The 86,796-nt window shown below is 73.4% G+C and carries 101 protein-coding genes, 1 tRNA gene, 1 other RNA gene, 1 pseudogene and 2 riboswitches; of the genes and pseudogenes, 39 read left to right on the plus strand and 65 right to left on the minus strand.

What is annotated here, in order from left to right; genetic code table 11:
- From JJV70_RS15115 to JJV70_RS15160, 10 genes and pseudogenes are all read right to left on the minus strand, one after another.
- A pseudogene (locus JJV70_RS15115) lies at positions 1-338 on the minus strand (hypothetical protein); the annotation flags it as partial.
- Positions 338-742: a hypothetical protein gene (locus JJV70_RS15120; protein WP_219048492.1), complete on the minus strand. Its 405-nt coding sequence runs from the start codon at positions 740-742 to the stop codon at positions 338-340. The pseudogene JJV70_RS15115 and the gene JJV70_RS15120, both read right to left, overlap by 1 nt.
- A gap of 17 nt (positions 743-759) precedes the next feature.
- Positions 760-1,416 carry a hypothetical protein gene (locus tag JJV70_RS15125; protein WP_219048493.1) on the minus strand — a complete coding sequence of 219 codons (657 nt, stop codon included), beginning with the start codon at positions 1,414-1,416 and terminating at the stop codon, positions 760-762.
- A gap of 9 nt (positions 1,417-1,425) precedes the next feature.
- Positions 1,426-1,617: a hypothetical protein gene (locus JJV70_RS15130; RefSeq protein ID WP_219048494.1), complete on the minus strand. Its 192-nt coding sequence runs from the start codon at positions 1,615-1,617 to the stop codon at positions 1,426-1,428.
- Positions 1,614-2,525, minus strand: coding sequence for a hypothetical protein (locus JJV70_RS15135; protein WP_219048495.1), 912 nt, complete (start codon positions 2,523-2,525; stop codon positions 1,614-1,616). Before JJV70_RS15135 ends, JJV70_RS15130 begins: the two co-directional genes overlap by 4 nt.
- Positions 2,522-2,662, minus strand: coding sequence for a hypothetical protein (locus JJV70_RS15140; RefSeq protein WP_219048496.1), 141 nt, complete (start codon positions 2,660-2,662; stop codon positions 2,522-2,524). Before JJV70_RS15140 ends, JJV70_RS15135 begins: the two co-directional genes overlap by 4 nt.
- On the minus strand, positions 2,662-2,952 hold the full coding sequence (locus tag JJV70_RS15145) for a hypothetical protein (protein ID WP_219048497.1): 291 nt from the start codon (positions 2,950-2,952) through the stop codon (positions 2,662-2,664). Before JJV70_RS15145 ends, JJV70_RS15140 begins: the two co-directional genes overlap by 1 nt.
- 62 nt (positions 2,953-3,014) lie before the next feature.
- The gene (locus JJV70_RS15150) at positions 3,015-3,170 is read right to left on the minus strand and encodes a hypothetical protein (protein WP_219048498.1); all 156 of its coding nucleotides are present in this window, start codon (positions 3,168-3,170) and stop codon (positions 3,015-3,017) included.
- A 1-nt stretch (position 3,171) separates the two neighbouring features.
- A complete protein-coding gene (locus JJV70_RS15155; protein WP_219048499.1) occupies positions 3,172-3,330 on the minus strand; it encodes a hypothetical protein in 159 nt (52 codons plus the stop codon).
- A complete protein-coding gene (locus tag JJV70_RS15160) occupies positions 3,327-3,710 on the minus strand; it encodes a hypothetical protein (RefSeq protein WP_219048500.1) in 384 nt (127 codons plus the stop codon). Before JJV70_RS15160 ends, JJV70_RS15155 begins: the two co-directional genes overlap by 4 nt.
- 240 nt (positions 3,711-3,950) lie before the next feature.
- Here JJV70_RS15160 and JJV70_RS15165 point away from each other — a divergent pair, with 240 nt between their 5' ends.
- On the plus strand, positions 3,951-4,217 hold the full coding sequence (locus JJV70_RS15165) for a hypothetical protein (RefSeq protein ID WP_257574007.1): 267 nt from the start codon (positions 3,951-3,953) through the stop codon (positions 4,215-4,217).
- 155 nt (positions 4,218-4,372) lie between these two features.
- The gene (locus JJV70_RS15170) at positions 4,373-5,536 is read left to right on the plus strand and encodes a helix-turn-helix domain-containing protein (protein WP_219048502.1); all 1,164 of its coding nucleotides are present in this window, start codon (positions 4,373-4,375) and stop codon (positions 5,534-5,536) included.
- Positions 5,537-5,553: 17 nt separating this feature from the next.
- Here the strand turns inward: JJV70_RS15170 and JJV70_RS15175 are convergent, their stop codons facing one another.
- From JJV70_RS15175 to JJV70_RS15190, 4 genes are all read right to left on the minus strand, one after another.
- Positions 5,554-6,678 carry a methyltransferase domain-containing protein gene (locus JJV70_RS15175; RefSeq protein WP_219048503.1) on the minus strand — a complete coding sequence of 375 codons (1,125 nt, stop codon included), beginning with the start codon at positions 6,676-6,678 and terminating at the stop codon, positions 5,554-5,556.
- Between the two features lie 503 nt (positions 6,679-7,181).
- Positions 7,182-7,802 (minus strand): DNA-binding protein, encoded by a 621-nt coding sequence (locus tag JJV70_RS15180; RefSeq protein WP_219048504.1) that lies wholly within the window; start codon positions 7,800-7,802, stop codon positions 7,182-7,184.
- A gap of 232 nt (positions 7,803-8,034) precedes the next feature.
- Positions 8,035-8,364, minus strand: coding sequence for a hypothetical protein (locus JJV70_RS15185; RefSeq protein ID WP_219048505.1), 330 nt, complete (start codon positions 8,362-8,364; stop codon positions 8,035-8,037).
- 147 nt (positions 8,365-8,511) lie between these two features.
- On the minus strand, positions 8,512-8,712 hold the full coding sequence (locus JJV70_RS15190) for a hypothetical protein (protein WP_219048506.1): 201 nt from the start codon (positions 8,710-8,712) through the stop codon (positions 8,512-8,514).
- Positions 8,713-8,834: 122 nt separating this feature from the next.
- Between JJV70_RS15190 and JJV70_RS15195 the strand changes: the two genes are divergently transcribed.
- Positions 8,835-9,005, plus strand: a complete 171-nt coding sequence (locus tag JJV70_RS15195; RefSeq protein ID WP_219048507.1) for a hypothetical protein — start codon at positions 8,835-8,837, stop codon at positions 9,003-9,005.
- A gap of 64 nt (positions 9,006-9,069) precedes the next feature.
- On the opposite strand, the gene JJV70_RS15200 is transcribed toward JJV70_RS15195, so the two are convergent.
- The 9 genes from JJV70_RS15200 to JJV70_RS15240 form a co-directional block, all read right to left on the minus strand.
- Positions 9,070-9,231: a hypothetical protein gene (locus tag JJV70_RS15200; RefSeq protein ID WP_219048508.1), complete on the minus strand. Its 162-nt coding sequence runs from the start codon at positions 9,229-9,231 to the stop codon at positions 9,070-9,072.
- Positions 9,232-9,255: 24 nt separating this feature from the next.
- Positions 9,256-9,894, minus strand: coding sequence for a hypothetical protein (locus tag JJV70_RS15205; RefSeq protein WP_219048509.1), 639 nt, complete (start codon positions 9,892-9,894; stop codon positions 9,256-9,258).
- 74 nt (positions 9,895-9,968) lie between these two features.
- Positions 9,969-10,397 (minus strand): hypothetical protein, encoded by a 429-nt coding sequence (locus JJV70_RS15210; RefSeq protein ID WP_219048510.1) that lies wholly within the window; start codon positions 10,395-10,397, stop codon positions 9,969-9,971.
- Entirely contained in the window at positions 10,394-10,804 is a 411-nt protein-coding gene (locus JJV70_RS15215; protein ID WP_219048511.1) for a hypothetical protein, read from the minus strand. The genes JJV70_RS15210 and JJV70_RS15215 overlap by 4 nt, the downstream gene beginning before the upstream one ends.
- 146 nt (positions 10,805-10,950) lie before the next feature.
- On the minus strand, positions 10,951-11,757 hold the full coding sequence (locus JJV70_RS15220; protein ID WP_219048512.1) for a DNA cytosine methyltransferase: 807 nt from the start codon (positions 11,755-11,757) through the stop codon (positions 10,951-10,953).
- 362 nt (positions 11,758-12,119) lie between these two features.
- A complete protein-coding gene (locus tag JJV70_RS15225) occupies positions 12,120-12,443 on the minus strand; it encodes a hypothetical protein (RefSeq protein WP_219048513.1) in 324 nt (107 codons plus the stop codon).
- 44 nt (positions 12,444-12,487) lie between these two features.
- On the minus strand, positions 12,488-12,658 hold the full coding sequence (locus JJV70_RS15230; RefSeq protein WP_219048514.1) for a hypothetical protein: 171 nt from the start codon (positions 12,656-12,658) through the stop codon (positions 12,488-12,490).
- Complete coding sequence (locus JJV70_RS15235; protein ID WP_219048515.1) at positions 12,655-13,959, minus strand: DnaB-like helicase N-terminal domain-containing protein; 1,305 nt, start codon at positions 13,957-13,959, stop codon at positions 12,655-12,657. The genes JJV70_RS15230 and JJV70_RS15235 overlap by 4 nt, the downstream gene beginning before the upstream one ends.
- Positions 13,959-14,810, minus strand: coding sequence for a helix-turn-helix domain-containing protein (locus JJV70_RS15240; RefSeq protein ID WP_219048516.1), 852 nt, complete (start codon positions 14,808-14,810; stop codon positions 13,959-13,961). Before JJV70_RS15240 ends, JJV70_RS15235 begins: the two co-directional genes overlap by 1 nt.
- Positions 14,811-15,034: 224 nt before the next feature.
- Between JJV70_RS15240 and JJV70_RS15245 the strand changes: the two genes are divergently transcribed.
- Complete coding sequence (locus JJV70_RS15245) at positions 15,035-15,202, plus strand: hypothetical protein (RefSeq protein ID WP_219048517.1); 168 nt, start codon at positions 15,035-15,037, stop codon at positions 15,200-15,202.
- Between the two features lie 198 nt (positions 15,203-15,400).
- On the opposite strand, the gene JJV70_RS23275 is transcribed toward JJV70_RS15245, so the two are convergent.
- The 15 genes from JJV70_RS23275 to JJV70_RS15320 form a co-directional block, all read right to left on the minus strand.
- A complete protein-coding gene (locus tag JJV70_RS23275) occupies positions 15,401-15,832 on the minus strand; it encodes a WhiB family transcriptional regulator (protein ID WP_219048518.1) in 432 nt (143 codons plus the stop codon).
- Complete coding sequence (locus tag JJV70_RS15255; RefSeq protein ID WP_219048519.1) at positions 15,829-16,380, minus strand: hypothetical protein; 552 nt, start codon at positions 16,378-16,380, stop codon at positions 15,829-15,831. The genes JJV70_RS23275 and JJV70_RS15255 overlap by 4 nt, the downstream gene beginning before the upstream one ends.
- The gene (locus JJV70_RS15260; protein ID WP_219048520.1) at positions 16,377-16,694 is read right to left on the minus strand and encodes a hypothetical protein; all 318 of its coding nucleotides are present in this window, start codon (positions 16,692-16,694) and stop codon (positions 16,377-16,379) included. The genes JJV70_RS15255 and JJV70_RS15260 overlap by 4 nt, the downstream gene beginning before the upstream one ends.
- A complete protein-coding gene (locus JJV70_RS15265; RefSeq protein WP_219048521.1) occupies positions 16,694-16,936 on the minus strand; it encodes a hypothetical protein in 243 nt (80 codons plus the stop codon). The genes JJV70_RS15260 and JJV70_RS15265 overlap by 1 nt, the downstream gene beginning before the upstream one ends.
- A gap of 79 nt (positions 16,937-17,015) precedes the next feature.
- Positions 17,016-17,399, minus strand: coding sequence for a hypothetical protein (locus tag JJV70_RS15270; RefSeq protein ID WP_219048522.1), 384 nt, complete (start codon positions 17,397-17,399; stop codon positions 17,016-17,018).
- A gap of 78 nt (positions 17,400-17,477) precedes the next feature.
- Positions 17,478-17,732, minus strand: a complete 255-nt coding sequence (locus JJV70_RS15275) for a hypothetical protein (protein WP_219048523.1) — start codon at positions 17,730-17,732, stop codon at positions 17,478-17,480.
- Positions 17,732-18,085 (minus strand): hypothetical protein, encoded by a 354-nt coding sequence (locus JJV70_RS15280; RefSeq protein WP_219048524.1) that lies wholly within the window; start codon positions 18,083-18,085, stop codon positions 17,732-17,734. Before JJV70_RS15280 ends, JJV70_RS15275 begins: the two co-directional genes overlap by 1 nt.
- Positions 18,085-18,621, minus strand: coding sequence for a hypothetical protein (locus tag JJV70_RS15285; RefSeq protein ID WP_219048525.1), 537 nt, complete (start codon positions 18,619-18,621; stop codon positions 18,085-18,087). Before JJV70_RS15285 ends, JJV70_RS15280 begins: the two co-directional genes overlap by 1 nt.
- A gap of 76 nt (positions 18,622-18,697) precedes the next feature.
- Positions 18,698-19,681, minus strand: a complete 984-nt coding sequence (locus JJV70_RS15290; protein ID WP_219048526.1) for a hypothetical protein — start codon at positions 19,679-19,681, stop codon at positions 18,698-18,700.
- Between the two features lie 115 nt (positions 19,682-19,796).
- The gene (locus JJV70_RS15295; protein WP_219048527.1) at positions 19,797-20,015 is read right to left on the minus strand and encodes a hypothetical protein; all 219 of its coding nucleotides are present in this window, start codon (positions 20,013-20,015) and stop codon (positions 19,797-19,799) included.
- Positions 20,012-20,200 (minus strand): hypothetical protein, encoded by a 189-nt coding sequence (locus JJV70_RS15300; protein ID WP_219048528.1) that lies wholly within the window; start codon positions 20,198-20,200, stop codon positions 20,012-20,014. The genes JJV70_RS15295 and JJV70_RS15300 overlap by 4 nt, the downstream gene beginning before the upstream one ends.
- Complete coding sequence (locus JJV70_RS15305; RefSeq protein ID WP_219048529.1) at positions 20,197-20,415, minus strand: hypothetical protein; 219 nt, start codon at positions 20,413-20,415, stop codon at positions 20,197-20,199. The genes JJV70_RS15300 and JJV70_RS15305 overlap by 4 nt, the downstream gene beginning before the upstream one ends.
- Positions 20,412-20,951: a hypothetical protein gene (locus JJV70_RS15310; RefSeq protein WP_219048530.1), complete on the minus strand. Its 540-nt coding sequence runs from the start codon at positions 20,949-20,951 to the stop codon at positions 20,412-20,414. The genes JJV70_RS15305 and JJV70_RS15310 overlap by 4 nt, the downstream gene beginning before the upstream one ends.
- On the minus strand, positions 20,948-21,406 hold the full coding sequence (locus JJV70_RS15315) for a hypothetical protein (RefSeq protein ID WP_219048531.1): 459 nt from the start codon (positions 21,404-21,406) through the stop codon (positions 20,948-20,950). The genes JJV70_RS15310 and JJV70_RS15315 overlap by 4 nt, the downstream gene beginning before the upstream one ends.
- An 85-nt stretch (positions 21,407-21,491) precedes the next feature.
- A complete protein-coding gene (locus JJV70_RS15320) occupies positions 21,492-21,980 on the minus strand; it encodes an XRE family transcriptional regulator (protein ID WP_219048532.1) in 489 nt (162 codons plus the stop codon).
- Positions 21,981-22,169: 189 nt separating this feature from the next.
- Here JJV70_RS15320 and JJV70_RS15325 point away from each other — a divergent pair, with 189 nt between their 5' ends.
- The 4 genes from JJV70_RS15325 (at position 22,170) to JJV70_RS15335 (ending at position 24,438) form a co-directional block, all read left to right on the plus strand.
- Positions 22,170-22,673 (plus strand): XRE family transcriptional regulator, encoded by a 504-nt coding sequence (locus tag JJV70_RS15325; RefSeq protein ID WP_219048533.1) that lies wholly within the window; start codon positions 22,170-22,172, stop codon positions 22,671-22,673.
- 167 nt (positions 22,674-22,840) lie between these two features.
- A complete protein-coding gene (locus tag JJV70_RS22835; protein WP_257574009.1) occupies positions 22,841-22,972 on the plus strand; it encodes a hypothetical protein in 132 nt (43 codons plus the stop codon).
- A 100-nt stretch (positions 22,973-23,072) separates the two neighbouring features.
- Positions 23,073-24,326 (plus strand): hypothetical protein, encoded by a 1,254-nt coding sequence (locus JJV70_RS15330; RefSeq protein WP_219048534.1) that lies wholly within the window; start codon positions 23,073-23,075, stop codon positions 24,324-24,326.
- A 30-nt stretch (positions 24,327-24,356) separates the two neighbouring features.
- Positions 24,357-24,438, plus strand: a tRNA-Val gene (locus JJV70_RS15335).
- Positions 24,439-24,644: 206 nt separating this feature from the next.
- On the opposite strand, the gene JJV70_RS15340 is transcribed toward JJV70_RS15335, so the two are convergent.
- Together JJV70_RS15340 and JJV70_RS15345 are read right to left on the minus strand one after the other, a co-directional pair.
- Positions 24,645-25,475, minus strand: coding sequence for a nuclease-related domain-containing protein (locus tag JJV70_RS15340; RefSeq protein ID WP_219048535.1), 831 nt, complete (start codon positions 25,473-25,475; stop codon positions 24,645-24,647).
- Positions 25,476-25,521: 46 nt separating this feature from the next.
- The gene (locus tag JJV70_RS15345) at positions 25,522-26,697 is read right to left on the minus strand and encodes a choice-of-anchor A family protein (RefSeq protein WP_219048536.1); all 1,176 of its coding nucleotides are present in this window, start codon (positions 26,695-26,697) and stop codon (positions 25,522-25,524) included.
- Positions 26,698-27,026: 329 nt separating this feature from the next.
- Here JJV70_RS15345 and JJV70_RS15350 point away from each other — a divergent pair, with 329 nt between their 5' ends.
- From JJV70_RS15350 to JJV70_RS15360, 3 genes are all read left to right on the plus strand, one after another.
- Positions 27,027-27,722: an HAD-IA family hydrolase gene (locus JJV70_RS15350; protein ID WP_219048537.1), complete on the plus strand. Its 696-nt coding sequence runs from the start codon at positions 27,027-27,029 to the stop codon at positions 27,720-27,722.
- Positions 27,723-27,961: 239 nt separating this feature from the next.
- Positions 27,962-28,540 (plus strand): TMEM165/GDT1 family protein, encoded by a 579-nt coding sequence (locus JJV70_RS15355; protein ID WP_219048538.1) that lies wholly within the window; start codon positions 27,962-27,964, stop codon positions 28,538-28,540.
- Positions 28,541-28,836: 296 nt separating this feature from the next.
- Positions 28,837-29,514, plus strand: a complete 678-nt coding sequence (locus tag JJV70_RS15360) for an HNH endonuclease family protein (protein WP_219048539.1) — start codon at positions 28,837-28,839, stop codon at positions 29,512-29,514.
- Between the two features lie 31 nt (positions 29,515-29,545).
- Here the strand turns inward: JJV70_RS15360 and JJV70_RS15365 are convergent, their stop codons facing one another.
- Positions 29,546-30,148: a superoxide dismutase family protein gene (locus JJV70_RS15365; RefSeq protein WP_257574010.1), complete on the minus strand. Its 603-nt coding sequence runs from the start codon at positions 30,146-30,148 to the stop codon at positions 29,546-29,548.
- A 178-nt stretch (positions 30,149-30,326) separates the two neighbouring features.
- On the opposite strand from JJV70_RS15365, the gene JJV70_RS15370 reads away from it, so the two are divergent.
- The gene (locus tag JJV70_RS15370; RefSeq protein WP_219048540.1) at positions 30,327-30,941 is read left to right on the plus strand and encodes a DedA family protein; all 615 of its coding nucleotides are present in this window, start codon (positions 30,327-30,329) and stop codon (positions 30,939-30,941) included.
- Between the two features lie 41 nt (positions 30,942-30,982).
- Positions 30,983-31,522: a GNAT family N-acetyltransferase gene (locus JJV70_RS15375; RefSeq protein ID WP_219048541.1), complete on the plus strand. Its 540-nt coding sequence runs from the start codon at positions 30,983-30,985 to the stop codon at positions 31,520-31,522.
- Between the two features lie 251 nt (positions 31,523-31,773).
- Here the strand turns inward: JJV70_RS15375 and JJV70_RS15380 are convergent, their stop codons facing one another.
- From JJV70_RS15380 to JJV70_RS15410, 7 genes are all read right to left on the minus strand, one after another.
- On the minus strand, positions 31,774-32,694 hold the full coding sequence (locus JJV70_RS15380) for an NADP-dependent oxidoreductase (RefSeq protein WP_219048542.1): 921 nt from the start codon (positions 32,692-32,694) through the stop codon (positions 31,774-31,776).
- Between the two features lie 225 nt (positions 32,695-32,919).
- A complete protein-coding gene (locus JJV70_RS15385) occupies positions 32,920-33,240 on the minus strand; it encodes an antibiotic biosynthesis monooxygenase (RefSeq protein ID WP_219048543.1) in 321 nt (106 codons plus the stop codon).
- Between the two features lie 54 nt (positions 33,241-33,294).
- The gene (locus tag JJV70_RS15390; RefSeq protein ID WP_219048544.1) at positions 33,295-34,185 is read right to left on the minus strand and encodes an ECF transporter S component; all 891 of its coding nucleotides are present in this window, start codon (positions 34,183-34,185) and stop codon (positions 33,295-33,297) included.
- Positions 34,182-35,846: an ABC transporter ATP-binding protein gene (locus tag JJV70_RS15395; RefSeq protein WP_219048545.1), complete on the minus strand. Its 1,665-nt coding sequence runs from the start codon at positions 35,844-35,846 to the stop codon at positions 34,182-34,184. The genes JJV70_RS15390 and JJV70_RS15395 overlap by 4 nt, the downstream gene beginning before the upstream one ends.
- Entirely contained in the window at positions 35,843-37,159 is a 1,317-nt protein-coding gene (locus JJV70_RS15400) for an energy-coupling factor transporter transmembrane protein EcfT (protein WP_219048546.1), read from the minus strand. Before JJV70_RS15400 ends, JJV70_RS15395 begins: the two co-directional genes overlap by 4 nt.
- Positions 37,156-37,869 (minus strand): SCO2322 family protein, encoded by a 714-nt coding sequence (locus tag JJV70_RS15405; protein WP_219048547.1) that lies wholly within the window; start codon positions 37,867-37,869, stop codon positions 37,156-37,158. Before JJV70_RS15405 ends, JJV70_RS15400 begins: the two co-directional genes overlap by 4 nt.
- Positions 37,869-39,155, minus strand: coding sequence for a prenyltransferase/squalene oxidase repeat-containing protein (locus JJV70_RS15410; protein WP_219048548.1), 1,287 nt, complete (start codon positions 39,153-39,155; stop codon positions 37,869-37,871). Before JJV70_RS15410 ends, JJV70_RS15405 begins: the two co-directional genes overlap by 1 nt.
- A gap of 165 nt (positions 39,156-39,320) precedes the next feature.
- Positions 39,321-39,411: riboswitch (cobalamin riboswitch) on the minus strand.
- A gap of 334 nt (positions 39,412-39,745) precedes the next feature.
- On the opposite strand from JJV70_RS15410, the gene lanKC reads away from it, so the two are divergent.
- The 4 genes from lanKC (at position 39,746) to JJV70_RS15430 (ending at position 46,523) form a co-directional block, all read left to right on the plus strand.
- Positions 39,746-42,469 (plus strand): class III lanthionine synthetase LanKC, encoded by a 2,724-nt coding sequence (gene lanKC, locus JJV70_RS15415; protein ID WP_219048549.1) that lies wholly within the window; start codon positions 39,746-39,748, stop codon positions 42,467-42,469.
- 59 nt (positions 42,470-42,528) lie between these two features.
- Positions 42,529-42,651: a SapB/AmfS family lanthipeptide gene (locus tag JJV70_RS15420; protein ID WP_219048550.1), complete on the plus strand. Its 123-nt coding sequence runs from the start codon at positions 42,529-42,531 to the stop codon at positions 42,649-42,651.
- Positions 42,652-42,865: 214 nt separating this feature from the next.
- Positions 42,866-44,686, plus strand: coding sequence for an ABC transporter ATP-binding protein (locus JJV70_RS15425; RefSeq protein WP_219048551.1), 1,821 nt, complete (start codon positions 42,866-42,868; stop codon positions 44,684-44,686).
- A complete protein-coding gene (locus JJV70_RS15430) occupies positions 44,679-46,523 on the plus strand; it encodes an ABC transporter ATP-binding protein (protein ID WP_257574011.1) in 1,845 nt (614 codons plus the stop codon). The genes JJV70_RS15425 and JJV70_RS15430 overlap by 8 nt, the downstream gene beginning before the upstream one ends.
- On the opposite strand, the gene JJV70_RS22840 is transcribed toward JJV70_RS15430, so the two are convergent.
- Together JJV70_RS22840 and JJV70_RS15435 are read right to left on the minus strand one after the other, a co-directional pair.
- On the minus strand, positions 46,446-47,051 hold the full coding sequence (locus tag JJV70_RS22840) for a LuxR C-terminal-related transcriptional regulator (protein ID WP_374227307.1): 606 nt from the start codon (positions 47,049-47,051) through the stop codon (positions 46,446-46,448). The genes JJV70_RS15430 and JJV70_RS22840 overlap by 78 nt on opposite strands.
- Before the next feature lie 185 nt (positions 47,052-47,236).
- Complete coding sequence (locus JJV70_RS15435) at positions 47,237-47,857, minus strand: TetR family transcriptional regulator (protein WP_308294829.1); 621 nt, start codon at positions 47,855-47,857, stop codon at positions 47,237-47,239.
- A gap of 522 nt (positions 47,858-48,379) precedes the next feature.
- Here JJV70_RS15435 and JJV70_RS15440 point away from each other — a divergent pair.
- The 3 genes from JJV70_RS15440 to JJV70_RS15450 are packed head-to-tail and all read left to right on the plus strand — an operon-like array spanning position 48,380 to position 51,607.
- A complete protein-coding gene (locus JJV70_RS15440; protein ID WP_219048553.1) occupies positions 48,380-49,732 on the plus strand; it encodes a glycosyltransferase family 4 protein in 1,353 nt (450 codons plus the stop codon).
- Positions 49,733-49,778: 46 nt separating this feature from the next.
- Entirely contained in the window at positions 49,779-50,540 is a 762-nt protein-coding gene (locus JJV70_RS15445; protein WP_219048554.1) for a class I SAM-dependent methyltransferase, read from the plus strand.
- A complete protein-coding gene (locus tag JJV70_RS15450; protein WP_219048555.1) occupies positions 50,537-51,607 on the plus strand; it encodes a prenyltransferase in 1,071 nt (356 codons plus the stop codon). Before JJV70_RS15445 ends, JJV70_RS15450 begins: the two co-directional genes overlap by 4 nt.
- A 181-nt stretch (positions 51,608-51,788) precedes the next feature.
- Here JJV70_RS15450 and JJV70_RS15455 read toward each other — a convergent pair whose 3' ends face one another.
- From JJV70_RS15455 to JJV70_RS15465, 3 genes are all read right to left on the minus strand, one after another.
- Positions 51,789-52,706 carry a DUF5336 domain-containing protein gene (locus JJV70_RS15455; RefSeq protein WP_219048556.1) on the minus strand — a complete coding sequence of 306 codons (918 nt, stop codon included), beginning with the start codon at positions 52,704-52,706 and terminating at the stop codon, positions 51,789-51,791.
- 120 nt (positions 52,707-52,826) lie between these two features.
- Positions 52,827-53,696: an N-acetylmuramoyl-L-alanine amidase gene (locus tag JJV70_RS15460; RefSeq protein WP_219048557.1), complete on the minus strand. Its 870-nt coding sequence runs from the start codon at positions 53,694-53,696 to the stop codon at positions 52,827-52,829.
- A gap of 1 nt (position 53,697) precedes the next feature.
- Positions 53,698-54,372 (minus strand): class I SAM-dependent methyltransferase, encoded by a 675-nt coding sequence (locus JJV70_RS15465; protein ID WP_219048558.1) that lies wholly within the window; start codon positions 54,370-54,372, stop codon positions 53,698-53,700.
- Positions 54,373-54,527: 155 nt separating this feature from the next.
- On the opposite strand from JJV70_RS15465, the gene JJV70_RS15470 reads away from it, so the two are divergent.
- Positions 54,528-55,382, plus strand: a complete 855-nt coding sequence (locus JJV70_RS15470; protein WP_219048559.1) for a MaoC/PaaZ C-terminal domain-containing protein — start codon at positions 54,528-54,530, stop codon at positions 55,380-55,382.
- A 68-nt stretch (positions 55,383-55,450) separates the two neighbouring features.
- Here JJV70_RS15470 and JJV70_RS15475 read toward each other — a convergent pair whose 3' ends face one another.
- Positions 55,451-57,043 (minus strand): hypothetical protein, encoded by a 1,593-nt coding sequence (locus tag JJV70_RS15475; RefSeq protein WP_219048560.1) that lies wholly within the window; start codon positions 57,041-57,043, stop codon positions 55,451-55,453.
- A 222-nt stretch (positions 57,044-57,265) separates the two neighbouring features.
- On the opposite strand from JJV70_RS15475, the gene JJV70_RS15480 reads away from it, so the two are divergent.
- From JJV70_RS15480 to JJV70_RS15490, 3 genes are read left to right on the plus strand one after another with little or no spacing between them, the layout of a single operon-like run.
- Positions 57,266-58,123: a Nif3-like dinuclear metal center hexameric protein gene (locus JJV70_RS15480; protein WP_219048561.1), complete on the plus strand. Its 858-nt coding sequence runs from the start codon at positions 57,266-57,268 to the stop codon at positions 58,121-58,123.
- On the plus strand, positions 58,120-58,863 hold the full coding sequence (locus tag JJV70_RS15485) for a zinc ribbon domain-containing protein (protein ID WP_219048587.1): 744 nt from the start codon (positions 58,120-58,122) through the stop codon (positions 58,861-58,863). The genes JJV70_RS15480 and JJV70_RS15485 overlap by 4 nt, the downstream gene beginning before the upstream one ends.
- Positions 58,864-58,871: 8 nt before the next feature.
- A complete protein-coding gene (locus tag JJV70_RS15490; RefSeq protein ID WP_219048562.1) occupies positions 58,872-60,017 on the plus strand; it encodes a bifunctional RNase H/acid phosphatase in 1,146 nt (381 codons plus the stop codon).
- Positions 60,018-60,123: 106 nt separating this feature from the next.
- Here the strand turns inward: JJV70_RS15490 and JJV70_RS15495 are convergent, their stop codons facing one another.
- From JJV70_RS15495 to JJV70_RS15515, 5 genes are all read right to left on the minus strand, one after another.
- The gene (locus JJV70_RS15495) at positions 60,124-60,942 is read right to left on the minus strand and encodes a Crp/Fnr family transcriptional regulator (protein WP_219048563.1); all 819 of its coding nucleotides are present in this window, start codon (positions 60,940-60,942) and stop codon (positions 60,124-60,126) included.
- Positions 60,939-61,814: a class I SAM-dependent methyltransferase gene (locus tag JJV70_RS15500; protein ID WP_219048564.1), complete on the minus strand. Its 876-nt coding sequence runs from the start codon at positions 61,812-61,814 to the stop codon at positions 60,939-60,941. The genes JJV70_RS15495 and JJV70_RS15500 overlap by 4 nt, the downstream gene beginning before the upstream one ends.
- Entirely contained in the window at positions 61,811-63,439 is a 1,629-nt protein-coding gene (locus JJV70_RS15505) for a radical SAM protein (RefSeq protein WP_308294830.1), read from the minus strand. Before JJV70_RS15505 ends, JJV70_RS15500 begins: the two co-directional genes overlap by 4 nt.
- Complete coding sequence (locus JJV70_RS15510) at positions 63,436-63,999, minus strand: MauE/DoxX family redox-associated membrane protein (RefSeq protein WP_257574014.1); 564 nt, start codon at positions 63,997-63,999, stop codon at positions 63,436-63,438. The genes JJV70_RS15505 and JJV70_RS15510 overlap by 4 nt, the downstream gene beginning before the upstream one ends.
- Positions 64,000-64,092: 93 nt before the next feature.
- The gene (locus JJV70_RS15515; RefSeq protein WP_219048565.1) at positions 64,093-65,376 is read right to left on the minus strand and encodes an NAD(P)/FAD-dependent oxidoreductase; all 1,284 of its coding nucleotides are present in this window, start codon (positions 65,374-65,376) and stop codon (positions 64,093-64,095) included.
- Positions 65,377-65,511: 135 nt separating this feature from the next.
- On the opposite strand from JJV70_RS15515, the gene JJV70_RS15520 reads away from it, so the two are divergent.
- Together JJV70_RS15520 and JJV70_RS15525 are read left to right on the plus strand one after the other, a co-directional pair.
- Positions 65,512-66,132: a redoxin domain-containing protein gene (locus JJV70_RS15520; RefSeq protein ID WP_219048566.1), complete on the plus strand. Its 621-nt coding sequence runs from the start codon at positions 65,512-65,514 to the stop codon at positions 66,130-66,132.
- Complete coding sequence (locus tag JJV70_RS15525) at positions 66,129-67,046, plus strand: cytochrome c biogenesis protein CcdA (protein WP_219048567.1); 918 nt, start codon at positions 66,129-66,131, stop codon at positions 67,044-67,046. The genes JJV70_RS15520 and JJV70_RS15525 overlap by 4 nt, the downstream gene beginning before the upstream one ends.
- Positions 67,047-67,106: 60 nt before the next feature.
- Here JJV70_RS15525 and yaaA read toward each other — a convergent pair whose 3' ends face one another.
- The gene (gene yaaA / locus JJV70_RS15530) at positions 67,107-67,964 is read right to left on the minus strand and encodes a peroxide stress protein YaaA (protein WP_219048568.1); all 858 of its coding nucleotides are present in this window, start codon (positions 67,962-67,964) and stop codon (positions 67,107-67,109) included.
- A gap of 86 nt (positions 67,965-68,050) precedes the next feature.
- On the opposite strand from yaaA, the gene JJV70_RS15535 reads away from it, so the two are divergent.
- The 4 genes from JJV70_RS15535 to JJV70_RS15550 all read left to right on the plus strand — a co-directional run bounded on the left by JJV70_RS15535 (position 68,051) and on the right by JJV70_RS15550 (position 71,722).
- Positions 68,051-69,505, plus strand: a complete 1,455-nt coding sequence (locus tag JJV70_RS15535) for an RNB domain-containing ribonuclease (RefSeq protein WP_219048569.1) — start codon at positions 68,051-68,053, stop codon at positions 69,503-69,505.
- Between the two features lie 17 nt (positions 69,506-69,522).
- Positions 69,523-69,928, plus strand: an RNA gene (rnpB, locus tag JJV70_RS15540) — RNase P RNA component class A.
- Between the two features lie 304 nt (positions 69,929-70,232).
- Positions 70,233-70,883: an HAD family hydrolase gene (locus JJV70_RS15545; RefSeq protein WP_219048570.1), complete on the plus strand. Its 651-nt coding sequence runs from the start codon at positions 70,233-70,235 to the stop codon at positions 70,881-70,883.
- The gene (locus tag JJV70_RS15550; protein ID WP_219048571.1) at positions 70,880-71,722 is read left to right on the plus strand and encodes an NAD(P)-dependent oxidoreductase; all 843 of its coding nucleotides are present in this window, start codon (positions 70,880-70,882) and stop codon (positions 71,720-71,722) included. Before JJV70_RS15545 ends, JJV70_RS15550 begins: the two co-directional genes overlap by 4 nt.
- On the opposite strand, the gene JJV70_RS15555 is transcribed toward JJV70_RS15550, so the two are convergent.
- Both JJV70_RS15555 and JJV70_RS15560 read right to left on the minus strand, forming a co-directional pair.
- Complete coding sequence (locus JJV70_RS15555; RefSeq protein ID WP_219048572.1) at positions 71,719-72,270, minus strand: guanylate kinase; 552 nt, start codon at positions 72,268-72,270, stop codon at positions 71,719-71,721. The two genes, JJV70_RS15550 and JJV70_RS15555, sit on opposite strands and share 4 nt — an antisense overlap.
- Positions 72,267-73,307 (minus strand): AAA family ATPase, encoded by a 1,041-nt coding sequence (locus tag JJV70_RS15560; protein WP_219048573.1) that lies wholly within the window; start codon positions 73,305-73,307, stop codon positions 72,267-72,269. Before JJV70_RS15560 ends, JJV70_RS15555 begins: the two co-directional genes overlap by 4 nt.
- Before the next feature lie 175 nt (positions 73,308-73,482).
- Between JJV70_RS15560 and JJV70_RS15565 the strand changes: the two genes are divergently transcribed.
- The 4 genes from JJV70_RS15565 to JJV70_RS15580 are packed head-to-tail and all read left to right on the plus strand — an operon-like array spanning position 73,483 to position 77,519.
- On the plus strand, positions 73,483-74,586 hold the full coding sequence (locus tag JJV70_RS15565; RefSeq protein ID WP_219048574.1) for a hypothetical protein: 1,104 nt from the start codon (positions 73,483-73,485) through the stop codon (positions 74,584-74,586).
- On the plus strand, positions 74,583-75,584 hold the full coding sequence (locus tag JJV70_RS15570) for a hypothetical protein (protein WP_219048575.1): 1,002 nt from the start codon (positions 74,583-74,585) through the stop codon (positions 75,582-75,584). Before JJV70_RS15565 ends, JJV70_RS15570 begins: the two co-directional genes overlap by 4 nt.
- Positions 75,581-76,492 carry an NAD-dependent epimerase/dehydratase family protein gene (locus tag JJV70_RS15575; RefSeq protein ID WP_219048576.1) on the plus strand — a complete coding sequence of 304 codons (912 nt, stop codon included), beginning with the start codon at positions 75,581-75,583 and terminating at the stop codon, positions 76,490-76,492. Before JJV70_RS15570 ends, JJV70_RS15575 begins: the two co-directional genes overlap by 4 nt.
- Complete coding sequence (locus tag JJV70_RS15580; RefSeq protein WP_219048577.1) at positions 76,476-77,519, plus strand: FAD-dependent oxidoreductase; 1,044 nt, start codon at positions 76,476-76,478, stop codon at positions 77,517-77,519. Before JJV70_RS15575 ends, JJV70_RS15580 begins: the two co-directional genes overlap by 17 nt.
- An 11-nt stretch (positions 77,520-77,530) precedes the next feature.
- Here JJV70_RS15580 and JJV70_RS15585 read toward each other — a convergent pair whose 3' ends face one another.
- Positions 77,531-78,550: a tryptophan--tRNA ligase gene (locus JJV70_RS15585; protein ID WP_219048578.1), complete on the minus strand. Its 1,020-nt coding sequence runs from the start codon at positions 78,548-78,550 to the stop codon at positions 77,531-77,533.
- A 604-nt stretch (positions 78,551-79,154) separates the two neighbouring features.
- Positions 79,155-79,328: riboswitch (cyclic di-AMP (ydaO/yuaA leader) on the plus strand.
- A 5-nt stretch (positions 79,329-79,333) separates the two neighbouring features.
- Between JJV70_RS15585 and JJV70_RS15590 the strand changes: the two genes are divergently transcribed.
- Together JJV70_RS15590 and JJV70_RS15595 are read left to right on the plus strand one after the other, a co-directional pair.
- Entirely contained in the window at positions 79,334-80,104 is a 771-nt protein-coding gene (locus tag JJV70_RS15590; protein WP_219048579.1) for a LysM peptidoglycan-binding domain-containing protein, read from the plus strand.
- 306 nt (positions 80,105-80,410) lie between these two features.
- A complete protein-coding gene (locus JJV70_RS15595) occupies positions 80,411-81,358 on the plus strand; it encodes a PhzF family phenazine biosynthesis protein (protein WP_219048580.1) in 948 nt (315 codons plus the stop codon).
- A 60-nt stretch (positions 81,359-81,418) separates the two neighbouring features.
- Here JJV70_RS15595 and JJV70_RS15600 read toward each other — a convergent pair whose 3' ends face one another.
- A complete protein-coding gene (locus JJV70_RS15600; RefSeq protein WP_219048581.1) occupies positions 81,419-81,661 on the minus strand; it encodes a hypothetical protein in 243 nt (80 codons plus the stop codon).
- Between the two features lie 86 nt (positions 81,662-81,747).
- Positions 81,748-82,551: an SDR family oxidoreductase gene (locus tag JJV70_RS15605; protein ID WP_219048582.1), complete on the minus strand. Its 804-nt coding sequence runs from the start codon at positions 82,549-82,551 to the stop codon at positions 81,748-81,750.
- Between the two features lie 110 nt (positions 82,552-82,661).
- On the opposite strand from JJV70_RS15605, the gene JJV70_RS15610 reads away from it, so the two are divergent.
- The 3 genes from JJV70_RS15610 (at position 82,662) to JJV70_RS15620 (ending at position 86,760) form a co-directional block, all read left to right on the plus strand.
- Positions 82,662-84,287, plus strand: coding sequence for an alkaline phosphatase (locus tag JJV70_RS15610; protein ID WP_219048583.1), 1,626 nt, complete (start codon positions 82,662-82,664; stop codon positions 84,285-84,287).
- A 74-nt stretch (positions 84,288-84,361) separates the two neighbouring features.
- Positions 84,362-85,675, plus strand: coding sequence for a multidrug effflux MFS transporter (locus tag JJV70_RS15615; protein WP_219048584.1), 1,314 nt, complete (start codon positions 84,362-84,364; stop codon positions 85,673-85,675).
- On the plus strand, positions 85,657-86,760 hold the full coding sequence (locus JJV70_RS15620) for a serine hydrolase domain-containing protein (RefSeq protein ID WP_308294831.1): 1,104 nt from the start codon (positions 85,657-85,659) through the stop codon (positions 86,758-86,760). The genes JJV70_RS15615 and JJV70_RS15620 overlap by 19 nt, the downstream gene beginning before the upstream one ends.
- Positions 86,761-86,796: the final 36 nt, after the last annotated feature.

Raw genomic sequence — 86,796 nt, forward strand, 5'->3', positions numbered from 1 at the left:
GGGCGCGGTGGGGGCTCCTGCTGTGGCTCGTCGGCGGGGGTCTGCTGCGGGGGTGAGGGGGCGGGTCGTGTGGGGGGTGGCGGGGGTGCGTGCATCCATGCGGCGATGACCCATGCGCAGGTGAGTGCGGCGCCGGTGGCGGGCCACATCTCGATGGTCTTCCCGGCGAGTGCGGCGCCGGTGGCGAGGCCGCCGAGGCGGCCCCGGTGGCCGTCTTGCATGACCCAGGCCCGGATGCGGCTGGTGAGGGCGTGGCTGCCGGTGGCGAGGGCGCGGGCGGCTTCCCCGCTGGCGAGGATGGGGCGGAGTTCGGCGGCGAGCCGCTGGCGGTAGGCCATTAGGCGACCTTGTCGCCGAGGTTGGCGATAGCGTCGGCAACGGTGGACCACACGCCGCCCGCGCCTGCGGCTACGTACCAGAAGACGATGCCGGAGAGGGCGACCTGCCTCGTCGTCAGCTTCTTGAAGAAGATCACGATGGCCAGCGTTAGGGCGATGGCGCCCATGCCGAGGCCGGGGATCATGCCCTGGGCGAGGTCGAGGCCGTCACCGATGAGTTCGGGCACGACGGAGAACAACCCCCCGGCGGCGGCGTAGGCGCTTCCGGCGAGCATGCCGAGGATGAGGCAGGGCCACCAGCCGAGCGGTTTGATCTTGCCGCCGCCTTTGATGCCGACGAGGAGTACGGCGGTGAGGGCGACGGCGAGGCCGACGACGCCGAGGTTGCCGAACACGGAGTCCATGATGGTGTCCTTGCTGGTCAGGCACCGGGTGCGTAGAGGGTGATGCCGGTGATGGTGGAGGCGAGGGGGATGGCGGCGGGCCAGGCGACGGGGAGCCACAGGCCGCGGGTGCGGTGGTGCAGGAGGGCGGTGGCGGCGGCGATGGCGTACCAGAACCACGCCTGCGGGTGGGTGAGTCCGTTCGCGGCGATCCAGGCGGTGATGTGGGTGGCGTAGTCCACGAGGCCGAGAGTCCAGCCTGCTGCGGCGGCGGTGGCGTGGTAGGTGAGCCAGCGCAGCCGGGCGGGGGCGTGGTGCCAGGTGTCGGCCAGCGCGGCGCGGGGGCTGCGGGCGGGGTGGGGTGTCTGGTAGGCGGGGCGGTGGCCGGGGTGGCTGACGACGCGGCGCCAGGGGGACGGGGCGGAGCCGGTGTCCGGCTGGCTGTCCGGTTCTGTGTCGGCCGTGTCCGGGGTGTCGTCGCTGGTGGGGGCGCTGTCCGGCGTGCTGTCCCGGTCCGTGTCCGCGTCCGGCTCGGTGTCCGGGGCGGTGTCTGGTGCGGGGGCGGTGAGGTCGGCGTGCTGGCCGGTGCGCCAGTCGGGGAGCCGTCCCCCGCCGCGCACCCGGGCGGGCGCGGTAGTGGTGGGCTCGTCGGCGTAGAGGCGGTCCCACCAGTCGTCGGCGCGGGCGGTCGTCATGGCGGGGTCCTATGCGGTGAGGGCGTGGGCGGTGGCGGCAGCAACGCACAGGGCGGCGGATGCGCATGCGGCGACGCAGGCGGCGCGTTCGGCGCGGGTGCTGGTGAGGTGGGGGTCGGCGATCGCGGTGACGGCGGCGGCGAGTCCGAGCGCGACCCACACGGTGAAGCTCAGCGCGAGGAGGACGTGGGCAGGGGTCACCGTGCCCCTCCCCTCGCTTCACGGAGGTAGCGCTTGGCGGTGGCGGGGCTCACCGACAGGAGCTCGGCGACCTGGGCCGAGGTGATCCCCGCGTCCTGAGCCACCAGCTCAGCGACCTGAGCCACGGCCTGAGCCCGCTGAGCCGACTGAGCCGTGGCGCTGGTGGCGAAACCGAACGGGCGGCCGGTGGCGGGCTCAGGTCGGGCCGGGGGCTCAGGCGCGGTGACCTGCTCGGATACGAGCACGGCTGGGGCTGGCGAGCCCTTGGGCTCAGGGTGGCGAGCCAGTGGCTCAGCCGGGTGAGCGGTGGGCTCACGGCGGTGAGCTGGGGGCTCGGCGGCGGGTAGTTCGATGGGGCGGCGGCGGGCCAGTTCCCGGCCGCGCTCCTGTCGGGCGAGCTCGATGTCGAAGTCCACGGACACCTCGGAGAGCAGGAGTTCGGCTTGCATCTCGCGGCGCTCCATGTCGATGCGGTGCCGGGCTCGCTCGAAGGCCATGCCGCGCTCCATGTCGGCGAGCTGGTGCTGCTCGTCGTCGGTGAGGGCGGCGGGGTCGCGCATGTCGGCGAGCGCGAGCAACCACACGACTTTGGCGCCGAGCGGCAGGAAGGGTCCGGCGACGGCCATGGCGGCGGAGTCGCGGTCGATGCCGTGCCAGGCGAGGAATCCTGCGACGGTGAGGAGTGCGGCCCAGCCGAGGGCGGGCACGATCCAGGCGCGGTTACCGATGCGCAGGCCCCGGTATTCGGCGACGATGACGGATGCCCAGATGATGTCGGCTCCGGTGGCGACGGTGACGCCGATCCATCCGGCGCCGAGAAGGTCTACGAGGGACCAGGTGGTCCAGGCGAGGGAGGCGGCGGACAGGAGCGCGGCCGGGTAGAGCAGGGGTGAGCGGGGGCGGTTCATCGGCGGTGTGCCTTCCAGGCGTGGGCCGCGATGGCGGCGCAGATGAGGGCGGGGAGGTACTGGCCGGTGGCGGCGGCGAGCACGGCGAGGGCGGTGAACCCGTGGCGTGCGAGGGGGCCGCGCAGGTGGCGGTGCATCAGGCGGGGCGGGGCATGGCGCGGCAGCGCTCGGCGTGTTCCTGCGCCCAGGGGCGGGCGTCGCTGTCGGCCCACGTGCTGCCGTTGTCGAAGCGGTCGGCGCGGGGGCGCCACTCGTAGTTCCTGTACGCCGGGCAGCCGCCGCACTGGGCGGAGGTGACGTTCGGCGCGGTGTCGTTGGCGGTGAGGGTGTCGTGGGTGAGATCGACGGTGGCTCCGCCGACGGTGACGTAGCGAGCGATGACACCTTCGGGCCAGTCGGTGTCGGCGGTCGGGGTGGTGTCGGTCATGGGGGTCTCCGGGGGGTGGCCGCCCCGGGCTGGGGGCTCCGGGGCGGCCGGTTTGGGGTGGGTTAGGTCTGGGGTCGGCAGTAGGGGCAGCGTCCGCAGGTTTCGCCGTGGCATCGGTCGCAGGGGTCGTCGATGGGGTACCAGCGGCGGGTTTCGGGGTCCCAGGTCTGGCTGCGGATCTTGCCGAAGTCGCAGGTGCAGGTCTTGCGGCAGGCCATGTCACTTCTCCTTGGGTGCGTAGCGGCGGTGGGCGTCCTTGTCGAGTCCGGCGCGGGCGGCGGCGCCCTGCTGGTAGTCGCGGCGGCACGCTTCGACGGTGGCCGGTTCGCTGACGACGCGGTTTTCGCGGGGCTGGTTGTCGGGCTGGCGGCGGGTCACAGCGTGACTCCGGCGGTGGTCAGGCGGAGGCGGAGGGCGTATTCGGCGCGGGTGAGGCCGGGCTCGTCGGCGACGAACGGGAGGGCGCGCAGGATCGGCCTGGCGGCGTCGGCGTCTCCTCCGGCGACGGTGAGGGCGGTGCTCATGCGGTGGGCCTCGGTCATGGTCGCGTTGGGCCAGTGCCGGGCCAGCAGGTCGGCGACCTGGTTGACGAGCCGGGCGGTGTGCTGGCGGGCGTGCCGGATGCGGCGGAGGTGTTCGTCGGCCTGACTGTGCGGGGTGGCGGGTCGGGGCCGGGGGATGCGGGGGATGGCGGGCTGGTTGTCGCCCCATCCGGCGGTGGGACTGCCCTCGGCGAGGGCGGCGCCGATACGATCCATGACGGACCTGCCCTTTCGTAGTGGTTGTGGGTGGGTCTGGCCCCGGCCCAAGGCGCTGCAACGCCGGGCCGGGGCCGTTCTGTTGGTGCACGAGACCGGAGTGCGGGCCGCGCAGACAGCACGTTAAACCCCGGGATTGCCTTAATGCAACCCCGGGGCTTAATGTGGGGCGTGGCGCGCTCCCGGCAGCCGAAGGGAGAGCGGGGAGTGACGAACGAATCCGAGGAAAGGAGGCGAATCTTGGAAGCCATCGAGGCACTGGAGGCCATCGAGGATGATGCGCACTGCACGGCCGAAGTCTCTGCGGCTCTGAAGGACTGGCCGCAGTACCAAAAGCGTCTGCGCGAACTGCGGCAGCGGCGCGTCCAAGCGCTCAGAGGTCAGGGCAAGTCTTGGAAGGAAATCGCCAGCATCATCGGAGGAATCACCCCCGCTCGCGCGCAGCAGATCGGCCAAGGTCTGAGCGGTGCGGTGCGTCGAAAGCAGAACGTCAAGACGTCCGAGTAGCAGAACGGCCGAGCGGTGTGAAGACCGCCCGGCCGTGAGTACCAGCGGATTCGCAGTCCGCTGATCAACGAGTCCCACTTGCCAGTAAGGACTAACGCTTGCACAGCGTACCCGGGCAGGCTCCGCCATGCCCAGATGCCCCCGCGCCCGGATGGGTGCCGCTCACCCGCCCGCAGCAGGAGGCCGCCGCCACCCCCGCGCGCCGTGCTCAGCCCCGGGCGTGGCTGCGCGCCGTGACATGGCTGGTCGGCGCCGGACTCCACTCCCGCGCGAACGGCACCACGGAGCGGGTCGCCGCCGACCTCGCGCGGCGCATGGACTACCGCGAGGGCACCGTCCTGTACGACCTGGACGGCACCGCCCACCGGCTCGGCATCTCCCGCGCCACCGTCAAACGCCACGCCCGCGTGCTGCGCGAGGCGGGGCTGCTGGCGTGGCTGCGGCACGGCACCCGCACCAACCTCCGCCTCCCCGGACGCCCGTATGCGGGAACCGCCACCGTCTACGCCGCCACCATCCCGCCCGCCTACGACCACGCCCTGGGCCACCGCCTCGACGGCACCGGCTACGGCGCGCGGATCGTGGGGGTTACCGACGCGGGACGGGAGCGTGCCATCGCGGAGGCCAACACGCGCGCCAGCGGCAGGCGTTCAGCGGGAGGGCGTGAGCCCCAATCTCTAGGTCGTTACCCCGACGTACCTACAGTTGATGTGGGTGGGGGGTTGAACAACACCTCGCGCGCGAGGCGCCACAACGACCCCGCCCCGAACAAGCCCCACCCCCACCGCGCGGGAACCGGCCGCCCGGCCCGGCAGGTGGCCCGCGATATCGCCGTAGCCCGGCAGGTGCGGCCCTTGGTGGGCTGGACTCAGCGCGAGGGCCTGCGGCGCCTCGGCTACGCGCTGCGCCCGCTCATCGACGCGGGCCTGGACGTGCACGACATCGCCGCCGAACTCCACGCCTGGTACCTCACCTGGCGACCCCGCCGGCCGGCCGCGTACATCACCGCCCGCCTGCGCCAGCACGCCGCACAACCCGGCATCCCCACAGCGGATGCGGTCGCACCGGCCGACAGCCCCGCGTGGGCTACCTACTGCCGCCAGCAGCAGACCCGCGCGGCGATGCGGCAGCTGGTGGCCGACGCCGCCCCGCGCACCGACACCGACCGGCGGCAGGCCCGGGCCGCCGCCGTGCACGACCCGCACCGGGTCCTCGACCACGCCGACCGCGACCTGGACGACGCCATCGACCTCTACAGCGCCCCCCTCGTCGCCCGCTACGTGGGGCTCGCCGCCGCCGGGGTGCGGCTCGGCCGGTGACCAGGCCGGGCCACGCCCTACGGGACGGTGCGGTCGGGCGTGTCGAGCCAGACGCGCTGACCGCCCGGGGTGACCGTGAGCCCGTAGCGGGTGCGCGCCGGGGAGCCCGCCTGTACCCACCAGCCGTGCGCGCGCTCGATCTCGTCCCACAGCATGCGCGGGCCGTGCTGCTGCACCTCGAACTCGCCCCCGCCGGGGACGTAATCGCCGCTGGCCCACGAGCTGGTGTTGGGGTCGCCGAGCCACAGCGTGAACTCGCCGTCGTCCGGGCTGTGGCCGACGCTGTAGCGGCAGCCGGGCACCAGCACCCCGGCGGTGAACGCCGCGTCCTCGTCGCCGAACACACGCCGGGGGTCGAGGGTGGTGCGGGAGGTGGCGGGCTGGTGGTCGGCGCGGACGAGCGCCATCACATCCCGCCCGGGTGTTTCGCCACGGTTCCACATGAACGCACAGTCACCCACCACGGGTCCGCTGGCCGCGCCCTCGCCGCCGACAGTGAGGCGGAGCAGCACGCCGTTGTACAGGCCGGTGCCCCACGGCGTGACGATCACCCCGCCCGGGTTGAGCTGCTGCACCAGCGCCGGGGGGATGGTGTGCAGGGCGCACGTGACGACGATCCGGTCGAACGGCGCGTTCTCGGGGGCACCTTGGGTGCCGTCGCCCGTATGCAGGGTCGGCGCGTATCCGGCCCGTTTCAGCGCGGCGCGGGCGGTGTCGGCCAGCTCGGGGTCCACCTCAACGCTAGTGACGTGCTCGTCGCCGAGGCGGTGGCACAGCAGGGCGGCGTTATAGCCGGTGCCCGTGCCGATTTCCAGCACCCGCTGGCCAGGTTGTACGTCGAGCTCGGCGAGCATGGCGGCGACGACGCGGGGCATGCTCGCCGAGCTGGTCGGGGTGAGCGCCACGGGGGCGCCGGGCGGGTCGGCGACCTGAGTCACGAGCGCGGTGTCGGAGTAGATGAGTGCGCGCCACCGGCCGGGTTCGGTGGCGCGGTCTACGGGGTGGTAGCCGTCGTCTCCGCGCACCCATACGCGGTCGGGGATGAAGGTCTCGCGCGGCACTGCGGCCAGGGTGTCGGCCCAGTCGTCGGTGAGGTGTCCGGCGTCGCGCAGCGCACCCGCGAGGGCTGCGGGGCTGGTCAACGCTTCGGCTTCTCGGGGCGCTTGGGGTCGGGCGGGGGGATCGGTTTGTGCGGTTTGTGCCCGTCGCCCTCTGACGGGTCTGGCTTGCCGCCGTGTTTACCCATGGTGGTGCACCCCTTCCAGTGCGGTGACGTAACGCGCCTGGACAGTACCGGAGAGCGACCATGCGAGGGAAGGGCGACTTCACGCCGGACGCTGGCCGGTTCGCGCTCTTGTCGAGCACGCCAGGCGATCACCCACCGCCTGACCGCATCTGCGGCACGGCCGGTAGCACAGCGGCCGGGTGAGATGGCGCCCCAGAGGGAAGACGCCGCCGTCGCGACAGGCGGTCTCGAAGTATCCGTCAGCCAACCGCCGGGCGCGGTGGTCGGTCCGCCCGCGCGGCAGGCGGACCGTGTACGGCCACGACCGAGCGGCGGCGGGATCGGACACCACGGGGCCTCCCTGGACGGAGCGAGGAGTCGGTCAACGCCCACGGTAGCGACGCCGAGTCCGCCGGGCGATCACCCGTTTGGCTGCTTGCGGTCGGACCCTCGCGTGCCCCGCACGGTGCGGGCTTTGGCCATGATGCGCTCAGCGGTGCGGGTGCTGACCTCGTAGAGCGCGGCCAGCTCTCCGGCGGTCACGGGGCCTCGGCGGCCAATGTCCGCCCGCTCCAGCTCGGCGGCAACCTCGGCAACCCGGTGATCCGGTCGGCGTCTACGCGGGGCCTTGTCCCGGGCGCCGGGTGCGCGGCCCCTGTACTGCGTCGGGCGGGCGGCGCGGGCCTCGGCGGTGGCGCGAGTCCACCACCGGCGGCCGTGCCGCTCCTCGCCCCGGGGCATCAGCCCGCTTACGGCGTCGGCCCGGATCGTGGACGCGCTGACACCGGCGACGGTTGCGGCCTCGGCGTCGGTCAGCAGGTCGTCGGGGTGAGGCGTCGCAGGCAGGGATGGCAGAGGCTTGCCATCCAGGAAAGCTTCGACCTGGGCGGCGTCGTAGAGAGCCGGGCGCAGCGTCCCGGGAAGCGGGGGCACCGCGGCGGTGAACGCGTCGTGATGTCGGCGGCGCCATGTCGTCAGCGAGACCCCGGCAAGGTCGGCTACGCCGTGAAGATCGAGGGTGGGGCGGCCGTGCGGGATCACCGGGGCTCCTTCGGGGCGGGTAGTGCTGGTGCGAGGACATGGCCCCGGTTCGGTCTACACTGGGGCCGCTTTCCGTTCGGTCCTTTGGCCGGTGTTGGTGGAAGCGTCGGGCCGGTGGGATGCCGTCACCCCCTGGGGTGTCCCCACCGGCCCTTACCGCTGTCTTGGGGCCTACTTTCTGCGTGTTAATGGCGCCGGGGGCGGGTGCCGTTCCCGCCCCCGGCTGGCGTCGTCAGCCCTGGATGCCCTCGGCCGCGCGAATCTCGCGGTAGATGGCACCTACGAGAGTCTTGGCCAGGTTCACCCGCCCGGGCATCTTGCGGATCATGGCCAGGAACATGGCGCCCGCCTCGGCGTTGACGTCGATGGCCGGGTCCTGCTCGGCCATGCGGTTGGCCATCATGTAGGCGAGCACTCCGCCGGTGAAAAGGTCTTCGGCGAGCTCGTCCAGCACTTCGCCGACGTGACGACCGGTGCGGTGCGCGATCGGCTTCAGGTGGCGGTCGAGGAACTGCCCGGTGGCCTTGCTCAGTTCCTCTGCGCTGTAGGTGCTGGTGTTCATGTGCTGTGTCCTTTCGGGGTGTTGGTGGTGTCGGTCTGGGGTGCCGTTCCCCTTGCCGACACTTAAAAGAATACAGCACTATCGCGCCACGGTCAAGCCTGCCACGCCCCGCAGATGTAACTGAGTGCTGAACCTGACGGCGGGCGGTCACGCTTTCGGCCGTGATCCGTAGCGGTCACGGAGGGCCTGGAGGGAGCGCAGGCCGAGGGCTACACGGACCTTGTCGCGGATGCCGTGGATGTTGGTGGCGAGGATGGCGCGGGCGAGGTCGTCGCGCTCGGCGGTGAGCTGGCGGATGCGGTCATCGAGGGCTTTGAGCTGGTTGAGCTGCTGGTCGAGGTTGTCCATGGTCTGACGGTAGGACGGAACCAGCCCAAAAGCAAGATGGACTTGCCATAAGCAAGACTCACTTGCTATATTTAGGTCATCGGGAGGGCAGCAGAGCCCAAGCCCGGGACGAAAGGAAACACGTGGAAGAAGTTCTCGGGACCTTCCCCGACACCCCCGACGGCCGCAAGGCCGCCCGGGAACTCCAGGCCAAACTCGCGAAGAACCTCGTTCGGCGCGGACTCGCCCGGAAGTTCTCGATCGGAGTGGAGCGCCGGGGAGGCTCCTACTGGGTCACCCTGAACAAGCGCTGACCCAACAGTGAGTGCCCGCCCCCGTTGGAGCCGGGGGCGGGCACTTCGCCATGCTACGGCCGTCTCAGGCGGTGCGCGCCTGACGCTCGTAGCGCTGGACGGTCTGCTCCAGCTCGCGGTCGGGCGCGAGCAGGAGATCACGGGCGGCCGTGAGCTGCTGCGCCTCGGGCAGGGCGTCCACGGTGGCCTCGATGCGGTCGGCGAGGGGGTGACGGTCCATGGTCATACCTCCAATGGTAGTCGGTGCGGTTCAGGCGGCGTTCGCGGTGGCGGACCGGGAGGCCAGGGGCAGCCCCAGCAGGTCCACGCGCGGGTACTCGGTGCCGCAGCCGCCGCAGCTGGCACGCCCGGTGGAGACGGTGACCCGCAGCACCGTCCCGCACGCGCACACCACCCCGATGCGGCGCTCACCGGGGTCGCCGGTGACGGCGGCCTGTATGCGCCGGTGCCACTGCGCGATCTCGTCCACGAACTCGGCCACGGCCGGGTGCTGGCGGGAGGCCCGGCCCCAGTTCCAGCGCAGCACCCGGCACGCCTCAGCCACCTGGCCCTCGGCGGAGGCGGGCCAGTCGGGCGCCGTGGCGTACCCGGACTCCACCCACTCCCGCGCCCAGCTGGTGAGCACGGCGTGCGCCTCCGTCTGGAGGTCGATGGCATGCAGGCGCAGCGGCGCCCGCCCGCCGCTGCCGCTGTGCCGGGTGCCGACGAGCGCCGCCCCCCGCCCAGGCGCGAGGACACCGCCGAGCGCCGCATACAGGCCCGGCAGCTTGGCGAGATGGGTGGCGGTACTGCTGTAGCACCGGTCGCACAGCCCACCGGGCGTGGTGGGGTGGACGGTGCGGTGGCAGGCGGCGCAGAGACGCGGCGCGGGCTCGGCGAGGTGATCCACGGATTCTCCCGGGGGTGCGGTGGTGCGGGTACTGGGGGCGGCGCCCGGTGGGGACGGACGCCGCACGGGGCGGGTCAGGCGTCAGGCAGGGGGCTGTGGGAACGCGGCTCCCCGTTGATCAGGCGGGCGATGGCGAGTGCGTGGGGGCTGGCGAGGGTGTCGTGCCAGCCGGGATGGGCGGTGGCGGCCAGCCGGGCGGCCTCGGCGTCCAGCCAGCCGGCGAGGGCGGCCCCGAGGGCGGGGTCCATGGCAGCGGCGTAGGCGCCGTGGCGGGTGCGCATGCTGGGGTAGGTGCGGGGTCCGTCGGCGTGCATGAGCCGCGTGCCGGGTCCGGTGGGGTTGGCGGCGTACAGGTAGCCGTGGCCGGGGCGCGACTCCGCGAAGTGCCACTCGGTGGTCGGTTTGCCGTCCCGCTCGACGGGCGTGGCGGTGGCGGTGGAAGCGGCGGTCACGAGAGCGCGGAGCTTGTCGGCGGCTGCGCGGAGTTCTTCGGTGGGCGTCATCGGAGCTCCCTGGTGTCGAGGGCGGCGCGGATGCGGCGGGCGGTGTCCAGTGCGCCGTCGTCGTAGGTGCCGCGTCGTGGGACGTAGCGGGTGGCGTCGCCGTGGGCGGCGTCGCCGTGGGCGGCGTCGCAGGCGGCGCGCACGGCGGCGAGCTGGGCGTCGGCGGCGGCGAGTTCGTTCTCCAGCGCGACTGCGGTCCGGCGGGCGCGGTCACGCTCCTCGCGGGCGTCATACAGGCCCGAGCAGCGGTAGGCGAGTGCCTCCACGATGGGCGGCCCCTCCTCGCCGGTGTCCTCCGTGAGTTCGGCCATGGCTGCGGCGATTTCCCGGTCGCGGACGGCGCGCAGCATGTGCAGCTCGGCGTACAGGGCGTCCAGTCCGTCGTCCGTCGCGGTGTCGGCGCGCATGCGCGGCGCGGCGCCCTGTGTGCCCGCGTAAGGCTCTGCGAGCCCCCCCTCCCCTTGCTCGGCTCGTGGGGTGGGGGTTGAGGCCGCGAGAGGGCCGTTTCTGGCCGTTCTCGGGGCCGGGTTCGGGGTGTTGCGCAGTGCGGCCATCAGCCTACCGTCCCTTCTGTAATGGATTGCGATGGTTCTACGCCGAGTTGGACGGCGGCGAGCGCGACGGCCTCCCGGATCGGCATGCCGTCCTCCGACGCCGCGCGCAGCGCGAGCGCCCGCACGTGCAGGTCCTCGGCGAGTGCCTGCTGCTGCGGCGTCAGGGCGCCGCGTCCGGTACGGCGGTGTGCGGCGGGCGGACGCGACGGTGCCCACGAGTCGTCGTCGGGCCGGGTCGTCGGGTCGGTCATCGGGTCGTCTCCTCGGCGGCGTCTGGCGCGGCCCGCAGGCGGCGGGACGGCACGGTGTGGACCTGGGTGACGCGGGTTGGGTGCAGGCCCGGCGTCGGGGACGGGCAGCGGCAGCCCAGCTCGACCAGAGCGGGCTGGGCCTTGCAAGCGGCCCGGCAGCGGCGGCAGTACGGCGGCGATGATGTCCAGCGCGGTCGCGCGGGTCCGCTCGAACGTTTCCTGCCGCGCCTGCCCGTCCTCACCGGAGCCGTCCAGGTCGAACGCGGCCTGGCCGCGGGTGCGGCGTCGCCCGCCGGAAGGGCTGATCTCGGTACAGATCGGAGAGCCCCACAGGATGCGGGTGCGGGGCAGGCGGCGCTTGTCGAGAGCGTTGATGTCGGCGATGAGGTGTTCGGCGCCCGAGTGGTTGGCGGCGTGGGTGCGGATGCTGACGGGATCGTGGTTCGCGGCCAGGCGCAGGGTGTAGCCGGTCTCGACAAGGCCCGTGGAAGAGCCGCCAGCGCCACAGAACAGGTCAGTGAAGGTGAGGTCGCTGTCGTGCCGGTAGGCGCTCACGGGTGTCTCCTGGGTGTGTTCCGGGGTGGGCGTGGGATGCTGGGGCTGGCCCCTCCCGGTTGCTGCGGGAGGGGCCGCTGCCGTGTCACGGGGCGGTGGCGCGGTCGCGGTTGGTGTGGGGCGGGATGGCGGACTGCTGCCACCAAGCGCCCGTGGTCTGGTCCACGTGCCGCCAGCCGGGGTGCGGGCCGGTGGGCAGGGTGCACGTCCAGGTGGTGAGCTGGTCGCCGCAGGCGGGCCGGGGGGTGTCGGGTGCGCGGTGGACGCTGCACCGGCCGCCGGGGTGCCGGACGATCCACTCGCCAAAGAACGCGACGACGCGGTCCGGGTACTGGCCGATGCGGAGTCCGACGATCTGGTTCTCACCGTCGATGGGCTGCCAGTAGCCCTTGGTGAACGTCCACGGCCGCGTGCGGGTCGATCTCGTGCTCGACGCGGGCGAGTGAGCGGGGTGTCAGCTGCCAGGTGCGGCACCCGGCGGCCTCGGCCTCCACCAGCGGGCGGCAGTGCGGGCACTCGGCGCGGACATCGATGAGGTTGCCCCGCTCGTCGGTGTCGCGGCCGTCGAGGTCGCCGAGCAGGGTGCCGCAGCCGCTGCAGGCGCGCTGGAGCTTGATGGTGGTGATGGTGCGGCCGTCGTCGCCGAGGGTGACGCGGTCGGGGGTGCGGGTGCGCGGGGTGGTCACGGGGTCCTCCGTGGGTGCGGGGCGGGTCAGGCAGCGGTACGGCCTCAGCGGGTCGCGGGCTTAGCGGCCCAGGCGCACGTCCAGTAGTGGCGGCAGTTGGGGCAGCGGTAGAAGGCTTGGACTCCGGGGCCGTCCGGTTTGACGTCGAGGGGCTTGACGTTGCGGCGGTCGCAGTTCTCGCACGAGTCGTGGTAGGCGGCGGGGTTGAGGTTCATCCGGTGGCTCCTGTCGATGAGTGGCCGGTGTACGGGTCGGCGTCGATGGGGGTGTAGGGCACCCAGGGCCAGTCCTCGCCCTGGCGCAGGAAGCGGGGCCAGGCCCGCTCGTCGCGCATGCCGCGCCACGGCACGACGCGGCGGGCACGGTCCACGTCGGCGGACTTTTCGTCCTCGACGGGGCGCAGGCCGAAGCCGAATTCGGGCCAGCGCATCCACAGCGAGCTGCCGAGTGGGCGCAGGGAGCGCGGGCCGAGGCCGTTGCCGTGTGGTGAGTGGGCTTCCATGAGGACGGCGCAGTTGGAGGTGGCGCGGGCCTCATCGATGACGACAGACACTTTGCGGGCGAGTTCTTCGTCGTTGGGGTTGCCACCGTGGAGCCGGTAGACGGGGCCGATGATCAGCACATCGGGGCGTAGCTGTTCGACGCGGCGCATCACCCACGACCGGTCCTTGGGGCGGGTGAGGTCGATGCCCTGGGGGCGGCATTCGATGGCGAACTGGCCGCGTCGCAGGCCACAGCGGGCTCGTTCGGCGGAATTGAGCAGGGGCCGGTACTGGCGGCGGGAGGCGGCTTCGGAGTTTTCGCAGTCCAGGACGAGAACGCGGGCGGGGTCGATGCTGGCGCCGGGGTTGAACGGGTGGAGCCCGGCGGCGACCTGGACGGCGATCTGGCGCAGCCAGGTGGATTTGCCGCCGCCTTCCGCAGCGGTGAGGAGGAGGCGGTCGCCGTGTTCGAGGATGCCGGGGACGATCCAGTCGTAGGTGTCCTCGTGCTGGACGAAGTCGAGGAGGTCTTGGACGGGGAGGTCTTCGGTGGCCTGGCCTTGGTCGCGCAGGTCACGGGTGAGGGTGACGGCTGCTTCCACGTGGTCGGTGGTTTCGCCGGTGGGGTCGTAGGCGGACTGGACGATGCGGGTTCCGGTCTCGATCAGGCCGCGGCGCAGGGCGCGGTCTTGGACGATGTCGGCGTAGTAGGCGGCGTTGGCGGCGGTGGGGACGGCGCTGAGGAGGGTGAAGAGGTAGCCCTGACCGCCGATGCGTGCGAGGTCGCCGCTGTCGGCGAGGTGTTTGCCGAGGGTGATGGGGTCGAGGGCGTGGCCGCGGGCGTGCATGCGGCCGATGGCGTTGAAGATCGTGGTGTGGGCGGGGCGGTAGAACGCGTCGGGGTTGAGGGTGTCGAGGGCGGTGCGGCAGGCGGTGGCGCTGAGGATGCAGGCGCCGAGGACGGACTGTTCGGCGTGGAGGTCGTTGGGCGGGGTGCGGTCGAAGGCGGCAGTGTCGGGTTCGGTGTCGGTCATCAGAAGATGCCCCGCTCTTCGGGGCTGACGTAGTGGCTGCCGTATCCGTAGCCGCCGACCGCGCGAAGGCGGGGGCTTTCGGCGGCCTTCTTGGCGTCGTCGCGAATCCACTTCTGCCAGGCGTCCGGCCATGAGCGACGGCGGGCGCCGGTGGAGCGGTAGTAGCTGACGAACTGGGCGGTGGAGTAGTCGATGTCGATGGCGGCGGTGTAGCCGTCTCGGTGAGCCCAGCGGCGCATGCCGTCGGTGATCGTGAAGTCTTCGGGGAGGGGGTGGAGTCCGTCGGTGGAGGCGTCCGCAACGGGGGGACGTCCACGTCCGCCCGCGCTTCCCCCCTTCAAAGGACCTTTCAAAGGACCTTTTGGCGGACGCCCACGTCCCCCCGCTGCGGACGCCCACGTCCCCCCGCTCTGGACGTCCACGTCCGCCCGGACGTCCACGTCCGCCCGGACGTCCACGTCCGCCCGCCCAGACGGGGGAACACTGCCTGAGCTGGGGTTTTCCACCTTCTTTGCGTCACGTGCGGCCCGGCCACGCTCACGGGAGGACGCCAGCGTCCGGGCGGACGTCCGCGTCCCCTCGTCATCGCCCGCGCGGCCCCCCGGAACGGTGCATTCCAGCGCCAGGTCGTAGACAACGGGGCGCTTGTCCGAGGGAAGGTGTTCAACCAGGGACTGGTCACCCTTGCGGATGAGCTTGCAGTCTTCGAGCTGGCGCAGGTCCCGGCGGACGGACCGCTCAGCCTTGCAGGCGAGTGCGGCGAGGCGGGACACCGAGGGGTACGCGGCGGCGCCATCCCGGTCCGCATGCTTGGCCAGCGCTACCAGCGTGGGCAGCAGCTGCGAGGGCATGGGGGGTGCGTACTCCGCTGCCCACGTAATGGCCTCGATGCTCAACGGTCCTTCTCTCGTTCGTACTGGTTCGGGCATGGCGGCAACCCTGTTCAAGGCGGTTTGTTGGCCGCTTTGCCCGACACCAACACTACCTCAGGGTGTACAGGCACCCGCAATACATTCGCAGCACACGCGCAGCGCTTGGGGTGTGCAGTCAACAGAAGGTCAGCTACTCTGCTGTCGTGACCACGAAAGGAACCCCCGGCCGGATGCTCCGCGTCGATGACGAGACGTGGGCCGCATACGGCGAGGCGTGCGAGGCGAAAGGCATCAGCCGGGCCGCCGACATGCGCATGCACATCAAGCGCGAGATCGCCGCCCACCGGCGCCGCCAGCGCGAGAACGCCTGACCGCATCGCCACCCCTTCCGGCCCCGCCTTTCGGCGGGGCCTTCGTCGTGCCGGTTCAGTGCTGTCGGAGTGCTGCGGGGCTGTGTGGGTGGCAGCGCCAGCCGCACGGGTACAGGCGGGCTGGTGCCCGGCAGCGGACGGCACCGGCCGAGCAGCGCCCGGCCTCCGCAGCGGGACGCGCTGGCGGCGTCACGGCGGTCACGCCGCCTCCCGCACGGTGCGCTGGACGCGGAGCTGGTGGTTGTACTCGGACTTCGCGGCCCGGCAGTCCTCGCACGGCTCCCCGCCCCGGTTGTGGTGCCGCTTGTAGCCGGTGTAGGTGCCGCACCGGTCGCTGTACCGAGGCACGGGCAGGCCCCGGGCGCGGCGTCGCTCGTCGGGGGTGAGGCCGCCCCACACGCCCCACACGTAGCCGCCGGTCTCCAGCTCGTCAGCGGCAGCCCGGCACTCGCGCACCACCGGGCAGCGGGCGCACATGCTCTTGGCGTAGGCGATGCCCACGATGTCGGTGCGGGCGGGGAACATCGCCTCCGGGTCCTCGCCTGCGCATGCGGCGGCAGCCCGCCAGTCCGCGTCCGCGCGGGTGCTGGTGCCGTCGTGGTGGTGGAGAAGCTGCCGGGCGATGATCATCGGGTCACCTGCTGTCGGTCGGGCCAGGCCACCCCGCCCAGTGCGGCGCGGTGCCCGGCGGGAACATCGGCCAGCGGCTGGCCAAGCCAGTCCAGCCCAGCCGCCCGCAGCACAAGCGCGTCGGCCTCGTCGTCGGTGGCGCACACCGCCCCGTAGCGCTGCTGCACAGCGGCCAGCACGGCGGTTTTGCGGGCGGCGCCGGAGCCGGTGGCGTAGCGGGCACGGCAGGCCGGGGGCATCACCGCCACCGGTATGCCCCGGTCGATCAGGGCGCCGGTGATGCGCCACCACAGGCCGGAGGCGTCGTGATGCCCGGCCATGTGCGCGGCCCGGTACGCAGGCCCCTCCACCACCACCAGGTCCACCGCCCCGACCTCCCGCAGGACTTCGCGGGTGATGTGGGCGAGCCGGGCGTGCCGGGCGGTGAGGGCGTCGCGGCGGCGGCCGGTGGTAGGGATGGTGACGGTGCCGCCGAGTGTGGCCACCCCGGTGGAGGTGAGGGAGATGTCGAGTCCGACGACGCGGTAGAGGCGGGCGGGGGCGGTCATGCGGCATCGCCTCCTGCCCGGGGGTGGTGCGCCTCGCGCAGGGTGATGACGCGAACCACCCCGGCAGGCGGTACCTCGCCGCCCGTGGCGGTGTCGCGGCCCCGCAGCCGCCAAAGCTCCTGCCGGGCCGCGGCCAGCTCCTGCGCCAGGGCCGCCGCACGCTCCCGCTCGTGCTCCAGGTCCAGCCGCACCCCGGACAGTTCGATCCCGGCGGCGTCAAGCTGGGCGAGCAGCTGCTCGCGGTCGTCGTCCCCGGCGGTCTTGGCTGCGGGCTGGGGGTGGCGGAGGTCGGCACGGTGGCGTCCACGGGCCATCACGCGGCCCCCGCCCTGGTGATGCCGAGCGGGTAGGGACTGGCCCCGCAGCGGCACGTGTCGAACGTGCCCCCGCACGCCGGGCAGCGCGGCTCGGCGCGCAGGGCGCGTCGCGCCCGACGGGCGGCCCAGGCGGCGGCGCGCACCAGCCCGAGAACGGCCAGCGCGGCGAGCCCAAGCCACACCAGCACCCCGGTGGCGAGCACGGCCAGGACGGCGTACAGGGCGATGTCGGAGTTCATCAGCGCCCCCTGTGCTGGGAGTGGATGAGGAGCGCGGCGGCGATGACCGCGCACGCGAGGGCGATCCAGGCGGTGGCGGTCACGCGGCAGCCCTCCCCTCGCGGCGGGCGGCGGCCTGCTGCTGGCGGCGCTGCTCGATGCGCTCCTCCAGCCACCCCCGGCCCGCGCCGGTGAGCCGGTAGACGTTGACCGGTTTGCCGTGGGCGCGGGGGTTGATCGACGGGGTAGTGCCGACGATGTCCAGCACGCGCGGGTGGCGGCGGAACACGAGGCCGTGGAAGTACAGCCCCGCCGCCCCGTGCGCCAGCTCGGGCAGCACGGTGCGCAGGTCGTTCATGGAGACGGGCTCGCCGTCGGCGGCTATCGCCAGCAGCGCCTGGTCCAGCAGCGCGGTGTCCCAGGTGGTGACCGAGGCGTAGAGGGGGCGGAGGTAGTCGAGGCTGTTGGAGCGGACGTCAGGCACGGGCTCTCCTTGCGGGGTGGGGTTGGGGCGCTGCCGGGCCGGGACCGTGGGGGCGGGCTCAACCGGCCCGGCAGGCCGTCAGGGGGTCGGGGCGGGGGTTTCGTGCCCGCAGGCCAGGCACTGCACGGCGCCGTCCGGCAGGGCCACGTGCGTGGTGCGGCCCGCGCATCCGGCGCGGTCACACACCCGCACCAGCAGCCCGTCCGGCAGAGTGAGCAGTGGCGGCAGGCCTGCCGTGGTCGGCTCGATGCGGGTCGTCGCCCACTCCAGCAGCCGCAGCACCACGACCAGCAGCGTGATCAGCCCGGTCACCGCGAGCAGGGCGGCGGCCATCACGTCACCTCCCCCGGCTCGCGCACCGGCAGCCGGTCACCCGCGCCCGCCGGCGAGGGCGGCGGCGCGGCCTTGGCCCGGTCGGGGCGGCGCTCCTGCCAGCTGCGGCCCGCCTCCACTTCCGGCGAGTCCAGGCCCACCGCCGCGTCATAGCGGGCCTGCAACGCCGCGTGGGCGGCCTCCAGATCACGCAAGCGGGCCGTCAGCGCCTCTAGGTCACGCAACGTTTTCGCGCGGGCCGCCGCCTCGAACTCCGCCCGGTCACAGGCGCCGATACGCCGCTCCGACTCCTCCCGCAGGCGGCGTTGCAGGCTGGTCAGCTGCGCGCGCAGGGTCCGCCTCGTCGTCCACATCACGCGGCCTCGCTGCCCTGCTCGTGACCGGAGACCAGCTGCGGCAGGTCCAGGTGCGTGAGCTTGCAGTCCCGCCACGCGGTGATGATCGCCTCGCCGCCGCCCTTAGCGTGGCGCACGCTGTGCGTCGTCGCCCGACCCGCGCGCACCTCCACACCCGGCACCCCGCTCAGCTCACCGGTTGCCGCGTCGGCGACCTCAGCAACACCAGCGGCGGTCATCTGGGCGAGCAGCGACGCCCGGTAGGCGGGCCGCACCTCCGTCACCACCCGGCTCACAACCTCACTCGGCGCGGCCTGGCGCACCCACGCCAGGAACGCGTCCTCGTCGGTCACCACAGCAGTGGCCTTCGGGCTTGTGCGAGAGATCGTGGCCACCTTCGTGCCGTCCGGCAGGGTTGCATCGACCCGCGACGCGCCCGTGATCTCCAACTCCTGCTGCATCGCGGCTTTCACGGCCCGCAGCTGTTCACCCACCGCGTCAGCCAGGGTCTTCAGCGCCGCCTCACGCAGCGCCAGTTCGGCGAGATTCGCCATGACGTATCTCCTTCGGGGAAGGGGCCGCCCCCGCAGCCAGCGAGGAAAGGGGGCGGCCCCGGTCTCGGGGACGGGGTTAGGCGGCGGTGCCGGACAGCTCGGCGAGGAATGCGCGAATCTGCGGGGCGATCGCCTGCGACAGCGGCAGGCCCTTGGCCGTCTCGAAATCGCGGTCGATCTCGTCCAGGCCGTTGGCCTCGGCGAACGTGCGCAGTTCCGCCTCAGCGGCCTGCGCATCCACCTCGTCGGGCTCGGCAACGACTTCGGCGTCCACCACCTCGCCGCCGCTCGGCTTGGGCGGCGGCCCCGCCGCGAGGGACCTACCGACAGCGGCGATGTGCCCCAGCCGCTCGTCATCCAGCCCGGCGGCCTTCGCGTCCTGCCAGATAGCGCGCACCGTCCCGGCGTCGGTAGCGGCACGCGCCTCGGCAACGAAGTCCCGTGCCGGGGCGGACTGCTGCCACGGGTCGGACTCTCCCGGCTGGACGCGGCGCAGGGGCTGCACCTCCGCGTCCAGCGGCGTGCCATCCGCGTCCACCCGCGCGCCGATCTCCTCCGGCGTGTAGATCGACCCGTGCAACACCTCCGGGCACGCCATGCGCACGCACTCCGAGATCGCCCGGGCACGCAGCATGGAGCCCGGATACTGCTGCCACGTGTCCTTCCTCGTGAGCTTCGCCCGCTCCGCCTTTGCCGTGTCCCACACGGCCGTGAAGGGGAACTCGGGGTCGTCGGCGCGGAAGATCGTCACCTCGGCGCGCTGGTCGTCACCGCTGATCCGCATGCGGTGCCCGGCCCGGCGGGTGAGCGCCGCCATCAGGTCCGCCGACGCGGTGGCCCGGCCCTGGATGACGTGCACCGACTGGGTGGTAGTGATGACATCCAGCCCGATCGCCCGCCCGTACTCCAGCGCCCACAGCACTGACGCCGGGCTGTCCTGGTACTGGCGGGGCAGCATCCCCGAACCGGCCAGGGCCTCGGCGAACTTCCAGGCGTCGGGGGCGCTCATCGCGCCCAGGGACAGGGCGCCCCCCGGCTGGGCCTTCACGATCTCGGTCATGCGTCGTCCCCTTCGGCGAGGTAGTCCAGGTCGTCGTGCCGGTCGTCCAGGCCCCGGCAGGCCCAGGAGCACCAGACGGCGCCGGGCGGGACGCGGCGGTCACAGCAGGCGCACATCAGCGGGCACCTCCCCGTGCGGCAGCGATGCCCTCCAGCAGCCCGGCGAGGGTGGCCGCCGACGTGGCCCGGTCGCACCAGGCGGCCGTCCACATCTCCTCCAGGTCCCGGCCCGTGCGGCACACCGCCAGCGCCCGGTAGTAGGCGGCCATGAAGTCCGAGCCGTCCCGGTCCGGCATGCGGGCCGTGCGGGACACAGCGATCGCGCAGGGGTTCACCTGATGCCTCCCAGGTAGAGCAGGGCGCAGACGGTGGCGGCACAGGTGACCGCCCCGTGCGCGACCGCGCCCGCGAGGGTTCGCCGGACGTGGATGTCGTGGTTGACCAGCCAGCACACGGCCGCGAACAGCAGCGCCTCGACGCCCAGCAGCGCGGCGATATGAGCCCAGGTGACGGTGCTCATCGATCCTCCGTCCGGATACGCCGCACGTGCAGATCACCCATCTCGCCGTCCAGCAGGTACGTGCCGACCTGGTGCAGGTGCAGCGCACAGGCGCCGTAGACGAACGTCGCGTCCTCGGGGTGCTTGAGCTGCCACACGGCCGGGCGGCCGCAGTTGCGGGTCTGGCTCTGTGCCGTGCCGTCGCACTCCGGGCGCGAGGTGATGCGGCCGCTCATCGCGCACCGCCCGTCTCGCCCCCGGTGGCGTCCTCGTCGGCGGCGGCCACGACCCACCGCTCCGTGCGGCGGTCCCACACCACCGACCACTCGGCGTGATCCGTGATCGTGCCGTCCAGGTCGATACCGATGGCGGGGACGGCGTTCAGGGCAGCGGCGATCGCCTCCCAGCGGGACCGCTCCGTGCCCGGCACCGTCCCGGCCTGCTCGTCCTCCCACCGCCAGTGCGCCTCACGCGCCTGAAGCGTGGCCAGCACATCGGCCTCGCCCTCGGCGTCACCGTCCCCGCGGGCCTGCGCCGCCAGCGCGCGGTACGACTCGCGCACCTCGGCACGCTGCACGAGCACCGCCGGGCGCTCCAGCTCCGCCACCCGCGCCCGCAACACCACCAGCTCCGCCGCCACCTCCGGCGACTGGAGCAGCTGCGCATCCTCCAGCGCGAACGCCGCGATCGTCGCCAGGTCATACGACGGGCCGTTACGCCACGCCGACTCGATCACGTGCCTCGCCGCCAGTGCGGCCGTCGAGATCGTCACGCCGTCACCTCGATCCCGGCCACGAACGCCAGCCGACGACGGTGCGCGACCTCCGGGGCGAGCTCGTTCGCGTCCCGGGCGGCCAGCACACACTCCCGGGCGAGGGCATCAGCCGCAGCCGCCCGCAACTCCGCCACCACCTCAGCGGCAGTACGCTCCGGCGCGTCGTTCCACTGCGCGATCTGCTCCACCGGGTCCTCGTTCACGTCCGGCAGGCGCCCGGCCATAGCCTCCAGCGCGGCAAACAGCACCAGGGGCATGTCCATGCACACGTCGCTCGCCGCGTCCAGCGCCGAGCCGGAGGCGGCAACGCTCAGCGCGCCCACCGTGCAGCACGCCCCAGACGCATACGCGAAGATTCCCTTCGCCAGCCCGTGCGCGTTGATGTAGTCAGCCGCAGCGGTGAACACCGCCGACAGCTCCGAATGGGACTGCGGGATAGGCTGATCAGCCATGGCCCGCTCCTTTCCGTGATTGGTGAGTGGGTCGGGGGTCGCCCCGGACTTGGCCGTTGGGGGCGGCCCCGCTTGGGGGTGGGGGTCAGGCGGCGCGCTTGACCCGCGCCTTCGAGCCCTTGGTCTCGGCGAGCGGCCGGACGCGGTACTGCTCGGTGATCTCTCGAATGTCGAGGCCGGTGAAGTGGATGCCCACGTTGATGCTGCTGAAAGGGATTTCGCGCTTGTACACGCGCTCCCGCAGCTTCCGGGCACTCAGCGGCAGGAACAGAGCCGCTTCCTCGGGGGTGTAGTGGAAGTACGCGCCCTCCGTGGTCGCCGGGTGGGGTACATCCCGGACGGGGGGCGGCGCGATGGTCGTGTCAGCAGACACGTCGTCTCCTCGGGTGATGTCGGCGGGCGGCACCTCGAAGACCTCCGCGATGCGGCGTAGAACGTCACTGCTCGCGTTCACCCGGCCCCGTTCGACGCGGGACAGGTAGCCGTGGCTGAGGTCAGTTCGCTGGGCGAGGTCCCGCAGGTTCCAGCCACGAGCCCTACGGAGCGCCCTTATCGCGATGCCGTTCTGTGTCACACGAGAAACATAGTCGCATGCGACTACGTTTGCAAGCCCCTAGGACTACGTATCTCCTACCTTGACGACCACTTTGGACTACGTAGGCATCGCGTAGGCGCTGCATGCACCACGTGCGCTTGCTTTGCGCTGGTCAAATGGCGTGATGCGGACTCCCTTGGTGCCTATTCGTGATGCATGATGGGCACCATGGAGAGGGACTGGGCACGGCTAGGGCGCGCGTTCGCCGACGGACGCAAGCTCCGACACGTCAAGCAGGACGAAGTGCCGGACCTGATCGGCAGCAGCCGCGCTGTCATCCAGAAGATCGAGCAGGGCACCGCGTACAAGCGGGGACCCGCAGCCGTGCACCGCCGTTACGCCGACTGGCTCGGCTGGACCAATGACTCCATCGACGCCGTTCTCGCAGGCGGGGAACCCACGATGCGCGACGACGCGAGAGGCGAGACCGCTCAGTCGGCATCGGTCCCCGGCGCTCCCGACGACCTCCCGATCGCTACCCAGTACGCCCTGAGGGAAGGGCCGCTAGTGGAGACGAAGACGTACTCCGTGCCAACTGCGGGTGGAACGCTCACGGCGACGATCGTCGTGCGCGGTGAACCGGAGGCCAGCCCCGAGGAGATGCACCGGGCACTGCTGGAGTGGCGGGAGCGTGCACGCCGTCTCGGCCACCTGGACGACCGGCCCGAGTAGTCGTCTCGTACCGGGGAGTAAATAGACTTTCCGGCCAACCTCTACCCCTGGTGTGACTCATATGATCTCATGTGATCTCCCAGAGTGAGGGAAGCCACCCGCAGAGGTCTGTCTCAGGGGGACTCATGCGGTCACTTCACCGGACACGCGTCCACCGCGTTCACGGCATGCCGTACCACGTGGACAAGTGGCGCGAGCCGACCAGTCCCGCCCAGGCCGACGTATACGTAGACGCCGACCACTACACCGAACAGGAGGCGCACGAGCTGGAACGCCAGCTCAACCAAGGGCACGAGTAACCCGCGCCCGCCAGTAGAACAGGGGATCGCTGCGAGCCCCCCACCGCCCCGAGACCTCACCTCGGGGTGACCGCAGCCCCTCCACTCTGAGGAGCAAGGCATGGCGTATGCCGAAAAGCGCGTCAGTATCGCCAAGGGCAAGAAGGGCAAGGCCACCTGGCGCGCCCGCTACAGAAAACCCGATGACACGTGGGGATCAGAGCCCGGCTTCCCCACCAAGCGCACTGCGGAGGACTGGGGAGAAGGCCAAGAGGCCGCCATTCGCGAGGGCCGGTGGATCGACCCCGACCTGATGCGCAAGCCCTTCGGGCAGTGGGCTCGCGAGTGGATGAAGACACGCTCACCCCGAGGTCGAACCACCACCACGCGCTGGTCTCGCCTTGATGCCCACATCCTGCCTCGCTGGGAGCACACCCCACTGATCGGCGTTAGTTGGTTCGAGGCCGAGAACTGGGCGAACAGTCTGGACTGTGATGACTCCACAGCCACGCAGTGCCTGAGCATCATGTCAAGCATCCTCACTGGCGCCGTGGATGCGAAGCACCTGCTGGTCAACCCCCTCGTTGGCCGACGCCGCAGCCGCCCCGCATCCGTGAAGGCCCAAGTCCAGCAGAAGGACCACACGAAGCTGTGGGCGCCGCCCGAGGTCGTACTTCAAGTCGCCCGTCGCGTAGGCCCGGCTGACGGTTTGCACGTGCTGACCACGGCGTTCGCCGGGGTGCGCTGGGGGGAGGGCTTGGCACTGCGTGAAGACTCCCTAGGGGAGCGCTGTGAGCCGTTTGACGGAGGCGAGTTTCGCTGTCCCACGCTGAGCGTCGCCAACGAAATCGCCGAGTACCAGCCACGCGACGAGGATGGTAACAAATTGCCCCTGGTCATGCTGTTGGAGCCAGTGAAGACGGCAGAGTCCAAGCGCGACATCGACCTTCCGCCGTTCCTCGCCGAGTTGCTGCGCGCCCATACGCGAGAGCATCGGCATGAGTACCTGTTCTGCACACGGACGGGGAAGTCGTGGCGGCGGAGCAACTTCGGGAAGCAGGTGATGCGTCCGGCTGCCGACGGACGCACGGCGCTGCCAACTGTGCGCGGGCACAGGGCGCGCGAGGCGTGGGCGCCGATCATGCCAGGGCTGACGATGCGGGATCTGCGGCACACGCACGACACCTACCAGGAGCAGATCGGTGTCAAGCCAGCGCTCGCGTTTGTGCAGGCGGGGCACAAACGGCCCGGCATCAAGGCGGTGTATCAGCACCCCACTCCGGAGATGCGCCGCGCTAGGCTGGAAGGGTTGCAAGCGATCTTTGATCGTGCGATGGAGGCGCTGGGGTGGTCGAGAATCTGGGATGGAAGTTGATCTCCCAAAAATCTCCCAAATGATCTCCACGGGCTGCATCGCCGCTGGTCAGTAGATTTTTAGCGCCGCCCTTACAAGGCGGATGTCGGCGGTTCGACCCCGTCTGCGCCCACCGGTGGTGGCCTGGNCCTGGTCGTACAGCGGCTTAGGCCCAGCTCAGCGGAGGGGCGAGTCGAAATTCTCGGCTCGCCCCTTCCGTCTGCTCCGCATCTTGGAGGGGAGCGAGGCCATGGCCGTGGTCATTTGGGAGATATCCGGGAGATCATCTCCCGCGACGCGACCACAGCGCAGAGGTGTTGCGCCGCGCGGGACGTGAGGTCAGGCCGTGCGCCAGATGCGGCGGTTCCGGGCGGTGGTGTGCACGCGCTCGGCCGCCGACGGAGACAGGACGCCGCCGGTGGCGCCCAGGGTGCCGAGTTGACGCTCCCGCAGCACGCGCACGTCGCGCAGGGTGGGCGAGACGGTCAGCTTGGCGGCGCCGACGAAGACGAGCACCGGTTGCACCGGTACCGGGAAGCCACAGTGGCGGCTGAGCACGGCGGACGCGCGCACGGCCTCCCGGCGGCTCTTGCGCACGTGGGGGTAGGACTGTCTGCCCAGCCACACCATGTCGTCACCCACCCGCACCGAGGCTTTCGGGTGGTGCTTGGTGTTCAGGCAGAACACGCCGCCGGGTCCGATGAGCAGGTGGTCGATGTCCACGTCGCGCGGCAGCGGCACCGCGTGCAGCACGTACCAGCCGCCGCCGGTGAGCCGGGCCAGTTCGGCGGCGACGATCTGCTCGCCCCGCAGCCCGGTGCGCCAGCGGTCCACGTCCGAGGGCCGCCGCAGCACGCGCCGCAGGAGTTCGCGCCAGCGGACCGGCGCGAGTTCGCTGATCCGGGCGTGCAGGGCCTCACCGGGGCGGTTCAGGGCCAGGTCGTCCTGGGGCGGTGGCGGCCCGGGCGGTTCCGGGGCCGGGCCGGGTGCACCGGCCCGGTAGGGGGCGAGGGCGGCGAGGGCCTGCGCCCGGTAGGGCTCCGCGAGCACGGTGAGCTGGCCGCTCCTGCGGTCGAACCAGGCGATGTTCACCCCGTCCGGCAGGCTGACGTAGAGCCGGTCGTGCCCGTACCGCCGCCATGGTGTGACGCGTAATCCGCTGACCTCCACCCGGACATGGCAGCAGGGCGCACCGGGACTCCGCAAGAGCGCGGTGTCAGCCTTCCTCGCGGCGGCGGGTGACCCACAGGGCCGCCGCGCCCGCGGTGAGCGCGCCGAGTCCGGCCACCACCAGCGCGCGGGTCTGCGACGGGTTGTCGCCGCCGGTGTCGGCGAGGTCCCGCTCGCCGTGGGGTCCAGCACCGGCGTCGGGCGAGGGGAGTGGGGTGCGCAGGCAGCCGGTGAAGGGTGCCTGCCGGGTTTCGGCGCCCACGCCGGTGAGCGAGGCGGCGATGACCGTGCCGGTGACCGATCCGCTCGCGCCGAGGTCCACCCGCGCGTGCGGGGCGAGCACGGTGCCGGGCCAGTCGGCCCCGGACGGCTTGGCCACGGTGGTGGCGTCGGGGAAGTTCCACAGCAGCTTCGCCGCCACCTCCCGCGTTTCGCCGCCGTGCTCCGCGTCCTCGCCCTCGCCCTCGTGGTCCCTGCCGTCCTCGTCCCGGCCGTCCTCGTTCTGCTGGCCGCCGTCCCGGGTCCCGTCCGCGGTGACGACTTCGTACACGGCGCCGTCGTATGCCGCACCCGAGACGTTGACGACGGCGGTCGCGCCCTCCGGGACGGTCAGCACGACGCGGCGGGAGGAGGCGAGTTGGGCGGCGCTCACCGGGAAGACGTTCAGCGCTTCGTCCTCACCGGTCAGGCGCACGGTGGCGGCGCCGTGCGCGGTGGTGCGGGTGACCGTGCCGCGCGACGGCAGTGCCTCCAGCTCCCCGGAAAGCACCCGCAGGGTGCCGAACGCGGCGGCGAAGTCCAGCGGCGGGGGACGCTCGTCGGTGCTCAACCCCGACTTCAGCACCGGCGGACGTCCGGCCAGCGCGCCGTAGACGGCCGTCCCGCGCTCCAGCACGGTGAACCCGGCGCTTCCGGCCGCGCCGCTGCGCAGGGTGCCGCCGACGATCAGTGTGGTGTGGCCGGACGCTCCCCCTTCCGGGGCCGGGAGAGCGGCGAGAGAGAAGCCCTCGGTGAAGTCGGCGTCTCCGCCGATGGCCACCGCTCCCTCGCTGGCGCCACCGCGCTCGGCGTTCCCCTCGACGAACTCGGTGAACCGGCTGGCCTCGCCCAGCTGCGGCGCGCACGCCGGAGCGGCCCCGGCCGTACCCGGCAGGGCGAGCAGGAGCGAGGAGGCGGCCACGAGGGCGGCGAGGGCGGCGGTACGAGGGTGGGGGAGCCGCATGCCAGGCATGATCGCGAGCCGGCGAGCCCCGGGTCAAGCGCGCGCCGACGCCCGGCGCATTCGTGACCAAGCCGTCATGCGTTTCTGGCGGGCCTCGGGGCGGCGTCCTGTCGCAGTGCTGCCGAGCCGGGGCGCGGCGCGGTGGACGACCGGGGGACTGGAGGCGGGCTGGCGTCGCGGCCCCGCGTTTTGTATCGTGTGGAAACAAAGTGGTTCCGTCCGTTCCCGCCAATGGTGCCGGGTCCTCCCTGACCGGCGGGCGGGGCCACTCCTTCTTTTGCGTCCTTCTTCCGCGTCCTTCTTCTGCGCCGTCCCCGGAGCCGCCCGCCATGGCCGACACCACCCCAGCCGCCGTGCCCGCCGACGTCACCACGCTGACCGCCCGGGCCCTGCTGCTCGACATGGACGGCACACTGGTGGACTCCGACGCCGTGGTGGACCGCGTGTGGACCGACTGGGCGCTGGAGCACGGACTCGACCCGCGCGCCGTGCTGCCCATCGTCCCCGGCCGCCAGGGCCACGAGCCGATGGCCGAACTGCTGCCGCACCGGCCGATGGCCGAGAACCACGCCGACAACCGCCGCATGCTGGAGCGTGAGACGGCCGAGACCGACGGCATCGTCCCGGTCCCCGGCGCCGCCGCCTTCCTGGCCGCCATCGCCGACGCCCCGCACGCCCTCGTCACCTCCGCCGACTCCGCGCTCGCCCGCGCCCGCATGGACGCCGCCGGGCTGCGGATGCCGCACACGCGGGTGACGGCGGAGATGGTGAGCGCCAGCAAGCCCGATCCGGAGGGCTTCCGCACGGCCGCCGCCCACCTGGGGGTCGAACCGGCCGACTGCGTCGTCTTCGAGGACTCCGAGGCCGGAGTCGCCGCCGGCCGCGCCGCCGGGATGCGCGTGGTGGGCGTCGGCCCGCGCGCCGCCGCCTTCGCGCCCACCGCCCACGTCCCCACCCTGGAGCACCTGCGCACCGAGCTGCTGCCCGACGGCACGATCCGCCTCACGCTGCTGCCCCCGGCGTGACGCGGGCCACCGCGCCCGGCCCGCCCCGGCGGGTAAAGTGAGCGGCGTCTGAAGGGGAGTAGCTCTTCGCCGGACCGTCGACATACTGGGCGGCTCACCGCCCCGGCGCCCGGAGCGCACCGCACCACGCGGGCGCCAGCGAGACCTTCGGCCGCAGTGTCCTGGACGCTGCCGTGCCGAAGCGTGCTCTTCCCCGGGCCCCGTTCGGTACGGCCCGACTCAACGAGGTTCCTCCCACCGTGTTCAGCTTCACCGTCGCCGCGATCGTGTTCGGCGTCGTCTTCCTCGCCGAACTGCCCGACAAGACCGCGCTCGCCGGGCTCGTCCTCGGCGCGCGGTTCCGGGCGTCCTACGTCTTCGCCGGTGTCGCCGCGGCTTTCGCGGTGCATGTGGCGCTCGCCGTCGCCGCGGGCAGCGTGCTGACCCTGCTGCCCGCACGCCTGCTCGCCGCCGTCACCGGCCTGCTCTTCCTCGGTGGCGCGACGCTCCTGCTGCTGAAGAAGGACGACGGTGAGGAGCACGTCAGGGAGCCCGCCGACCAGTCCTTCTGGAAGGTGGCCGGGAGCGGCTTCACCCTGATCATGGTGGCCGAGTTCGGCGACCTGACGCAGATCATGACCGCGAACCTCGCCGCCCGCTACGAGGACCCGGTCGCCGTCGGCGTCGGCGCGGCTCTCGCCCTGTGGTCGGTCGCGGCCCTCGGCATCCTGGGCGGCCGCGCCCTGATGCGCCGCGTCCCCCTCCGACTGATCACCCGCATCGCCGCCGCCGTCATGGCCACGCTCGGCCTCTGGAGCCTGTACGAGGCCATCGCCTGACGCCTGACGCCTGACGCCTGACGCCCCGAGGCGTCCGAGCAGTCCCGTGCCAACCCGGACAGGCGCCCGCCATCCGGTGGATGACGCCGGGTCAGGCGGGCGCGATTCTTGAGATGACGTGGGCATGTCGGCAGGGTGTTACCTCCGGGGCCTTTGACCGCAACCCTGCGGCGGCAGGGTGCGGAGCGGAAGGCCCCCTCGTCCCCCCACGCGCACCCGGGGTTACGACTCCGCCGGAGTGGCCGTGCTGGCGCGGAAGGCCCCCTCGTCCCCCCACGCGCACCCCAGGAGTCCGTATGCCGCGCCTGCGCACGTCCGCTGCCGCGCCGCGTCGCCACGTGCGTCGCGCCCGCTCCGTGCTGGCCACCACGGCAGCCCTGTCCGGTCTCACCGCCGGTCTCCTCCTCACCGCGCCCGCCGCCCAGGCCGCGCCTCCCACCCCGCCGAGCGCCTCGCAGGCCCGCTCGATGCTCGCCGGGCTGACGGTGGCCGGGGAGTCGTCCATGGACGGCTACAGCCGCAGCCTGTTCCCGCACTGGCGGGACCAGGGCGACCGCTGCAACACGCGCGAGGTCGTGCTCCAGCGCGACGGCACCGACGTGCGTACCGACTCCGAGTGCCGCGCCACCAGCGGCAGCTGGTACTCGCAGTACGACGGCGTGACGCTGACCAGCGCCTCCCAGGTGGACATCGACCACCTAGTGCCGCTCGCCGAGGCGTGGCGCTCCGGCGCGCGCACCTGGTCGCACGCCAAGCGCCGGTCGTTCGCCAACAACCTCAGCGCCGCCCAGCTCATCGCCGTCTCCGCGAGTTCCAACCGCGCCAAGGGGGACCAGGACCCCGCCGAGTGGCTGCCGCGCCCGGCCTACCGGTGTCTGTACGCCCGCTCCTGGGTGTGGGTGAAGCACAACTACGCCATGAAGGTGGACGCCACCGAGAAGTCGGCGCTGAGCGGCATCCTGAACGGCTGCTGAGCCGCGCCCCCGCACCGCGCGGGCAGGAGTCCTACCCGCGCGGTGCGAAGTCCACCGTGAAGCACGCCAGCCGCTGGCCCGCCTGCCCGGGATCGCCGTGCCGCTGGGTGCCGTGCGTGTGCAGCACCACTGAGCGGGCCTGGCCCGGGCGGAAGGTCCAGGCGTGCTCCGAGCGGGACGCGCCCTCACCCGCCCCGTCGGCGGTGATGTCCAGCCACACCTCGTTGTCCGGGTTGACGTAGGCGGGGTCGGAGGAGTGTCCCGGGGGAGCCACCACGTTCTGGTAGTGCGGACCGGCGTCCGCCGGGTCCGGGCCGCACGGCCGGGTGTGCGCGTGCGCCCCGTACGTCCGCTCCGGAGCGACGCCGCGTACCCGCAGCTCCACCGTCATCGCACCCTCGCTCACCCGCTGCCGGACGGCGACGCGCGCGCCCGGCGGCACCAGGCCGGGAGCGTACGTGACCGCCTGCGGCACGTGTCCGTCCCGGACGGGCTGGTAGTCCGCCGCCGTGCTGAACTGGTACGCCGACGAGCCGTCTGACGCGACGTCGCCGTGGTGCGCCACCGCAGCGGGGACGAGCGCGAGCGCCGCCGCCATCGCCGCTGCCGCCGGGCCTGCCGGACCTGTCACCATGCCTGTGCTCCCTGTCGTCGCGACTGCTCCCCGAACGCCGCCGCCCACCCTGCCCCACCGGACCCGCGGCCTGCCGCGCAGCACGGTGTAACGGGAACCCACGCGAGCCGTGCGAGGGAAGCGGCGTACGCTGGACGGCGGTAACCGCTCCCCGCCGGGAGCGAGACGGGGAGTGACGGTGCTGGAAACGCTGGGGACGCTGGTCTACGAGCCGTGGATCTACGGCCTCATCGTGCTCTCCGTGCTGCTGGACGTCTTCCTGCCGCTGCTGCCCAGCGGCATCCTGCTCGTCACCGCCGCCACGGCCGCCACCGCCGAACTGGCCACCGGCCCGGGCGCGCACCTGCCGGAAGCGCTGGTGCTGCTGCTCTGCGCGGCGACGGCCTCCGTCCTCGGCGACTTCGCCGCCTTCTCGCTCGCCCGCTACGGCGGACGCCGCTTCGCTGATGCCGTCGCCCGCTCCCACCAGCTGACCTCGGCGCAACAGCGGCTCGGCGGCGTGCTCGCCCGAGGCGGCGGCCCCCTGGTGCTGCTGGCCCGCTTCGCCCCGGCCGGGCGGTCGGTGATGAGCTTCGCGGCAGCCGCCGCCCGCCGCCGCACGCGGGACTTCCTGCCCTGGTCCGCCACGGCCGGGCTGCTGTGGGCCACCTACAGCGTCGGCCTCGGCTACTTCGGCGGACGGCTGTTCGGCGTCACCTGGGGCGGGACGGCGCTCTCGCTCGCCGCGCTGACCGCCGCGGGCCTCCTCGCCGCCCACCTGCTGCGCCGCCGGCCCACCGCGTCCACCTCCTGACCGGGCGGACGCCAGCGGCGCGGCGTGCGACCATACCGGCCATGGCCGATACCCCCCGCGCCTGGACCACCCGCCCGGAACGCACCGACGCCGAGGGCGCGTCCGCCGACGCCGCAGCCGTCCGCCGCATCCACCTCGACGCCTTCCCGGCCAGCGAGGAGGCCGACCTCATCGACCACCTGCGGGCCTCCGGCGCCTGGCTGCCCGGCCTGTCCTGGCTCGCAAAGACACCGCAGGGCGAACCGGTGGCGCACGCCCTGCTCTCGCGCTGCCACGTGGCCGACCACCCGGCGCTCGCCCTCGCCCCCTGCGCGACCCGGCCCGCCCACCAGGGGCGCGGCGCCGGTTCGGCCGCCATCACGGCCGCGCTCGACGCCGCCCGAGCAGCGGGGGAGCACACCGTCGTCGTCCTCGGCCACCCCGGCTACTACCCGCGCTTCGGCTTCCGTCCCTGCGCCGACTTCGGCATCACGCCACCGCCCGGCCACGACTGGCCCACCGAGGCGTTTCTCGTCCTCGCCCTGGACACCGGCCCGCTCCCCTCCGGAGCCGTGCGCTACCCGCCGCCCTTCCACCTCTGACGGCCACCGGCCGCCCGCCGCGACAGGCGGCCCAGAGGCGGGAGACGGCGGGCAGACCGCGCCGACCGGACCGGCCAGGCGTAGGGCGAGCCCACCAGCCCCGCGCCAGCCCGCAGGGGAGCCGGAGCCCCTGGCCTGGCCTGGAGGGACGGATACCCCCTGTCGGAGAGCATCGGGAGTCCCGCCGCACCGACCTGCCGGGGACGGCGCCGACCCGCCGCCCGCCGCCGGACGTCAGCCCTCCGCGCACCTCACGGGGTGATGACGAGCTTGCCGCGTGCGTGGCCGGTGCGGCTGGCGTCGAACGCGGCGCCGACCTGCTCCAGCGGGAACGTCCGCTCCACCTCCACGGTGACCGCCCCGCGCTCCACCAGCCCCGCCAGCTCGGTCAGCGCCGCGCCGTCCGGGCGCACCCACACCAGGTGGCCGCCGTGCTCCACCACGTCCCCGTCCACGACGGAGGCGTGCCGCCCCTTGGGCGCCAGTACGGCCAGTGTCGTCTCCAGCTGGCCGCCGGCGAAGTCGGCCACCGCGCTCACCCCCTCGGGGGCCAGCTCCCGTACCCGGTCGGTCAGCCCCTCGCCGTAGGCGACGGGGGTGGCGCCGAGCGCGCGCACGTAGTCGTGGTTGCGGGGCGAGGCGGTGCCGATGACCCGGGCGCCCCGGTCCACCGCGATCTGCACCGCGAAGCCGCCCACGCCGCCGGACGCACCGTGCACCAGCAGCACGTCATCCGGGCCGACCGCCAGCCGGTCCAGGCTGCGCAGCGCGGTCAGCCCGGCCAGCGGCAGGCCGCCCGCCCGCGCCCAGTCCAGCGCGGCGGGCTTGCGGGCGACGTGGGTCGCGTTCACGGCGACGTACTGGGCGAACGTGCCCGCGTGCAGCATGTCCTTGCGGGCGTAGGCCATCACCTCGTCGCCCACCGCGAACTCCGGGGCGTCCATGCCCAGGGCCCGGACCACTCCGGCCACGTCCCACCCGGGGATGACGGGGAACACCGCGTCCAGCACCCCGTCCAGTCCGCCGGTCATCAGTTTCCAGTCCACCGGGTTGACCCCGGCCGCCCGGACCTCGATCAGCACCTGGTCCGGTCCCACCTTGGGGTCGGGCATCTCACCGACGGTCAGCCGGGAGTTGTCGTCGGCATAGGTGTCGTAGGTGACGGCACGCATGAACTCTGCCCCTTCGTACGAGTGACTGCCGTGGGGTGCCACGGCGTTCCTCCCGCACCGTACGCCCGCCCGCGCCCCCGTGGCGATCTTGTGCCCGGGGCGGGCCGACACCACGTCAGCCCGCCCCGGGCGCCACGCGCTGTCAGCGCCACGCCACCCGGGACGCCGCTCTCGGCGCTCCTCGCTCCCGCACTCCGGCAGGCGTGGCCCCTGGGGCCGTTCCCGTCAGCCCTGCTTCGGCCCGGCCTGCTGGACGACCTCGAAGGACCACAGGGTGGAGCCGGAGGCGGCGGGCTTGTGCTGCTGCCCGCCCCCGCCTTGGTGGGCCGCCTTCATCGGCCCTTCCATCCACGCCTGGAACGCCTCCTCGTCACGCCAGCGGGTGTAGACGAGGTACTGGTCGGTGCCCTCCAGCGGGCGCAGCAGCTCGAACCACTCGAAGCCGTCGGAGTTCTCCACGGAACCGGCACGAGCGCCGAACCGCTGCTCCAGCACCTCCCGCTGCTCATCCGGAACGGTCAGCACGTTGATCTTCACGATGCTCATGCCCCCATCCTGCCGTACCGCGTCCGGGGGCCGCCGCATGCCCGTGGACCGGGGTCAAGCGGAGGCCGGGCGTCCGCCTGAGCCCGGACCAGGTGGCGACTGCGGGGAGTCCGGGGTGCCGCTGGGCGGGGTGAAGGTCACCGGGGTGGTGAAGGCGGCGCGGTGGGTGGCGCGGCGCAGGGCGCGCAGCAGGGTGGGGCCGGTGGTGAGGGTGAGCACGACGGTCAGCGCGGCCCGGGGCAGGTCCCAGCCCAGTGAGGTGGCCAGCCAGTAGGCGGTGAAGCGGGCCAGGTTCGCGGCCACCGGGTCGCCGGGCACGAAGGAGATGGCGGTGCCGAGCCCACCGAGGTAGGGCCACCCCTGGAGGTTCATCACGATTCCGTACGCGACGGCGGCGGGGGCGCCGTAGGCGGCCAGGAGCAGCAGTTCGCGGCGGCCGCGCAGGCGGTGGGGCCGGGGCAGCAGTCCGGCGCCCATGGTCACCCAGCCGAGCGCGAGCATCTGGAACGGCAGCCAGGGGCCGACGCCCGCCGTCAGCAGCGCGGAGGCGAACATCGTCACCGCGCCCAGGACGAATCCGAAGCCGGGTCCCAGGACGCGTCCGGCGAGCACCATGAGGAAGAACATCGGTTCCAGCCCGGCCGTGCCCGCCCCGAGCGGGCGCAGTGCCGCACCGGCTGCGGCGAGGACGCCGAGCATGGCGATGGCCTTGGCGTCCAGGCCGGAGTCGGCGATGGTGGCCACGACGACGGCGAGCAGGAGGGGCAGCAGCGCGGCGAACAGCCAGGGCGCGTCGTTGGAGTGGGCGAGCCCGGAGGCGGAGTCGGCCAGCAGCGGCCAGCCGAACGCGGCGATGCCGACGGCCGAGACCAGCGCCAGCGCGAGGGTGGAGCGGCGGCCGAGGCGCACCGGCCGGGTGCGGGAGGAGTCCGGGGCCACCGTCATGACGTGGCTCCCAGCGCCCGGCGCACCTGTGGCACGGTCAGCCACGGCTGTGGCGCGAGCACCTTCGCCGTCTGGGGCGCGAACGCGGGGGAGGAGACGACGACGTCGGCGGTGGGGCCGTCCGCGACGACCTCACCCTGCGCCATGACCAGCACGCGGTCGGCCAGTTCGGCCGCCAGCTCCACGTCGTGTGTGGCCAGCACGATGGCGTGGCCGCGCGCCGCCAGGTCGTGCAGCACCTCGGTGAGGCGGTGTTTGGCCGCGTAGTCCAGGCCGCGCGTCGGCTCGTCGAGCAGGATCAGCGGGGGCGCGGCGGTGAGCACCACGGCCAGGGCCAGCACCAGCCGCTGGCCCTCGGACAGGTCGCGCGGGTGGACGTCGTCGGCCACGCCGGGCAGCAGCTCGCCGACCAGGGCCCGGCAGGTGCCGCGGTCGGCACCGGCGTCGCGGTCGGCTGCGGCGCACTCGGCGGCTACGGTGTCGGCGGCCAGCAGGTCGCGTGGGTCCTGCGGCACCAGGCCCACGTGGCGCAGCAGCTGGCCGGGTTTGGTGCGGTGCGGGGTGTGGCCGCCGACGCGGACGCTGCCGTGGGCCGGTGCGTGCAGTCCGACCAGCGTGTTCAGCAGGGTTGACTTGCCCGCGCCGTTGCGGCCCATGAGCGCCACGGTCTCGCCCGCCTGGACGGTCAGGCTGACCCGGTGCAGGACGCCGGTGCGGCCCCGGCGCACGTCGAGTGTGGTCACCTGGGCCAGCGGCGCGGGCTCGGCCGGCCGGGTTGCGGCCCCCCGGGCCTCGTCGGCCGGTGACGCGGCGTCCGGGCGCGGCCGGGGCGGCTGCGGTGTGGCGGGCGCGAGCCGTTCGCGCAGCGGGCCCGCGCGGCGCCGGGCGTCGCGCACCGACAGCGGCGGCGGCGACCACCCGGCCAGCTCGCCGAGCTGCACCACCGGCGGCCGTACGGGGGAGTGGGCGAGCAGTTCGGCCGGGTCGCCGAGCTGGGCGGGCGCGCCGCGCTCGGGTAGCAGCAGCACCTGGTCGGCGTACTGGACGACGCGCTCCAGCCGGTGTTCGGCCATCAGTACGGTGGTGCCGAGGTCGTGCACGAGTCGTTGCAGCACCGCCAGTACCTCTTCGGCGGCGCCCGGGTCGAGCGCGGAGGTCGGCTCGTCGAGTACCAGGACGCGCGGGTGGGTGGTGAGCACCGAGCCGATCGCGACCCGCTGCTGCTGGCCGCCGGAGAGCGTGCCGATGGGGCGGTCGCGCAGTTCGGCCAGGCCCAGCAGGTCGAGGGTCTCCTCCACCCGGCGGCGCATGGTGGCCGGGGGCAGGCCGATGGACTCCATGCCGTAGGCGAGTTCGTCCTCCACGGTGTCGGTGACGAAGTGGGCGCGCGGGTCTTGGCCCACCGTGCCCACCACGTCGGCCAGTTCGCGCGGCTTGTGGGTGCGGGTGTCGCGCCCGTCAACGGTCACCCGGCCGTGCAGGGTGCCGCCGGTGAAGTGCGGTACCAGGCCGCAGACGGCGTTCAGCAGCGTTGACTTGCCCACCCCGGACGGGCCGATGAGCAGGACCAGTTCGCCCTCGGGCACGGTGAAGTCGAGCCCGCGGACGGCCGGGGTGGCGGCGTCGGCGTACGTGACCTGGACGTTCTCGAAGCGGATCACGGTTGCGGCCTCCTTGGCGCGCGGACGGATGCGGGCGCGGTCCGGCGGGACGGCTGGGGCGGCTGGGACGGCTGGGACGGCTGGGACGGCTGGGGCGGCGCATCGGCCTGCCGCCTGGCGCGCACCCCGCCGCGCGGCCCTTCCTGCCGTGCTGCGGGCGGTGCCTCGTCCGGGGTGTCCGGCGTCCGCGAGCGGCCCCGGTCCCCGCGCGCACCGGGCAGCGGCGCGACGAGGGCGGGCAGCAGGCCCAGCAGGCAGGCCGCGACGGCGCCCGGCGGCAGGACGGGCGCGGTGAGCGGGACGGCGGGCGGGCGCAGCGCGACCGGATCGCTCACGGCGACGGCCAGCACCCCGGCGGCCACCGCGAGCCCGGAGCCGGACACCAGCCAGGCGCGCACGCCCCACCGGTCCGGCCGGTACCGGGTGCGTACCGTGCGCCGACCGCCCAGCCGTAGCCCCACCAGCGCGAGCAGCACGCCCGCGCCGAGCACCGGCAGCCCGAACGCCGTGCCGTCCTCGGTCAGCAGCCCGTACGTCCCGGCGCACACCCCGAGCAGGCCGCCCAGCGTGCACGCGGTGGTGGCATGCCGCACGGCGCGCGGTACCGGCGCGGTGCGTCCGTAACCGCGCGCGTCCATGGCGGCGGCCAGCGCCACCGACCGCTCCAGCGCACCTTCCAGCACGGGCAGCGCGACCTGGGCGAAGGACCGCAGGCCCCGGTCCGGGCGGCCCCGCAGTCGCCGCGCCGCCCGCAGCCGCAGCACGTCAGCGACGAGGTTCGGCGCGAAGGTGACGGCGACGACAACGGCCACCCCGACCTCGTACAGCGCTCCCGGCAGCGACTTCAGCAGCCGCGCCGGGCTCGCCAGCGCGTTCGCCGCGCCGATGCAGATCAGCAGGGTGGCCAGGCGCAGGGCGTCGCACAGCACGAAGTACAGCGCTTCGGCGCTCACCCGGCCGCCCAGCCGCACGCCCTGCGCCCAGCCGGGCAGCGGCACCTCGGGCAGGGTGAACAGCACGGTGGCGCCGGGCACGGGCGAGCCGAGCACCACCGCGAACAGCAGGCGCAGCACCAGGACCAGCAGGCCCAGGCGCAGGAAGACGCCGTAGGAGCGGGCCCAGGGCGCGTCCGTGCGCCGGGCCGCCACCACGTATCCGGCGACGGCCACCAGCAGCAGGAGCAGCAGCGGGTTGGTGGTGCGGGACGCGGCGGTGGCCAGGCCGAGTGCCCACAGCCACCAGGCCCCGGCGTGCAGCGCGGTGAACCGGTCCGCCAGCGGGGCCCGCAGGGCGGCGAGCGGACCCGGCGTCATGAGCGGCGGCGCCGGACCTGCCACCCGGCCGCACCCGCCAGCAGCACGACGGCCACCACCCCGGCCACGGTCCCGAACGTGCTCACTCCCGCGTCCCCGGCGTCGTCCTCGGTGGCGTCTTCGCCTGCGGCCTCGGCCTCCCGGGTGGTGTCCGCGGCACCGGAGCCCTCCCCGCCCGAGCCCTCGTCAGCCGAGACCTGCTCACCGCAGCCCGTCTCGGGGTAGCCGGAGATCGCGCACAGCAGCGCGGAGGAGTCGTAGCGCAGGGGCTTGGCGGTCGCGGCCAGCGCCTCGGCGGCGGTGCCGTCCGCCGGGACGCGGGCGCACGCCCGCATCGGCTCCGGCGGCCGCTCGCCGGGCGGCGCGTCCCCCGCCGTCCCGGGGTCGATGACGAGCGCCACGCGCTTGTGGCCCTCGCGCGGCGCGGTGTCGGCGCAGACGTCGGCGAAGTCGGCCTCCTGACGCGGCCGGTCGGCCTCGGCGGAGTTCTCACTGACGGCGAACCGGAAGCCCAGCACGGCACCGTCGGCGGGCCGCAGCGTGCCCGGGCCCTCGGTGGCGTAGGACCAGGCGGCGCCCTCGGGGCGGTCCGCGTCCCAGGTCCAGAACACCCAGTACCGGTACCCCTCGGCCTGCGCGGGCGCGGCGCCCAGCACGAGCAGCAGCGTGCCGAGCGCCACAGCGCACGCGGTGCGCGCCGCCGCACGCATCAGTGGTCGCTCCCGGTGCCGGAGGCCGGGTTCGCCGAGTCGGCCGTGTCACCGGACCCGGAGTTCTTGCGGCGCGCGAACACACCGGTGGCGAAGAGCGCGCCGCCGATCGCCGCGGCCACCCCAATCCACAGCGCGGCGTCAAAGCCGTCCTCGGAGCCGTCCCCGGCCCCCTCCTTCTCCTGCTCCTGCGGCTCCCCCTCCTGGGGCGCCGGGCCGGTCGCGGCGAGCTGGGCGACCAGGTCGGTGCCGCCGAACGCGGTCGGGTCACCGCCCGCGGCGCGCACCGCCAGCACCAGCTGGGCCAGCGCGGCCGGGCTCTCCTGGACGCCGGGCCATTCGGTGTGGTGCTCCGCCAGCCAGGCCAGGGGCTGCTCGACGTCGTAGCCACCCCCGGCGAGCGTCAGCACCGCCAGCGTGGTGGTGCCGTAGTCGGGCTGGTCCTCGGCGCCGGGCAGGGCGGACATCAGGTGGCCGTCGTGCGCGGCCAGCTGGGTGTGCAGGTAGGCCGCGCCCGCCTGCGCGGCGTCTTCCCGGGCGAACGCGTCGCCGTCGGTGCAGGCGGGCAGTTCGGGCGCCGCGTCACCGGCCGAGTCGGCGGCGACGGCCAGGCCGGACTCCTGGGCGGCGAGCGCGGCGGCGGCGGTGGCCAGCGCGTTCGGCGCCAGCTTTCCGTCCTCGCCGGGCTGGTAGGCGAACGCGCCGCGCTCCTCCTCGGGCGCCTCGCAGCCGAGCTGGAAGCCGCGCAGGGCGTCGTGGGTGGCCGCCTGGGGCTTCTCCCCGGCGGCGAGCAGCGCGCCCATGACGACGGCGGTGGAGTTGGCGTCCGACGCGCCGCCGGGGTTGTAGCCCCAGCCGCCGTCGTCGTTGCGTACGGACTGAAGCCACTGGACGGCCTCGCCCACCGGCTCGTCGTCCTCGCCCGCGACGGCGGCCAGCGCCTGCACGGCCAGCGCGGTGGCGTTGGTGTCGCGCACGGTGGTGTCGTCGCACGCCTGGCCGGGGTCGGGGCGGTAGGCGGTGAAGGCGCCGTCATCGCACTGCTGGCCGGTCAGCCAGCTCACGGCCGCCTCGGCCGGGGTGACGCCGACGGCGTCCTGGGCGAGCAGCGCGTGGGCGTGGCGGAAGACGCCGTCGTACTGGGGGTCGGCGGTGCCGTACAGCTCCTCGGGCAGCGACGCCCCCGGGGTGGGGGAGGGCGAGTCGTCCGCCAGGGCGAGGGGTGCCGCGGACGCGCACAGGACGGTGGACGCGGCCAGGGCCACGGCGCAGCGGCGGAGGAACATCACGGTGCCTTTCGGTGAACGGGGCCGCGTCAGCCGTCACCGCGCGCGCCGCGCCGGAGCGCGGGCACTGACGGGCTCGGCATCCGCAGACCTCGACGGTGCCGTCGGCCCACTCGGGCCGCCGGGAGCCTGCCCTCCCCACGGGGAGGGCGTACCGCCACGGCCAGGTGTTCCGGCTCGCGCCCGCCCGACGGCACGGCGTCGGTGCGGCACGCTCACGGTTGCGGGTCAGCGCCGGAGTCTCACCGGCTTCCCCCGGCCAGGGCGGGTGCTGCACCGGACACTCTAACGGCGGAGCGCTCACCGCCCGGCGTGCGCCTGGTCACGCACCGCCGTCCACCACGTGCGGTAACGCCTTCCGCACGGCTTGTCACTGATCCTTTCGTGTGACCTACGGGTGTGCATTCCTCACACCTCCTTCGTGACACGCGTGACTACTCGGTCACCCACCGGCATGGAAATCTCGGTGTCACGCCGGATCGACGATCCGCGGCAGGCGGGCCGATCGTCCGCACCCACCGGACCGGTAGGCCGTCCCAGCGGCGGACCGCACCGCGACACCCGGCGCCCGCAACCACCGAGGGGGGACGATGGACAGCCGGTACGAGGCGTACTGCCTGGCGGACGGCCGCTTCTACGAGACCCCTGACCGGCTCTCCACCGGCTCCGGCAACCGCGACGGCGGTCTGGAGACCGCTCGCCGCCCCGTCCCGTCCGGCTGGCGCCACGCCCGCCACGGCGACTGGCTCGAACTGCGCCCGCAAGACGGTGCCTTCCCCGCCCAGGGCTGGAAGATCCACGTGTCCGCCACGCTGGCGAACGCCGACGCCGTGGCCGCCCGGGTCTGGGACTACTGCGTGCCGCGCGGCATCCCCTTCAAGTTCGTGCCCGACCTGCACCTGCTGCACCTGCGCAACGCGAAGTACGCCAGCCGCGCCACCTCCGGCAAGGCCGTCACCGTCTACCCGGTGGACGAGGAGCAGCTGCACACCGTGCTGCGCGAACTGGACGCGCGACTGGCGGGTGAACCCGGCCCGTACATCCTCACCGACCTGCGCTGGAACCAGGGCCCGCTCTACGTCCGCTACGGCGGCTTCGCGCCCCGCACCTGCGTGAACGAGCACGGCCAGCTGGTGCCCGCGATCGAGGACGCCGGCGGCACGCTGATACCCGACCGCAAGGACCCGGTGTTCACCGTCCCGGCGTGGGTGACGCTGCCGCCGTTCCTCCAGCCGCACCTGGACGCCCGCAACGCCTCCTCCGTCGCCGGCCTGCCCTACACCATCGAGCGCGCGCTGCACTTCTCCAACGGCGGCGGCGTCTACGCGGGCAAGGACACCCGCACCGGCGAGGACGTCGTGCTCAAGGAGGGCAGGCCGCACGCCGGTCTCGCGGCCGACGGCGCCGACGCCGTACGCCGCCTGGAGCGCGAGAAGGCCGCGCTGGACCGGCTGGCGGGCACCGGCGTCGCCCCCGGGGTCCGCGACTGGTTCACCCTCGAAGGCCACCGCTTCCTGGTCATGGACTACCTGCCCGGGCAGCCGCTCAACCACTTCTACGCCCAGCGCCACCCGCTGCTCGCTGGCGACCCCGATCCGCGCGCCGTGGCCGACTACACCCAGTGGGCGCTGGCCATCCACCAGGCGGTGGCCGAGGCGGTGGCCGCCGTCCACGCACGCGGACTGGTCTTCAACGACCTGCACATGTTCAACATCATGGTCGCGCCGGACGAGAAGTCGGTGTCCCTGCTGGACTTCGAGGCCGCCGCCCCCGCCGCTGACGACCCCCGGCAGATCGTCGCCCACCCCGGCTTCGTCGCCCCCGGTGACCGCCGTGGCTACGCCATCGACACCTACGCGCTCGCCTGTCTGCGGCTGGCCCTGTTCCTGCCGGTCACCACACTGCTCGCGGTGGACCGCCGCAAGGCGTCCCACCTCGCGGCGGTGATCGCCGAACAGTTCCCGGACGTTCCTGGGGAGTTCCTGGGCGAGGCCGTCGCCGAGATCGAGGGACGGCGGCCAGCCCCCGGCCCACAGGACGGCACGGGCAGCACGGGCACCCCGGACGACGCCGGGAACACGGCCGCGACGAGGACTCCGGCGCGGGAGGCGAACCCGCCTGGCCCCGCGCAGCACCCGGCCCCGCACCCGGCCGACCCCGAACCCCACGTCGCCCCCGCCGACTGGCCGCGCAGCCGGGACGCGATGGTCCGCGCGATCCTCGCCTCCGCCACACCCGAGCGCGACGACCGCCTCTTCCCCGGCGACATCGCCCAGTTCACCGAAGGCGGCGGACTCGGCCTCGCCTACGGAGCCGCGGGGGTGCTGTACGCGCTGGCCGAGACCGGCGCCCCGCGCTACGAACGCGGCGAGCAGTGGCTGCTGGACCACACCGGCCAGCTCCCGCCGCGCACCCCGCTCGGCCTCTACACCGGCCTGCTCGGCGTCGCCCTGCTGCTGGACCGGCTCGGCCACACCGAGCGCGCCGCCCGGCTCGTCGAACAGGTACTGGCCGAACGCTGGCAGCACCTGGGCCACGACCTCGAAGGCGGCCTGGCCGGAGTCGGCCTGGCCCTGGACCACCTGGGCGAGCGCACCGGCGACACCGCCCTGCACGACGCCGCCGGACAGGCACTTCACCGCGCCGCCGACGCCGTGGCCCAGGCCACCGCAGCCGATGGCCGCATCCCCCGCGCTGGCCTGCTGCACGGCGCCACCGGCACCGCCCTGCTCGCCCTGCGCCGCTACGAACGCACCGGCGAGAGCGCCCTGCTGGAGGTGGCCGCCGACGCCCTGCGCCGCGACCTGGCCCGCTGCGTCCCCGACCAGCACGGCGCCCTGCACGTGGACGAGGGCGCGCGCACCATGCCCTACCTCGGCGCGGGCAGCGTCGGCATCGCCGCCGTCCTGGACGACTACCTCCGCCACCGGCCCGGCCAGGAGGCGTTCGAGGAAGCCCGGCGCGCGATCCTGCCCGCCGCCCGCTCCCGGTTCTACGCCCAGCCTGGCCTCTTCCGCGGCCGCGCCGGGATGGTGTGGCATCTCGCCCGCACCACCACCCCCGGCGCCACCCCGGCCGATCTGGCGCGGCAGCTGGACGGGCTGAGCTGGTACGGCATGGCGCACGGCGGCGGGCTGGCCTTCCCCGGCGACCAGATGATGCGCCTGTCCATGGACCTGTACACCGGCACAGCGGGCTGCCTGCTCGCGGTGGGCGCCGCCCGCCACGACGCGCCCGTGCGACTGCCGTTCCTCCCGCCGCTCACGCGGCCCGAGCCGGCCGCACCACCGCAGCGCGCGGCGCGGCCCCACTAGACCTGCCCCGGCCAGGGGTCAGGAAGCAAACCCCGTCCCTACATGAAAGGAAAGAGAACATGGCGCTTCTCGACCTGCAGAAGATGGAGACCCCGGACAACGGCTACGGCGACGTTGGCAGCAACGTCAGCCTGCTGATCTGCGACAAGCACAGCGGTGCCAGCACCATCCTGTGCCTCTGACCGCAGCCGGTCATCCAGGGTCCGCTGACGTGACCGCCTGAGGCCACGTCACCGCAGGCCCGGTCCCGGGCGGCGGCCCAAACCCGCCCGGGACCGTCCCACCGGGTCCCCCGCGCCCCGTGCGCGGGAGACCCGGTGCCGGCGCGTGGCAGGCCGCCCGCGCCGAAACCGGGGGAGACGGCAGGAACCGAGGGAAGCGAGGTGCACGCAAGAGATGACCCCCGCCGACCGCCTCCTGTTCGACGCCCTCCGCCGCAGCGCCCCCCGCGCCACCGCCATCGGGTGCGTCACCACCGCGGACGCCGCCACCGCGCTGGCGCTGCCCGCCGTGCTCGGCCGCACCCTCGATCTCCTCCTCACCGGTGAACCGGCCACCGGATGGCTGGCGTGCAGCGCCGCGCTGCTCGCCGCGCTGTTCCTGCTCGACGCCGCCGAGACCGTCCTCACCGGCACCACCACCGCCCACGCGACCGCACGCCTGCGCACCCGCCTGGTGGGCCACCTGCTCGCCGCCGGCCCGGCCGGAGCCGCCCGGTTCAGCCGTGGCGACCTGGTCACCCGGGGCACCGCGCTCGCCGCCCAGGCCGGTACCGCGCCCGCGTCCGCCGCCGCGCTGCTGTCCGCGCTCGCGCTGCCCGTCGGCGGCATCACCGCGCTCCTGCTCATCGACGTCCGGCTCGCCGCCGTCTTCCTGCTCGGCGCGCCCCTCCTGGTCCTGCTGCTGCGCGCCTTCGCCCGCTCCTCCGGTGACGCCGTCGCCCGCTACCAGCAGGCGCAGGGCCTGATCGCCGGACGGCTGGCCGAAGCGCTCGCCGGTGCCCGCACCGTCGCCGCCGCCGGGACGCTGGAGCGTGAACGCGCCCGTATCCTCGGCCCGCTGCCCCAGCTGAGCCGCGAGGGGCACCGCATGTGGCGGGTGCAGGGCCGGGCCACCGCGCAGGCCGCCGTGCTGGTACCGCTTCTCCAGCTGGCCGTCGTCGCCACGGCCGGATGGCTGCTCGCCGACGGTCAGCTCACCGTCGGCGCCCTGCTCGCCGCCGCCCGCTACGCCGTGCTCGCCAGCGGCATCGGTGTGCTGACGGGCCGCGTCGCCGCGCTGGTCCGTGCCCGCCAGGCAGCCGTCCGGCTCGCCGAGGTGCACGCCGTCCCCGCCGTGCCCTACGGCACCGCCCCGCTCCCGGACGGCCCCGGGACGCTGGAGCTGCGCGGCGTCAGCGCGGTGCGCGACGGACGCACGGTGCTGTCCGGGGTGGACCTCACGGTGCCCGGCGGAGCCACCGTCGCCGTCGTCGGCCGCTCCGGTTCCGGCAAGTCCGAACTGGCCCGGCTGGCGGGCAAGCTGGCCGAGCCGAGCACGGGCACCGTACTGCTCGACGGGCTCCCGCTGGACACGGTGGACGCCGCCTCCCTGCGCGCCGCCGTCGGCTACGCCTTCGAGCGGCCCGCCCTGGTCGGCGGCACCCTCGCCGGGACGATCGGACTCGGCCCCGCCCCGCCCGGCCATGCCGTCGTCCTGGCCGCCGCCCGCGCCGCCCGCGCCGACTCCTTCATCCGCACCCTGCCCGAGGGCTACGCCACCCCCTGCGCCGACGCACCCCTGTCCGGCGGCGAGGTGCAACGCCTGGGGCTGGCCCGCGCCTTCGCCCACGCGGGACGCCTGCTCATCCTGGACGACGCCACCTCCAGCCTGGACACCAGCACCGAACGCCAGGTCACCGCCGTGCTGTTCGCCCCCGAGCGCACCCGCACCCGGCTCGTCGTCGCCCACCGTGCCACCACCGCCGCCCGCGCCGATCTGGTCGCCTGGCTCGACGCGGGCCACCTGCGCGCCCTGGCCCCGCACGCCCGCCTGTGGCACGACCCGGCCTACCGCGCGGTGTTCACCGCCCCGGACGCGGCTCCAGACGCGGCGGCGGCCCCGGGCGCGGACACCACGCGCCCCGCCGACGCGGGCACCCCCGCCCCCACCGCCGCCGGGACCGCCGACGCCGCTCCCGGGACCGCCGGCATCGCAGTCGAGGCCGCCGATGCGTGAGGCCACCCGCACCACCACCAAGGAGCCCGGCACCCGGGGCCTGTTCGCGGCGGGGGCGCGGCGCCTGCGGCAGCGGCCCCGCGCGCTCGGGGCACTCGCCGGGTGGTCGGTGCTGGAGTCCGCGCAGACGTTCCTGCTCGGCCTGGCCGTCGCACACGCGCTGGACGACGGCTTCCTGCGCGGCAGCGTCGGCACCGGACTGGCGTGGCTGGCGCTCGGCGCGCTCGGCGTGCTCGCCGGTTCCTTCGGCGCCGGACGGGTGTACCGGGCGGTCGCCACGCTCGCTGAGCCGATGCGCGACCTGCTGGTCGAGCGTGTCGTCGGCACCGGGCTGCACGCCGCCGTCCGCCGGGGCCGGGCGACCGACTCGGGTGTCGTCTCCCGTCTGACGCACCAGGTCGAGATCGCCCGGGACAGCTTCGCCGGGCTGCTCATGGCGGGCCGCGCCTTCGCCTTCACCTCCGCCGCCGCGCTGGCCGGACTCGCCTCCCTGCACCCGCTGCTGCTCCTGGTGGTGCTGCCCCCGCTGGCCCTCGGCCTGCTGGTCTTCGGACTCTCGCTGCGCCCGCTGGCCCGCCGCCAGCGGGACTTCCTCATCGCCGACGAGGCCATCGCCGAGCACCTGGGCGAGACGGCGGGCGGGCTGCGCGACGTGGTGGCCGCCGGGGCGGAGGAGCCTACGCGGACGGAGGCCGCCGCGCGCGTCGCCGCCGAGCGGCGGGCCGCCGAGGCGCTGGCCCGCTGGGGCGTCACCCGGGCGGCGGCCCTGGGGATCGGCGGACGGCTGCCGGTGGTGCTGCTGCTCGTCCTCACGCCGTGGCTGCTGGCCCGTGGGGTGAGCGCGGGCGCGCTCGCCGGGGCGCTGACCTACCTGCTGCACTCGCTGATCCCCGCGCTGGAGAGCCTGGTGCACGGGCTGGGCAACGCGGGCGCGCGGCTGGCCGTCGTCGTCGGCAGGCTGCGCGGTGCCGACGACGCCCCGCCGACCGCGCCGCCCGCGCCCCCCGCGCCGCCGACCCCGCGCACGCCCGGTACCGCGCTCAGCCTGCGCGGCGTCACCTTCGCCTACGGGCGGCGCGCGCAGCCGGTGCTCGACGGGGTGAACCTGTGCCTGCCGCGCGGGGGCCACCTGGCCGTGGTCGGCACCAGCGGCACCGGCAAGTCCACGCTCGCGCTGCTCCTCGCCGGGCTGCTGACGCCGGACGCCGGTCACCTCGCCGTACGCGGGCCGGTGGCGCTGGTCCCGCAGGAGGCGTACGTCTTCACCGGCACGCTGCGCGCCAACCTCACCTACCTGTGCCCGGACCCGGTGCCCGACGCCGCGCTGCACCGGGCGCTGGAGGCCACCGGTGGCGCCGATCTGGCCGGGCGGCTGGGCGGGCTGGACGCCGACGTCGATCCGGAGCGGCTGTCGGCGGGGGAGCGGCAGCGGCTGGCGCTGGCGCGGGCGTACGCGGCACCGGCGTCGCTGGTCGTGCTGGACGAGGCCACCTGCCATCTGGACCCGGCCGCCGAGGCACGCGCGGAGCAGGCGTTCCGGCGGCGGCCCGGCACCCTGGTGGTGATCGCGCACCGGATCAGCTCCGCCCGGCGCGCCGACCTCGTGCTGGTGCTGGACGGCGCCCGCTCGCGGTGCGGCACCCCGGGGGAGGTGGCGTCCGCCTCCGCGCGCTACCGCGAGCTGGCGGGCGCCTGGGAGGCGGCGGTGCCGGACGCGGCGGACGCGTCCGGCACCGCAAGTGCGGCAAGCACCGCAAGCTCACAGCCAGCCGGAGCGCTGGGCGATACAGATGGCGTCCACCCGGTTGCGGGCGCCGGTCTTCCGGGTGATCGCTGACATGTAGTTCCGTATCGTGCCGTTGCTCAGGTGCAGCGAACTGGCGATCTCCGCGACCGACGCGCCCTCGGCGGCCAGGGACAGCACGCTCAGTTCACGCCGGGTCAGCGGGAGTTGGGTGGCCTGGAGGAAGCCGAAGGCCAGCGAGGCATCGACGAAACGTTCCCCCTTGGCGACCTGCCGTATCCCGGCCAGCAGCTCCTGGGGACTCGCGTCCTTGTTGACGTAGCCCTGCGCGCCCGCCTCCACCGCCTGCCGCAGTGTTCCCGGACGACCCGGGGTAGCCAGGACCAGGACCCGGCAGGTCGGTGCGGGCAGCTCGCGGCGCAGGGCGTCGAGGTCCCGCTGTTCGCCCCCGGCGCCCTCGTCCAGATCGGCCACGCACACGTCCGCCCCGGCCGAGCGTGCCGCGCGGCCCGCTTGTCTCCACGGCGCGGTGCTCACGTCCATGTCCTGTGCCTTGCTGAGCAGTTGGGCCAGGCCCGACCTCAGCAGGCGCGTGTCGTGTACGAGCAAGACCCGGATCACTGACGCTACCTCCCGTGCATCTCCGCACAGCCGGCCGTTCCTGCCGCGCGGTTCGTCGCCTACCCCGGGTGGCCACGGCCTACGGGATGGGTGACAGCGGCCATTGAATCCGCACCACTCGGCGACGACCATTCAAATCAAGCCACGTGGAGGTACGGAAGCGCGCACGCCGTGTCTCAATGCGCCTACTGTGCGCCCTCGGAGGTCTCGCGGTTCGCCGGGTGTGCTTCCGCCAGGCGACACACCGTCTTCAGGTCCGTACCCACGGTTTCGATGGTCGTCCGCCCGGACAGCCAGCTGATGAGCAGGGAGAACCAGGTGTGCTCGATGACCCGGACGGCGGAGAGCTGTGCGGGTGTGGGCGCACCGCCCGCTTTCATCGCGTCCAGCACGATCCCGCTGGTGATCTCCAGGACGGTATCCACCTCGGCGCGCACCGACCGATCCGCCGAAGTCAGCGCCCGCACCATGGCGGAGGCCAGGTGTGGCTCGTCCCGCATGGCGTGAAATGCGCGCATCAGCGTCTCCGCCACCCGCGCCCCCGCACCCGGTCCGTGCGGTGGGTCCGCGTCCAGGGTTCCGTGCAGCAGCCGCAACTGGTCCTGAAGGACGGCCACCAGCAGGTGAATCTTCGACGGAAAATAGCGGTACAGCGTGCCGAGTGCCACCCCGGCAGACTCGGCGACCTCGCGCATCTGCACGGCCTCGAAACCACCCCCACGGGCGAGATCGGTAGCGGCCCGCAAGATGCCCTGCCGCCGCGCCCGCTGTTGGCCCGAGCGTCCCCGGCGCGGGGCGTGCGGCACGTCGGCGCCCGTGGTGTGCCCGGCGCCCGGTGCGGGTCCGGCAGCCGCGCCCGGAGCGCCCGAGCGCCCGGTCCCCGCCCGCGCCGTCCTCGCGGGCGGTGTGGCTGCCCCGGCTGTCCCCGCCGACGCGTGCGGTGGCGCGGCGGGTGTGGGCGAGGTGGCCCGGTGCGGGCCGGGCGGTGGCGTGGCGGGTGAGCTCATGGTGTCGTCAGGTGGCCGTATTTCTGTGCTGGTCGTCGCGATCGTGCGCTTGCGTGGTCGCCGTGCCGTCCCGGGCATTTTGCCGCCCCGGCCGCGTGCTCCGGGTTCCGCGCGTACTCGGGGCGTCCGGGCGATCGGCGCGGGCCGCGACCGTGGTGGGAATCACCGGGTCCGCTCCGGGCGGCGTGGTGACCGGCCGGTAGATTCAGGGGCGCGGCGTACCGGCCGCACTCCGGAGTGAAACTTGTTCTACCTTAGCGCGAGCGGTTACGCTCCCGCGACCATCCGGCACGGAACCCGGCACGAAGGGACGGACGGCGAGTGACCGCCAAGGCCATACGCGACGCGGCGTCCGCACCCCGGCACGCCCCCGGCCCCGGCGGCGGCCGCCCGCTGCGCATCGCCCTGCTGACCTACAAGGGCAACCCCTTCTGCGGCGGCCAGGGCGTCTACGTGCGCCACCTCTCCCGCGAACTGGCCCGCCTGGGCCACCGCGTCGAGGTCATCGGAGCCCAGCCGTACCCCGTGGTGGACGAGGGCGTCACCCTCACCGAGCTGCCGAGCCTGGACCTCTACCGCCAGCCCGACCCGTTCCGCACCCCGCGCCGCGCGGAGTACCGCGACTGGGTGGACGCGCTGGAGGTCGCCACCATGTGGACCGGCGGCTTCCCCGAGCCGCTGACGTTCTCGCTGCGCGCCCGCCGCCACCTCGCCGCCCGCCGTGGCCAGTTCGACGTCGTCCACGACAACCAGACCCTTGGCTACGGCCTGCTCGGCGGCCCGCCCGTGCTCGGCGCACCGCTGGTCACCACCATCCACCACCCCATCACCGTGGACCGGCAGCTCGACCTCGCCGCCGCCGACACCCTCAGGCGTCGCCTGTCCGTGCGCCGCTGGTACGGCTTCACCCGCATGCAGCGCCGCGTCGCCCGCCGCCTGCCCTCCGTCCTCACCGTCTCCGGCACCTCGCGCCAGGAGATCGTGGACCACCTCGGCGTGCGTGGCGACCGCGTCCACGTCGTCCACATCGGCGCCGACACCGACCTGTTCACCCCCGACCCGGCCGTGCCGCAGGTCCCCGGACGCATCGTCACCACCTCCAGCGCCGACGTGCCGCTCAAGGGGCTGGTGTACCTGGTGGAGGCGCTGGCCAAGGTCCGCACCGAACAGCCCGACGCGCACCTGGTCGTCGTCGGCCGCCGCGCGGACGACGGCCCCGTCGCCGCCGCCATCGAACGCTTCGGCCTGCACGCGCCCGACCGCACCGGCCGCCGCCCCGTCGAGTTCGTCAAGGGCATCACCGACCGCGAACTCGCCGACCTGGTGCGCGGCGCGCAGCTCGCCTGCGTCCCCTCCCTCTACGAGGGCTTCTCGCTGCCCGCCGCCGAGGCCATGGCCACCGGCACACCGCTGATCGCCACCACCGGCGGCGCCCTGCCCGAGGTCGCCGGACCCGACGGTGAGACCTGCCTCGCGGTGCCGCCCGGCGACCCCGGCGCCCTCGCCGGCGCCCTCGCCCGCCTGCTCGCCGACGCCCCGCTGCGCGCCCGCCTCGGCGCCGCCGGACGCGCCCGCGTACTCAGCCGCTTCACCTGGCGGCAGGCGGCCCTCGGCACCGCCGCGCACTACCGCGAGGCCATCGCCCGCGCTACCGCCGCCCGTTCGCGCACCTGACCACCGCCCGCCCGCTGACGCCCCTCGCCACGAAAGCAGAACCCCTGTGCTGACCGTCGACTTCTCCCGGTTCCCGCTCGCCCCGGGCGACCGCGTCCTCGACCTGGGCTGCGGCGCCGGACGCCACGCCTTCGAGTGCTACCGGCGCGGCGCCCAGGTGGTCGCCCTGGACCGCAACGCCGAGGAGATCCGTGAGGTGGCCACCTGGTTCGCGGCCATGGAAGAGGCCGGCGAAGCCCCGCCCGGCGCCACCGCCACCGCGATGGAGGGCGACGCGCTGGCCCTGCCCTTCCCCGACGACAGCTTCGACGTCGTCATCATCTCCGAGGTGATGGAGCACATCCCCGACGACAAGGGCGTGCTCGCCGAGCTGGTGCGGGTGCTGCGCCCCGGTGGCCGCATCGCCGTCACCGTCCCCCGCTACGGGCCGGAGAAGGTGTGCTGGGCGCTGTCCGACGCCTACCACGAGGTCGAGGGCGGACACATCCGCATCTACCGGGCGACCGAACTGCTCGCCCGGCTGCGGGAGGCGGGCCTGCGCCCCTACGGCACCCACCACGCCCACGCGCTGCACTCGCCCTACTGGTGGCTGAAGTGCGCCTTCGGCGTGGACAACGCCCAGGCCCTGCCGGTCCGCGCCTACCACAAGCTCCTGGTGTGGGACATCATGAAGAAGCCGCTCGCCACGCGCCTGGCCGAGCGCGCGCTCGACCCGCTGATCGGCAAGAGCTTCGTCGCCTACGCCACCAAGCCGCACCTGCCCCGCGCCGCCGCCTCCGCCCACGCCGCCGCTGAGGGCGCTGCGTGACGAGCCCGGAGCGCACCGAACGCCTCGTCCTGCCCGGCGTCCTCACCGCCGAGCAGGCGTCCCAGACCGTCGCGGGCATCCTCGCGCAGCAGCGCCCGGACGGCGCCATTCCCTGGTTCCGTGGCCACCACCTCGACCCGTGGGACCACGTGGAAGCCGCGATGGCGCTCGACACGGCGGGCGAACACACCGCCGCCGAGGCCGCCTACCGCTGGCTCGCCGACCACCAGCTGCCCGACGGCTCCTGGTACGCCGCCTACGCCGACGGCGCCGCCGACACGCCCACCGACCGGGGCCGCGAGTCCAACTTCTGCGCCTATGTGGCCGTCGGCGTCTGGCACCACTACCTGTCCACCGGCGACGACACCTTCCTGGACCGCGTGTGGCCCGTCGTCGTCGCCGCCGTGGACTTCGTGCTGGCGCTCCAGCAGCCAGGCGGGCCCCTCGCGTGGAAGCGGGAGGACGACGGCACCGTACGCACCGAGGCGCTGCTCACCGGCTGCTCCTCCAGCTACCAGGCCGTGCGCTGCGCGCTGGCCATCGCCGAACACCGCGAGGAACCGCAGCCCGACTGGGAACTGGCCGTCGGCCGCCTCGGCCACGCCATCACCCACCACCCCGAGCGGTTCGCCGACAAGTCCCGCTACTCGATGGACTGGTACTACCCCGTCCTCGCCGGAGCCCTCACCGGTCCGGCCGCCAAGGCACGCATCGAGGAGGGCTGGGACCGCTTCGTCGTCCCCGGTCTCGGCGTCCGCTGCGTCACCCCCAACCCCTGGGTGACCGGCGGCGAGAGCGCCGAACTCGCGCTCGCGCTGTGGACGATGGGAGAGGCCGACCGCGCGGTGGAGATCCTGCGGTCCATGGCCCACCTGCGTGCCCCGAACGGCATGTACTGGACCGGCTACGTCTTCGCCGACGACGCCATCTGGCCCCGCGAGCAGACCGCCTGGACCGCCGGTTCCCTCCTCCTCGCCACGGCCGCCCTGGGCGGCGACGAGGCGACCACGGAGATCTTCACTCCCGCGAACCTCCCTCCGGGCCTGCCCCCGGACTGCTGCGGGTAGCACGCCACGGGGCCGGCCCGCCCGGCAACGCGCCGCCTCCTCGGCCGCGTCCGGCCGGGCTCGCGTCTGGTCGGCTCTCCGCGCCGGTTGCGCTGGCACGGCGCAAAGAGCCGACTCCCCGCGCAACAGAAGACCCCGGCCCCCGTGAGGGAGCCGGGGCCTGGTGCGCCCGGGGCGGCGGTCAGCCGCGCTGGATGCCGGAGGTGTCCTGGAGCAGGCCGCGGCGGCCATCCTGGGTCTGGGCGATGAGCGCCTGTCCTCGCTGCTCGACCGCCAGGTACCAGACGCCCGGTGTCAGCTCGGCCACCGGCTGGGGCGAGCCGTCCTCGCCGACGAGCGGGCGCGCGGCCGGAACCGCGAACCAGAACGGCTGGAAGTTCGGGTCGGCCTGCGGCTGGGCGGCGGCGGGCTGGGGCGCCTGGGCGGCCTGCGGGGCAGCGGCGGCGTGGGCCTGCTGCGGCTGCTGGCCAGCGTAGGGCTGCTGCTCGGCGTACGGCTGCTGCGGCTGCTGCCCGCCGTAGGGAGCCTGCGCGTCATAGGGCGCCTGCGCCTCGTGCGGCGCGCCGGGCTGGGGGCCGTTCGGGTAGCCGTAGGACGGCTGGCCGCCCTGCGGGTAGCCGTACCCGGGCTGCTGCCCGTACGGCTGCTGGCCCGCCTTCGGGCCACCGGCCGGGATCAGCGGCGCGCGCAGGACGGGCACGAACTGCGGCAGCACGGCCCCGGCCAGCAGCACGATGAGCGCGATGAAGGCGATGATCTGGCCCGCGCCGATGTCCAGGCCCTCCTTGGCGGCGCTGGCGCTGCCGAACAGCGTCCACAGGGCAGTCCAGAACGCGAAGACGCTCAGGGCCACGCCCCACTGGTCCAGCTTGAGGCCGAGCAGCTTGAACTCGGGCGACAGGAACCGGGACCCCGCGATCAGCCCGGCTGCGAAGAACCCGGCCAGGAAGACGGACGGCATGACCGGCCACCAGAAGTTCGACCAGCCGTTCCAGCTCTGGAACCCGGCGGAGTAGAAGTCGAGGAACGAGGCGATGAACAGCACAACCGCTGCTCCGATCACCACTGCGTCGCCTCGACTGAGCGAGCGGTTGTTCACGTCAGGTCCTTTGCCGATCTCGTCGTCATGGTCCGGTCATCACGGGGGCGGCCCCTATCGTACGGATTCCCCGATCAACCGGCGGGCGACCCCCTGGTTCGGTTCCCGCTGCGGGCGTGGTCAGCGCCCATCCGCCAGGTATGCGGCGATACCGTCGGCGATGCCGTGGCCCGCGCGCTCGCGCCACGCCGAGTCGGTGAGGAGTGCGGCGTCGGCGGAGTCGCGCAGGTTGCCGCATTCCAGGAACACCTTGGGGACGGTGGTCAGGTTCAGTCCGGCGAGGTCGTCGCGCACGTCCAGGCCCGAGGCGGCGGTGCGCGGGCCGAGGTAGCGGGCGGGTTCGGTGTCCGTCGCCGAAGCGAACCGGGTGACCAGGTGCTCGCCGAGTGCCCGCGACGGGGCGGTGACGGCCCGGGTGTCCGCCGACCCCTCGTTCACCTCGGCGGGCAGGATGACGTGGAAGCCGCGCTGCCCGGGGCCCGCCCCGTCGGCGTGGACGGACACCACCGCGTCGGCCTCCGCCTCGTTGCCGATCCGGGCCCGCTCGTCCACGCACGGTCCGAAGGGCCGGTCGCCGTTCTGGGTCAACCGCACGGTGGCGCCCAGCGCTTGCAGGCGCTGTTGGGCGGCGCGGGCCACGTCCAACGTGAACTCGGCCTCCGCGTACCCGTCCTGGGTGGAGGCCCCGGCCGTGTCGCACGGTTTGCGGTGGTTCCCGGCGTCCACGAGCCGCGCCATCTCCTGCGGATGCTGTCCGTTGCCGGGATTGTGCCCCGGGTCCAGTACGACGACGGCACCGCGCAGCGGCCCGTCCGCCCCCGGCTCGCCTGACTCCTGCGGCGCCACCTTGCCCGGCGGTGAGGCGGGGCGCGTGGTCGGTGACGGCGCGGGCCGCTCGCCTCCGCGTGCCAGCAGCCACGCCACCGCGCCGAGCAGGCACAGCGGCAGCAGCACGGCGACGGCGACGAAACCCCGGCGCGCGGGCGTCACCTCAGCGGCCCGCCATGGTGCGGCGCAGCACGCGCAGCGAGCCCGTACCCGGCTCCTCGGTGAACTCCCCGGACTCCAGCGCGCGCTGGTAGACGTGGAACGGCGCCGGTCCGCCGTCGGCCGGGTCGGGGAAGACGTCGTGGATGACCAGCAACCCGCCGACGGCCACCTGTGGCGCCCACCCGGCGTAGTCGGCCTGCGCGTGCTCCTCGGTGTGGCCGCCGTCGATGAAGACGAGCCCGAGCGGGGCGCGCCACAGCGCGGCGGCCTGCGGCGAGCGGCCGACGAGCGCGAGCACGTGCTCTTCCAGGCCCGCGCCGTGCAGGGTGCGGCGGAAGGCGGGCAGCGTGTCCATCGCGCCCACGTGCGGATCGACCAGTTCGGTGTCGTGGTACTCCCAGCCCGGCTGCTGCTCCTCGCTGCCACGGTGGTGGTCAACGGTGACGACCGTGACGCCGGTGCGGCGCGCGACGTCCGCGAGCAGCAGGGTGGAGCGGCCGCAGTAGGTGCCGACCTCCAGCAGCGGCAGGCCCAGCCGGGCGGCCCGGTGCGCCGCCGCGTACAGGGCCAGGCCCTCGTGGCGGGGCATGAATCCCTTGGCGGCCTCGAAAGCGGCGAGGAGGTCCGGGTCCGGTACCGGGGTCCCGGAGGGGTCGGGTGACGTCATGCGGGTCATGCTGCCGCATGGCGCTGAGCGGCGGGCGCGGGGGTTGGCGGGGTGCGGCGTCCGCCGGGTGGGCGCGCGGCTGTTCCCCTGGCGTGATCGCTGCGTTATACAGGTGTCAGCGAGAACGTGTTCTCGTTCGCTGTCCGCTCAGGAGGGTCCGTCGCATGCCCATCGACGTCGCCACCGCGCTCGCCGCCGAACCCCGGTCCACGGAACTGACGTGGGACCACAAGGACGTGCTGCTCTACCACCTGGGCCTGGGCGCCGGAGTGCCCGCCACCGACCCGGCCGAGCTGCGGTACACGCTGGAGAGCAGGCTGCGGGTGCTGCCGAGCTTCGCCACCGTCGCGGGCGGGGCGCTCGGGGTGATGGACGCACTGGGCACGCCCGGCATCGAGGTGGATCTCGCCGGCGTCCTGCACGGCGGGCAGCGCATCGACGTGCACCGGCCGATCCCGGTCGCGGGCACGGCGACGGCCACGACCCGGGTGGCCGCCGTCCACGACAAGGGCAAGGCCGCCGTCATCGTGCTCCGGGCGGATGTCGCCGACGCCGACGGTCCGCTGTGGAGCTGCGACGTCGAACTGTTCGCGCGCGGCGCGGGCGGCTTCGGCGGGGAGCGCGGCGGCTCCGAACGGCTCGCCCCGCCCGAACGGGCGCCGGACCTCACGCTGGAGCGCGGCGTGCGCGAGGAACAGGCGCTGCTCTACCGGCTGAGCGGCGACTGGAACCCCCTGCACGCCGACCCGGAGTTCGCCGCTCTGGCCGGGTTCGACCGCCCGATCCTGCACGGCCTGTGCACCTACGGCATGACGCTGAAGGCGCTGGTGGACACCGCGCTCGACGGCGACGCGAGCCGGGTGCGGGGCTACCGCACCCGGTTCGCCGGTGTCGTCTTCCCCGGTGAGACGCTGCGCATCCGCGCCTGGCGGCTGGACGAACACCGCCTCCAGGCGGCGGTGACGGTGGCGGACCGGGACGACGCCCCGGTGCTGTCCGACACCGTGGTGGAGTTCTGACTCCACACGCGGACACCCCCCGCCCCTGCCGGGTGGCGTCCCGCCGGGGGTGCGGTCCGCGCCCGCGATCAGCGGCCCGCCATGGCCAGCGCCTGGCCCAGCGGCAGCACCGGCCCGCACGTGCACTCCGGCTCGGGGTCGGGCGGGAGCGCCGGGCCGGGTGGCTCCGGCCGCATCTGCGGTCCGGGCGCTGGCTGGGTCCCGGGGGCTGGCTGCTGGGCCGGTGCTGGTGCCGGTGCTGGTCGCGGGGCCGGGGCCGGGGCCGTTGGCTGGCGGCGGGGCGGGGCTGGCGGGCCGTCCTCCGGTGCGGCCGGATGCAGGCGGGCCACCCCGCACGGCACCTCCCGCGTCGCGTACGGCAGCCGCAGCTCGCCACCGGCGGTGAAACGGCCGGTGCGCAGCCAGCCGTCGGGCGCGGGCAGGTACCGCACCGCGCGCCAGCCCGGCCGCCACACCGCCAGCCACGGCAGCCCCCCAGCCCCGGGCTCCGGCTCCACCCGCAGGGCGACGGCGCAGCTCTCCGCCAGGAGCGGCTGCCCCGGCTGGACGGCGAACGGCGTCACCGTCACGGCCGTGCCCGTGGACTCCCCGCCCGGGTGCAGCGCGGCGGGGAAGCGGACCGGCAGGCGGCTGCCCAGCACGCCCCAGCCGACCCGGTCGGCCCCCGGCGCGTCCGAGCGGACCAGCAGCAGCCCGCTGTCAGGATCGGCGAGCAGGAGCCGGTCGTTGCTGCCGTCGGCGATCTCCAGCAGTGGCGTCAGGGCGCCGCCCGCGCCGAGGTCCACCGCGACGGCCTTCACCGGGCCGTCTCCCACCCGCCGGTTCAGCGCCAGCAGGCGGCCGGTGCCCTCCAGCCAGGCGCCGTCCGCGCAGTGACCGGGCACGACGGCGACGGGCTCCGGGCCCGCCTGCCCGCCGACCAGGCGCCACACCGTCGTGGCGGCGGCGCCGGGGGCCAGCGCGTAGGCCGTGGACCCGCCCGGGACCGGGGGCAGCAGGGCCAGCTGCGCGCACTCCACGGCCCCGAGCGGGAGTTCGCCGGTACCCGGTCCGCTCGGGTAGAGCAGCGCGGGCCGGTACTGGCCGCCCGCGCGACGCAGGATGAGCACGCGGCCGTCGCGCAGGGGGAGGAGCTGGGCGTGCGGGTCCTCGGGCTGACGGCCGGGCAGGGCGACGGCGTAGGGCTCGGGGCCGTCGAACGTCCACCGCTCCGGACGCCAGCGGTCACCGCCCCCGGGCGCGGCGAGGCGGGCCGCGTAGCTGCCGTCGTCGGCGATGACGCAGGCAAGCGGCCGATACGGCGGCGGCCCCTTCTCCACTCCGGCACCCTCAGCCCCGGGTGTGGGGGGCGCGGGCGCTGCGGCCGTTGCGGCTGTCACCCCGGGCCTGCCCGCTGCGGGCGCGGCTGCTTCGGCTCCGGACTCCGCCCGCGCGCGGCTGTCCGTGCCGCCTGTGCCGTACGTGCCGCCCGCGCGGTGCGGGCTGGCCACGCCGTGCGGGCTGGCTGTGGGCTGCGCGGCGTCCGGGTGGGGGGCTCCGCCCGGCGCGGCTACCGTGCCGGGAGTCCCCGCAGGGTCCGTGGTGCCGCCGGCCGGGCCGTCGGCGGTTGCCGCGTTGACGTCGTCGGTCGCCGTGCCCAGATCGGTCGCACAGGCTGTCATCCGCGATCACCTCCACAGGCGACGCTAGGGACAGCACACGCTTCCGAAGGGCGAGAGACGCATGTCTTCACCCGTACGGGTGGCTCTGCCCTCTTGCGCCGTACCGGTCCGCTCTGCCTGTGCTGCCACCGGCCCGACCCGCCGGATGGGTCCTGGGCCGTCCCGCAGGCCGCCGGGGAGTGGGCCCGGCGGCGTCCCCCGCGTGGGCGGTAGCCTTGCCCCGTGCCCGCACTATCCGAAGTCATCGCCGCGCTGGACGCCCTGTGGCCGCCCGCCACGGCCCAGGAGTGGGACGCGGTCGGCACCGTCTGCGGGGACCCGGACGCCGAGGTGTCCCGGGTCCTGGTGGCGGTCGATCCCGTGCGGGAGGTGGCGGACGAGGCCATCGCGCTCGGCGCCGACCTGCTGCTCACCCACCACCCGCTCTACCTGCGCGGAACCACGACCGTTGGCGCCCACACCTTCAAGGGCCGCGTCGTGCACACACTGATCAAGCACGACATCGCGCTGCACGTGGCGCACACCAACGCCGACGTGGCCGATCCCGGCGTCTCCGACGCGCTCGCCGGGGCGCTGGACCTGCGCGTCACCGGGCCGCTCGTCCCGGACGCCGACGACCCGCACGGCAGGCGGGGCCTGGGCCGCGTCTGCGAGCTGGCCGAGCCGCTGTCGCTGGCCGCGTTCGCGCAGTACGCCGCCGAGCGGCTGCCCGCCACCGCGCAGGGCGTCCGCGCCGCGGGCGACCCGGACGCCCTCATCCGCACGGTCGCGGTGTGCGGCGGCTCCGGGGACAGCCTGTTCACGCAGGTACGCGCCACCGGCGTGGACGCCTACCTCACCGCCGACCTGCGCCACCACCCCGCCTCCGAGGCCGTCGAGCACGGGCCGCTGGCGCTGCTCGACGCCGCCCACTGGGCCACCGAGTGGCCCTGGTGCGAGCAGGCCGCCGCGCAGCTCGACGCCGTCTCCGAACGGCACGGCTGGGGCCTGCGCACGCATGTCTCCCGCGCCGTCACCGACCCCTGGACCGCCCACGCGGCGTCCGGAGCCCACCCCGACCACTCAGGAGCCCCCAACTGAACGCCGCGCCCGCCGACCAGATCCGCCTGCTCGACCTCCAGGCCCTGGACCTGAAGCTCACCCAGCTCGCCCACCGCCGGGAGAACCTGCCCGAGCACGCCGAGGTGCGCACCCGGGAAGAAGAGCTGACGCAGCTGCGCGACCTGCTGGTAGCCGCGCAGACCGAGGAGGGCGACACCTCCCGCGAGCAGACCAAGGCCGAGCAGGACGTGGACCAGGTGCGCAAGCGCGCCACGCGCAACCAGGAACGCCTGGACTCCGGCATGGTCACCAACCCCAAGGACCTGGAGAGTTTGCAGAGCGAACTCGCCTCCCTGGGCCGCCGCCAGTCCACGCTGGAGGACGTGGTGCTGGAGATCATGGAGCGCAACGAGGCCGCCACCGCGCGCGTCGCCGAGCTGACCGAGCGGGTAGCGGCGGTGCGGGCCAGGGCCGAGGACGCGCAGGCGCGGCGCGCGGCGGCCACCGAGGAGATCGACGCGGAGGCCGACGGCATCCGCAAGGAACGCGAAGTGGTGGCCGCCTCCGTCCCGGACGACCTGCTGAAGCTGTACGACAAGCTGCGCGAGCAGCACGGCGGCGTGGGCGCGGCCAAGCTGTACCAGCGCCGCTGCGAGGGCTGCCGCCTGGAGCTGAACATCACCGAGCTGAACGAGGTGCGCGACGCGGCGCCGGAGACGGTGGTGCGGTGCGAGAACTGCCGCCGCATCCTGGTCCGCACGCCCGAGTCGGGGCTGTGACGCGGGCGATGGCACGGCGTTTGCTCATCGAGGCCGACGGCGGCTCGCGCGGCAACCCGGGCCCGGCGGGCTACGGCGCGGTGGTCAAGGACGCGGACTCCGGTGCGGTGCTCGCGGAGACCGCCGAGTTCATCGGCACCGCCACGAACAACGTGGCCGAGTACCGCGGGCTGATCGCCGGTCTGCGGGCCGCGCGCGAGCTGGACCCGGGTGCGCGCGTCGAGGTGCGGATGGACTCCAAGCTCGTCGTCGAGCAGATGTCCGGGCGCTGGAAGATCAAGCACCCGGGCATGCGTCCGCTCGCCGCCGAGGCGCGTGAGCTGTTCCCCGCCGACGCGGTGTCCTACACCTGGATTCCGCGCGCGCAGAACGCCCACGCGGACCGGCTGGCCAACGAGGCGATGGACGCGGGCAAGCGGGGTGAGCGGTGGCGCCCGTCCGGGGTGCCCGACCCGGCCGCCGCGCCTTCCCGGGAGGACGTCGGCGAGAGTGCGCCCGCCGCGCCGCCGCCCGGCTGGTCCGCCGACCTCGGCACGCCGACGACGTTCGTGCTGCTGCGGCACGGCGAGACAGCGCTGACGCCGCAGAAACGGTTCTCAGGGAGCGGCGGCAGCGACCCGGAGCTGTCACAGGCCGGACGCCGCCAGGCCGACGCGGCGGCCGCCGCGCTCGCCGCACGCGGCACCGTGCAGGCGGTGGTCAGCTCCCCGCTGCGCCGCTGCCAGCAGACGGCCACCGCCGTCGCCGACCGTCTGGGCCTGGACGTCCGCACCGACGAGGGCCTGCGCGAGACCGACTTCGGCGCCTGGGAGGGGCTGACGTTCGCCGAGGTCCGCGAGCGGTACCCCGGCGATCTGGACGCCTGGCTCGCCTCCGGGACGGCGGCCCCGAGCGGGGGCGGCGAGTCCTTCGCCGAGGTCACCCGCCGCGTCGCCCTGTCCCGCGACAAGCTGCTCGCGCGGTACGCGGGCCGCACGGTGCTGCTCGTCACCCACGTCACGCCGGTGAAGACGCTGGCCCGGCTGGCGCTGGGCGCGCCCCCGGAATCGCTGTTCCGCATGGAACTGTCGGCCGCGTCGCTGTCCGTCATCGCCTACTACGCCGACGGCAACGCCTCCCTGCGCCTGCTGAACGACACGGCGCACCTGCGGTAGGGATACGGGGCGCTGCGGAGACCGGGGTGGTTCCGGTGGCTGGGGCGCGCCGGTGGTCCGCGGACCACCGGCGCGCCCCAGCCACCGGTCGTCTCGGCGGACGGGATCAGGGTTCACCGGCGGCTTCGGCCAGACCCTCCTGGTCCAGCACGGTGATCCGGCCCCGGGCCAGCTTGACCAGGCCGCGCCGGGCGTAGTCGTGCAGGACCTTCGTCGTCGTCTCCCGCGAGGTGCCCGCCAGGGCGGCCAGCTGCTCGTGCGTGAGGGAGAGCTGCGGGTGCCGGCCGGACAGCAGCGACCGGGCCGGCCGGGACTGTCCCGCCAGGGTGACGAGTGTGGTGGCGATGCGCTGCGGCACGGTCTTGAACACGCTGTCGGACAGGCGCTGTTCCAGTTCGCTGAGCCGCGTGCCCAGGATTTCCGCGATCCGCGCGGCGATCCGGGCGTCGGAGAGCAGGTAGCGCTGGACGTCGGCCCGGCTCATGACGCAGACGGTCACGTCCTCCAGCGCCTCCGCGAAGTTGTCGTACAGGCGCTGGCCGATCAGCACCATCTCACCGAAGATCGTGCCGGGGCTGATGACGGCGGTGGTCAGCGCGCGCCCGTCGGCCGACACGCGGAACAGACGCACCCGCCCGCGTTTGAGGATGAACAGCACCTCGCTCGGCTGCTGCGGCGTGTGCAGCAACTCGCCCGCCCCGTAGGACTTCATCGGAGCGGCCCGCTCCATCTCGGCCATCTCGTGGTCGGCCAGGTCACGGAAGATGTCCACCTCGGACATGCACCGCATGCGGTCGGCGTCGTCGGCTGGCTCGGTCACCCGGCTGGTCTCCTCGCGTCGTCCCGGCGCCCACGGCGGTGGGCCGCAGGGGGCGACGTCCGCCACCCCGGCCAGACAGTACCGTCCGCGCCCGGTGTCGTTCATGGCATCTTCTCGGCCTGATCGGTCGTCTTCCCGGTGGTCTCGTCCCTCCCGGTGGTCTCACGGGCCCCGGCTGTCCCGCCCGCCCCGGACTTCTCGGCGACGAGCAGGGCGTACCCGAGAGTGCCCTCGGCCACGGCCGCACGGGCCGCCGCCAGGACGGGGCGAGCGGCGCCGGGGTCCGCCCCGGCCGCCGCGAGCTTGTCCGGCGCCGTCATGGCGAGCAGCTTCAGCCGGGCGTCGATCTGGTCGATCATGCGGACCATCGCCTCGTCGTGCCGTTCGGTGCGCACGGTGCGCAGACCCGCGTCCGCCAGCACCCGGCCGTACTCGGCCAGCGGGCGGGCGTCGGCGACGCAGGCGATGCGGGCCGCCAGGCCGGTCAGCTCGGCGGGCAGCCGGGCCGGGTCGGCGGTCACGTCGGTCAGGCCCACCCGCCCGCCGGGACGCAGCACCCGGGCGAACTCCGCCGCCGCCCGCGCCTTGTCCGGGAAGGTACACAGCGCGCACTCGCAGACCACCGCGTCGAAACCGCCGGCGGGGTAGGGCAGCTGCTCGGCGTCGCCGGTGGTGAACCGGGTCCGGTCGGCCAGCCCGGCCGCCCGCGCCGCGCCCTGGGCGAGCGCGGTGTGCGCCGGGGCGTAGTCCACGCCGTCCACGTGCACCCCGTGCGTCCTGGCCAGCAGCAGCGCCGTCGTGCCCCGGCCCGAGGCGACGTCGAGCACGCGCTGCCCCGCGCGCAGGCCGAGCGCGTCGGCCAGGCGGCGGGTGAGCGCGGTGCCGCCGGGGTGGTAGGACTCGCCGAGCAGCAGGGATACGACGTCCTGCGCGTAGGCGTCGGCGCAGCAGGACTTGATCTCCTCCGGTGTCGTCATCCGCGCTCCCCGGGAGTCTGCCCGGCGGTGCCGCCGGGATCGGCCGCCACGGTCTTCGAACCGTACGGGGTGCTCGTGAGCCGGTCCGCCAGCGGCAGCGCGTTCGGCACCACGTCCGCCACCGCCACGCCGGACATCTTCGCCCGCACCTCCTCGCGGTAGCCGACGGAGTTGTAGGCGCAGAACGGGATGAGGCGTCCGTCCGGGGTGATCTCCTCCACGCAGCACTTCATCAGCTGCTTGACGTTGAGCGTGTAGGGGTCCTGGAAGTCCTGCACGACGACCATGAACGCCTTCTCCCCGAGGTCTTTGACCGCCTCCGGCAGGTCGATGCCGCACGAGTCGGCGCAGTCCAGCGCCTCGGCCGTGGCCCGCAGCTGCTCCTCGGTGGTGGCCGTGCCCATGAACGCCGACGCCGACCACAGCTTCTCCAGCGCCGCCCGGATGCCCGCGTCGGGCATGACCCGGTTGGAGACGTAGTCGAGGTAGTCCTCCACCTGGAGCAGGCGGGGGATGGGCACCACGTTGCGGTGGCCCGGCTCCCCGTCCACCAGCAGGTAGGTGATGGAACGGCAGGTGGGGAAGCAGCAGGGGACGGGGAAGAAGTCGCCGGGCTGGAACCAGTCGGGCAGCTGCGCGTTGATGAGCTTGATGACGTCGGGATTGGTGAGCCGGTTCAGCGGATCGAACGGGACGTGCCGTCCGGAGTGGGTGACCGGCTGGACGGCGACGGAGCGCACGGCGGGGTGATCGACGCCGAACTCGATGATCGCGCCCAGCTCGTGTTCGTTGAGCCCGCGTTCCACGGCGGCGACGAGGGTGACGGTCAGCCCGGCCTCGGCGCAGTGGTCCAGCGCCTTCCGCTTGAACGTGCGCAGGTCGCGCCCCCGGATCTCGCGGTGGGTGCGCTCGTCGAAACCGTCGAACTGGAGGTAGACGTTGACCGACTTGCCCGGCACCTGGTTCCGCTTGCCCAGCTCGGCGACGAAGTTCCGGTCCGTCGCGAGCCGGATGCCGTTCGTATTGAGGTTGACGTTGCGGATGGGCCGGTCCTGGGCGAGGTCGATGAAGTCCAGGATGTGCTTGTGGATGGTGGGCTCGCCGCCGGAGAACATCACCACCTCCGGCTCACCCTCACTCTCCACGAACACGTCGAGCATGCGCGCGCACTGCTCGTGGGTGATCGAATAACTGTCCCCATGGTGTCCCGAGTCCGCGAAACAGATCGGGCAGTCCAGGTTGCAGCCGGTGTTGACCTCGATGATGCCCAGGCAGGCGTGCTGCTTGTGCTCCGGGCACAGCCCGCAGTCGGTCGGGCAGCCGTCCTTGACCTCCGTCTGGAACGTCAGCGGGATCGTGCCCGGCTTGTTGAACCGTGCCGAGGACAGGTACTCCTCGGCGTCGCCGTACACCAGCGCCTCGAACCAGCCGTGCTCGCGGCAGCGCTTGCGCAGGTACACCTTCTCGTCGCGGATGTTGACCTGGGCGTCCACCGGCGTCTTGCACACCGGGCAGATGGACTTGGTGAACTCGACGAACACCTCGTCGCGGTCCTGCTTGCGCGGGGCGGCCCCGGCGGCGGGTTCGCGGGCGTCGGTCACGGCTTCCTCGCGGGCGTCGGTCACGGCTGCTCCACTTTCTGGGCGTCGTCGGGGTTCTCGGCGTGCTCGGCGTGCTCTGCGTTCTCTGCGTTCTCTGTGCTCTCGGCGCTCTCTGCGTGTGGCGTGTTCTTCGCGCGCTCCGGGTGCGGCTTTTGGCCGGGGTGCGGCGTCTCGCCCGTGGGCCGCACCGCACGCCCGCCGCGCAGCAGCAGGGCGGCGTACACCAGCAGCAGCCCGTCCTGCACCAGCACCGGCCAGCCCAGAGACTGCGTCAGGTAGGTGCCGAAGCAGCCGCAGTTCTCCACCGTCAGTCCCCGGGCGAAGCCCTGGACGGCGAGCCCCGCCCACATCAGGGACACCGCTGTGTACACCCACACCGGGGCGCGGTCGCGGGAGCGGGGCCGGGCCAGGAACCACAGGCCGCACACCAGCTCTCCCGCCACCAGCGCGACCGCGAGCGCGGTCGCTCCCGCGCCGCTCACCACCTGGTAGCCGGCCACGATCTCCGGCATCTGATCCCAGGAGGCGAGCTGGCCGACCGCCATCGCCGTGAACACCGCTCCGAGCACCAAGCGCAACACCATGCCCGGCAGCCTAGGAGCGCGGACGGCCGCGCTATGTGAGCGCGCTTACGAAACCCCGCTTCTGGCCCCGCCGGTTTCCCGGTGGCGGCCCGGTCAGCGCCGCAGCCACCGGCGCAGCCCCAGCAGCGGCCCGGTGACGCGGCTCGCACGCAGGTCCGCGTACACCTGAGTGAGCGCCGCCTGCCAGGGACCGTCCGCGTACGTCGGGTACGGGTGGACGGTGCGGGCGTACCGGGCGGGCGTCCAGCCCAGCCGTACGGCGGTGGCCAGGTGGGCGATCGTCTCCCCGGCCCGGGGCGCGACCACGGTGGCGCCGACGACGCGGCCGCGCCGGTCCAGCGTCAGGGAGGTGTAGCCGTCCGTCCGGTCCTCCGCGATGGCGCGGTCCACCTCGTCGTGCGCCAGGACACGCTGGCGCGCTCCCGCCGAGGTGCCGACGGCGGCGACCTCGGGGTCGGTGAACGTCACCCGGGGTACGGCGGTGTACTCCACCGGGCGGCGCACGCCGAGCAGGGCGTGTACCACGGCCGAGGCCGCCTGCACCCCGGCCAGGTGGGTGAACGCCGAGCGGCCGGTCACGTCCCCGGCGGCGTAGACGCGCCGATTGCTGGTCCGCAGCCGCCCATCCACCCGTACCTGACCGCGCTCGCCGGTGGACACGTGGGCGGCGGCCAGCCCCAGCCCGCCGGTCGCCGCGCGCCGCCCGGTGGCGTCCAGCAGCCGCTCCCCGTCCCGGGGCCGCGCCTCCCGCCCGGTGACCACGCGTACCCCGTCGGCTTCCAGCGCCGCCCGCACCAGCTCACCGGCGCGCGGCTCCTCCCCGGGCAGCAGACGTGCGCCCAGTTCGGCGAGGGTGACCCGGGCCCCGAGCCGGGCCAGGGCCTGCGCGAGTTCGCAGCCCACGGGGCCGCCGCCGCGCACGAACACCCGCTTGGGCAGGGCGTCCACCTCCCACAGCGTGTCGCTGTTCAGCTCGCCCGCGCCGTGCCCGGCGGCGGGAGCCGACCCGGTGGCGAGCAGCGCGTACCGAAAGCGCACCCGGCGGTCCCCGGCGGACAGGGTGCGCGGACCGGTGAACGTCGCCGCGCCCCAGGCCACCTCGACGCCCTCCCGCGCCAGCGCTTCGGCGGAGTCCTGCGGCTCCACCGCCCGCCTGGCCCGCCGGACCGCCGCCATCGCCTCGGGGAAGGTGGCGCCGCGTGCCGCCGCGTGCAGCAGGGCCTTGCTCGGCACGCAGCCGCGCCACAGACAGTCGCCCCCCAGCCGGTCCCGTTCCACCAGCAGCGTGCGTGCCCCCAGCCGGGCAGCCGTCCGGGCCCCGGTGAGCCCGGCGCTGCCGCCTCCGATGACCACCAGGTCGTATGCGTCGCGTTCCATGCGCGGAACGCTACGGACCGGGCGGACGGCGCCAATGTAAGCCCCCTCACAGAGCGCCCGGGGTGCCTTGGCTAGCGTGCGCAGCACGGCACGGCTCGCCGGGCCGCCTGCCCCCATGCTCTGGAAGGGAACTCCATGCGCCCCTCACGCCTCCGCACCGCCACGGCGGCCCTGTGCGTCGCCGCACTCGCCACCCTCACCGCCGCCTGCGGTAGCTCGGACAGCTCCGGCAGCTCCGAGCGGGCCGGGGAGTCGGCGAGCGGGACGCCGAACGCGCCGGATGCCTCCCCGGATGCCGGGGAACCGGAGGCGGGGAAGCCGGATTCCGGGGAGTCCGGCGGCGAGGTCCCCCAGGAGCTCGACTTCACCGCCACGACGCTCCAGGGCGCTCAGTTCCGCGGCTCCTCCCTCGCGGGCCAGGACGCCGTGCTGTGGTTCTGGGCGCCCTGGTGCACCGTCTGCGCCGGAGAGGCCGGGCACGTCCGCGAGGCCGCCGCCGAGTACGGCGACGACGTGGTGTTCGTCGGCGTCCCCGGCAAGGGTGAGCAGGCGGAGATGGACCGCTTCGTGGAGACGCACCAGCTCGACGGGTTCCAGCACGCGGTGGACGCCGACGGCTCCCTGTGGTCGCGCTTCTCCGTCGCCGCCCAGCCCGCCACGGCGTTCGTCGATGACTCCGGCACCGTCGAGGTCGTACCCGGCGCGATGAGCGCCGATGACCTGAAGCAGCGCGTGGCCGAACTGGCCGAGCAGTGAGCTCCGTTCCCTACTCCCTCGCGGTGACGGCGGGCATGCTGGCCGCCGTCAACCCGTGCGGCTTCGCGCTGCTGCCCGCCTACCTGGCGCTGTACGTCGGCGGCGGGGAGGCGGGCACCGGCCGGGCCGCCGCGCTGCGCCGCGCCGCGGTGGCCACCGCCGCGATGACCGGCGGCTTCACCCTCGTCTTCGGCGCCTTCGGACTCCTCGTCGCGCCGCTGGCCCTGTCCGTCGAACCCTGGCTGCCGTGGGTGACCGTCGTCATCGGCGTCGTCCTCCTGGGCACCGGCGGCTGGCTGCTCACCGGACGTGAACTGCGGCTGCCCGTGCCCAAGCTGAAACCCCGCGCCGACGGGCGCCCCTCGGACTCCGCCTGGTCCATGGGCCTGTACGGGGTGTCCTACGCGATCGCCTCGCTGTCCTGCACCGTCGGCCCCTTCCTCGCCCTGACCTCCAGCGCCTTCCGCACCGGCAGCCTGCCCGGCGTCGTCGCGGTGTTCGCCGTCTACGCGGCCGGGATGGGCGTGGTCGTCGGCGTACTGACGCTGGCCGTGGCCCTCTCCCGGCAGGCCGTCATCGCCCGCATCCGCCGCGCCCTGCCTTACGTCACCCGGGCCAGCGGCGTCCTGCTGCTGCTCGCCGGTGCCTACGTGGCCTACTACGGCTGGTACGAACTGCGCGTGCTGTCCGGCGCGGCCACCGACGACCCGGTGGTGGGTACCGCCACCGAGTGGCAGGGGGCCATCACCCGGTGGCTGGCCGACCTCGGGTTCTGGCCCATCGCCGGGGCCGCCTGCCTCCTCGCGGCGGGCCTGGCCGTCGCCGGCGCGGTCCGGCGCGCTCGCGGGCGGCGCACCGCGCGGCGAGTCCCGGAGCCGACCCGGCCGGGCGCGCCGGGGGAGCAGGCCCGGTAGCCCGCACCGGACGCGGCGTGGCGGCGGCCCGCGCGGACGGGGGCAGCGCCGCCCGCGCGGTCAGTGCACGTCGGTGACCACGACGTCCAGCCGCGTGACCCGCCCCGGCCCCGCCGGAGCCGGGTGCTCGACCGCGTACCCCAGGTCGCACAGGGCCGTGGCCAGCTCGCCCGGGGTGCGCGGCTGTGCGCCCTCGCTCAGCAGCGAGCGCACCAGGCGGCCCTTCGTCGCCTTGTTGAAGTGGCTCACCACCGAGCGCTTCTCCACCCCGTCCACGATCTTCGACTGGAGCACCCGGACCGTCACCGTGCGCCCGGCCACCTCGCCCTGCGGCCGCCACATCGCCGCGTACGCCGCCGAGCGCAGGTCCAGCACCAGCCCGTCCCCGGCCACCTGCGGCAGCACCTCCCGCAGCGCCGGGCGCCAGAACGCGGCCAGCGCGCCGGTCCCCGGCAGCTTGACGCCGCCCGAGCAGCGGTAGGACGGAATCGGGTCCCCCACGCGCACCGCGCCCCACAGCCCGGAGAACACCAGCAGCGCGCGCTCGGCCCGCACCCGGGCCGCCGCGTCCAGCGTGGCCAGGCCCAGCGCGTCGTAGAGCACCCCGGTGTAGATCTGCCCGGCCGGGCGCACCGGGGCCGTGCGCAGGGCGGCATTCTTCGCGATCTCACCGCGCAGACCCTCACTCAGCCCCAGCACCTCGCGGGCCTTGGCGTCCTCGCCCGGGCCGCCGTCACCCGGGCCGCCCTCGCCCCCGGCCGCGTCCGCGCACAGCGCGACCAGCTCCGCCAGCACCCGCTCGCGGGCCGCCGTCAGCTCCGGCAGGGACAGCGCCTCCAGCCGCAGTACCGACTCCTCCACCCCGGCCACGGGCTCCGGGGACGCCTTTCCCTCGGACGGCGGCAACAACACCAGCACGGTCGAACTCCCTCACAACTCGGCACACCGCTCACGCGCGCCCGGCACAAGCGGCGACCAGCAGCGTACGGCCCTACGCTCGCCGTATGCCCAGCCGCCATCTGAAGGTGACCGGCACCGAGGGCGGCGCCGCGCTGCGCACCGCGCTGGAGGAGCTGCGCCACCGGCTCGGCGTCCCGCACACCTTCCCCGCGTCCGTCCTCGCCGACGCCGAGCGCTCCGCCCGCACGCCGCGCCTGCCCGCCGAGGACGCCACCCACCTGGCCATGTTCACCCTCGACCCGCCCGGCTCCCGCGACCTCGACCAGGCCATGCACCTCGCCCGCCGCCCGCACGGCGGCTACCGCGTGCACTACGCCATCGCCGACGTCGCCGCCTTCGTCACCCCGGGCCACCCCCTGGACACCGAGGCCCACCGCCGCGTGGCCACCCTGTACTTTCCCGACCTGCGCGTCCCGCTCCACCCCCACCGCATCGCCGAAGACGCCGCGAGCCTGCTGCCCGACGCCGTCCGCCCCGCCCTGCTGTGGCGGCTCGACCTCGACGCCGACGGCGCCCTCACCCACGCCCACGTGCGCCGCGCCCTCGTCCGCCCACACGCCCGTTTGGACTACACCACCGCGCAACGCGCCCTCGACGACGGCACCGCCGAACACGCCCTCGCCCTGCTCCGCGACGTCGGCCGCCTGCGCGAGGAGCGCGAACGCGCCCGGGGCGGGGTCTCGCTCACCGTCCCCGAGCAGAACATCGTGCCCCACGGCGACAGCTACCGCCTCGCCTACCGCGCCCCCCTGCCCGTCGAGGGCTGGAACGCGCAGCTCTCCCTGCTCACCGGCATGGCCGCCGCCGAGGTGATGCTCGGCTCGGGCACCGGAATTCTGCGCACGCTGCCCGCCGCGCCGGACGGCGCCGTCGCCCGGCTGCACCGCGTCGCCGGTGCGCTGGGCATCGACTGGCCCCGCCACACCTCCTACGCCGAACTCGTCCGCACCCTCGACCCGCGCCGTCCCGCCCACGCCGCGTTCCTGCTGGAGTGCACGACGCTGCTGCGCGGCGCGGGCTATACCGTGTTCGGCCCCGGCCGCCCGCCGCCCGGGCACACCGTGCACGCCGCCGTCGCCGCCCCGTACGCCCACGTCACCGCGCCCCTGCGCCGCCTGGCGGACCGGTACGCCGGGGAGCTGTGTCTGGCCGCCGTCGCGGGCACCGCACCGCCCGACTGGGTGAGCGGCGCGCTGGCGGCCCTGCCCGGCGAGATGGACACCGGCCACCGCCGTGCGCACCAGGTGGAGCGCGCGTGCGTGGAACTGCTGGAGGCCGCCGTGCTGTGGGACCACGTGGGCGACGTCTTCGACGGCTACGTCATCGACGTCCGCGAGAACGCGCCGCACCAGGGCACCGTCGCCCTGCGCGAGCCCGCCGTCATCGGCCGCGTCAGCGCACCGCCGGACGGCCCGCCCCTGCCGCTGGGCCGCCCCCTGCGCGTCCGCCTGCTGCACGCCGACCCGGGCCGGTCACCGGTGAGCTTCGCCCCGGCGTAGGATGCCGGTACGGCAGACGAGCCGTGCGGGCGGCCGCGTCGGGCCCAGCCGGGTCCGCCGAGGAACGTCCGGACTCCGCAGAGCAGGGTGGTAGGTAACGCCTACCTGGGGCGACCCACGGGAAAGTGCCACAGAAAACAGACCGCCGGAGCCGCCACGCGGCGTCCGGTAAGGGTGAAACGGTGGTGTAAGAGACCACCAGCGCCCAGGGTGACCTGGGCGGCTCGGTAAACCCCACCCGGAGCAAGGTCACAAGGGGCCGTCACGCGACGGCCCTGCGCGGACGACCGAGGGCTGCTCGCCCGAGTTCGCGGGTAGACCGCACGAGGCCGGTGGCGACACCGGCCCCAGATGGATGGCCGCCTCCCGCCGGCCCGCGAGGACCGGCGGAGACAGAATCCGGCGTACAGCACGACTCGTCTGCCGCTTCCGCACGGAGAGGCCCCTGAACTGGTGTTTTACCTGGTCAGGGGCCTCTCCGCGCTTGCTGAGTGAAGTCACGATTGCTCACTCTTTGTAACTCTTTCCGGGTGTTTCTCGGTGCTGTGTGGCGATCCTGTGGCGGCGGGAGCACGGCCTGCCGGGTCCCCTGGCGGGCCTGAGTGTGGCCGCCACGGGCTCTCTTCTGAGCGGGCGTCATCCTGCCGGGGCAGGCCGCTTCCACGACCGTGGCATGACCTACTCGGGAGTTTCGATCCCCTCCGAGTCGAACAGTAGAGTCCAGTCTGTGCAGCGACTCGCGTTCTTCGACCTGGATGACACCCTCGTTGATCGCTCACGGGGGTTCCGGTCGTGCGTCCGTGCTTTCTGCTCCGATCTCAGCTTCGCTTGGGATGTTGAGCAGTGGTTGCTGGAAGCGATGTACGAGCGCGCTTACCGCAGCGACTTCGAAAGGCTTCGCGAGCGGTTCGCCGTCTCGGTGCCGGTGGAGGAGCTGTGGCAGCGGTACACCTTGTGCATGGCTGGTGCGGTGACCTGCGCGCCGGAGGTGCTATCCGGGCTTGAGCGGCTGCGTGATGCTGGATGGCTGGTGGGCGTCGTGACGAACGGTGCCGGGGACATTCAGCGGGCGAAGATGGCCAGCGCGGGGCTCGATCTGAGAGTTGACGCCGTCTGCATCTCGGAAGAGGTCGGCTGCCGTAAGCCGGATGTGGGCATCTTCCACGAGGCGGTTCGGCTGGTGGGCGCCGACGGACACCTGGGTGGCTGGACGACCGGCGACAGCGCGCAGAACGATGTCACGGGCGGCCGAGCCGCCGGTCTGCGAACGATCTGGATATCGGATGGCACCGATCGCGTCGTCGAGGCCGACCACGTGGTCTCCGGCGCTGCGGACGCCATCGATCTTCTCCTCGGACTTGAAGGAGCGCGCGTATGACCGGCCAGCGGGCTGTGGCGGGGATCTTGCATCCGGGCAGCATGGGTGCGGCGGTAGCTGCCCAGGCCCACGGCAATGGGGCGACGGTTCTGTGGTGTTCGGAGGGCCGCAGCGTGGCTACCCGCCGCCGCGCGGTCGAGGCTGGGCTGACCGAGGTGTCGAGCCTGGGACACTTGGTGGAGCGCAGCCAGGTCCTGTTGTCGATTTGTCCCCCGGCGACTGCGGCGGCGGTGGCCAACGACGTTGCGGCATGCGGCTACCAAGGTGTGTACGTCGAGGCCAACGCCATTGCTCCAGAGAGGGTCGGCCGGGTGGCGGCCACGCTTCCCGACGCCACGGTCGTGGATGGTTCGTTGATCGGATCGCCCCCGCGCGGTGACAAGCAGCCACAGCTGTTCCTGTCCGGCCCCGGCGAGGCAGTCGCGCAGGTGGAGGAGCTGTTCGTCGGCACCGACGTTCGCACGCGGCGGCTCGGCTTCGAGTTGGGCCAGGCCAGTGCCCTCAAGCTTGCCTACACGAGTTACCAGAAGGCGTCTCGGGTGCTTGCAGCGCTTTCCTACGCGATGGCTGCGGACCACGGTGTCGAGGAGGAGCTGCTGGAGGTGGCGGAAGGCCGATCGGGGAGCTACCTGGCCGAACCGAACTACATCGCCAAGACAGCTGCCCGAGCATGGCGTTGGGCACCAGAGTTGACGGAAGCGGCCGACGTGTTGGAGTCGTGTGGGCTACCCGGTGAGCCTGTGCGCGGGGCAGCGGGGGCACTGCTTCGTTGGCAAGAGGAGCGGGATGCCGAGTTGACCATGGAGGAGGCGCTGAGTCGGCTGCATCACCTCCGTTAGCCGACCTGCGCCAGCGCCTTGAGGACGGCCAGGGCAGACTCCCGGGCGGGCTGCTGATCGGTCCGTAGGTGCAGGTCCCAACGTGTGGTGGCATTGGCCTGTAGGTCGGTGTCGGTGGCGTCCCAGGCTGCGAGGCGGGCCTGGGTGTCTGTATCGCCGCGCAGGGCAGAGCGCTGTTCGGTCACGTTCCGGGGGCAGGAGAGCCGGACGGCAAGCCAGGTTGCCGGATAGCGGGCGGTGAGCGCACGTATGCCGGCGATCTGTCCCAGGTGGACGACTGGGACCTGTCCGGCCGTGTACACGGCGTCGAGTCCTGGGCGATCTACCACGTAGATGTTGTTGTAGCGGTCGTTCCGGTAGATGACATCGCCGGTCGCTTCGAGCTGGTCGAGCTGCTCGACGGTTCCCATTCGGTAGCCCTGGCTGCGTCCTTCGCCGATCTTGAGCCTGGTGAACAGAACGAGTTGCGGGTTCTGTTCGGTGAGGGCGGCGGTGATGGTGTCCTTGCCGCTGGCTGGTGGGCCGTAAAGGATGATCCCGGTCTTCATGCGTGCGCCACCCCGAGGGCGTATCGAGCTTGGTCGGTGACGGCGATGGCCGAGCCGAAACGGTTGTCGACGACGAGGTGGGGGATTGCCGGGCGAAGGTCGAGATCGAGCCCGTCTAGGTACTGAGTCCAGTTGCTGAGCTTCCAGGCGTCGCGGGCGGCGGACCGGAACGCGATGTACTCGCGCATGGAATCGGCGTCGCACTCGAGCCAGATGGGTGTTACGTCCACCTTGTACGCGGCGCAGCGGTTGACCAGCCTCCGCATCCATGTGGGGCTGGTCATCTCGGCGATGAAGGGGGCCGTGGCCACTGTGGAGATGCCGCACTCGACGTTGGCGAGGATGGACTCCATGAGGCACTGGTACTCCAGCGGCCGCACTTGGGTCCTGTAGGTCTCGGAATGGCGGTCGTTGGGGTCGCAGCCGAGTGCGGTGAGAAGGCGTTCCACCAGGGGCCGGGTGAGCGGGTCCTTGTCGAGGAGCGGCCAACCGGTGAGGTGGGAGATGAACCGAGCGAACTCCGACTTTCCGCTCCCCGCGAAGCCACCGATCAGCAGGAGCGACGGCCTGTGTTGGTCACCACCAGTGTGCCGTCGTCGCCAGGCGTCGAGAATCTTCTGCTGAACGTCTTTCCCGCAGTCCTCGGCCGACGTTGGCACCAGGTGCTTGAGTGCCTGCACGACTGCTTGCACATGGCCGCTGTCCACGCGCTCCGAGAACTTGGTCAACTGATGGTCGACCTCTTCGCCGGGGAGGGCTTTGCGGAAGCCGAGTTCGGGCTCGGTGGCCTGATAGAGCAGGCAGTACGCACGCCGGTAGTGCGGACCTGGGAAGACCTCTCCCTGCTCGTGCTGCCACAGCGTCTGGAAATTGGCAGCCGGCGCTGAGAGCCCTGCGCAGCGCGCGGTCTCGCGCAGCCGCTCACCAGTGGCCTCCAAGGTGAGGCCGTGGGCTTCCCGCATCTCACGCAGCTTCTCGGGACGCCATCCCGAGCGGTCCCTGCCCAAATCCTCCACCAGCTCGCTGTTCTTCGGCATGTTCCGGAGCGTAGAGCCGAGTCCGCCGATCCCATGTGTAAGCGGATGTTGAAGATTCGTTGAACGGGACGGCGAGCAGCCTCGGAAACTTTCAGTGATACAGAGATCACGCTATGCCCGCTGTGATGGTCATGGCAACAGCGCCCACCGGTACGAACTGCCTGGAGGCCGCACGATGTTCCATCACGCGTCATGCTCCGGCTTCACGTCATCCTCACTACCTCGCCAGCGATGTCTCTCTTCTTCGGACGTCACCGACGACTCTCGCTCCCTCGACATCCAGCCGTTCGTGGAGGCGCTTCACGACGACGGATATGAAGCTGACGACGGTTGGCGCGCTTGGGCGCGTCGGATGCTCAGCGCAGGTCGCTTCACCCCGGCTTTGGCGGCGCAGATCTGGGCGGAGGTCGTCGCGTTTGACGACACGCTCGCCGCGTTACTGGCCAGTCCGGTGCCGACTCCGGACGGCACTGTGATCGTCTCGGGCAGCGGGAAGGAGACCTTCAAGACGTTCAACGTGTCGACGGCAGCTGCGCTGCTGGCTGCCGCCAGCGGGGTCAGCGTAGTCAAGGGCACCTCCTCCTCGGTATCCGCCGTCTCGGGCTCATCCGACGTCCTCGCAGCGCTCGGCGTTCCCGCCCTGACCGAACCAGCCCGCATCCCGGAGCTCGTCGGCACCCACGGCATCGCCTTCATCAACTACGCCTCCTTCTGCCCCCGTTACGCGGCCCGGTACGACGGCAGGTTCGACTTCCTCAGCCCTTTGGGGTTCTTTATGCCGACGGCGACCCTGGCCGTGAAGGCCGACGCCTTCTTGCACGGGCTGGCCCACGACGACGTGCGAACCGCCGCGCTGGGCATCCATGCCGCGCGACCGGACATCGCGCGCGGCCGGGTCGTCACGACCTGGATCGGCCCCGACCAGCGGATCGACGAAATCGCCCCTTTCGGTGCGACTACCAGCGCACTGCTGCAACACGGCGACGTGCAGCTCGTGCGCCGTCGTGGGGACGGTTCCTCCACTCGGTGGCAGCGGGCAGTGCGACACCGTTCCGATCACCAGACGAACGCGGAAGTTCTGATCGACGCCCTCCGTCCGGGTGGCGACCCGGCCGCCACCGAGCTGGTCGAGCACAACGCTGCGGCCATCCTCGCCGCCTCGCGGCTCAAGGCCAGCGAGGACGAGGCGCTCCGGCTGGTTCGCGAGGCGCGGCTGGACGGCCGTGCTCAGCGACTCCTCTCACGCCTTCGCACTGCCGACTCGAAGGGAATCCGATGACTCATCAGCCGCTGTCCGCCACCGACGGCTGGGCCACCAAGACACTCGGCCCGCTGGCCCGCCGCTTCACCCACCATGACCGAGCGCAAGACATCCTGCCCAGTGACCCCGACCGACCGCTTGCCGTCGTCACCGGCTTCGGCCCGACCAACGCCCCGACCGCCGGCACTCTGTCCGTGATGCTCGGGGTGATCGAAATGCAACGGTACCTGCGGGTGCCGATGACTGTCGTCGTCTCGGAGCTGGGCGCCTGGAACTCCCGCAACGTGCAGTGGGATCAACTCGTCGCCGTTCGTGATCAGATGTTTCGCTTCACGCGGGCAATCGGACTCGACTCCCAGGCAGCCCTCGCCCCGGTGCAACTGCGCTCCCACATCGACCCGGCCAACCTCGTGCGGTGCGGGCGAATCGCTCGGTTCCTCACCCGACAGGACTTCCTTGACCATCACGAGGATCTGGTCGACCTCTACCAGGATCACGGCTTGCTTGGCAGCGAAATCGGCGTCACGGTGGATGCGCTCTACACGGTTGCCGACATTCTTGGGCCTGCCGAGGCAGGCGCGGCGCGCGTGCTGATGCTCTCGGGGCTGGAGGAGAGCTACTTCACTGAGCTGTCCCGGCTCGTCCTCCAGCGGCAGGGTGAAGCCGGCGAGCTCAGCCTCGGTTGGCGGGTTGAGCTCGGAGCCCTGTACTTCCGCGTCCTGGAGGGGCTTGGGGGCTACCCCAAGATGTCGAAGAGCATCCCCGCCTCCGGCATCCACCTTGGCATGGCCGACGACGAAATCGCTGGGCGCATCCTCGTCCCCGACGAGGCGAGCCAGCGCCCGTTGCTGTCGGCGATCGAGCTCAGCAGCGGGTGGGCCATGCCCGAAATTGACCAGGCCCGCGCCGCTTTCCAGCACAGGCGGCAGAAGCCCGCCGCCTGGGAGCTGGCCAAGCAGCGGTTCATCGAGACGTTCGCTACCTTCGCCAAGGTCTGGCGGGGGTGCGGGCGGTGACCACCGGACCGGTGTACGTGGTGCTCGGAGCTACCGGCCGTCTTGGCCAGCACCTCGTGGAGACGCTTCGGGCACAAGGGCGCCGAGTCATCGGCATCTCCCGCAGGCCGGTCGCCACGAGTGAGACGAGAGCGGAGTGGATGCAGGCAGACCTGACGGCGACGGCGCAGCGGCCTCAGATCCAGAAACGTCTCTGCCGCCTGCTGGGCGACGAGGAGGAGGTCGTCTTCGCCGATCTCCTCCTCGACCGGGCCAGCGTCACCGCAATGCGACGCTCGATCCGCGCTGCAACCGCCTTCACCCTCCGAGCACAGCACACGCTGGCCACCAACGGGTTCACCGTCCGTGTCCTCGCGGCCAGCACGACGGCAGCCTTGGCCCCGCGCACGCTGCAGACACCCTACGGTCAAGCGAAGCGCACACAAGCCTTCCGCTATGCGCGGTTGGGCCGTATCGACCTGGTGTTGTTGCCCCAACTGTTCGAGGCAGAATTACGCGGCGTCGGCAACACCACCCGCACGATCATTGGCAACAGTTGCACCTACGTGGCCGCTGCCACATCCTTGGCGGCCATCAGCCAGGATCCCGCCGGCCGCTCGCTCTGGGTCGTTCGAGGCAGCTATCCGCATCCCTACGTACAGCGCGGTCTGGCCGGGCTGCCCACCTTTCTCGGTGCCCTCGCGCTCTCTCGCACCGTCAGCCGGAACTGCCCCGCCGCGCATCGCCGGGCAAGCCATGCAGGGCTGGCACTCCTGCCGCCCCGCATCCGCGTCCAGATCGACCATCACGGCGCTCCCGAGCGGCTCGTCCGCGGCTTCGCCCGGCGCCTCGGCGTTTCTCGGTCGTTGATCGTCACCGCTGGGGCACAGACCGCGCTACCGGAGGAGCACTATGAAGAACGCCCCTGACACCGTCGTCCTTGGCACCGGCTTTGCCGGTCTCACCGCCGCTGTGCGACTGGCCGAGGAGGGCTGCCGCGTCCGGTGCCACGGCGACCGCGTCGCCGGAGCGTCCCTGCAGAACTTCGGTCAGCTCCACTCGGGAGCGGTTTACGCCCCCGTGCTCCTCGATGTCGCCACTGCCTGCTGGCGGCACAGGTCCCGATGGTTCGGTCTGCTCGGCAGCGATATCCCGCGCACACCGGGCGTGGCGCTCTTCTCCTCCCATAAGGAGGTGGAGCGCTACACGCAGGCATGGTCGAACCTCGGGATACCCGCAAAACCGTTGTCCGGCTCCGAGCTGGGCGAATACGGGAACCAGGCGTTCCTCGGCTCCGCGAGGGCCTTCGCTCTGCCCGACTTCTCCGTAGACGTGGCCGCCTTGCACTCCAAGGTCGTCGGGTACGCGGTCGCCCACGGAGTGGACCTGGCTCCACCAGAGACGTGCGCACCGGTCATCTCCGGCGCTGAGGTGGTGCTGTGGAGTCCTGACGCCGGGTACTACCGGCCCGGCACTCTCGTCCTGGCCGCTGGCCACCGCACAGTCCAGCTGCTCAATCTGCTCGGCATTCAGCACCCGCTCACCATCGGGAACCTGCCGTACGGCGTGCTGGAGGGTCCTCTGCCACGGCTCCCACTCACCTACTGGCTCGATGGGGACATGCTCGCCACCAGCCCACAAGGCGACGGCATCAAGGCAGCTCTGCCCGGCCGACCCAGCGCCCCCACTGATGCCGCGAAGGAGCGCTACCGGCTCGCGGTGGCGCTCTCACGTCGCTGGCCAGAAATTCCCGCTGAGAGGCTGCAGCTCCGGTGGGGCCACGCCGCCGAACCGTCGGGTCCCCATGCCGACCCGTCGGCGGTCGTGGTTGATCTCGGGTATGCACCGCCTGGCTGGGGGCGAGTGACGAACCTGATCGTCTGCCTCCCGGGCAAGTGGACCACCGCCTGGCACGCGGCCGACCAGGTCGCTCAAGCGGTTGCGGCGAGGGACTGACAGCCCTGCGATCAGCCGATTCCGATCGCCTTGCGTACCTGCTCCAGCACCGGCTGGGCTCGTCGCCGTGCCTTGGCAGCACCGAGGGCCAGCAGTTCTTCCAGCTCGCTGCCCGGCTGCATGAGCGTCTCGTAACGCTCGCGCATGGGGCTCAAGCGCTCGTTCAATACGACATGCAGGGTGTTCTTCAGTTCGCCCCACCCCATGCCGCCCGCTTCCAGCCGAGTGCGGACCTCGGTCAACGTCTTGGGGTCCGCAAAGTGGCTGAGCAGCTGGAAGACGGCGGAGCTGTCGGGGTCCTTCGGTGCCTCCACCGGGGTACTGTCCGTGGGAATCCGCCGGACGGTCTTCCGCAGCTCCGTCTCGGGGGCGAACAGCCGGATGGTGTTGTTGTACGACTTGCTCATCTTCCGCCCGTCGGTGCCGGGCAGCGTTCGTCCGGTGTCCTCGGCCGGTACGACTGCCTTGGGGACCTTCAGCTGGAAGCTGTCGCCGTAGACGGCGTTGAACGCCCCGGCGATGTCCGCCGCGTACTCGACGTGTTGCAGCTGGTCCTTCCCGACCGGGACGAGGTCGGCTTCCATGATCAGGATGTCCACCGCCATCAGCACGGGGTAGTTGAACAGGCCCATGTTGATCCCGGCGTCGAGCTCTTCCACACCCGCTTCACGGTTCCGGTCCCGCGCCGCCTTGTAAGCGTGAGCGCGGTTCATCAACCCCTTGGCGCTGAAGCACGACAGGACCCAGTGGAGCTCGAAGATCTCCGGCACGTCGGACTGGCGGTAGAAGATCGTGCGCTCTGGATCGAGCCCCGCCGCCAGCCAGGTGGCCGCCACCGAACGAGTCCATCGCCGAAGCAACTCCGGGTCACGCACCGACGTCAGCGCGTGGTAGTCGGCGATGAAGTAGATCGACTCGGCCCCGCCAGCCAGCTCCAAGGCCGGTTTGATCGCACCGATGAAGTTGCCGAGATGCGGTTCCCCGGTCGGCTTGATGCCGGTGAGCGACACCTTCGAATCAGCAGTCACCATGAGGAAAGACTATCGGTGCGAGCACTCGGGTAGCGCCCTTTGCCCGCTTGGCCACCGTCCTCCGCGTCCGCCTCCATCGGGCGCCCATGGCCCACGAACGGCCTCGAACACCGGGCTGCTCTGTCGCCTCTTTCCCGCGCGGGGGCCGAGGTTCTGGTGGGTGGACCGACGCTGTCGCCGGGCGGAGTACGAGAAGTTTCTGGTCACCAGGTGAGCGAAAGGTGCATTAGGGATAATATCGCCCTAGGAGCTTATTTCCGTTGCTGTGAAAGAAGCTTGCCTGTGGGGAATCGGGGGTGTGGCGGAGTTCACGGAACCGTGTGCGGGTGCAATTGCACGGGGTGGGGGTGTTTGCTGGCTCGGGGTCAGGTGGTGTCGGTGGAGGGTGACTTGGCTGCGGGTGTGGGGTGGGGCGGGTCACGCTCGGCGGGTGATCCGGTGCGGACCGTGGTGAAGCGGGGGTCCGGTTGTTGTGTGGAAGGTACGAGGTTTCTTCGTCCTTCTTGTCGCCCGTCTCCTGCTTGTGCTTACGTGTCCTCCGCCACCGCACCGCATCGCGGGGGCCCTCACAGCCGGGACGCCGAATCCTGCCGCCCGGTCGGGGACTGACTTGCAGCCGCCACGGCAGGAGCGGGGGAACCAGGTAAGTGCCGCACGTGCGCGAGCGCGGGCGGCTTGGGGTGAAGCCATGCCTCGTTCGCATTCGCGGACGCAAGGTGTGGCCGGGCTACTCCGGCCCGAATCCGACAGCTCACCTCGCAGGCGTAGGAGAGGAACACACCTATGTCTCAGGGTCGCCACCGCCGCTCGCGCACCTCGACCGTCACCCGTCACGTCTCCCGCGTCTCCCTCGTGCTCGCCGCCGGTGGAGCCGGGATCGCCGCGCCGCTGGCCACGGCCGCCACGGCGAACGCGGCCCCCGCGCCGTCCGTTGTGCAGGCCGGTGCGCAGACCGGCGCGCTGTCCGTCGCCCAGGCGCCCGCCGCGCCCGAGGCAACGGACCTCTACACCGTCGTCAGCGGTGACACGCTGAACGGCATCGCCACCGCCGAGGGCGTCGAGGGTGGCTGGGAGGCCCTGTACGACGCCAACCGCGAGACCATCGGCGCCGACCCGAACCTGATCCTCCCCGGTCAGGAGCTCGCTCTCACCGCTGGCGAGGACCGGGGTGAGCAGGCGGCCAGCCGGTCGGCCGAGCGCGCCGCCGTGCCCGCCGTCGCCAAGTCCTCCTACCCGAACAACCTGGACGGCTGGATCAACGAGGCCCTGGACATCATGGAGGCCCACGGCATTCCGGGCACCTACGAGGGCATCCACCGCAACATCATGCGCGAGTCCAGCGGCAACCCGAGCGCCATCAACAACTGGGACATCAACGCCCAGAACGGCACCCCGTCGATCGGTCTGCTCCAGGTCATCAAGCCGACGTTCGACGCCTACCACGTCGCCGGGACCCCGCACGACCAGTACGACCCGGTGGCCAACATCGTGGCGGCCTGCAACTACGCGGCTGACCGCTACGGTTCCATCGACAACGTCAACGGCCCGTACTGAGCCGCCGACGCGCGGCACGCCGTCAGCGCCCCGAGGCCACCGGGACCCCACCGGTGCGCCCCGGGGCGCTGCCGCGCCGGGTGACGGCGGCCGGGTCGGTGTCGGCCGGGTCGGCGTCGGCCCCTCCGCCCTCGCCCCAACCGGCGTCGGCGCCCGGTGCGGCGAGGCTCGCCGGGAGCGCCCCGGCCCAGGTGAACGCACGTCGCCGAGGAATCGAAGCCGCGTTACCCCGGGCGAACGGCCGTGGGCCGCGACGGTGCCGGGCGCCGGGGAATACCCAGCGGGAGTTCGCCGTTGCCCTCGGTTATGGGGAACCACGCAAGCAGTGAGGGGCGGCGCGCCGGGGTGGTGCGCTACACGGCGTTCTCGGACACGCCGGACGGGGGGAACCCGGCCGGAGTCGTGCTGGAGGCGGCCGGGATGACGGACGCGGCGATGCTCGCGGTGGCGGCCGACGTCGGCTACTCGGAGACGGCGTTCCTGACGCCACCGCCCGCCGGGCTCACCGCGCCACCGGGCCGTGGCTTCGGCGTGCGGTACTTCAGCCCGCTCGCCGAGGTGCCGTTTTGCGGTCACGCCACGGTGGCCGCGGCGGTGGCGCTGGCCGAGCGCGTCGGCCCCGGGGAGCTGGTGTTCGCCACACCCGTGGGTGCCGTGCCCGTCGCTGTCGCCCGCACACCTTCCGGCGGGCTGCGGGCCACGCTGTCCAGCGTGCCGCCGGTGACGGAGGCGGTCGCGGAGCCGGACGTGGCCGAGGCGCTGGCCGCGCTGGGCTGGTCGGCCAGCGAACTCGATGCCGCGCTGCCGACGCGCATCGCCTTCGCCGGAGCCCGGCACCTGGTGCTGGCCGCCGCCACCCGGGAGCGGCTGGCGGACCTCGACTACGACGTCAAGCGGCTCAAGACGTTCATGCTGCGCCTGGAGCTGACCACGCTTCAGCTGGTGTGGCGGGACGCGGCGGACCCCACGGTCTTCCACGTGCGGGACCCGTTCCCGGTCGGCGGGGTGGTGGAGGACCCGGCCACGGGTGCGGCCGCCGCAGCCCTCGGCGGTTACCTGCGCGAGCTGGGCCGGGTGCCGGACACCGCCACTCTCACCCTGCACCAGGGCGTAGATATGGGCCGCCCCGGCGTGCTGACGGTGGAGCTGCGCCAAGGCGACCCACGGGTCCACGTCTCGGGCTCGGCCGTCCGCATCCCGGGACCTGACGACGTTCCGCGCCCTGACGCCCGACGCCCGACGCCCGACGCCTGACGCGCCAGGCTGACGGCCGCTCGGAGCGGGCGGCAGCGGCGGCAAGGGCCAGCCCTGGGCTCAGCCCTCGTCGTCCTCGTGCCAGGCGGCGGGCCAGGACTCCTCCCGGTCCACCCAGTGCACCTGCTGGGGGTCGGTCATGTCGATGTCGGGGAACAGCTCGCGCACCCGGGGTTCGAGCTCCTCCTCCGTCAGCGGTTCCCAGCCGACGCCGCGCAGCCACACCAGCCGGTAGCCGTGGTCGTCGCCGAAGGAACCGACCACGACCCGGTACGGCGGCTCGTCCGGGGTTCGCGCGTGCATGGCTCCACCCTGCACACGGCCGGGCGCTCTCCGCATGCCGGGGTCCGCCGAACGTGCTGGGCGCGGCGCGGGCGTCCCGGGGCCGGTCAGCCCCGGCCGATGTAGGGCATGCCCGTCGCCAGCACCGTCGCGAACTGCACGTTGGCCTCCAGTGGCAGCTCCGCCATGTGGAGTACCGTGCGGGCGACGTCGGCGGCGTCCATCACCGGTTCGACGGCGGTGGTGCCGTCAGCCTGGAGGATGCCCGTCCGCATGCGCGCGGTCAGCTCGGTGGCCGCGTTGCCCACGTCGATCTGGCCGCAGGCGATACGGTACGGGCGGCCGTCCAGGGAGAGCGACTTCGTCAGGCCCGTCACCGCGTGCTTGGTGGCGGTGTAGGCCACCGAGTGCGGACGGGGGCTGTGGGCGGAGATCGAGCCGTTGTTGATGATGCGGCCCCCCTGCGGCATCTGCTCCTTCATCGCCTGGAACGCCGCCTGGGCGCACAGGAACGCGCCGGTGAGGTTGACGTCCACGACGGCCGCCCAGTCGGCGGGGTCCAGCTCGTCCGGCGGGACGGCCGGGCCGAAGGTGCCCGCGTTGTTGAACAGCAGGTCCACCCGGCCGAACTGGTCCCGGGCGCTGGCGAACAGCGCGTGCACGGACGCGGCGTCGGTGACGTCGGCGGGGACGACGGCGACCGGTCCGGCGCCGGGGTCCAGCAGCGAGGCGGTGTCCTCCAGCGCCTGCGCCCGGCGCCCGGCGAGGGTCACCGTCCACCCGGCGGTGGCCAGCGCGAGCGCCACGGCGCGGCCGATGCCCGAGCCCGCGCCCGTGACCACGGCACTGCGCGCCGAGCCGTGCCCGGCCTCCCGTGGAACTTCGTTCAACCTTTTGTTGATGTCCGTCATGTCCGCAGCGTACGGGAAGCACGGGTGCGGTGCGGGCCGTCATGCGATGGCCATCGAGCTGTCGCGTACGCGCCAACCAGCTGCCGCTCGTGGCCGCTGCACTCGTCGCCATGACCCACTTCGGGAGCGCAGACAACGAACTCCGCGCCGCGGCACGCCATGTGGGCCGCCGCCGGTTCCTGACCGTCTCCGGTGCCGCCGCCGCCCTCGCCTTCGGCACGAACCTTCCCCAGCCCGCCCATGCCGCCCATCATGTCAGGGACATGAAACTCCGGGCGGAGCCGTTCACCCTCGGCGTCGGGTCCGGCGACCCGCTGCCCGACTCCGTCGTGCTCTGGACGCGCCTGGCGCCCGAGCCCTTCCAGCCCGACAGCGGCCTGCCGCGCCGCGCCCTCCCCGTCCACTGGGAAATGGCGCACGACGAGAACTTCCGCCGCGTCGCCCACCGGGGCACCGCCATCGCCCACCCCGAGTACCACCACGCCGTCCACGCCGAGCCGCGCGGCCTGCGCCCGGGCACCGACTACTTCTTCCGCTTCCGCGCGGGCGGCCACCTCAGCCCCGTCGGCCGCACCCGCACCGCCCCGGCCAGCGGCGTGGACCGCCTGCGCTTCGCACTCGCCTCCTGCCAGCGCTACGACCAGGGCTACTACACCGCCTACCAGCACCTGGCCGCCGACGACGTGGACGCCGTGCTCCACCTCGGCGACTACCTCTACGAGTACCCGGTGAACGCCGCCGCCGGGGCCCGCGGCTACACCGGCGACCGGCGGCTGCCCGCCCGCTTCCACCGCGAGACCGTCACCCTGGAGGACTACCGGCTGCGCTACGCCCTCTACAAGGGCGACCCCGACCTCCAGGCCGCGCACGCCGCCCACCCGTGGATCGTCACCTGGGACGACCACGAGACGGAGAACAACTACGCCGGTGACATCCCGGAGAACAGCGTCCCGCCGGAGGAGTTCCTGCTCCGCCGCGCCGCCGCCTACCGCGCCTACTGGGAGAACATGCCCCTGCGCCGCCCGCAGCGTCCCTCCGGCCCCGACCTGAAGCTCTACCGGCGGCTGCGGTTCGGCTCGCTCGCGCAGCTCGACGTGCTCGACACCCGCCAGTACCGCGACAACCAGGCCAACGGCGACGGGTGGAAGCTGCCCACCCCCGAGTCCCAGGACCCCTCGCGGCACCTGCTCGGCGCCGCCCAGGAACGCTGGCTCACCGACGGCTGGCGCTCCTCCCGCGCCACCTGGAACGTGCTCGCCCAGCAGGTGGTCTTCTCGCGCCGCCGCAACCGGGTCACCGACCCCTCGCCGCTGTCCATGGACGCCTGGGACGGCTACCCCGGCGCCCGTGAACGCGTCCTGCGGGCCGCCGACGCCACCGGAATCGAGAACCTGGCGGTCCTCACCGGCGACGTCCACGTCCACTACGGCTTCGACATCAAGCGCGACGCCGACGACCCCGGCTCGCGCACGGCCGGGGTGGAGGTCGTCACGACATCGATCTCCAGCGGCGGCAACGGAGCCGAACGCCCGGCCAACTGGGAGACGCTGACCGAGGCCAACCCGCACCTGGCCTTCTACGACGGGCGGCGCGGCTACGTGCGGCTCACCCTCACCGAGCGGGAACTGCGCGCCGACTACCGCGTGGTGACCGGCGTCACCTCCCCGGGCGCCCCGGTCGCCACGGCGGCGTCCTTCGTCTCAGCGGCGGGCGACCCGGGGCTGCGCCGGGCGTAGGCCCCGCCGCCTCCCGCCCGGGGTGCGCCTCGCAGCGGCTGACACAATGTGCGCGCCGTCAGCAAGGAGAGTGCATGCCCGCGCAGCCAGACGCCGCCGCGAACGTCCCCGCATCCGAAGCCGCCGCCCCAGCGCCCGCCACCCCGGCGCCCGCCTCCCGGGCGACCGCCGCCCCGGAACTGACCCGGGGGCAGCGTGCCGGTCTGCTGCTGACGCTGATCCTCGGCAGTCTCACCGCGCTGCCGCCGCTGTCCATGGACCTGTACCTCCCCGCCCTCCCCGAGGTCGGCACCGCCTTCGGCAGCAGCGCGGCGCAGGTACAGCTCACCCTGACCACCTGCCTGCTCGGCCTCGCGCTCGGGCAGGTGGTCGTCGGGCCGATGAGCGACCAGTTCGGGCGCCGCCGCCCGCTGCTCGCCGGGATGGTCTGCTACGTCGCCGCCAGCGCCGCGTGCGCGTTCGCGCCCACCGTGGAGGCGCTGACCGTCTTCCGGCTGGCGCAGGGCCTCGCGGGGGCGGCGGGCATCGTCATAGCCCGCGCCGTCGTGCGTGACCTGTTCGACGGGCTGGCCATGGCCCGCTTCTTCTCCACCCTCATGCTCATCTCCGGCACCGCGCCCGTGCTCGCGCCGGTGCTCGGCGGCCAGGCGATGCGGTTCACCGACTGGCGCGGCCTCTTCCTCCTCCTCGCCGGGTTCGGCCTCGTGCTGACGCTGGTCACCCTGCGCTGGCTGCCCGAGACGCTGCCGGGTCACGCGCGGCACCGTGGCGGCCTGCCGCAGGCGCTGCGGGCGATGCGCGGGCTGCTCGGTGACCGGGTGTTCACCGGCTACCTGCTCACCGGCTCGCTCGCCTTCGCCGCGCTGTTCGCCTACATCGCGGCGTCCCCGTTCGTCGTGCAGGAGATCTACGGCGCCTCGCCGCAGACGTTCAGCCTGCTGTTCATGGTCAACTCCGTCGGCCTCGTCGCCGCCGGGCAGCTCAACGGCAAGGTGCTGGTGGGCCGGGTGCGGCTGGACCGGGTGCTGCTCGTGGGGCTCGGGGTCACCGGGACGGCCGCGCTCGCGCTGCTGCTGATGACGGCGGGGGTGTTCGGCGAGGTGGGGCTGGTGGCGATCGCGGGCGGGCTGTTCGTGCTGATGTCCGGCATGGGCCTGGTGCTGCCCAACGCCAACTCCCAGGGCCTCCAGCGCGCCCCGCACGCCGCGGGTTCGGCGTCCGCGCTGCTGGGCACCGCGCAGTTCCTCATCGGCGCCGTCGCCTCCCCGCTGGTGGGGGTCGCGGGCGAGCAGACCGCGGTGCCGATGGCCGTCGTCCAGCTGGTCACGCTGGCCCTCGCGGCCGGGTGCTTCGTGGGGATGTGCCGCCCGTGGCAGCGCCCCGCCTGACACCGGGCACGCCCGGACAGGCCGGACTGGACGCGGGCGAGCTGGCCGCCCTCGTGCGCACGGTAGACGCGCTCCCGGGGCGCGGCTGGTGCGGCGGCGTGGTGGTGGCCGCCGGGCGCGGGCCGTACCTGGCGGTGGAACACGCGGCGGGCTGGGCGCTGCGCTGGGTCTCCGCCGATACCGAGGCCGCCGACCCCGAACCGGTCACCGTGGACACGCCGTTCGACCTGGCCTCGCTCACCAAGCTGGTCACCGCCCTTCTCACCGTGCGGCAGGCCGAGCGCGGCGTGCTGGAGCTGGACGCCGAAGTGGCGCGGTACCTGCCGGAGTTCGGCGCGGCGGGCAAGGGGCGCGTCACCGTGCGCCAGCTGCTCACCCACACCTCCGGGCTCGCGCCCCAGCTGCCGTTCCACGACGGCCACGGCTGGGAACTGCTGTGGCGCGAGCCGCTGACCCGCACCGGCCCCTGCTACTCCGACCTCGGGTTCCTCGCGCTCGGCCGCCTTCTGGAGCGGGTGACGGGCCGGCCGCTGGACGCACTCGTCCGCGAGGAGATCACCGGCCCGCTGGGCATGGCGCACACCGGCTACGGGCCGGTGCCGCGCGCCGCCGCCACCGAGGACCAGCGCCGCCCGCGCGCCCGGGCCGACCGGGGTCTGCTGCGCGGCGTCGTACACGACGAGAACGCCCACGCCCTCGGCGGCGTCACCGGCCACGCCGGGCTGTTCGGCACCGCCCGCGACCTGGCCGTGCTCTGCCGCGCGCTGCTGACCGGCGGCGGCCCCGTCCTGCGGCCCGGCTCCGTGGCGCTGCTGCTGGACGCGCCCGGGCTCGGCTTCGCCGTGGACCAGCCGTGGTTCATGGGCGAGCTGGCCGGACGCGGTGCCGCTGGCCACACCGGTTTCACCGGCACCAGCCTCGTCCTGGACCGTGCGAGTGACACCTTCCTCGTCCTGCTGGCCACCACCGTGCACCCCGTGCGGCCCGCCCCGCCCGACAGCCGCCCCCGCGCCACCGCCGCCACCCAGCTCGCCCGCGCGGCACGCGCCGCCTGCCCGGCCCCCGGCACGGACAGCGCACGCTGAGCCCTGCGGCCCCACGGCCGCGCGGCCCGCCGATGG

Origin of the sequence: Streptomyces sp. JJ66 (assembly GCF_019303495.1) — a bacterium.
GTDB lineage: Bacteria > Actinomycetota > Actinomycetes > Streptomycetales > Streptomycetaceae > Streptomyces.

What these genes read in the sequence shown, in the direction of transcription:
- JJV70_RS15560 (WP_219048573.1), bottom strand. Translation starts at nt 73,307, where the DNA reads ATGCCGAAGAACAGCGAGCTGGTGGAGGATTTGGGCAGGGACCGCTCG.
- JJV70_RS15240 (WP_219048516.1), bottom strand. Translation starts at nt 14,810, where the DNA reads ATGCCCTCGCAGCTGCTGCCCACGCTGGTAGCGCTGGCCAAGCATGCG.
- JJV70_RS15275 (WP_219048523.1), bottom strand. Translation starts at nt 17,732, where the DNA reads ATGGCCGCCGCCCTGCTCGCGGTGACCGGGCTGATCACGCTGCTGGTC.
- JJV70_RS15570 (WP_219048575.1), top strand. Translation starts at nt 74,583, where the DNA reads ATGACTCATCAGCCGCTGTCCGCCACCGACGGCTGGGCCACCAAGACA.
- JJV70_RS15345 (WP_219048536.1), bottom strand. Translation starts at nt 26,697, where the DNA reads ATGCGGCTCCCCCACCCTCGTACCGCCGCCCTCGCCGCCCTCGTGGCC.
- JJV70_RS15390 (WP_219048544.1), bottom strand. Translation starts at nt 34,185, where the DNA reads ATGACGGTGGCCCCGGACTCCTCCCGCACCCGGCCGGTGCGCCTCGGC.
- JJV70_RS15410 (WP_219048548.1), bottom strand. Translation starts at nt 39,155, where the DNA reads ATGTTCCTCCGCCGCTGCGCCGTGGCCCTGGCCGCGTCCACCGTCCTG.
- JJV70_RS15375 (WP_219048541.1), top strand. Translation starts at nt 30,983, where the DNA reads ATGGCCGATACCCCCCGCGCCTGGACCACCCGCCCGGAACGCACCGAC.
- JJV70_RS15605 (WP_219048582.1), bottom strand. Translation starts at nt 82,551, where the DNA reads ATGACGGACATCAACAAAAGGTTGAACGAAGTTCCACGGGAGGCCGGG.
- JJV70_RS15260 (WP_219048520.1), bottom strand. Translation starts at nt 16,694, where the DNA reads ATGGCCCGTGGACGCCACCGTGCCGACCTCCGCCACCCCCAGCCCGCA.
- JJV70_RS15615 (WP_219048584.1), top strand. Translation starts at nt 84,362, where the DNA reads ATGCCCGCGCAGCCAGACGCCGCCGCGAACGTCCCCGCATCCGAAGCC.
- JJV70_RS15510 (WP_257574014.1), bottom strand. Translation starts at nt 63,999, where the DNA reads ATGGTGTTGCGCTTGGTGCTCGGAGCGGTGTTCACGGCGATGGCGGTC.
- JJV70_RS15405 (WP_219048547.1), bottom strand. Translation starts at nt 37,869, where the DNA reads ATGCGTGCGGCGGCGCGCACCGCGTGCGCTGTGGCGCTCGGCACGCTG.
- JJV70_RS15120 (WP_219048492.1), bottom strand. Translation starts at nt 742, where the DNA reads ATGGACTCCGTGTTCGGCAACCTCGGCGTCGTCGGCCTCGCCGTCGCC.
- JJV70_RS15400 (WP_219048546.1), bottom strand. Translation starts at nt 37,159, where the DNA reads ATGACGCCGGGTCCGCTCGCCGCCCTGCGGGCCCCGCTGGCGGACCGG.
- JJV70_RS15185 (WP_219048505.1), bottom strand. Translation starts at nt 8,364, where the DNA reads ATGAACACCAGCACCTACAGCGCAGAGGAACTGAGCAAGGCCACCGGG.
- JJV70_RS15145 (WP_219048497.1), bottom strand. Translation starts at nt 2,952, where the DNA reads ATGACCGACACCACCCCGACCGCCGACACCGACTGGCCCGAAGGTGTC.
- JJV70_RS15255 (WP_219048519.1), bottom strand. Translation starts at nt 16,380, where the DNA reads ATGACCGCCCCCGCCCGCCTCTACCGCGTCGTCGGACTCGACATCTCC.
- JJV70_RS15515 (WP_219048565.1), bottom strand. Translation starts at nt 65,376, where the DNA reads ATGGAACGCGACGCATACGACCTGGTGGTCATCGGAGGCGGCAGCGCC.
- JJV70_RS15425 (WP_219048551.1), top strand. Translation starts at nt 42,866, where the DNA reads ATGACCCCCGCCGACCGCCTCCTGTTCGACGCCCTCCGCCGCAGCGCC.
- JJV70_RS15140 (WP_219048496.1), bottom strand. Translation starts at nt 2,662, where the DNA reads ATGCACCGCCACCTGCGCGGCCCCCTCGCACGCCACGGGTTCACCGCC.
- JJV70_RS15230 (WP_219048514.1), bottom strand. Translation starts at nt 12,658, where the DNA reads ATGAACCTCAACCCCGCCGCCTACCACGACTCGTGCGAGAACTGCGAC.
- JJV70_RS15580 (WP_219048577.1), top strand. Translation starts at nt 76,476, where the DNA reads ATGAAGAACGCCCCTGACACCGTCGTCCTTGGCACCGGCTTTGCCGGT.
- JJV70_RS15235 (WP_219048515.1), bottom strand. Translation starts at nt 13,959, where the DNA reads ATGACCGACACCGAACCCGACACTGCCGCCTTCGACCGCACCCCGCCC.
- JJV70_RS15430 (WP_257574011.1), top strand. Translation starts at nt 44,679, where the DNA reads ATGCGTGAGGCCACCCGCACCACCACCAAGGAGCCCGGCACCCGGGGC.
- JJV70_RS15490 (WP_219048562.1), top strand. Translation starts at nt 58,872, where the DNA reads ATGGCACGGCGTTTGCTCATCGAGGCCGACGGCGGCTCGCGCGGCAAC.
- JJV70_RS15495 (WP_219048563.1), bottom strand. Translation starts at nt 60,942, where the DNA reads ATGAACGACACCGGGCGCGGACGGTACTGTCTGGCCGGGGTGGCGGAC.
- JJV70_RS15535 (WP_219048569.1), top strand. Translation starts at nt 68,051, where the DNA reads ATGCCCAGCCGCCATCTGAAGGTGACCGGCACCGAGGGCGGCGCCGCG.
- JJV70_RS15585 (WP_219048578.1), bottom strand. Translation starts at nt 78,550, where the DNA reads ATGGTGACTGCTGATTCGAAGGTGTCGCTCACCGGCATCAAGCCGACC.
- JJV70_RS15520 (WP_219048566.1), top strand. Translation starts at nt 65,512, where the DNA reads ATGCGCCCCTCACGCCTCCGCACCGCCACGGCGGCCCTGTGCGTCGCC.
- JJV70_RS15215 (WP_219048511.1), bottom strand. Translation starts at nt 10,804, where the DNA reads ATGCGCGCCGACACCGCGACGGACGACGGACTGGACGCCCTGTACGCC.
- JJV70_RS15465 (WP_219048558.1), bottom strand. Translation starts at nt 54,372, where the DNA reads ATGACCCGCATGACGTCACCCGACCCCTCCGGGACCCCGGTACCGGAC.
- JJV70_RS15190 (WP_219048506.1), bottom strand. Translation starts at nt 8,712, where the DNA reads ATGGACAACCTCGACCAGCAGCTCAACCAGCTCAAAGCCCTCGATGAC.
- JJV70_RS15330 (WP_219048534.1), top strand. Translation starts at nt 23,073, where the DNA reads ATGGCGTATGCCGAAAAGCGCGTCAGTATCGCCAAGGGCAAGAAGGGC.
- JJV70_RS15150 (WP_219048498.1), bottom strand. Translation starts at nt 3,170, where the DNA reads ATGGCCTGCCGCAAGACCTGCACCTGCGACTTCGGCAAGATCCGCAGC.
- JJV70_RS15550 (WP_219048571.1), top strand. Translation starts at nt 70,880, where the DNA reads ATGACCGGCCAGCGGGCTGTGGCGGGGATCTTGCATCCGGGCAGCATG.
- JJV70_RS15350 (WP_219048537.1), top strand. Translation starts at nt 27,027, where the DNA reads ATGGCCGACACCACCCCAGCCGCCGTGCCCGCCGACGTCACCACGCTG.
- JJV70_RS15265 (WP_219048521.1), bottom strand. Translation starts at nt 16,936, where the DNA reads ATGAACTCCGACATCGCCCTGTACGCCGTCCTGGCCGTGCTCGCCACC.
- JJV70_RS15365 (WP_257574010.1), bottom strand. Translation starts at nt 30,148, where the DNA reads ATGGTGACAGGTCCGGCAGGCCCGGCGGCAGCGGCGATGGCGGCGGCG.
- JJV70_RS15135 (WP_219048495.1), bottom strand. Translation starts at nt 2,525, where the DNA reads ATGAACCGCCCCCGCTCACCCCTGCTCTACCCGGCCGCGCTCCTGTCC.
- JJV70_RS15315 (WP_219048531.1), bottom strand. Translation starts at nt 21,406, where the DNA reads ATGGCTGATCAGCCTATCCCGCAGTCCCATTCGGAGCTGTCGGCGGTG.
- JJV70_RS15290 (WP_219048526.1), bottom strand. Translation starts at nt 19,681, where the DNA reads ATGACCGAGATCGTGAAGGCCCAGCCGGGGGGCGCCCTGTCCCTGGGC.
- JJV70_RS15325 (WP_219048533.1), top strand. Translation starts at nt 22,170, where the DNA reads ATGGAGAGGGACTGGGCACGGCTAGGGCGCGCGTTCGCCGACGGACGC.
- JJV70_RS15470 (WP_219048559.1), top strand. Translation starts at nt 54,528, where the DNA reads ATGCCCATCGACGTCGCCACCGCGCTCGCCGCCGAACCCCGGTCCACG.
- JJV70_RS23275 (WP_219048518.1), bottom strand. Translation starts at nt 15,832, where the DNA reads ATGATCATCGCCCGGCAGCTTCTCCACCACCACGACGGCACCAGCACC.
- JJV70_RS15125 (WP_219048493.1), bottom strand. Translation starts at nt 1,416, where the DNA reads ATGACGACCGCCCGCGCCGACGACTGGTGGGACCGCCTCTACGCCGAC.
- JJV70_RS15300 (WP_219048528.1), bottom strand. Translation starts at nt 20,200, where the DNA reads ATGAGCACCGTCACCTGGGCTCATATCGCCGCGCTGCTGGGCGTCGAG.
- JJV70_RS15565 (WP_219048574.1), top strand. Translation starts at nt 73,483, where the DNA reads ATGTTCCATCACGCGTCATGCTCCGGCTTCACGTCATCCTCACTACCT.
- JJV70_RS15200 (WP_219048508.1), bottom strand. Translation starts at nt 9,231, where the DNA reads ATGACCATGGACCGTCACCCCCTCGCCGACCGCATCGAGGCCACCGTG.
- JJV70_RS15500 (WP_219048564.1), bottom strand. Translation starts at nt 61,814, where the DNA reads ATGACGACACCGGAGGAGATCAAGTCCTGCTGCGCCGACGCCTACGCG.
- JJV70_RS15280 (WP_219048524.1), bottom strand. Translation starts at nt 18,085, where the DNA reads ATGTGGACGACGAGGCGGACCCTGCGCGCGCAGCTGACCAGCCTGCAA.
- JJV70_RS15305 (WP_219048529.1), bottom strand. Translation starts at nt 20,415, where the DNA reads ATGAGCGGCCGCATCACCTCGCGCCCGGAGTGCGACGGCACGGCACAG.
- JJV70_RS22835 (WP_257574009.1), top strand. Translation starts at nt 22,841, where the DNA reads ATGCCGTACCACGTGGACAAGTGGCGCGAGCCGACCAGTCCCGCCCAG.
- JJV70_RS15590 (WP_219048579.1), top strand. Translation starts at nt 79,334, where the DNA reads ATGTCTCAGGGTCGCCACCGCCGCTCGCGCACCTCGACCGTCACCCGT.
- JJV70_RS15380 (WP_219048542.1), bottom strand. Translation starts at nt 32,694, where the DNA reads ATGCGTGCCGTCACCTACGACACCTATGCCGACGACAACTCCCGGCTG.
- JJV70_RS15610 (WP_219048583.1), top strand. Translation starts at nt 82,662, where the DNA reads ATGACCCACTTCGGGAGCGCAGACAACGAACTCCGCGCCGCGGCACGC.
- JJV70_RS15555 (WP_219048572.1), bottom strand. Translation starts at nt 72,270, where the DNA reads ATGAAGACCGGGATCATCCTTTACGGCCCACCAGCCAGCGGCAAGGAC.
- JJV70_RS15420 (WP_219048550.1), top strand. Translation starts at nt 42,529, where the DNA reads ATGGCGCTTCTCGACCTGCAGAAGATGGAGACCCCGGACAACGGCTAC.
- JJV70_RS15360 (WP_219048539.1), top strand. Translation starts at nt 28,837, where the DNA reads ATGCCGCGCCTGCGCACGTCCGCTGCCGCGCCGCGTCGCCACGTGCGT.
- JJV70_RS15285 (WP_219048525.1), bottom strand. Translation starts at nt 18,621, where the DNA reads ATGGCGAATCTCGCCGAACTGGCGCTGCGTGAGGCGGCGCTGAAGACC.
- JJV70_RS15475 (WP_219048560.1), bottom strand. Translation starts at nt 57,043, where the DNA reads ATGACAGCCTGTGCGACCGATCTGGGCACGGCGACCGACGACGTCAAC.
- JJV70_RS15160 (WP_219048500.1), bottom strand. Translation starts at nt 3,710, where the DNA reads ATGGATCGTATCGGCGCCGCCCTCGCCGAGGGCAGTCCCACCGCCGGA.
- lanKC (WP_219048549.1), top strand. Translation starts at nt 39,746, where the DNA reads ATGGACAGCCGGTACGAGGCGTACTGCCTGGCGGACGGCCGCTTCTAC.
- JJV70_RS15595 (WP_219048580.1), top strand. Translation starts at nt 80,411, where the DNA reads ATGGGGAACCACGCAAGCAGTGAGGGGCGGCGCGCCGGGGTGGTGCGC.
- JJV70_RS15385 (WP_219048543.1), bottom strand. Translation starts at nt 33,240, where the DNA reads ATGAGCATCGTGAAGATCAACGTGCTGACCGTTCCGGATGAGCAGCGG.
- JJV70_RS15600 (WP_219048581.1), bottom strand. Translation starts at nt 81,661, where the DNA reads ATGCACGCGCGAACCCCGGACGAGCCGCCGTACCGGGTCGTGGTCGGT.
- JJV70_RS15210 (WP_219048510.1), bottom strand. Translation starts at nt 10,397, where the DNA reads ATGACGCCCACCGAAGAACTCCGCGCAGCCGCCGACAAGCTCCGCGCT.